This is a genomic window from Corynebacterium sp. MSK039, from assembly GCF_030232315.1.
GTDB lineage: Bacteria > Actinomycetota > Actinomycetes > Mycobacteriales > Mycobacteriaceae > Corynebacterium.
Genome location: NZ_JASPJL010000004.1, coordinates 115343 through 203140, shown reverse-complemented (window position 1 = coordinate 203140; position 87798 = coordinate 115343). Strand labels below are relative to the sequence as shown.

The 87798-nt window shown below is 65.4% G+C and carries 72 protein-coding genes (1 of these 72 running past the window's edge); 36 read left to right on the top strand and 36 right to left on the bottom strand.

Features of this window, described 5'->3' with window-relative positions:
- Nucleotides 1-202: 202 nt before the first annotated feature.
- On the top strand, nucleotides 203-1738 hold the full coding sequence (locus tag QP997_RS05095) for an MFS transporter (RefSeq protein ID WP_284846429.1): 1536 nt from the start codon (nucleotides 203-205) through the stop codon (nucleotides 1736-1738).
- Between the two features lie 91 nt (nucleotides 1739-1829).
- Here QP997_RS05095 and QP997_RS05090 read toward each other — a convergent pair whose 3' ends face one another.
- Entirely contained in the window at nucleotides 1830-2951 is a 1122-nt protein-coding gene (locus QP997_RS05090) for a pseudouridine synthase (protein ID WP_284846428.1), read from the bottom strand.
- 21 nt (nucleotides 2952-2972) lie between these two features.
- Here QP997_RS05090 and QP997_RS05085 point away from each other — a divergent pair, with 21 nt between their 5' ends.
- The 3 genes from QP997_RS05085 (at nucleotide 2973) to QP997_RS05075 (ending at nucleotide 4951) form a co-directional block, all read left to right on the top strand.
- Nucleotides 2973-3131: a hypothetical protein gene (locus QP997_RS05085; RefSeq protein ID WP_246818008.1), complete on the top strand. Its 159-nt coding sequence runs from the start codon at nucleotides 2973-2975 to the stop codon at nucleotides 3129-3131.
- A gap of 146 nt (nucleotides 3132-3277) precedes the next feature.
- Nucleotides 3278-4183 carry a universal stress protein gene (locus QP997_RS05080; protein ID WP_070758241.1) on the top strand — a complete coding sequence of 302 codons (906 nt, stop codon included), beginning with the start codon at nucleotides 3278-3280 and terminating at the stop codon, nucleotides 4181-4183.
- A gap of 90 nt (nucleotides 4184-4273) precedes the next feature.
- Entirely contained in the window at nucleotides 4274-4951 is a 678-nt protein-coding gene (locus QP997_RS05075; protein ID WP_070758243.1) for a TetR/AcrR family transcriptional regulator, read from the top strand.
- A 95-nt stretch (nucleotides 4952-5046) separates the two neighbouring features.
- On the opposite strand, the gene yidC is transcribed toward QP997_RS05075, so the two are convergent.
- Nucleotides 5047-5994, bottom strand: coding sequence for a membrane protein insertase YidC (yidC, locus tag QP997_RS05070; RefSeq protein WP_070762030.1), 948 nt, complete (start codon nucleotides 5992-5994; stop codon nucleotides 5047-5049).
- Between yidC and QP997_RS05065 the strand changes: the two genes are divergently transcribed.
- On the top strand, nucleotides 5993-6814 hold the full coding sequence (locus QP997_RS05065) for a class E sortase (protein ID WP_284846427.1): 822 nt from the start codon (nucleotides 5993-5995) through the stop codon (nucleotides 6812-6814). The genes yidC and QP997_RS05065 overlap by 2 nt on opposite strands.
- A 3-nt stretch (nucleotides 6815-6817) precedes the next feature.
- Nucleotides 6818-6973 (top strand): hypothetical protein, encoded by a 156-nt coding sequence (locus QP997_RS05060; protein WP_168167034.1) that lies wholly within the window; start codon nucleotides 6818-6820, stop codon nucleotides 6971-6973.
- A gap of 79 nt (nucleotides 6974-7052) precedes the next feature.
- On the opposite strand, the gene QP997_RS05055 is transcribed toward QP997_RS05060, so the two are convergent.
- The 3 genes from QP997_RS05055 to QP997_RS05045 form a co-directional block, all read right to left on the bottom strand.
- Nucleotides 7053-7685, bottom strand: a complete 633-nt coding sequence (locus QP997_RS05055) for a DUF2020 domain-containing protein (RefSeq protein ID WP_284846426.1) — start codon at nucleotides 7683-7685, stop codon at nucleotides 7053-7055.
- A 44-nt stretch (nucleotides 7686-7729) separates the two neighbouring features.
- Nucleotides 7730-8068, bottom strand: a complete 339-nt coding sequence (locus QP997_RS05050; protein WP_284846425.1) for a histone-like nucleoid-structuring protein Lsr2 — start codon at nucleotides 8066-8068, stop codon at nucleotides 7730-7732.
- Nucleotides 8069-8200: 132 nt separating this feature from the next.
- Nucleotides 8201-8824, bottom strand: coding sequence for a DUF6474 family protein (locus tag QP997_RS05045; RefSeq protein WP_070758253.1), 624 nt, complete (start codon nucleotides 8822-8824; stop codon nucleotides 8201-8203).
- A 202-nt stretch (nucleotides 8825-9026) separates the two neighbouring features.
- On the opposite strand from QP997_RS05045, the gene QP997_RS05040 reads away from it, so the two are divergent.
- Together QP997_RS05040 and msrA are read left to right on the top strand one after the other, a co-directional pair.
- On the top strand, nucleotides 9027-10658 hold the full coding sequence (locus QP997_RS05040; RefSeq protein ID WP_284846424.1) for a TM0106 family RecB-like putative nuclease: 1632 nt from the start codon (nucleotides 9027-9029) through the stop codon (nucleotides 10656-10658).
- 39 nt (nucleotides 10659-10697) lie between these two features.
- Nucleotides 10698-11393, top strand: a complete 696-nt coding sequence (msrA, locus tag QP997_RS05035) for a peptide-methionine (S)-S-oxide reductase MsrA (RefSeq protein ID WP_284846423.1) — start codon at nucleotides 10698-10700, stop codon at nucleotides 11391-11393.
- A 166-nt stretch (nucleotides 11394-11559) separates the two neighbouring features.
- Here msrA and QP997_RS05030 read toward each other — a convergent pair whose 3' ends face one another.
- Together QP997_RS05030 and QP997_RS05025 are read right to left on the bottom strand one after the other, a co-directional pair.
- A complete protein-coding gene (locus QP997_RS05030; RefSeq protein ID WP_284846422.1) occupies nucleotides 11560-12162 on the bottom strand; it encodes a superoxide dismutase in 603 nt (200 codons plus the stop codon).
- 176 nt (nucleotides 12163-12338) lie between these two features.
- A complete protein-coding gene (locus QP997_RS05025) occupies nucleotides 12339-13238 on the bottom strand; it encodes a patatin-like phospholipase family protein (protein WP_070758721.1) in 900 nt (299 codons plus the stop codon).
- Between the two features lie 175 nt (nucleotides 13239-13413).
- On the opposite strand from QP997_RS05025, the gene QP997_RS05020 reads away from it, so the two are divergent.
- Together QP997_RS05020 and QP997_RS05015 are read left to right on the top strand one after the other, a co-directional pair.
- Complete coding sequence (locus tag QP997_RS05020; RefSeq protein WP_284846421.1) at nucleotides 13414-14187, top strand: glycerophosphodiester phosphodiesterase; 774 nt, start codon at nucleotides 13414-13416, stop codon at nucleotides 14185-14187.
- Between the two features lie 50 nt (nucleotides 14188-14237).
- Nucleotides 14238-15155 (top strand): DUF5926 family protein, encoded by a 918-nt coding sequence (locus QP997_RS05015; protein ID WP_284758430.1) that lies wholly within the window; start codon nucleotides 14238-14240, stop codon nucleotides 15153-15155.
- 131 nt (nucleotides 15156-15286) lie between these two features.
- Here QP997_RS05015 and QP997_RS05010 read toward each other — a convergent pair whose 3' ends face one another.
- The 4 genes from QP997_RS05010 to nrdI all read right to left on the bottom strand — a co-directional run bounded on the left by QP997_RS05010 (nucleotide 15287) and on the right by nrdI (nucleotide 19215).
- Nucleotides 15287-16831 carry an LCP family protein gene (locus QP997_RS05010; RefSeq protein WP_284846420.1) on the bottom strand — a complete coding sequence of 515 codons (1545 nt, stop codon included), beginning with the start codon at nucleotides 16829-16831 and terminating at the stop codon, nucleotides 15287-15289.
- 189 nt (nucleotides 16832-17020) lie between these two features.
- Nucleotides 17021-17596: an NADPH-dependent FMN reductase gene (locus QP997_RS05005; RefSeq protein ID WP_284846419.1), complete on the bottom strand. Its 576-nt coding sequence runs from the start codon at nucleotides 17594-17596 to the stop codon at nucleotides 17021-17023.
- 92 nt (nucleotides 17597-17688) lie between these two features.
- The gene (gene nrdF / locus QP997_RS05000; protein ID WP_083317315.1) at nucleotides 17689-18693 is read right to left on the bottom strand and encodes a class 1b ribonucleoside-diphosphate reductase subunit beta; all 1005 of its coding nucleotides are present in this window, start codon (nucleotides 18691-18693) and stop codon (nucleotides 17689-17691) included.
- 66 nt (nucleotides 18694-18759) lie between these two features.
- On the bottom strand, nucleotides 18760-19215 hold the full coding sequence (nrdI, locus tag QP997_RS04995) for a class Ib ribonucleoside-diphosphate reductase assembly flavoprotein NrdI (RefSeq protein ID WP_317209580.1): 456 nt from the start codon (nucleotides 19213-19215) through the stop codon (nucleotides 18760-18762).
- Nucleotides 19216-19420: 205 nt separating this feature from the next.
- Between nrdI and QP997_RS04990 the strand changes: the two genes are divergently transcribed.
- Nucleotides 19421-19693 (top strand): hypothetical protein, encoded by a 273-nt coding sequence (locus QP997_RS04990; RefSeq protein WP_012359396.1) that lies wholly within the window; start codon nucleotides 19421-19423, stop codon nucleotides 19691-19693.
- A gap of 16 nt (nucleotides 19694-19709) precedes the next feature.
- Here QP997_RS04990 and QP997_RS04985 read toward each other — a convergent pair whose 3' ends face one another.
- The 3 genes from QP997_RS04985 to QP997_RS04975 are packed head-to-tail and all read right to left on the bottom strand — an operon-like array spanning nucleotide 19710 to nucleotide 22684.
- Nucleotides 19710-20492: a metal-dependent transcriptional regulator gene (locus QP997_RS04985; protein WP_070758484.1), complete on the bottom strand. Its 783-nt coding sequence runs from the start codon at nucleotides 20490-20492 to the stop codon at nucleotides 19710-19712.
- A 30-nt stretch (nucleotides 20493-20522) separates the two neighbouring features.
- Entirely contained in the window at nucleotides 20523-21305 is a 783-nt protein-coding gene (locus QP997_RS04980) for a CPBP family intramembrane glutamic endopeptidase (protein WP_284846418.1), read from the bottom strand.
- On the bottom strand, nucleotides 21302-22684 hold the full coding sequence (locus tag QP997_RS04975) for an amidase family protein (protein WP_284846417.1): 1383 nt from the start codon (nucleotides 22682-22684) through the stop codon (nucleotides 21302-21304). Before QP997_RS04975 ends, QP997_RS04980 begins: the two co-directional genes overlap by 4 nt.
- A 62-nt stretch (nucleotides 22685-22746) precedes the next feature.
- Between QP997_RS04975 and pheA the strand changes: the two genes are divergently transcribed.
- Nucleotides 22747-23796: a prephenate dehydratase gene (pheA, locus tag QP997_RS04970; RefSeq protein ID WP_284846416.1), complete on the top strand. Its 1050-nt coding sequence runs from the start codon at nucleotides 22747-22749 to the stop codon at nucleotides 23794-23796.
- Between the two features lie 17 nt (nucleotides 23797-23813).
- Nucleotides 23814-24632, top strand: coding sequence for a histidine phosphatase family protein (locus QP997_RS04965; RefSeq protein ID WP_284846415.1), 819 nt, complete (start codon nucleotides 23814-23816; stop codon nucleotides 24630-24632).
- A gap of 15 nt (nucleotides 24633-24647) precedes the next feature.
- Here the strand turns inward: QP997_RS04965 and QP997_RS04960 are convergent, their stop codons facing one another.
- Both QP997_RS04960 and QP997_RS04955 read right to left on the bottom strand, forming a co-directional pair.
- Nucleotides 24648-24998 (bottom strand): metallopeptidase family protein, encoded by a 351-nt coding sequence (locus QP997_RS04960; protein WP_015381123.1) that lies wholly within the window; start codon nucleotides 24996-24998, stop codon nucleotides 24648-24650.
- Between the two features lie 30 nt (nucleotides 24999-25028).
- Nucleotides 25029-26075 carry a septum formation family protein gene (locus QP997_RS04955; protein ID WP_284846414.1) on the bottom strand — a complete coding sequence of 349 codons (1047 nt, stop codon included), beginning with the start codon at nucleotides 26073-26075 and terminating at the stop codon, nucleotides 25029-25031.
- A 70-nt stretch (nucleotides 26076-26145) separates the two neighbouring features.
- Here QP997_RS04955 and serS point away from each other — a divergent pair, with 70 nt between their 5' ends.
- The 6 genes from serS to glf all read left to right on the top strand — a co-directional run bounded on the left by serS (nucleotide 26146) and on the right by glf (nucleotide 33852).
- Nucleotides 26146-27414 carry a serine--tRNA ligase gene (serS, locus tag QP997_RS04950; RefSeq protein ID WP_148811507.1) on the top strand — a complete coding sequence of 423 codons (1269 nt, stop codon included), beginning with the start codon at nucleotides 26146-26148 and terminating at the stop codon, nucleotides 27412-27414.
- Between the two features lie 152 nt (nucleotides 27415-27566).
- Nucleotides 27567-28475: a lysophospholipid acyltransferase family protein gene (locus QP997_RS04945; protein WP_284758442.1), complete on the top strand. Its 909-nt coding sequence runs from the start codon at nucleotides 27567-27569 to the stop codon at nucleotides 28473-28475.
- Nucleotides 28475-29386: an HAD family hydrolase gene (locus QP997_RS04940; protein WP_284846413.1), complete on the top strand. Its 912-nt coding sequence runs from the start codon at nucleotides 28475-28477 to the stop codon at nucleotides 29384-29386. The genes QP997_RS04945 and QP997_RS04940 overlap by 1 nt, the downstream gene beginning before the upstream one ends.
- A 79-nt stretch (nucleotides 29387-29465) precedes the next feature.
- Nucleotides 29466-31004, top strand: a complete 1539-nt coding sequence (locus QP997_RS04935) for an FAD-binding oxidoreductase (RefSeq protein ID WP_502870433.1) — start codon at nucleotides 29466-29468, stop codon at nucleotides 31002-31004.
- Between the two features lie 126 nt (nucleotides 31005-31130).
- On the top strand, nucleotides 31131-32465 hold the full coding sequence (locus QP997_RS04930) for an SAM-dependent methyltransferase (RefSeq protein ID WP_284846430.1): 1335 nt from the start codon (nucleotides 31131-31133) through the stop codon (nucleotides 32463-32465).
- Between the two features lie 181 nt (nucleotides 32466-32646).
- Entirely contained in the window at nucleotides 32647-33852 is a 1206-nt protein-coding gene (gene glf / locus QP997_RS04925) for a UDP-galactopyranose mutase (RefSeq protein ID WP_284846412.1), read from the top strand.
- A 90-nt stretch (nucleotides 33853-33942) separates the two neighbouring features.
- Here glf and QP997_RS04920 read toward each other — a convergent pair whose 3' ends face one another.
- From QP997_RS04920 to QP997_RS04885, 8 genes are all read right to left on the bottom strand, one after another.
- Complete coding sequence (locus tag QP997_RS04920; protein ID WP_284846411.1) at nucleotides 33943-37119, bottom strand: type I restriction endonuclease subunit R; 3177 nt, start codon at nucleotides 37117-37119, stop codon at nucleotides 33943-33945.
- Nucleotides 37120-37121: 2 nt separating this feature from the next.
- A complete protein-coding gene (locus tag QP997_RS04915) occupies nucleotides 37122-38279 on the bottom strand; it encodes a restriction endonuclease subunit S (RefSeq protein WP_284846410.1) in 1158 nt (385 codons plus the stop codon).
- Complete coding sequence (locus tag QP997_RS04910) at nucleotides 38279-39865, bottom strand: class I SAM-dependent DNA methyltransferase (RefSeq protein ID WP_284846409.1); 1587 nt, start codon at nucleotides 39863-39865, stop codon at nucleotides 38279-38281. The genes QP997_RS04915 and QP997_RS04910 overlap by 1 nt, the downstream gene beginning before the upstream one ends.
- Nucleotides 39866-39875: 10 nt before the next feature.
- Nucleotides 39876-41792 (bottom strand): N-6 DNA methylase, encoded by a 1917-nt coding sequence (locus QP997_RS04905; RefSeq protein ID WP_284846408.1) that lies wholly within the window; start codon nucleotides 41790-41792, stop codon nucleotides 39876-39878.
- Nucleotides 41793-42143: an NYN domain-containing protein gene (locus QP997_RS04900; RefSeq protein WP_284846407.1), complete on the bottom strand. Its 351-nt coding sequence runs from the start codon at nucleotides 42141-42143 to the stop codon at nucleotides 41793-41795. It lies immediately after the preceding gene.
- Entirely contained in the window at nucleotides 42140-42313 is a 174-nt protein-coding gene (locus QP997_RS04895; protein WP_284846406.1) for a hypothetical protein, read from the bottom strand. Before QP997_RS04895 ends, QP997_RS04900 begins: the two co-directional genes overlap by 4 nt.
- 253 nt (nucleotides 42314-42566) lie before the next feature.
- A complete protein-coding gene (locus tag QP997_RS04890) occupies nucleotides 42567-43748 on the bottom strand; it encodes an ATP-binding protein (RefSeq protein ID WP_284846405.1) in 1182 nt (393 codons plus the stop codon).
- Between the two features lie 310 nt (nucleotides 43749-44058).
- Nucleotides 44059-44274, bottom strand: coding sequence for a CBS domain-containing protein (locus QP997_RS04885; protein ID WP_284846404.1), 216 nt, complete (start codon nucleotides 44272-44274; stop codon nucleotides 44059-44061).
- A gap of 270 nt (nucleotides 44275-44544) precedes the next feature.
- Here QP997_RS04885 and QP997_RS04880 point away from each other — a divergent pair, with 270 nt between their 5' ends.
- The 12 genes from QP997_RS04880 (at nucleotide 44545) to QP997_RS04825 (ending at nucleotide 65079) form a co-directional block, all read left to right on the top strand.
- Entirely contained in the window at nucleotides 44545-45408 is an 864-nt protein-coding gene (locus QP997_RS04880; RefSeq protein ID WP_284846403.1) for a GDSL-type esterase/lipase family protein, read from the top strand.
- Nucleotides 45409-45618: 210 nt separating this feature from the next.
- Nucleotides 45619-47703 carry a glycosyltransferase gene (locus QP997_RS04875; RefSeq protein ID WP_284846402.1) on the top strand — a complete coding sequence of 695 codons (2085 nt, stop codon included), beginning with the start codon at nucleotides 45619-45621 and terminating at the stop codon, nucleotides 47701-47703.
- A complete protein-coding gene (locus tag QP997_RS04870; RefSeq protein ID WP_284846401.1) occupies nucleotides 47703-48296 on the top strand; it encodes a phosphatase PAP2 family protein in 594 nt (197 codons plus the stop codon). The genes QP997_RS04875 and QP997_RS04870 overlap by 1 nt, the downstream gene beginning before the upstream one ends.
- Nucleotides 48297-48341: 45 nt before the next feature.
- Nucleotides 48342-49394 (top strand): decaprenyl-phosphate phosphoribosyltransferase, encoded by a 1053-nt coding sequence (locus tag QP997_RS04865; RefSeq protein ID WP_148811519.1) that lies wholly within the window; start codon nucleotides 48342-48344, stop codon nucleotides 49392-49394.
- A 129-nt stretch (nucleotides 49395-49523) separates the two neighbouring features.
- Nucleotides 49524-50519: an alpha/beta hydrolase gene (locus QP997_RS04860; protein WP_284846400.1), complete on the top strand. Its 996-nt coding sequence runs from the start codon at nucleotides 49524-49526 to the stop codon at nucleotides 50517-50519.
- Between the two features lie 323 nt (nucleotides 50520-50842).
- Nucleotides 50843-52780: an alpha/beta hydrolase-fold protein gene (locus tag QP997_RS04855; protein ID WP_284846399.1), complete on the top strand. Its 1938-nt coding sequence runs from the start codon at nucleotides 50843-50845 to the stop codon at nucleotides 52778-52780.
- 209 nt (nucleotides 52781-52989) lie between these two features.
- Complete coding sequence (locus QP997_RS04850) at nucleotides 52990-53571, top strand: hypothetical protein (protein WP_284846398.1); 582 nt, start codon at nucleotides 52990-52992, stop codon at nucleotides 53569-53571.
- A 25-nt stretch (nucleotides 53572-53596) separates the two neighbouring features.
- Complete coding sequence (locus QP997_RS04845) at nucleotides 53597-54547, top strand: cutinase family protein (protein ID WP_284758463.1); 951 nt, start codon at nucleotides 53597-53599, stop codon at nucleotides 54545-54547.
- Nucleotides 54548-54649: 102 nt separating this feature from the next.
- On the top strand, nucleotides 54650-56527 hold the full coding sequence (locus QP997_RS04840) for a FadD32-like long-chain-fatty-acid--AMP ligase (RefSeq protein ID WP_284846397.1): 1878 nt from the start codon (nucleotides 54650-54652) through the stop codon (nucleotides 56525-56527).
- Nucleotides 56528-56605: 78 nt separating this feature from the next.
- Complete coding sequence (pks13, locus tag QP997_RS04835) at nucleotides 56606-61618, top strand: polyketide synthase Pks13 (protein ID WP_284846396.1); 5013 nt, start codon at nucleotides 56606-56608, stop codon at nucleotides 61616-61618.
- A 7-nt stretch (nucleotides 61619-61625) separates the two neighbouring features.
- Nucleotides 61626-63227: an acyl-CoA carboxylase subunit beta gene (locus tag QP997_RS04830; RefSeq protein ID WP_148811526.1), complete on the top strand. Its 1602-nt coding sequence runs from the start codon at nucleotides 61626-61628 to the stop codon at nucleotides 63225-63227.
- Nucleotides 63228-63351: 124 nt separating this feature from the next.
- Nucleotides 63352-65079, top strand: a complete 1728-nt coding sequence (locus QP997_RS04825; protein ID WP_284846395.1) for an acyl-CoA synthetase — start codon at nucleotides 63352-63354, stop codon at nucleotides 65077-65079.
- 112 nt (nucleotides 65080-65191) lie between these two features.
- Here the strand turns inward: QP997_RS04825 and QP997_RS04820 are convergent, their stop codons facing one another.
- The 8 genes from QP997_RS04820 to trmB all read right to left on the bottom strand — a co-directional run bounded on the left by QP997_RS04820 (nucleotide 65192) and on the right by trmB (nucleotide 74328).
- Nucleotides 65192-66469 carry an MFS transporter gene (locus QP997_RS04820; protein WP_284846394.1) on the bottom strand — a complete coding sequence of 426 codons (1278 nt, stop codon included), beginning with the start codon at nucleotides 66467-66469 and terminating at the stop codon, nucleotides 65192-65194.
- Between the two features lie 16 nt (nucleotides 66470-66485).
- Nucleotides 66486-67940, bottom strand: a complete 1455-nt coding sequence (locus QP997_RS04815) for a DUF6114 domain-containing protein (protein ID WP_284846393.1) — start codon at nucleotides 67938-67940, stop codon at nucleotides 66486-66488.
- Entirely contained in the window at nucleotides 67924-68493 is a 570-nt protein-coding gene (locus QP997_RS04810) for a DUF6230 family protein (RefSeq protein WP_070758516.1), read from the bottom strand. Before QP997_RS04810 ends, QP997_RS04815 begins: the two co-directional genes overlap by 17 nt.
- Nucleotides 68494-68580: 87 nt before the next feature.
- Nucleotides 68581-68997, bottom strand: coding sequence for a DUF3054 domain-containing protein (locus QP997_RS04805; RefSeq protein WP_284846392.1), 417 nt, complete (start codon nucleotides 68995-68997; stop codon nucleotides 68581-68583).
- A 9-nt stretch (nucleotides 68998-69006) separates the two neighbouring features.
- Nucleotides 69007-70128, bottom strand: coding sequence for a lysylphosphatidylglycerol synthase transmembrane domain-containing protein (locus QP997_RS04800; RefSeq protein WP_284846391.1), 1122 nt, complete (start codon nucleotides 70126-70128; stop codon nucleotides 69007-69009).
- Entirely contained in the window at nucleotides 70128-72602 is a 2475-nt protein-coding gene (locus tag QP997_RS04795; RefSeq protein ID WP_284846390.1) for an MMPL family transporter, read from the bottom strand. Before QP997_RS04795 ends, QP997_RS04800 begins: the two co-directional genes overlap by 1 nt.
- Entirely contained in the window at nucleotides 72595-73341 is a 747-nt protein-coding gene (locus tag QP997_RS04790; protein ID WP_395889411.1) for an NYN domain-containing protein, read from the bottom strand. The genes QP997_RS04795 and QP997_RS04790 overlap by 8 nt, the downstream gene beginning before the upstream one ends.
- 138 nt (nucleotides 73342-73479) lie before the next feature.
- Nucleotides 73480-74328: a tRNA (guanosine(46)-N7)-methyltransferase TrmB gene (trmB, locus tag QP997_RS04785; protein ID WP_070758521.1), complete on the bottom strand. Its 849-nt coding sequence runs from the start codon at nucleotides 74326-74328 to the stop codon at nucleotides 73480-73482.
- A gap of 115 nt (nucleotides 74329-74443) precedes the next feature.
- Here trmB and QP997_RS04780 point away from each other — a divergent pair, with 115 nt between their 5' ends.
- The 3 genes from QP997_RS04780 to QP997_RS04770 all read left to right on the top strand — a co-directional run bounded on the left by QP997_RS04780 (nucleotide 74444) and on the right by QP997_RS04770 (nucleotide 77730).
- Nucleotides 74444-75298 (top strand): hypothetical protein, encoded by an 855-nt coding sequence (locus QP997_RS04780; RefSeq protein ID WP_148811534.1) that lies wholly within the window; start codon nucleotides 74444-74446, stop codon nucleotides 75296-75298.
- A gap of 3 nt (nucleotides 75299-75301) precedes the next feature.
- The gene (locus tag QP997_RS04775) at nucleotides 75302-75682 is read left to right on the top strand and encodes a DUF6802 family protein (RefSeq protein WP_284846388.1); all 381 of its coding nucleotides are present in this window, start codon (nucleotides 75302-75304) and stop codon (nucleotides 75680-75682) included.
- 227 nt (nucleotides 75683-75909) lie between these two features.
- Nucleotides 75910-77730, top strand: a complete 1821-nt coding sequence (locus QP997_RS04770; protein WP_070758524.1) for a phosphoenolpyruvate carboxykinase (GTP) — start codon at nucleotides 75910-75912, stop codon at nucleotides 77728-77730.
- A gap of 339 nt (nucleotides 77731-78069) precedes the next feature.
- On the opposite strand, the gene ahpF is transcribed toward QP997_RS04770, so the two are convergent.
- Together ahpF and ahpC are read right to left on the bottom strand one after the other, a co-directional pair.
- A complete protein-coding gene (ahpF, locus tag QP997_RS04765; protein ID WP_284846387.1) occupies nucleotides 78070-79638 on the bottom strand; it encodes an alkyl hydroperoxide reductase subunit F in 1569 nt (522 codons plus the stop codon).
- A gap of 197 nt (nucleotides 79639-79835) precedes the next feature.
- Nucleotides 79836-80399, bottom strand: a complete 564-nt coding sequence (gene ahpC, locus QP997_RS04760) for an alkyl hydroperoxide reductase subunit C (protein ID WP_012359441.1) — start codon at nucleotides 80397-80399, stop codon at nucleotides 79836-79838.
- A gap of 719 nt (nucleotides 80400-81118) precedes the next feature.
- On the opposite strand from ahpC, the gene QP997_RS04755 reads away from it, so the two are divergent.
- Together QP997_RS04755 and QP997_RS04750 are read left to right on the top strand one after the other, a co-directional pair.
- Nucleotides 81119-82600, top strand: coding sequence for a YeeE/YedE thiosulfate transporter family protein (locus QP997_RS04755; RefSeq protein ID WP_284846386.1), 1482 nt, complete (start codon nucleotides 81119-81121; stop codon nucleotides 82598-82600).
- Nucleotides 82601-82697: 97 nt separating this feature from the next.
- Complete coding sequence (locus QP997_RS04750) at nucleotides 82698-84719, top strand: vWA domain-containing protein (protein ID WP_284846385.1); 2022 nt, start codon at nucleotides 82698-82700, stop codon at nucleotides 84717-84719.
- A 240-nt stretch (nucleotides 84720-84959) separates the two neighbouring features.
- On the opposite strand, the gene QP997_RS04745 is transcribed toward QP997_RS04750, so the two are convergent.
- Together QP997_RS04745 and QP997_RS04740 are read right to left on the bottom strand one after the other, a co-directional pair.
- Nucleotides 84960-87230 (bottom strand): 3-hydroxyacyl-CoA dehydrogenase NAD-binding domain-containing protein, encoded by a 2271-nt coding sequence (locus tag QP997_RS04745; protein ID WP_284846384.1) that lies wholly within the window; start codon nucleotides 87228-87230, stop codon nucleotides 84960-84962.
- 105 nt (nucleotides 87231-87335) lie between these two features.
- Nucleotides 87336-87798: the end of an acetyl-CoA C-acetyltransferase gene (locus tag QP997_RS04740; protein WP_070758530.1), read on the bottom strand. 767 nt of this gene lie beyond the right edge of the window; the window shows 463 of its 1230 coding nt (coding positions 768-1230); its start codon lies beyond the right edge, outside the window; its stop codon occupies nucleotides 87336-87338.

Sequence of the window (87798 nt, the reverse complement as noted above, 5' to 3'; positions counted from 1 at the left end):
GACGCCGCCGGCATTAAACTTTCATAGTGGTGGTGCGACGTGTTGTTGGTTGTTCCCGTTTTGTACGGGTGATGATCGACAGCTCGTCGCACCACCACTTTTTTTATTTCCCTATAGCCCCCAAACCAACGGGGGCTTTTGGTGTCTCAACCCTAGATACCCGAACCGGAAAGAATTCGAAGAAGCTGGACGCCGCACAAACATGAACGAAATCGCCAAGGATCCACGCCGCTGGTTCCTCCTCGCCACCGTCGGCATGGGAGTGTTCCTCGTCTGCCTGGACAACACAGTCCTCTACACCGCCCTCCCAACCATCGTGGCGGAACTCGATGCCACCGCACCCCAGATGCTGTGGATCATCAACGCCTACCCCATCGTCATCTGTGGGCTCCTCCTAGGCACCGGCACCCTCGGCGACGAAGTCGGCCACCGGCGACTATTCATCATCGGCCTCATCATCTTCGGGCTTGCCTCCTTCCTCGGTGGCTACAGCACAAACGTCGCCACCTTCATCACCGCTCGCGGCCTGCTAGCGATCGGGGCAGCAACCATGATGCCGGCCACCCTCGCCCTCATCAGACACACCTTCGAAGAACCAGCCGAGATGAACCTCGCGATCGGCATCTGGTCAGCGCTCGCCACCCTCGCCGCCGCATTCGGCCCGGTGGTCGGCGGACTCCTCCTCGAATATTTCCGTTGGGGCTCCGTGTTCCTCATGAACGTCCCCATCGTCCTCGCCGCGCTTATCGCGCTGCCCTTCGTCTCCAAGCGCGACGAACCCAACCCGGACCAGGCATGGGATTTCCGTTCAGTTCTGCAGGCAATGATTCTGCTGGTCTCCTTTGTGCTCTTCATCAAGCAGCTCGCGCACCGCCCCATCGACTGGAGGGTCGTCGCCATCGCCATTGCGGTGGCGCTGATCTTCGGCTTTCGGTTCACGAAGCGTCAGGGCAAATTGCAAGAGCCGCTCCTGGACTTCGGCATCTTCCGCTCCCCGCCGTTCCTCTCCGGCGTCTTCGGCGCCGGCCTCGCAATGTTCGCGGTAGCAGGCTTCGACTTCCTCACCACCCAGCGACTCCAGCTGATCGACGGCTTCAGCCCACTGCACGCAGGCGTGTACGTCACCATCGTCGCCGTTGGCTCCCTGATCAGCTCGCTCATTGCCGGCCGGCTGTACACCGTCCACGGCGCACGCCCCTTCATCGCCGGGGGCATGGCTCTGGGCGCCGTCGGCGCGATCATCGTTGCCGTTGGCTCCAATGCGAACTCCAACGCGGTGATCCTCACCGGACTCGCGGTCCTCGGGGTCGGCCTCGGCGCCTCCATGGCTGTGTCGTCGATCGCGATGATTGGTGGGGCACCACCGAACCGCGCGGGCATGGCCTCCTCCATCGAGGAGGTCTCCTACGAGCTCGGGGCCCTGATGTCCGTCGCCATCCTCGGCAGTGCGATTACCCTCGTGTACTCCATTTTTTACGACGCCAACGCCCCCGCGCTGGCAGGCTCCCACGGATCCGCAGGGCACGAGCCGAATGTGAGCCTCCAAGACGCCGTCCAATTCGCCGCCGGTCTTCCCGACGGCCCCGTGAAGGCAACGGTTCTCCAGCACGCCCAGGACTCTTATCTCAGCGCATACACCCTGACAGCCTTGATTGTGGTCCTCGTGCTGGCCGCGGGCGCGCTGTACACCAACCGACTGCTGCGCCACCGGGAGCCCGGCGAATCGGAGATTGTCTAAAGCAGCGTCGCCAAGCCGTCCCGGGGCCGTTAGCCGGCCGCTGGCGGCTCTCGTCCCGAGACGTCCCGGGACGACTTGGTACAGCGACCGCCTAGTACGTCGAGAATTCCCGCAGCTCGCTCGTCAGCGGATCCTGGAAGCGGAGGCGCTGGGCCGTGAGCTCCATGGGGCGACTGAAATCCTCCTCACCCGCGAAGGGTGGGCTCGGCAGCGGCGCGCTCGGGTCGCGCAGCGCCGTGTCCGAAAGTTCCTCGTAGAGAGGGTCATTGAGGATCGGCAGCCCGAGGCTTCGCAGGGCGACGCGCAGCTGGTGGGTCTTGCCGGTCTCCGGGACCAGCTCCCAGACCAGCACCTCCCGCTCCCGTGGCGTGGGGTCCTCGGCGGTGGCAAGAGCCCGGCGTTCCGAACGCACGCCCACCACCTTGGTCAGCGCATTCGGTGGCGCCGGGAATAAACCTTGGCCAGGGGAGGCATTTGCCGAGTCGGAAACTGTCGAGGCGAAAGCCTCGATCGCCACAGCCTCCGGCTCGACAAGATAGGTCGCCAGCCGCCCCCGTTCCTTCACCATGTGGTGGCGCAGCAGCCACGGCTGTTCCGGCGTTGGCGCGGGCCACTCCAACCAGTCCCGGAATCGTGGGAGAGGAGAGAAGGGCGCCTGATCAGCCGGCAGAGTCACGGCCTCGTAGGTTTTCTCCGGCACCCGCTCATCGAAGAGGCGCTGGTACGGGCCCCGAACCTCGGGCCGCACCGTGAACATCAATACGCCACGGGTCAGCCGATCCAGCCGGTGGGCCGGGCTCAGCTCCGGGATACCGAACTGCCGGCGCGCACGAACCAGCGCGGTCTCCACGATGTGCTGGCCCCGCGGCAACGTCGCCATGAAAGGCGGCTTATCAACCACCAGCAGGTTGGCGTCCTGAAAAAGGAGGCGCAATTGACCAGGGACCGGGCGCTCGGGGGCGGGGCGGCGGTAGAAGTTGATGTAGCGACCGGGGCGGATGACGTCGCTGGGGGAGAGGGGGCGACCGGCGTCGTCGACGACCTCCCCGGCGGCAAAGCGTTCCAGCAGGGCGGCCTCGTCGTCCTCGGGGTGGCGGTGGCGCTGGGCTGAGATGAGCTCGCGGAGGAAGTCGAGGGCCGTGGTGGGCTCCGCCGTATGCGGCAAGGCCACCCGGGAGGGATTGAGGCCATCCTTAATTGCGAGGGGAACCATTAGGGTGCTAAAACTTTCTTCATGGATCTCAACGTGATTATGAACTCGCTCGCCAGCTTCTTCGCTACCGACTTCGGCCGTGTGGTCAAGGGCTTCCTCCAGGTGCTTTGGGAGCTGATCTCCCCATCCAACGCGCCGGGCGCCCACGACGTCCCGCTGCCGGAGCCTAAGAAGCCTTAATTCACCACAAGACCCCTCCAAAAAAGGGGTCTTTTTCGTCTGATTCCTCCGGTTATTGGAAATCAATTCATTGCGGTAGCGAGCGCAATGAAAAGCCAGGATAATGGGGGTAGGACAAAAGTTCTATTGGGAAGGACACAGTCGCGATGAGCGATCAGCCACAGAATACCAACTCCGGACGCGAGATTATCGTCGCAGTGGACGGCTCCGAGGCCAGCAACACCGCTGTTCTCTGGGCGGCTAACGCCGCGCTGAAGCGCAATCAGCCGCTGAAGCTCGTCTCCGCGTACACCATGCCGCAGTTCATGTACGCCGACGGCATGGTTCCGCCGCAGGAGCTTTACGACGACCTCGAGGGTGAGGCTAACGATCGCATTGAGACCGCCCACGAGCTGGTGCGCAACTTCAACGCGGATATTAAGGTCTCCCACGCGGTGAAGGAGGGCTCCCCAGTGGACATCCTCCTGAACTTCTCCCGCGACGCGGAGATGATCGTCATGGGCTCCCGCGGCCTGGGTGGGCTTTCCGGCCTGGTCATGGGCTCCGTCTCCTCCGCGGTCGTCTCCCACGCCGACTGCCCGGTCGTGGTCGTGCGCAAGGATAGCGACGTCAGCGAGGAGTCTAAGTACGGCCCGGTCGTCGTCGGTGTCGACGGCTCCGAGGTGTCCCGCCAGGCGATGGAGCAGGCCTTCCGCGAGGCATCTGCCCGCGGCGCTAGCCTCACCGCCGTGCACGCCTGGAATGACTCCCAGTTCTACGCCTCCTACGCCGGCCTCAACGCCGGCGAGCAGGAGAAGGCCGAGCACATCGCCCTGCTGAAGCAGGAGATCGCGCCGTTCGCTGAGCGTTACCCGGACGTGAAGGTCACCGAGATCATCGCTCGTGATCGTCCAGTCGGCGCCCTGCAGGACGAGGCTGAGGGCGCGCAGCTGCTCGTCCTGGGTTCCCACGGTCGCGGTGGCTTCCGCGGCATGCTGCTGGGCTCCACCTCCCGCGCGCTGCTGCAGTACGCGCCGTGCCCGATGATGGTCGTGCGTCCACGCAACAAGTAGGATGCTTGACTGAGTTCTTTTCCCCTGGCCTGACTACCCATGGCCGGGGGAGAACTTTATTGACTGAAAAGAAGAGGAAGTGACCGAGGGATGGGGCCCGCCAAAAAGGCCACGGCGAAGAAAGCTGCGGTGAAGAAGACCACCGCCAAGAAGGCCACGAAGAAGGCCACCTCCAGGCGGCGTAACCGCCCGGGGCCTCGGCAGCGCCTGCTGGCCAGCGCCACGAACCTCTTCACCACCGAAGGCATCCGCGTGATCGGAATCGACCGCATCCTCCGGGACGCGGACGTCGCCAAGGCCAGCCTCTATTCCCTCTTCGGCTCCAAGGACAACCTCGTGGTCGCCTACCTCGAGGCGCTCGACCAGAAGTGGCGCGAGGACTGGGAGGAGCTCGCCAAGGATCGCGAGAAGCCGGAAGAGCGCATCATCGCCTTCTTCGACCTGTGCATCAAGACCGAGCCGGAGAATAACTACCGCGGCTCTCACTTCCAGAACGCCGCCAGCGAATACCCGCGCCCGGAGGTGGAATCCGAGGTGCGCATCCGCGAGGCCGCGATGGCTCACCGCACCTGGGTTCGCGAGACCATGGCCGAGCTGCTCACCGAACGCTTCGGTTACACCTCCCGCTCGCTGGCTGATCAGCTGATGATCTTTCTCGACGGTGGCCTCGTGGGCTCGAAGATGAACCGCCACGTCGGCCCCCTGGAGACCGCTCGGGACATGGCCAAGCAGCTGCTGCTCACGGTCCCGATGAGCTACTACATCTAGCCAGGGCCAGAGCCTGGGCTCACCCGTGCCGCTGCGTCGGCCGCATTTCGCCGTGGCACATGCAGTTGGGTGCTAGTTGCGAGTACTAGTTGCGGCTAGCGGCGGTGCCGGCCGGTGCGCCGCTTCTGCCGCTTAGCGACCCTCTTCTCCTCTTTCTTCTCCATGCGGCGCTGCAGCTGCAACTCGTTGTGGGCGTGGAACTCCTCCGTATACGGGTGGGTCTTATCGCTCCACAGGTGGATGCCCTGCGTGATCGTCAGCGTGCACAGGTTATTTGTCAGCCAGTACACGAAGACCATCACCGGCAGTGGGCCCAGCAGCCCAAACAGGATCGGCATGAAGAACACGATCGGCAGCATCACCTTCAGCAGTCCCAGCGCGAAATAACTGAACCCCTGGTTCGGGTCCATCGTCGCCTTCGTCCGCCGGATCGAGAAGATCAGGTTCGTCGCCGTGAACGTACTGGCAAGCAGCACCATCGGCAACGCCACCCGCAACACGCTCGCCTGATCCGTACCCAGGTTCGCCAGGGACTGCTCCGGCATCTGAACGTAGGTGATCAGGGGGACGCCGAAGATGCGGGCATGCATGAAGGTGTAGACGTCCTCGTCGGAAAGAGGCCCGAAACCCTGCAGGTTATTCGGATCCACCACGCCGTTCGGGCGCGCCACCCGCAGCAGCATGCGGTACAGGCCGATGAACACGGGGATCTGGATCAGCGCCGGAAGGCAGCCGTCCCGCATCCGGTAGCCGCCCTCGAGCTGCATCTGCTTGCGCCGCTTGTTGAGCTCCTTGCGGGACTCCGCGTCAGTGCGCCCGGCATACTCCTGGCTCAGCTCGTGCAACTGCGGGCGCAGATTGGCGAGGTTACGGGAGGAGCGGATCTGGCGCAGGGTCAACGGCGCGAGCAGGCTGCGCACCGTCAGCACCAGGAAAATCACCGCCACGATCCAGGCCACGCTGGGGGCAATGCCGAAGACCTTGGTGAAAAGCACGTGCCAGAGCTTCAGCACCAGCGCAACCGGGTATTCGACGATAATCATGAAAAGAACCTTAGCGTGTAACGTTATGCGCATGAGCGACGGTAAACACCGCCGGAAGCTGGACCCGATCAGCGTCCTTGGCGAAATCTTCGTAACCTTCGGGGTGATCGCCCTGCTCTTCGCATTCTACGAGGTGTACTGGACCGATATCTCCTCGGGACGCGAGCAGGCCCTCGTGGCAGGAGACCTCGATAACCAGTGGGATTCCCGGAACCCGCGACCGCTCACGGAGATCACCGAAGGCGCGGCCTTCGCACGTCTGCACATCCCCTCCTTCGGCAGCGATTTCAACTTTGCCGTGGTCAAAGGCACCAGCGATGCTGACCTGACGAAGGGGCCGGGCCAATACCTCGACAGCCAGGACCCCGGCGAGCGGGGCAACTTCGCGATGGCCGGCCACCGCGTCGGCCGCGGATCCCCATTCAACGACCTGGGCCTGCTGAAGACCTGCGACACCGTCGTCGTCGAGACCGCCGGATCGTGGAACATCTACCGGGTGCTTCCCATCGACGTCCCCGCCGATCAGCGCCAGGCCGCGGCGGCGGAGTGCCTGCCCGAGAACCTTGCGGAACAGATGTCCAGCGGGCCGTATGCGGGCATCCAGGGGCGCCACATCACCCTGCCCAGCGACATCAACGTCATCAACCCGATCCCCGGGGCGCCCGGGCTGGAGGTCGGGCCCGAGGACGCGGCCCTGCTGACGATGACCACCTGCCACCCGCAGTTCTCTGATGCGGAGCGCATGATCGTCCACGCCGTTCTCGAGAAGAAGGAACCCAAGTCCCCCGGCTACGTGCCGGCAGAGCTCACGGAGGTCTAGACCATGTACGCCGCACTCTGGAGAATGCTGCCCGGCCCGTGGTGGGTGAAGCTGATCATCACGCTCGTGGTGCTGGTCGCCATCTTCCTCCTGCTGATGGAGGTCGTATTCCCGTATATCGGCCCGATGATGCCGTGGACGAGCGTGGCCGTGGACTAAGTGGGCCTCTGGCCGAAAAGCGCATGGCCGCCCGCGGGCCCAGCCGGGGCCGGGGTTCGAGGATGGTGGGCGCGCCGGCTTAGAGTTTGAGGTTCTTGATCGTCTCCGTGGCGATCTGCTCCGCCTTGAGGGACTGTTCCTGGGCGGTGAAGACGACGACCGCGGTCTGGTCCTTCCACACAGCGTAGACGGCCTCCTCGCCGTCCTTGCCACCGCTGCGGCCACCGCTCCAGCCCTCGGGCTTCAGCGCTTTCAGGGTGGAGTCCACCGGGGCAGCGTGGTCGACGACGGCGACGGCGTCCTTGTTCGTGGTCATGTGGCGCACCATGACTTGTGCCTGGGGGACGTCCTCGTAGGACCAGAAGACGCACGCCGGCGGATCGAAGCGTCCGTCGAGGCCCGTGGCGGTCCACCGCTGGCCCGTGGTCGTCTGCAGCCACTCCCCGTCGAGATACGGGCATCGGGTTTCGGAGTCGCCCTGCCCCACCGGTGCGGGCAGCGTATCGACGGGCAGTTCAGTGCCCTTCACGCCCTGGACCGGCTCGCCGGGCAGGAGGCCGTCCTTCGACTGCTGGGCTTCCGTGCTCTGCTCCGGCTTATCGCCACCAATTGCGGAGCAGCCCGCCACCGCGAGGGAGCCGATGAGCAGAACAGCTGCGCTGGCTCGCGCGACGGGGCGGGCTGGAGAAAAGCGAAAGGTAGAAAGCGCCATGGTCGAAATTCTAGTGCGCACAGCGCATTTTCACGAAGTGTGCTTTAGGAGTGGGCTTCGTCGTACTGATCGACAATATTCTGCGGAATGCGGCCGCGGTCGGAAACCTGAAGGCCGTTAGCCTGTGCCCATTCGCGGATAGCTCGGTTGCGCTCCGGGCTATTGGTGCTCTGCGGCGCGCGGCGGGCATTGGTGCGCTGAACGCGGCGGGCGACTGCAATATAGGGAGCGAGCGCTTCCTCGAACTTCTCCCGGTTCGCGGTCGAGACGTCCATCGAGTAGGTCACACCATCAACGGCGAACTCCACGACATTAACGTCCTCCGCGGCGAGCGGCGCGTTATCGATATCGTCAAAATACTGGGTGATCTCTTTGCGTGCCATTGTGTGCAGCAACTCCTGAATCGATGATTTAGGGATTTGAAAGAAATGCTACCCAATATTCGATTAGAAAGAAATGGCCATTAAAGAATGGCCGAAGAAAGCGGCTAATAAGTAGCCAAGATCACGTGGTTGCTAACCACGCTTGGTGGCGATCTGCGCCTCGACGAGATCGAGCTCCTTAGATACGGATTCCAGAACTCGCTTGCGCTGATCTTCGCCCATCGAGCCAGCATTATCAATAGCCTCGATCAGAACATCCATGCGGTCATTGACGTCCTTAGCGAAACCGGAAGGCACGCCCTTGTCCACGGACTTCTGGATCTGCTTAATGCGTGCGCGCTGCGGGGCGCCGTCCGCTGGGAAGGAACGCAGCGCAGACGCAGCAGCGCCGCGAGCCTGCGTGGTGACGGTGCCCTTGCCCTGCAGCTGGGTTAGCGCGCGATACACCAGCGGAACCACCACCGGGGCAGCGACGCGCGAGGCACCAATGAAGCGCAGCACGTTGCGGGAGTTGAAGCGGCCGGCCTTGAGCTGCTCGATGGACGCCTTCGCCATCTGCTCCTCGTGCTTACGGCGGTTCTTCAGCTCCTTAGCGTCGAGCTTGCGCACCTGCTTGGCGGTCTTGCGGAGGTACTTCTCCTTAGCCTTCTCCAGCTTCGCGGCCTCCTTGGCATCCACCTTGGCCCGAGTCTTTGCGGCCTTAAACGCAGCCTTGCGTTCGATACGGCGCTTCCGCAGATTCTTGAATAGACCCATGATTCTCCTCATTAATGCGATTAGTCGCGGTACACACACGCCAAGCCCTCGCCAGGCTTGGGAAAAATGGCTAACTTCCCACCACTTTAGCGAACGCGTGGCGACCCGCGGGGCAATACCGGGGTGGGGCGGATGCAGTCGTAGGCTGGCGGCTTTCCGCGCTTCGGCCGCAGGGGTGCTCCCCGGCTAAGCTAGGGCAGTTGTGAGTTACTTCTTGTCCGAGCAGGCGGGGCTCAGCCCCTCCGACGTGGTTGGGTGCCGCCACCGTGCGCTACTGCGCCGGGCGTTGGGCGGCCAGACCACCCGCCTGTACTTGGACAGCGATTGGGAGCACCTCGCCGAGCGTGTCGCGAGCCGGATTTCCGCGTGGCGCCGGCGCTCCTACGTCTTTGCCCAGTTGCCCACCGCGCCCCGGATCGGCGATAAGCTCCGCCCCACCCGCAGCGAGATCGCTGACGGCGAGAACGCGGTGGAGGAGACCCTGGAGGCGCTGGCGCGCGGGGATCGGCTGATCCTCAACCCGGCCCTCGAGCACGACGGGATCGAAGCTCATGTGGACCTGCTTGTGCGCATGGACCCCGGGGTGGCGCTCGAGACCGCGGCCTACGCGCCAGTCATCATCACCGGGCACAATGCGACCCGCCCGGCGAAGAACCGCCACCGCGCGGATTGCCGCGTCGTCTCCGTCGATGCACTCGGGTTGGGGAAGCCCGCCGCAACGACGCTGCGCCACCGCACCGTGGCCAGCGATGCCCAGCGCCTAGGGATGGCGAATATGATTCTGCTGAGCTGGGGTTTCGCCAGCTCCGACGTGGGCATCATCGGCCGCAGTTCGGGCGCGGAGCCCGATGGCTCCCGCTGCTACTTCTTCGACGCCCAGCGCTTGTACCCCGGGTTATTCGCGGCTTTCTCCGAGCCCATCCCAACAGCGCCCTCCCGGGTCAAGGAGTGCCAGACCTGCGAGTTCCACAATCATTGCCGTGCTCAGTTGCTCCAGACGCAGGACATTTCGCTGCTGCTGCCGGGGGACCGCAACCGGCCGTGGCGGGATAAGGGCATCAATACGTTGCCCGCGCTCGCTGCCGGCGGGGCGGGGGAGGCCAGCGCTCTGGCTGCGGCCTGGATGCGCGCCGAGGTGGCCATCCGACGGCCGGTGCAGCAGTGGTACCGCGGGCCGCTGGTCCTCCCGCAGGACCAGGAGCCAGTGGAGATCGACGTGGACATGGAGGCCCACCCGAGCCGTGGAACCTTCCTCTGGGGCACCTTCGACGGCCACCAATACGTGGCCTTCTCTGATTTCAGCCGGACGGGGGATGAGGGCCGCCACGTCGCAGAGATGTGGGACTGGCTCATGTGGCGCCGGGAACGCGCACACGCCGAGGGCCGGGGATTCCTGATGTGGGTCTACGCCAAACAGGGCGAGCTCTACTGGCTGCGCCACTACGCCCGGCTCTACGGTGGCCAGGAGTACGGTAGCCCCAGCGCCGACGGCGGGCAGCGCCAGGTACGGATGCCGACCCTGGCAGAGGTCAACGAATTCATCCAGTCCCCGGAGTTCGGGGACGTCTTCGAGTACGTCTCCCGCGGGCTGCTGGGGACCGGTTCGCTGGGGCTGAAGACGATCGCCCCACTGGCGGGTTTCCACTTTAGCCAGGAGGGCGTGGACGGGAAGGCGGCGGTGGACCTCTTCGAGGTGGCCGTCGCTACCGGCGGGCGCACCGCCGACATCTCCCGGCGGACCCTGGAGCGCTATAACGCGGACGACTGCGTGGCCACCCGCACCGTGCGCGGCTGGTTGCGCCGTGGCGCGCCGGGCATCAGCCTGGTGGAATAGGCAGTAAACAAGCCCCATGAGCACGAGGAGCACGCTGAAGTGGATCTTTTCGAAAGAATGAAGGCCCTCAACACGGCCGGCGCGTACCGGGCGCCGCGGGTCACCGCGGAGACGGCGCTGGCAGGCGGAAGGCACCCGGTGCTACCGGATCCGAAGCCACACGTGGTGCTCGGCACGCCGCTCACCGGTCCCTGGCGGGAGGGGCAGGCGGAGATCGTGGTCGGTATGGGCTGCTACTGGGGAGCCGAGCGCCTGTTCTGGGCTACGGAGGGTGTGGAATCCACCGCCGTGGGCTTCGCCGGCGGATATACCTCGAATCCGACCTACCGCGAAACCTGCACCGGGCGTACTGGCCACACCGAGGCCGTGCGCATCGTCTACGACCCGCAGCGGGTGAGTGCCGCCGAGCTGCTGCGGATCATGTTCGAAAACCACGACCCCACCCAGGGCGACCGGCAGGGCAATGACGTGGGCTCGCAGTACCGCAGTGCGGTGTATGCCCTGGATACGGAGCAGCTCGCCCAGGCGGAGCAGGCTATCGAGGCGTGGCAGCCGGCTTTCACTGAGCGCGGTTTTGGCCCCATCACCACGGAGGTCGCGCTGCTGGCGGATACCCCGGCTGGTGAGTTCTACCTCGCGGAGGATGAGCACCAGCAGTACCTGGCGAAGAACCCGGACGGCTACTGCAACCACGGGCCGAACGGCGTGAGCTGCCAGACGGGCGTGCTCGGCTAAGCGTTCCGGCCGCCGGGCCCAGCCCCGGCACGGAGCAAGTCCGTTGGCGAAAGCGCAGCTGGTGGCGGAACCACCAACGCAAAGAAAAACCGGGCGGGCCACGGTCTCCCGTGAACCCACCCGGTCAAAGCCCGCAGGCTTTAAGAGTTAAGCCTGTGAGTCAGACTTAGTTCTTCGCTGCAGCGAAACGCTCGGCGACGTCCTCCCAGTTGAAGACGTTCCAGACTGCCTTCACGTAGTCAGCCTTGACGTTCTTGTACTGCAGGTAGAAGGCGTGCTCCCACATGTCCAGCATCAGCAGCGGGGTCAGGTTGATGGAGGTCTGGCCCTGCTGGTCGGTCAGCTGCTGGATGACCAGCTGCTCGCCGATGTGGTCGTAACCCAGGACAGCCCAGCCGGAGCCCTGCAGGCCCAGCGCTGCGGAGGAGAACTGGTCCTTGAACTTCTCGTAGGAGCCGAAGTCGCGGTTGATAGCCTCAGCCAGCTCGCCGGTCGGCTCGCCGCCACCGTTCGGGGAGAGGTTCTTCCAGAAGATGGAGTGGTTGGTGTGGCCACCAAGGTTGAACGCAAGGTTCTTGGACAGTGCGCGGATCTGATCCGGGTTGGCGCCCTCCTCACGTGCCTTCTCCATAGCCTCGAGAGCGGCGTTAGCACCCTGCACGTAGGTGTTGTGGTGCTTGGAGTGGTGCAGCTCCATGATCTCGGCCGAGATGTGTGGCTCCAGTGCGTCGTATGCGTATGGGAGCTCAGGCAGCGTGTACTTAGCCATTGTTCAATCAGTCCTTCCGAATTCTTTTGAAAAGGTTCTAATTATTACGAACGGCCGAACCAGTACTTTTATTCCCGCCTGGCCGTTAGTAACCAATTGTGGCGAAAAACCCGGGGCCTTGCAAGGGTGAGACGTCATTAAAGAAAGAGGCAAACAGCGGTGCCACGGGAAGGGCTCTAGGAAAGGCCGAGGAATTCCTTGATGGCCGGCATCTCGCGTCGTGCCTGCTCAAGGCCCTCTTGATAGGCCAGAGAAAGCTTCACCGGATTGCGGTCCTGATTGCTGATATTCATGATTTCAGGAATAAAAAGATACGCCTTACCCTGCTTCTCCAGCTCGAAGAGGTAATCCCGAGTCTCGTTATAACGCACGTGACGGTCGGCGATGGAGTCCAGCAGCGCCGGGTACTGCCCGTGCGTACGGCGCAGCAGCCACAGCGCGCGCCCCGCCGCGGACTTCCGGTACATCCGGGTGCGGGTCATGATCACGAGGAAGCGGTCGTAACCGTCCTGCATCGCGGCGTCGATGGGGATGCCACCGGTGGGGCCGAACGCACCGTCGAACCACGGTTGCCCGTCGACCTCGGTGGCCGGCATGAAGACCGGGAGGGAAGAAGACGCGCGGGCTCGGAGCAGGAAGTCCTCCGGGCTGTGAATCGACTCCCGGCCCCAGTGCTTCGTCTCGCCCGTCAGCGCGTTGAAGCCGGAGATGCGGTACTGCACCGGTGAGCTATCGAAAATTTCCCAGTCCATGCCCATCGGCTGGCCCGGCATGCCGGCCTCGCCGTAGATATAGCCCGCGTTGAAGAAGCCATCCCCGCGCAGCCAGGCCCGCCAACCGCCGAAATTCGGGTCGGAGGGGAAGGTGGTGAAGGTCTTGCGCATCCGGTCGGTGGTGCGGGAAACGTAATTAGCCACGTGAGAGGTCGCTGCGGAATTGCCCGTGACGTGGGCGAAGTTCACATTCGATTCCAGCAAGGCCTCCACGAGCGCGGCGGAAAAGACCACGCGCATGGCTCCGCCTTCGAACACCAGCGAGGTGTCCGTGACATTCGGGGTAGGGGCTGCTTCGTGCACGTACCCAAGATTACCCGGCGGCTTCGTGGGGTCGAGAGCGCGGGTGCGGTGCGCGCGGTGGGAGGCCGAGGGCACGACGCGGTTTCAGCGTGGGGCAGGGCGCGGAACACGCGTGGAGCAAGCGCGGAACAATCGCGAGACAAAACGCGGCGCACAATCCGGTAGAAAAGGAGGCGTGCAGCACGAGGTGAAAATCATTGCCCACCGTGGTGCGTCCAAGCACCGCCCGGAACACACGATCGGCGCTTACGAGCTCGCGGCCGCCCAGGGTGCGGATGGATACGAGTGCGATATCCGGCTCACCCGCGACGGCCACGCGGTCTGCATCCACGACCGCACCGTGGACCGCGTCTCTGACGGGACGGGGGCGGTATCCCGCATGACGTTGGCGGAACTCAAGGCCCTTAATTTTGGGACGTCAACCCAGCCGGCCGGTGTGCTGGAGCTGCGAGAGTTGCTGGAATTTCTGCAGGATATGCGGCACAGCGCGGAGGCTGGCAAACCCGAACTATTCATCGAGACCAAGCACCCACATGTCCGGAGCCTGCAGGTGGAGGCGGAGATGCACCGCCAGTTGGCGGCTGCGGGGCTGGCTGGTGGGGAGGGGATCTACCTGATCAGCTTCGACAGCTGGTCGCTGTGGCGCTCCCGGCAGATCAACCCGCAGGTAGAGCGCATCCAGCTGCGCCGGAAGTACCACCCGCCCGCGCGGCCGCTGCTGCGGGGATCGGGGATCGCGAGGCACGCGGGGTGGTCGATCGAGCAGGCGATGGCGAGCCTTCGGGGCGAGGGGGGTAGTGCTCCGGCGGATTACATCTGGACGGTCGACCAGGCGGAGCAGCTGCGGTGGATCGCCCAGCGAGGGGCCCGATGGGTGGCGACAAACTGCCCCGGGGAGGCTGCGGGCTGGCTGCAAAACTCGGCCGGCGGAGGCGCGGGTCAGGCCTAGTTTTGCGGTGGGGTAGGGGCTTGTCCGCAGGGCAGGTTAGAATCAGCAGCGTGGCTAAGAAAAATAAGAAGAATCAAGACCTGCCCGAGGGCATGAGCCGCCGCCAGGCGAAGCTCGCTGCCCGTGCCGCGGAGCGCGCGAAGCTGCAGCGGGACGCCCGTCCGTACGCGGGCTTCACGATGGAGTCCGACCTCATCGCGCTGCAGGAGTTCGTACCTTCCGCCCGCGTGAAGATCGAGGTCGAGGGGATCGACTTCCCGGTGTCTCTCGTGACCGTCCTGCCGGGCGCGGTGGCGGCGATGCGCCGTGCTGCCGAAGACGGTGGCGAGGGCTTCGTCGCGCTGCAGACGCAGCGCCCGGGCGATAACCCGAACCGTGACCTCGCGTACGCGCTGAACTGGATGAAGACCGCCGAGCCGGGCGCGGCACTCGAGGTCGGCGTGGCCGATGGCAACGAGCCGGAGCTGACCGACCTGCTGGACCCGAAGGCCGACGAGGAGATCGTCGTCGAGCAGGACTTCAACTGGTGGCTGACCGAGGAGCACCAGGACAACCCGCAGGTCGCGGCGACGCTGCGCCGCGCCAACGATTCCGTCCTTCCTTCTGAGAAGGTGCGCGCGGACATCAAGGGCGCTGCCTGGTGGATTGATCCGGGCGAGCGCGCCCACATCCGTTGGGTTCGCCCGGAGGATGAGAACGAGCTGCTCAATGCGCTGGCTCGCGTCCACGCTGCTGGCGAGCTGAACCTCGGCGAGGGCTCCAAGTTCGCGGGCGTGTTCCGCACCCACGGCGTGATGGTTCCGGTGTGGGACCTCGATAACTCCTGGGAGCCGCAGGTCTGGCAGAAGGGCCTGGAGGCGCTCGATAAGAAGATCGCCGAGGCTCTGGCTAATGACTCGGGCCGCTTCACCCCGGAGGAGCAGAAGGCGAAGCAGACGATCGTGTCCCGCGAGGTCACGATTCGCTAAGCCCCTGCTGGGGCTGGGGTCGGGGAGTCCGCTGACGGGGCTCCCCGGCCCCGCTTTTTACCCATGCTGGCCCTCGCGGTGGATGCGCACCGCGGGTGCGGCGCGCTGCGGGCGCGGGGACTTAGCCTGGCTTAGCGCAGGCTGCTGAACAGCTGCTCGGCGGCGGCCTGGTCCCAGAGTAGGACGCTGCCCGCGTAGTTATCCGCGCTGCCCGAGGTCGGAACGACCTCCTGCTTCGCGCCGCGCATCTTCACCCCGAGGCGGGCGAGGTGCCACATGTGATCGCTCTTGTCCACGGTGAGGGATGAGGCGACGCCGCTGACCGTGGGGAAGAGGCGGAAGGGGTTGAAGAGCGTGCCGGGGGAGAGCATCTTCTTGCTCAGCGCGGAGAGCAGCTGACGCTGGCGGCCCGCGCGGTCCAGGTCGCCGCCCGCCGAGGCGTAGCGGGACCGCACATAGCCCAGGGCATTCGGCCCATCCAGCTCCTGGCAGCCGGCGGGCAGGTTGATGCCCGCCATCGGGTCATCGAGAGGCTCCTCGAGGCACATCTCGACCCCGCCCACGCCGTCCACGGCGTTGGCGAAGCCAGCGAAGCCGACCTCCGCGTAGTGGTCGATCCGCAGCCCCGTGGCCTCCTCGACCGTGCGCTGCAGGAGCGCGGGGCCGCCGAGGGCGAAGGCGGCATTGATCTTATTTTCCCCGTAGCCGGGGATGTTGACGAAGCTATCGCGCGGCAGGCTGATCATCGTGGCCTTCCCCACGAGCGGCAGGTGCACCAGGATGATCGAGTCCGTGCGGCCCTCCGATTCATCGAGCATGCCCGCGGAAAGCCGATCGGCGGTCTCCTGATCCAGTCCGGCGCGGGAGTCCGAGCCGACGAGCAGCCAGTTGGTGCCCGCGGTTCCGCCTACGCGGCCCTCGTAGTTCTGGAGAGCTTCCGTGCGCTGCAGCTGGGAATCCGCCCACAGCAGCGTGCCGCCGCCGATCACCAGGAATAGCGCGAGCAGGAGCATCAGGACCCGGCGGATGCCGAGGCGACGCCGTGGTGCGCGGGTCCGGCCTGTGCGTCGGGGGCGGCCACGGCCCGGCTCCATGCGCTGCGGCTGGCGGACGGGGCCGCCCCAGTCGGCGCCGCGGCCCGCCCCGCCCGCGGGCTGCGGGTATTGCCGGTGCCCCTCCGGCCGGGCGGTGGCTGGGCGCGGGGACTGCTGGTACGCGCCACGTGGCTGGGCCTCCGGGTGTGCCGGGCGGTACGCGCCTTGCTGCGGAGCTGCGGCCGGGTGCGGTGCGTAGCCCCCGCGGCTATCGTGTGGTCGCTGCGTACCGGCCGGTGGGGCCTGCCGGTAGCGCGGCGGCTCCGGTCGCTGCATCCTCTCGCGCCGTGGGGCCCTCTCTGGGCGCTGGAGCCGCTCGGCGCGCTGATTCTTTTCTGCGTGCTGGGGCCTTTCGTGGCGACCGTGTTCGGATCCCGGTGCCGGGGAACGGTGCTGGCCGGCGGCGTCGGGAATATTCGAGCGGACGTAACGCGGCGGCGCGGGCTTTTGACCTGGTCCGGGAGTGCTGGACGTCGCGTTCGACGCGGGACCAGGCGCGGGGCGACGACGCACCGGGCGGCCGAAACGGTCGGTCAGGATCCTGCCATCCCGGTCGCGGGCGTATTCATCGCGTGAGTTCATGGGGACATCTTAGCGGGAGCGTTGCCATGTGGTCACGCGCACCGCCAGCAACACTGGTAACTACAGTCCCAGCCATTCCAAGTTGAGGTGACCGCGGGCGATGGCATTGCCCGCGAAAGCCACCGTGTCGAGGAGCCCGTGGGCGACAACCAGCGGCCAGATCCGGCCAGATCCGGGCAGTGCGGCGAGTTACGCCGCAGTCTCCGACACCAGCTGCGCGAAGCGCTGCACGTAGCCTGCGACGAAATCACGGGTGGCTTCGTTATTGAAGCTTCCGTCTTCGGTGAGCAGGGTGGGGGACTGGCCAAGGAAGACTTCCGGTTGCCCCGGGGTCGGCATGTCGAAATAGGAGAGCGCGAGGCGTAGGTTCTTCTGAGAGCTATAGCCACCCATGCGTCCCACGGAGTGGCTGATGATGCCGGCTGGCTTGTTCTTCCATGCGACGTCCCCATTTGGCTTGGAGCCGATGTCTACCGCATTCTTCAGACAGGCGGGGATGGTGCGGTTGTTCTCCGGGGTGACGAAGAGGATGCCGTCGGAGTTTTTGATGATTTCTCGGAACTCGCGGTATGCCTCGGGAACGGGCAGGTCGGTGACGGCGGGGTCGTCGTAGTCGAAGTTATAGAGCGGTAGGTGGCCGATCTCCACGATCTTTACGTCCCAGCTTTTGGGGAAGAAGGTGATGGCTTGCTTCGCGATTTTTCGAGCGAAGGAGCCTGCGCGCAAGCTCCCGACCAGGACACTGACGGTGTGCTGAGAGGACATTCTTGTCTCCCTTTCTGTTCTTGGGGTGTTCTTCTTTTTCTTGGGGGCGTCGGGGCGGGGCGCGTTCTCCGCTTGGGTGGCGGATGCCGCGCCTAGAACTGCCAGTCGGCATCCTCGGTCTCCTCGGCGATGCCGATGATGTAGGAGGATCCGGAACCGGAGAAGAAATCGTGGTTCTCATCCGCGCCCGGGGTCAGCGCCGAGAGGATTTCTGGGCTGACGTTCGTTTCCGAGCCGGGATAGATTGGGGTGTAGCCCAGGTTCATCAGAGCTTTATTCGCGTTGTATTTCACGAAGCGTTCTACATCCGCCATGAGGCCGAAGGGTTCGTAGAGCTCCGTGGAGTACTCCAACTCCAGCTGGTAGAGCTCCTCAAGGAGCTCGTGCGTGAAATCGGAGAGTTCCGCCGCCCGCTCCGGGTGGCGTTCGATGCCGCGCTGGAATTTATAGCCGGAGTAGTAGCCGTGGACGGCCTTGTCTCGCAGGATGAGGCGGATCATATCCGCGGTATTACTCAGCACCCCGCGGGTGGAGAAGTGCAGCGGCAGGTAAAAGCCGGCGTAGAGCAGCACGGAGGACAGCAGCGTGGCCGAGACTTTCCGCTTCAGCGGATCCTCGCCGAAGTAGTGCACCAGCACCTTGCGGCAGCGGGTCTGCAGAACCTCGTTCTTGACCGCCCAGTCGTAGGCGTCGTTAATTGCGGGCGTGCTGGACAGGGTGGAGAAAACGCTGGAGTAGGAGCGGGCGTGGACTGCCTGCATGAAGGCGATATTGGTGTAGACGGCCTCCTCGTGTTCGGTGAGGGCATCCTGAATCTGGCTGATTTCGCCGACCGTGGCCTGCATGGTGTCCAGTAGGGTCAATCCGGTGAAGACCCGCATAGTGAGGGTTCGTTCCAGGTCAGAGAGTCTGTTCCAATCCGGCAGATCATTGGAGAGGGGTACCTTTTCAGGCAGCCAAAAGTTCGCGGTGAGTCGGAGCCAGACTTCGAGGTCTTTTTCGTCCTGCACTCGGTTCCAGTTGATGGGGCGGATAGGGGTGTGCAGGTCGGTTTTACTCTTGGGCGGGGTGATTGAGCTTTCTAGGGTTTTCTTCATTGAACTCCTTGTAGCTGGTCGGGGTGGGTTTAATCGTTTCTGTCGTTTCTGGGGGGGTTGCATGTATTAGGCGTTTTCTTTGCCCTGCTGCGCCCAGAAGGCGTCCAGTCCATTGCGAACCTTCTCGACGTCCTCGTCGGTGCCGAGGAGCTCGAAACGGTAGAGCTCCGGTACTCCGCATTTGCGGGAGATTACAGGACCAGCGATGCAGTAATGCTCCCCAAAGTTGGTATTCCCACTGGTGATTACTCCCCTGATTAGGGCACGGTTTTCTGGGATGTTGAGGAACTGGATCACCTGCTTGGGTACGGCCCCATTGAGCGCTCCGCCGCCATAGGAAGGCAGCAGAAGAACGTAGGGGGCGTTGACTCGGATCATGCCTTCGAGCCTGGGTCTCAAGGGGATGCGCAGTGCGGGGCGTTCCAGGCGTTGAATGAAGCGATGGGTGTTTTCGGAAGCGCTGGAAAAGTACAGAAGATCTGGGGTTTCTTCTTCTGCTCCAGGTGTGGACGTCGAAGTCATGGCCCCATAATACATGCCGACGTAACAAAAAGATACCACGCGACCAAGTTGTAACTACGGTGCGTCGAACTTATGCTTGTGTCGTGGAGATACCCCGTCGAAGGGGAGCACTTCGTTCAATCCTCACCCGGGGATTGCGGCACTCTGGAGTGGGGTTTCTACCGCATTTTCAGTGCCAGCACCGCCGAAAAAGAAGGTGAAACTAATGAGAGAACATCCATCTGTACAACGCCACGGTTCCTGGATTGAGAGCATCGCCGTCACAGAACTTCTTCACGACGGCAATCACGCTGAGGCCAAGGAGTTGATTGATAGCTCTGCCTCTCCCGATGAGGTGGTGGGAGATGTTCTGCATTTGTTCTCTCTCTTTTTAAGGCTGCAGAGTGGGGCTCACCCCGAGGAAGTTTCCAGCTTCTTCGAGGCCAGCATGGCTGTTGGTCCGCCACCGATCTTCGGTACCCGCCCCCGCCTGACCTAAGATCCCCGCGCGGTAGTTAGTTCCTGGTTGGGCGCAACACCCAAATTGCCCCCAGAGCGTCTTCGCCGAGGGGAAAGCTTTTTTTACCCGTCACCTGGACCAACACTGAGCCGCTAAAGGGGGCGCCCTGATCCCAGCTGACCTGCATTCCCACCCCCAGGTCCTGGGACTCAAAGAACCGCAGCAGTTCCGAGTTATCGTCGGCAATCCGCACCACCTGGCCCAGCTCGCCCGGAGCTAAGGCGGTCAACGGGGTGGCGTCCGGCATCGCGACCTGACCATCGGCGGAAGGAATCGGATCCCCGTGCGGATCGGTAGCTGGATTGCCCAGCACGTCAGCGAGGCGTTCCACCAGGAAATCGGAGACCGCGTGCTCGAGGTTCTCCGCCTCCGCGTGGACCTGATCCCAGCGGTAACCGAGCGTGTTGAACAGGAAGGTTTCCAGCAGGCGGTGGCGTCGCACCATTGTGAGAGCGACCCGGCGCCCCACGTCGGTGAGGGTAACCTCCCCGTAGGGGGCATGATCCACGAATCCCTGCTCGCGGAGCTTCTTGATTGCATCCGAGGCCGTGGACAGGCGCACCCCGACTTGGGAGGACAGGGCTTTGGCGGTCACGGGGTTCGCACTCCACTCCCGGAGATTCCAAATAGCTTTCAGATAGTCCTGGCTGCTCGTGGAGAGTGAGGCGATGATGGAGGCAAGTGCCTCCGGGTTTAGCGACTGGTTCTGAGTGAAGGGGTCAGCCTGATCAGGAAGGGGATTTTCGGCCTTCTGGCCTGCAGTATTCTCCGGGCGCATGGCCCTTAAGCCTAGCAGCCTGGTTCCCACTTAGCCGACGCCCACGAGGCCACCGCCGCCCAGGGCATAGCCCGCGAAAGCCACCGTGTCGAGGAGCCCATGGGCGATGACGAGAGGCCAGACCCGGCCGGTGCGGCGGAAATACTCGATGAAGACCAGCCCCATCACCGCATTACCCAGGCCCGCGGATAGGCCCTGATAGAGGTGGTAGCTGGCCCGCAGCAGGGCCGAGGCCGCGAAGATCGCGGGCCAGCGCACGTTCAGCTGCCGCAGCCGGGTTGCCAGCCAGGCGACGACGATCAGCTCCTCGGCCACCCCATTGGCCCAGGCGTTGAGCAGCAGGGAGGGCAGCGTCCACCAGTGCTCGCCCAACCCGGAGGGCACCACGACCTTTGAGGCGCCCAGGTGCACCGCCAGCGCATAGAACGCCAGGCCCGGCAGTCCGATGAGTGCGGCCAGCCCCGCCCCGTGGGGCCAGTCCTTGGCGCGGATCCGCAGGCGCAGGCCAGCTCGGGACGGCGGGTGCTCAGCCGACTGGGGCGGCAGGTGCCTCAGCAGGAGGAAAGCCGCCAGTCCACCCCATGCCAGGAGCACACCGGAGGTGATCAGCTGAAAAGCCGGATCCAGCCACGCCAGGTGGGACTGGGATTGGTTGAGCAGGGCCTCCTGCTCATTGAGCGGGGTGGGATCCGTGAGGGCCTCGACCAGCCGTAGCGTCGCGCGCAGACCGGAGGCGCCGAAAGTGACCGCCAGCAGGAGGGCGAGCTCGACGCGCAGGGCTCGCCGGTCGCGGGGGAGGAGCTCGGCACTCATGGCTGCCGTTGCTCGCAGGGCTCGTGGCTGTGCTCCGCTGTGCAGTCGCACCCAGCGCTGTGGTTGCCCGCGCCGGGGCGGGGCTCGTAGTTCAGGGAACCCAGGTCACCGGGCTCGGCCAGTGAAAGGCCCTCCACCGGAAGCACCGCCGCGGCGGCCTGCACCTGCTCGCCCAAAGCCAAAAGGTCTGACGCGCTCACACGGTCGCCCACCGCGCCGAGTTGCAGCGCGATCGGCCACCGGCCCGGTACCCGGGCCGGGTCCACCAGCGGCACCGTGACCGATGCCCAGCCGCAGAGGTTCCACAGCGTGCCCCACGGCGTCCAGGCCGTCTGCGCCCAGAAGTTCAGTCGCGGGCTCAGCCGCGAGAACGCGCCCGGTGCCGGGGGAGCGCACGCCAGCATCGGGGTGGCGACGACATCCAAGCCCGCTGCCGACCAACGGTGAAGCGCTGTCTGACGCATCCGGTGGATGCTGCGCTCCATTTCCACACGGCGCCAGCGGGGCACACCCGCGCCCTGCCGCTTGAGCCAGCTCGTGAGCTCCGAGAGTGGCTCTGGCAGCTCCGCGCAGCGGGTGGAGAGCACGGTCGCGAAAAGTTCGAAATTCGCCGGGTCATAGGGCTGCGGTGCCTGGCGGACCTCCGCCACCGATTCCCCGTTGGTTAACAGCGCAGTGGCCCCTGCGGTGGCTGCGGCGATCGCGGGATCCACCCGGGAGTGGTGGTGGAAAGGCTGATTCGTATAGCCCACCCGTAGGCCCCACGGCTGGGTGCGGGGCAGCTGATAGGCCTTGCGCGTGTTCGCGAAGGAGTCCGCAAGGTAGCCGTGGGCGGAAGGATTGAATCCACCCACTGAGGTATCGTGCGCCGGCTTGAGCCCCACCAGCCCACAGCAGGCCGCTGGCACCCGGATGGAGCCACCCCCGTCCGTCGCGTGCGCGATCCGCGCCACCCCGTGGCCCACCGCCGCCGCAGCCCCGCCCGAGGATCCACCAGTCATCATCGACGGGCTAATTGGGTTGACCGGGGCCTCCTGCCCGACGGGCTCGGTATAGGCGCTGGTGCCGTACTCCGCGCTCGCGCTCGCCCCAACCAGACGTGCACCCGTCGCGAGCAGGTTCTCCACCGCGGTATCGCTGTGGTTGGCGCGGAAGCCCTGACGCGCGTTGCCCATCGTCACCCACTCGCCCGCGACCTGCTGGGTGTCCTTGACCAGCAGCTCCTCCCCGTTGAGGTGGGAGGCGCTACGCGCTTCATCGACGTGCGGCCGGTCATAGACCCGCGCCACCCCCAGCTGCGCGGGCGAAAGTCCGGTCTGCTGGCTCACTGCCGCGAGCCGCTGGGCGAAAGTATCGGGGGTGGGGCTGAGCTGTGTCACACCGGCTAGGTTACCCGCCGGCCCCGCCCACCCCCGTGATGTAGCCCACTAGTATCGGGGCCATGAGCAACACTCCCACCATCGCTTTCCTGGGCCCGCGGGGCACGTTCACCGAGCAAGCTGCGCTCGAGTTCCTGCGCGCAGGCCAGGTGCCCGGCGTGCCCGCCAGCTCGGTCGGCACCGACCCCGAGAGCGCCGCCACACTGGAGCCTCGCACCAGCCCGGCCGAGGCGCTCGGTGCGCTACGTGAAGGCCGGGCCGACTACGCCGTCATCGCGCTGGAGAGCTCCGTGGATGGCCCCGTCGCCCAGGCCGAGGACGCCCTGGTCACCGGCGACCGCGTGCAGATCCTCGCCGAGCTGCTGGTTCCGATCCGCTTCGCGATCGGCGTGCGCGCCGGGGAGGCTGAGCGCTTCCGCAGTGCCGCCAGCGCCGAAGAGGGCGGGGCGGCCCCCGTGTTCAGCACCCACCCCGTTGCCGAGGCTCAGGTGCGCGAATGGGTGTCCGAGAACCTGCCTGAGGTGCAGTTCAGCCCGGCGCCCTCCAACGCCGCCGCGGCACAGGCCGTCGCCGAGGGGCGTGCCGATATCTGCGCGGCCCCGCTGCGCGCCCTCGAGATCTATGGGCTGGAAGCGATCGCCACGGACGTCGCCGACGTCGCCGAGGCCTTCACCCGCTTCGCCCTGGTCTCCCGCCCCGTCCCGCCCGCACCGCGGACCGGCCACGACCGCACCGGAGTGGCCTTCACCGCCCAGCACGACCGCCCCGGCAGCCTGATCTACGCCCTGCAGCAACTCTCCCTGCGCGGGGTGAACCTCACCCGAATCAGCTCCCGGCCCACCCGCGAGCTGCTGGGCACCTACGTATTCCACATCGAGATGATCGGCCATATCGAGGACTCCGCCGTCGCCGCTGCCCTGCAGGGGCTGCAGCGGGAGAGCTCCTGGATCCGCTACCTCGGCTCCTGGCCACTGGCCACCGCCCCGCGCGGCGTGGACGAGGAACACCTGGTGGAGATCCTCGGCAACGTCGCTGCCGAAACCCCGGACGACGGCCCCTCCGAGCGGTGGCTGGCCGATATGATGAATCCCGCAGAAGACCACCGGGCTTGAGAGAGGGAAGCGAGAACATGACCCGCTTGTTTCTGGTCCGCCACGGCCAGACCACGTCCAATGAAATCCACGCGCTAGATACCGCCCTGCCAGGCGCAAGCCTCACCACGCTCGGCCGGGAGCAGGCCGGCGCCGCGGGCCGCTACCTGCGCAACGCCAGCGACCGCGTGCACGTCCTTTCCTCTCAGGCCGCACGTGCCCAACAGACCGCAGCAGGCCTGGCCACGGCCTTCGCCGCCGAGGGTGGGACCATCGCCGCGGCCGCGCCGGGCAGCAGCTTCGCCGAGGGCTTCCAGCGTTTCCGGGGCCGCGAACTCGCCGGGCTGGCCGACACCGCCGCCGTCGAGCTGGCGGGCGAGCACGCGGGCTCCCTGGCCTCCGTCTTCGGTGTGGCCGAGATCCCGGCCGGGGACATGGAGATGAAGAACGACGAGGACTCGCACGAGCTCTATCACCGACTGCTCGGGGACTGGCTGCATGGTCGGATCGACAAGGTCGTCCCCGGTGGTTCCTCCGGCGCCGAGGTGCTGACCAGCTACCTGCCGCAGGCCCTCGCCGTCGTCGCAGCGGCGCAGGCCGAAGACGCGGACGCCGTCCTGGTCAGCCACGGCGCCGTGATCCGCCTCGTCGCCACCTGGCTGGGCGCGGTCGATCCGGAGTTCGCTTATCGCGCGTACCTGCCGAATGGGCAGGTGGTCTCCATCGCTCTGCCGGAGGACTTCGGCGAGCTGCTGGAGCAGGTCGCGGAGGCTGTGGACGAGCAGTTCCGGGACGGGGTGCGCGGCCGCTTCCGCGTCACCGAGTGGGGCCCGTTCGGCGTCCCGGAGCTGGCCTAAACCCAGCTAAACCCGCTAGCCCCAGCCGAGCTCGTGGAGCCGGTCGTCGTCGATGCCGAAGTGGTGGCCGAGCTCGTGGATGACGGTGATCGCGACCTGCTCGACGAGCTCCTCCCGGGTATCGACGACATCCTGCAGCGCCAGCCGGTAGATCGTGATTTTGTCCGGCAGTGCGCTGGTGTATTCGCTGGTCCGCTCGGTGAGCGCGACCCCCTCGTAGAGGCCCAGGATGCTGGGGGAGTCGAGGTTATAGTCCTCGGTGACGATCGCGACGTTATCGACGTTGTCCAGTAGTTCCCGTGGGATGCGGCGCAGCCCCTGGTCGACGAGTTCCTCGAACTCCTCTTCGCTGACCTCGATGCTCAATGCTCAATCACCTTCGCTCGTGGTTCGCGCTTAAGGAGCCGGGTTGCCCTCGGCATTAGCGTCCTCCGGGGCCGGGGCCGGCGCCTCGCTGCGCTTCGGTAGACGCTTCGGCGGGGTCTTCGGCGGCTTGCCGTTGACCGTGAACTGCTGCCGGACGTCGCCCTTCAGCGTGGCGAAGCCATCGCCCTCCGTCGCGATCAGCGCGCAGTTCGCCTGGCGGGAGCCGGTGACCCAGGACTCCTCCGGCTGGGTGGTCCAGAACGGGGTCAGCGTGGATTGGTAGAGGTTCTCCTCGCCGCCCATGTAGTTCTCCGCCTGCTCGGTGCAGATCTTGTTCAGGGCGTCGTTTTGGCGCTTGATGTCGGGCCACTCGTCGCCGTTGAAGATCTTGCCCAGGTCCACCTGGTGGGTGACCTGCCAGGTGTGGTCCTCGCTGCACGGCACCACGCGGGTGGAGCGGCCCTGCACCTGCACGCAGGTATCCGGCTCGTAGACGCGCGACTGGTCCTGCTCGGCGGCCAGCCCGGTGGTTTCGACGGACTTACCCTCGGCGTCCTGCACCATCACGCCGCACAGCATGGTGCGGTCGCCCTCCGCCCAGGAGGACTCCGGCGGCAGGATCGGGGAGATGGTGTAGCGCCCGTTCGGGTCCAGCTTGCCCTCCAGGTAGCGCATGGTGGGGCCGACGCAGAGCTCCTGGCTGAGCTCGGCCTGGCGCTTCACATCAGGCAGCGCGCCCTTCGCGCCGAATTCGCTGGAGGGGTAGGTGCGCAGGTCCTCGCGGGCGGAGACCTCGAAGCGGTGCGGCTTCTTGCAGTCAACGGTGAGGAAGTCGGTGTTCTGTCCGCTCGGGGTGCGGGTCCAGTTGACGCACTGGCCGGTGTCCGCGTTGGTAAACGCGGCGACGCGAACCTCGGGGGCCTCGGCCTCGTTGGCTGGTGGCGCGATGGTCGGTCCGGCGTTGCTGTCGGCGGCGTAAGTGTAGGCGCCGGCGGCGACGCCACCGCACAGTGCTGCCAGGGTCATGACTGTCACGCTGCGCATCCGGCGAGTCCAGGTGGCGTGACTAATACTCATGTTTCACTTTCTTCGGCGACGGCGGTGCGGGAGGAAACTTTATCCCACCACTATAGCTAAGCTAGGAGCCATGATTGATCTCAAGCTCCTGCGCGAAAATCCAGACCTCGTTCGTGAATCTCAGCGTACCCGTGGGGAGGACCCAGCACTGGTTGACCAGCTGCTGGAGGCCGACCGCCAGCGCCGCGAGGCGATTTCCGCGGCCGATCAGGCCCGCGCGGAGCAGAAGGCGTTCTCCAAGGCGATGGGCCAGAAGATGGCCGCCGCCTCCGATGAGGAGAAGGCCCAGCTGCGCGAGGAAGGCAAGCAGAAGGCCCAGGCTGTCAAGGACCTGGAGGCCACCCAGGGCGACGCGGAGCAGGCGCTTTACGACCTGCAGATGCAGATCTCGAACGTCGTCGAGGGCGCGCCCGCCGGTGGCGAGGAGGACTTCGTGGTCCTCGAGCACGTCGGCGAGCCGACCACCTTCGACTTCGAGCCGAAGGATCACCTGGAGCTCGGCGAGTCCCTCGGCTTGATCGACATGAAGCGCGGCACGAAGGTCTCCGGTTCCCGTTTCTACTTCCTCACCGGCGACGGTGCGCTGCTGCAGCTCGGCATGATGCAGCTGGCCGCCCGCAAGGCCACCGAGAAGGGATTCCAGCTGATGATCCCGCCGGTGCTTGTGCGCCCCGAGGTCATGGGCGGCACCGGTTTCCTGGGCGCCCACGCGGATGAGGTCTACCGCCTGGAGGAGGACGACCTGTACCTCGTCGGCACCTCCGAGGTCGCCCTGGCCGGTTACCACTCCGATGAGATCATCGACCTGGACGAACCGAAGCGCTACGCCGGCTGGTCCTCCTGCTTCCGCCGCGAGGCCGGTTCCTATGGCAAGGACACCCGCGGCATCATCCGCGTGCACCAGTTCGACAAGCTCGAGATGTTCGTTTACTGCCGCCCGGAGCAGGCCACCGAGATCCACCAGGAACTGCTGCAGCTGGAGAAGGATATGCTCGCGGCGATCGACGTCCCGTACCGCGTGATCGACACCGCCGGCGGCGACCTGGGCTCCTCGGCTGCCCGCAAGTTCGACACCGAGGCCTGGGTCCCGACGCAGAACACCTACCGCGAGCTGACTTCCACCTCGAACTGCACGACCTTCCAGGCCCGCCGCCTGCAGACCCGCTACCGGGACGCCGACGGCAAGACGCAGGTCGCCGCAACCCTGAACGGCACCCTGGCGACCACCCGCTGGCTCGTCGCCATCCTGGAGAACCACCAGCAGGCCGACGGCTCCGTCGTCGTCCCGGAGGCGCTGCGTCCGTTCGTGGGCAAGGATGTCCTGACCCCGAAGAACTAGGCCGCCAGGCCCTGGCCCTGTCACCCAAGGGTTGTGTAGTTCAAGGGCCCGGAACCACGGCGCCCCGCACGACTGACTCGCACCACTTGAACCCCACCACTACAGCCCCGTCCTCCTGCGGCGGGGCTCCCACATAGCAGAGGATCACGACCATGGCTAAGCTCCCGGCACTCCTATCCCGCGTGGGATCCATCTTCTCCATTGATCGGTGGACCGACTCGGCCTTCACCCTGACCAGCAAGGGGGTGGAGACCCCGAAGCACCCGGAATCCCAGGAGCTCGTGTACGGCCGGATCATCATTCGGGCGGCGAAGCTGCTGATGCGCTACATCCAGCGCCTCGAGGTGGTGGTGATGCACCATGAGCGGATCCCCGCTGAGGGCGGGGCGCTGCTCGCGGTGAACCACACCGGCTACTGGGACTTCGTCTACGGTGGCATCCCCGCCCACTTCCGCGGCGAGCGCCTGGTGCGCTTCATGGCGAAGAAGGAGATCTGGGATAACAAGTTCGCTAAGCCGCCGATGGAGGCGTGCCGCCACATTCCGGTGGATCGTGCAGACGGCCAGGCTTCCGTCAACGAGGCCATCGAGCGGCTGAAGGTCGGCGAGCTGGTGGGGATCTTCCCAGAGGCGACGATCTCCCGCTCCTTCGAGGTCAAGGAGCTGCGCCAGGGGGCGGCAATCATCTCCCGCGACTCCGGTGCCCCGCTGATCCCCATGGCCATCTGGGGCTCCCAGCGGATCTGGACCAAGGGCGGCAAGAATAACCTCCGACCCAAGAACGCCAAGCTGGTCATCAGCGTCGGCGAGCCGGTGGAGGTTACCGAGGACTCCATCGAGACCACCGAGCGGCTCCACGAGGCCATGAAGGCTCAGCTGGACGAGGCCCAGCAGGAGTACGTGCGCCGCTACGGCCCCATGCCGAAGGGCGAGGCCTGGGTCCCGGCCCGCTTTGGCGGCACCGCCCCCACCCTGGAGGAGGCCACCGCCCAGGACCGTGCCGACCAGGCGGAACGCAAGCGCAAGCGCGAGCAGCAGGCTCAGCAGGGCCGGAAGAACTAATGAGCCAGCCGCGGCTGATCGTCAGCGACATCGACGGCACCCTGCTCAACAGCAAGGAACGCGTCTCCCCGCGGCTGCGGGACGCCGTCCGCCGGCTCACCGCCAGCGGGACGATCTTCACCCTGGCCTCCGGCCGGCCCGCCCGCTGGATGCTGCCGGTGCTGGAACAGCTCCCGATCCGCCCGCTGTGCATCTGCGCCAATGGTGCAGTGACCTATGATTCCGCCCGCGACGAGATCATCCGCGCGAAAACCCTCTCGCCCGAGGACATGCGCAGCATCGTCGAGACCTCCCTGGAGCACACCCGACACCTGCCGACCCACCTGCCGGAGTACCTCTTCGGCCGTCAGTCTGCCCCGCAGACCCCCACTGGCCCCGGCGTGGGCTTCGGGGTGGAGCGCGCCGGTGCCAGCGCCTTTGACCGCGCCGAGGAGCTCTACGTGGTGGAGCCGGACTTCACCCACGCCTGGGAGTCCGACGAACACCTCATCTGCCCCGTGGACGAGGTCATCTCCCAGCCAGCCGTGAAGTTGTTGGGCCGCAACCCGAATGTCACCTCCCGCCAGATCTACGACGCCCTTGCCGACCACATCGACCCCGAGCTGACCCACATGTCCTACAGCTGGGGCGGTGGGCTGGTGGAGTTCTCCGCGCCGGGCGTGACCAAGCGCAGCGCCATCGAGGAGCTGATAGCGCACCTCAACGAACAGGCGGCACCTGGGACGGAACCGATCCGCCGGGAGGACGTCGTCGTCTTCGGGGACATGCCCAATGACCTGGAAATGATCGAGTGGGCGGGGTTCGGGGTCGCGATGGGCAACGCGGAGGACCAGGTCAAGGCCGCTGCGGATGTGGTTACCACCAGCAACGACGACGACGGGGTCGCCGAGGTTCTGCAGCGCTGGCTCTAGGCCTCCGGTCCTTCCTTTAAGGGGCTCGTCCCACCCGCCACCACGGCGTGAAAAGACACGCGTGGTTATGGTGGGAGATATGACTGTCTTGGGTGCGCTGAAGAATATTGCCGTGGAGACCGTCGGGAAAACCACCGATGCGTTACGTATCGGCAACGGCCTCGATGCGCGCGAACTGCAACCGGTTGGCTGGTTCGCGCACGAGCAAGCGGTGGAGACACTGCGAGCCAGCTACGCGGCCATCCCGCCAGGGGAGAACGTCCGCCTGGCGAAGAAAACCTCCAACCTCTTCCGCGGCCGCAACCAATCGACCACGCCGGGCCTGGACGTCTCCGGCCTGAGCGGTGTGATCGCCGTCGACCCGGTGGCAGGAACCGCGGACGTGCAGGGGATGTGCACCTACGAGGACCTGGTGGATACCGTCCTGCCCTACGGTTACAGCCCGACTGTTGTCCCGCAGCTGAAAACGATCACCCTGGGCGGAGCAGTCACCGGGCTGGGCGTGGAGTCCGCGTGCTTCCGCAACGGGCTGCCACACGAGGCCCTGATCGAGATGGACGTCCTTACCGGCACCGGTGAGGTGGTGACCTGCTCGCCGACGCAGAACGTCGACCTCTTCCGGGGTTTCCCGAACTCCTACGGCTCCCTGGGCTACGCGGTGCGGCTGAAGATCGAGCTGGAGAAGGTCAAGGATTTCGTGGAGCTGCGACACGTCCGTTTCCACGACGTCCACGCGCTCACCGAGACGATGGAGCAGATCGTCGAGACGGGGGAGTACGAGGGCGAGGCGGTGGACTACCTGGACGGCGCGGTGTTCAGCCTGGAGGAGTGCTACCTCATGCTCGGTCGGCAGACCGACGAACCCGGGCCGACCAGCGATTACACCCGCGACCGGATCTACTACCGCTCCATCCAGCACCCGGAGGGCGTGCTGCGCGACCGGCTGAGCATCCGCGACTACCTGTGGCGCTGGGACGTGGACTGGTTCTGGGCCAGCCGCGCCTTCGGCACCCAGAACCCGACGATCCGCCGCATGTGGCCCCGCGACCTGCTGCGCTCCAGCTTCTACTGGAAGATCATCGGCTGGGACCGCAAATACGACCTCGCCGACCGCATCGAGGCCGCCAATAACCGACCCGCCCGCGAGCGCGTGGTCCAGGACATCGAGGTCACCCCGGAGCACCTGCCCGAGTTCCTCGAGTGGTTCTTCCATTCCTGCGAGATCGAGCCCGTGTGGCTCTGCCCGATCCGCATTCGGGGCACCGGCGCGGACGGCACCGAGCTGGTTGGGGAGGGCGAGACCCTGGGCGCGGACAAGGAACACCCGTGGCCGCTCTACCCGCTGACGGTGGGGCAGACCTGGGTCAACGTCGGCTTCTGGTCCTCCGTCCCCGTCGACTTACTGGGCAAGGACGCCCCCGCCGGCGCGTTCAACAAGCTCGTCGAGGAGAAGGTCAGTGCCCTGGGCGGGCACAAGTCTCTCTACTCCGAAGCTTTCTACGACCGGGAGACCTTCGAGCAGCTCTACGGCGGCAGCTTCCCGGCCCAGCTCAAGGAAGTCTACGACCCGCAGGGGCGCTTCCCCGGGCTGTACGAAAAGACCGTGGACTGGGCTTAGCGGGACACCTGAGATAGCGCCCAGCCAGGGCAGGCTCGGGCGCGTTGACGTCGAAAAATTAAAGGGACAACAGAAAACAGCGAAGAAGGAAAGGCAAGAGAGAACATGAATTCGGGTTTCACTCCAATGACGGTGGCGGAGATCGTGGAGGCAATCACCACCCCGCCGCTGCCTTTCCACGTCACCGGCTTCGACGGTTCCGAGACCGGGCCGGCGGATGCGCGGCTCCGGTTGGATATCACCAGCTCCGATGCGCTGGCATATATCGTCACCGCGCCCGGCGATCTGGGGCTCGCGCGGGCCTATATCACCGGCGCACTGCAGGTGAGCGGCGAGAACCCCGGCCACCCTTATGGCATGTTCGACGCCCTGCAGACCTTCTACTACGAGTCCTTCCGCAAGCCATCGGCTGCCACCGGGGCGCGCATCGCTCGCTCCCTGAAGCACCTGGAGGCGATCCGGCCAATGCCGATCCCGCCGCAGGAGGACCAGCCGGGGTGGAAGAAGGCCCTGTTCGAGGGGCTCTCCCGGCACTCCCGCCAGCGGGATAAGGAGGTCGTGCAGCGCCACTACGACGTGGGCAATGACCTCTACGAGCTCTTCCTTGGCGACTCCATGACCTATACCTGCGCCTACTACCCGGCTGATGAGTCGGATACCCCGGAGGGCTGGGATAAGAGCGTGTGGCCGACGGGCACGGCCGCGAAGGCACCACTCGACCGGGCACAGGACAATAAGTACCGCCTGGTCTTCGACAAGCTGCGGCTTTCCGAGGGCGACCGACTGCTGGACGTCGGCTGCGGCTGGGGCGGGATGGTGCGCTACGCCGCCGCCCGTGGGGTGAAGGCCATCGGCGTGACGCTGTCAGAAGAGCAGGTCGCGTGGGGCAATGAGAAGATCCGCGAGCAAGGCTTGGAGGAGTTCGCGGAGATCCGGCTGATGGACTACCGCGACGTCCCCGAGACCGGCTTCGACGCCATCTCCGCGATCGGCGTGCTCGAGCACGTGGGGCGTCGCCAGTACGAGGAGTTCTTCCAGCTGATGTACGGTCGGCTGCGCGAGGGGGGTCGGATGCTGAACCACTGCATCACCCGCCCCACCAACGAGCGCATCAACGCCGGGAAGTTCATCGGCCGCTATATCTTCCCCGACGGCGAGCTCACCGGCTCCGGCACGATCGTGACCCGCATGCAGGACGTGGGCTTCGACGTGCACCACGAGGAGAACCTGCGCTTCCACTACCAGCGCACCCTGCACGATTGGTGCGAGCTGCTCGCCGAGAACTGGGAGGAGGCGGTGGCCGTCGTGGGTGAGGCCACCGCCCGGCTGTTCGGCCTGTACATGGCCGGTTCCGAGTGGGGTTTCGAGCACAATATCGTGCAGCTGCACCAGGTGCTGGCCGTGAAACCCTACGCGGATGGTTCCACCGGCATGCCAGTTCGCCAGTGGTGGAAAAGCTAGCGGGTTTTGCTCGGCTATGCGCCGTCGACCGCCAGCACGTACTCGGCGAATCCGGGCGCGGTGAACTCGAGGCTGGGTTGATACCTCTTGATACATTGCCGATGTATCAAGAGGTATCAAATGGCGCTGCTACGGGTTTTGCTCAACTAGTTTTCCCGGCCCACCCAGTACCCTGGGGCACATGAGCACAAACGGGAAATATGACCTCATTGTTGTCGGCTCCGGCTTCTTCGGCCTGACCGTCGCCGAGCGCGCCGCCTCGCAGCACGACGCGCGCGTCCTGATCGTCGAACGCCGCGACCACCTGGGTGGCAACGCCTACTCGGAGGCCGAGCCCACCACGGGCATCGAAGTCCACAAGTACGGCGCCCACCTCTTCCACACCTCCAACAAGCGGGTGTGGGACTACGTCAACCAGTTCACGGACTTCACCGACTACCAGCACCGCGTCTTCGCGATGCACAAGGGCACCGCCTACCAGTTCCCGATGGGCCTGGGCCTGATCAACCAGTTCTTCGGCAGGTACTACAGCCCGGACGAGGCCCGCCAGCTGATCAAGGACCAGACCGACGGCCTGGACCCACGGGATGCCAAGAACCTCGAGGAGAAGGGCATCGCGCTGATCGGGCGCCCGCTCTACGAGGCCTTCGTCCGCGACTACACCGCCAAGCAGTGGCAGACCGACCCGAAGGAACTGCCGGCGTCCAACATTTCCCGCCTGCCGGTGCGCTACACCTTCAACAACCGCTACTTCAACGACACCTACGAGGGCCTGCCGGTCGAGGGCTACGCCAAGTGGCTGGAGAACATGGCGGACCACGAGAACATCGAGGTACGCCTCAACACCGACTGGTTCGAGGTCCGCGACGAGCTGCGCGCCGAGTCCCCGGACGCACCGGTGGTCTACACCGGCCCGCTGGACCGCTACTTCGACTACGCGGAAGGCCACCTGGGCTGGCGCACCCTCGACTTCGAGCAGGAGGTGCTGGACACCGGCGACTTCCAGGGCACCCCGGTGATGAACTACAACGACGCGGACGTCCCGTACACCCGCATCCACGAGTTCCGTCACTTCCACCCGGAGCGCGAGGACAAGTACCCGAAGGACAAGACGGTCATCGTCAAGGAGTACTCCCGCTTCGCGGAGGACAACGACGAGCCGTACTACCCGATCAACACCCCGGAGGACCGCGAGAAGCTGGAGGCCTACCGCAAGCTCGCGGCCGCGGAGTCCGAGAACAACAAGGTGCTTTTCGGCGGCCGCCTGGGCACCTACCAGTACCTGGACATGCACATGGCGATCGGCTCTGCGCTGTCCATGTACGACAACCAGCTGCAGCCTTTCTTCGAGTCGGGCACGCCGCTGAGCCAGCCGCGCGGGCACTAAGCGCGGGTTTTAGGGGGCTTGGGCTGTGGTTCCCCGCAGCCCAAGGGGGGCAGGGGTATGGCCCAAGGGGGCTAAGGCGGCGGGGCGGTACTACGCCGCCTCCGACCAGCGGGGCGCGAAGCGCTCCATCTGCTCCAACACGAGAACCACCGCATCGCTTCGCTTGTCTGCCGGGTACTTATGCTTGCGCAGCAGGGTCTTGATCGAGCGGCGCAGCTTGGCGCGCACATCATCGCGCACGGTCCAGTCGGTCTTCGCGTCCCGGCGGAGAGTATCGACGAGGTCGCGTGCGATCTGGGCTAGCACGTCGTCTTCCAGGACCCCATCGGCGGAGCCGTTATCCGCGATGACATCGTAGAACGCGAGCTCATCTTTGCTGAGCGCAGGGCTGAAGGATTCCCCGCGCTTGCTTTCCGCGACGATCTCCTTCGATAGCTCGATGAGCTCGGCGATGACCTCGGCGGAGGTGAGCTGCTGGTTGGTGTAGCGGTTCATCAGTTCGCGGATGCGCTCGGAGAATTGCTTCGCCCGGACCTCGTTGTTGCCGGTGGCTACCCGGGATTCTTGGAGGAGGGAGCGCCGCAGCGCGTCGATCAGCAGCGCGGTTTCTGAGCCGGTCTTGTCCTTGACCTTCAGGGCGTCGATGTCTAGGTCCTGCAGGTTGGGCAGGTCGCGACCGATTTCCTCGTAGACGTCGATGACGGTGGACGAGGCACTGGAGTCGACGACGAGCTGGCTGAGCAGCGTCAGGACCTCGTCGCTCAGTGGCTCGCCGTTGGCCCGGCGGTCGGCGGCGTCCATCTTTACCAGCTGGTTGCGCACGTCGGAGTAGAAGCGGACGTCCTCGCGGTACTGGGCGGCGTCTGCGCTGCCCGAGGCCAGCGCCCATGCCCGGGCGAGCTTGCCGGCGGTCTCGGTGAACTGCTTGGCGAGTGGGTAGCGGCCCTCCTCATCGGCGGTCTGTGGGTCGCGGAGCTTGGCCAGGACTTGCAGGCGGGCCTTACGCTGCTCGCCGTTGGCTTCCAGCTCGCGCCAGTCTTCGCCCACGAGGGTGTGGAGCTTGCCTAGGAAGCCGCGGACGATGCCGAGGGCTTCCTCGATGTTCTGGCCGATCACCTTCTCGTCTTCATCGGAGGCGCTCTTGGTGAACTCGGCGATGGCTTTCTGCAGGTTGTCGATGAGCGGGGCGTAGGCCACCAGCAGCCCGCTTTCCTTGTGGCGGAACTTGCGGTTCACGCGGGCCAGCGTCTGCATGAGCAGAGCGCTCTTCAGTGGCCGGTCGAGGTAGAGGGTGTGCAGCGGGGGAGCGTCGAAACCGGTGAGCATCATGCCCTGCACGATGGCGATCTCGAGCTCGTCGTCCGCGTCCTTCATGCGGTCCTTGATCGCATCCATCCGCGCTTGGTTGCGGATGTGCTTCTGCAGGTGCGCAGGGTCGGACGCCGCGCCGGAGTAGATCACCTTGACCTTGCCGGCGAGGTCATCCTCACTGTGCCAGTCGGGGCGCAGTTCGATGATTTTTTCGTACAGGTTGGCTGCGATGTCGCGGGTCTGCACCACGATCATGGCCTTACCTGGCCCGCCGATGAACTGCCGCATGTTTTCACGGCGGTCCTCCCAGTGGCGGATGAAGTCCTGGGCAAGGGTGCTGAGGCGCTGATCGGAGCCGTACACGGTGTTTAGCACGGCGACGGAGCGCTGCGCCTTCTCCCGGTCTTCGTCGTCGAAGTCGGCGAGGATCTCCGCTGCCGCGTCGTCGATGTCCTCGTCGGTTATCCCCTGGATACGCTCCAGCGGGATGAGCCGCGGCTCGAAGTACACGGGTACCACCGCACCGTCGGCCACCGCGCGGTTCATGTCGTAAACATCGATCTCCCCACCGAAGACCTCGCGGGTGTTGCGGTCCCACTCGTCGATCGGGGTGCCGGTGAAGGCGATCATGGTGGCGTTGGGCAGGGCGGTGCGGAGGTGGTGCGCGTAGCCATCGGCGTTCGTGTCGCCGAAACCGTAGTGGGAGCGGTGCGCCTCGTCGGAGATCACGATGATGTTGTCGCGCTCCGAAAGTACCGGGTGCTCCAGCTCGCGGTCGTCCTTGGTGCCCTGCAGGCCGAATTTCTGCAGGGTGGCGAAGTAGATCCCGCCGGATTGGCGCTGGCTGAGCTGTTCGCGCAGGTCCTCCCGGCTCGAAATGTGGGTCGGGGGTTCGGGCAGGAGGGTGGAGGCGGCGAAGGTGTCGTGGAGCTGTTTATCCAGCTCGTTGCGGTCGTTCAGGACGACGACGGTGGGGGAGTCCAGCCGCGCGTCGCGCATGATCTTCGCGGTGTACATCTCCATTTCCATGGACTTGCCGGACCCGGTGGTGTGCCACACCACGCCCGCCTTCTTGTCGCTGCGGGCGGCCTGAATGGTCCTGCCCGCGGCCTTGGAGACTGCGAAGTATTGGTGCGGTTTAGCTACGCGCATGCGCAGCCCGCCGTCGAACTCGTCAAATGCGGTGAAGTCGATGAAGATCTGGCCGAAGCGTTCGATGTTGAACAGCCCCCACATGAGCATGTCGAACTCGGTCATCTGCTCGCCGCCCACGACGACGAGTGGTCCCTGTGCGTAGGGTTCGCCATCGTCGTCGACGCGCCAGCTGCTCATGTGCTCCCGCGGGGTGAAGGGGGTGCCGTAGATTGCTTCGAGGCCGTCGGAGGCGACGACGACGCTGGCGAAGCGGAAAGCCATCGGGAATTCTTCGACGTAGGTGCGCAACTGGTTATAACCGTCTTCCACCGTTGCGGTGGACCCGGATTGTTTGAGCTCCATGATGGCCAGGGGCATGCCGTTGACGTAGAGGACCACGTCGAAGCGGCGTTCTTTGTCCAGGTTCCGGATGGTGATCTGGTTCGCCGCGATGTAGGAGTTCTTGTTCGGGTCGCGGGAGAAGAACGTGATGGTGGGGTTCTGGTGCTTGCCTTCGGCATCGGTGTATTCGATCCCGCGGTAGCCCTCAACGAGGATTTCGTGGAGGCGGTGGTTCTCCGCGATCGCGCTTTGGGACTGTGGGGTGAGGACCTCTGCCATTGCCTGGCGGAGGTACTCGTCCGGAACCCCGGGGTTGAGGTTGCGCAGGGCGTTGAGGAGGCGACCTCGGAGGACGATGTCGCGCCAATTCTCCCGCTCCCCACTGCCGGGGGCGAGTTCTTTACCTTCGGTCGGCTTCCAATCGAGCTCGCCGAGCAGCTCGAGCGCGTCGACTTCGAGCATCGCCTCGCTGTACGCCATGGTTATACCTCGTTCTCCTCACTCGGGATCTGCGCCCCGGCAGCGGCTGCTTCCTGGCCTGCTTCCCTCACCGAGATCTTCCCACTCATGAGCAGGGGAAGCAGCTCATCGCGGGTTTTGGCGAGGGTTTGAGCTTCGTCGCGTAGTTTGCCAGCGAAATCGAGTAGCGGGGTGGTTCTGGAGCCAAAGTTGGAGAGCTGCTCTCCGTTGGGCCATAGGGTTTCATATGCTTCCAGGTCACGAGCTTGAACTCTCTGCCGGCCCGAAGTACCCGTCATTGTCTGCGCTGCAAAAGCGCGGAAGTCCGCTGATCTAGCAACGGCGTATGGTGCTGCGGGCGGAATGTCTGGGTGTGGACGCAAAACGATGAACTCCGTTGACCCTGCGCCAACCGCATCGGCCTCGAGGAAATCGACGAACCCGCACTTTCCATTCTCAAAGCAGGGAGTTATCCGAGCAAGCAGGGTGTCGCCGTTCCGATAGCGGGACCCACCTTTGACCGCGTGCTCCGCCCATTCGCTAATGGAAAACCCAGCTTCAGGGAGGTTCTTCATCTCGACTTTCCTGGCTAAAGTTCCCTTAGGGAGGGGAGTTCTTGGGTTAATCCCAATCACCTCGTCGAGTCGGGTATAGGTTGCTCCGACCTGAACAGCGCGCTTCCACAAAGATTGAATCGTTTCGTCGATAATCCCGAGAATATGGTTATTCGCGGCGATCTTGTCGTCGAGGGACCCGAGAAAACCGCCGATAATATTCTCCTGCATACGGCCAAATGCGGGAACTTCAACGCGCAGCAGCGACGCCTGATTGAGTTTTGGCTGTGCTGAGCCTGTTACAAATGAGGCAATATTAGCTAACTCAATCGCATACTGGAAAAATTTCAAACGGTTTCTATTGACGCCACCGAGGACGTGCAGATGGTTATTCGCCCAAAATTTACCCTCCTGCATCCAGGCGATAGGCAGTGAGCGGGTGAGAAGATTAGCCCCATCTTCAGCTACGCAAAGATAGCTTCCTTCATGGGTGAAACCATCGACATAGTCGACGACCCCTGACGCACCGAGGTAAGGAGTTTTGCCGCGAGTTCGCTCGACAGCTTTCACAGGAAGGCGCGCCGAATTGAAAGACTGTAAGACGTCTCCAATCATCTGTGTCTTCATTAACCCAACCTCCCCAGCTGCTCGCGGACCACGGCGTCGAGGCGCGCGGACTCGTCCAAGGCGGCGGTGAGCTCCGCGGTGAGGCGTGCGATCTTCTCGTCGATCGGCTCGCCGTCCTCTTCTTCCTCCGCGAAACCGACATAGCGGCCCGGAGTGAGCGCGTAATCAGCCTCGCGGATCTCGTCCAGCGAGACGGACTTGCAGTAACCAGGGGCGTCCTCGTACTCGCCCTCAGCGGACGAGCGGCCACGCCAGGTGCGGAAGGTATTCGCGATTTTCTGGATGTCCTCGTCCGAGAAGGTGCGCTCCGTGCGGTCAACCATGTGGCCGAGTTCGCGGGCATCGATCAGCAGGAACTCCCCGCGACGATCCACGGAGCCCTTGGAACCCGCGCCCTTGTCCTTAGCGAAGAACCAGACACACACCGGGATCTGCGTGCGCCGGAAAAGCTGGGCAGGCAGCGTAACCACGCAGGAGACGATGTCGTCCTCAAGCATGTTCTTGCGGATCTCACCCTCACCGGAGGTATTTGAGGTCATGGTGCCATTAGCCATCACCACACCAGCCTCGCCCTGAGCGCTGAGCTTGGAGATGATGTGCTGCATCCACCCGAAGTTCGCGTTCTTCGCCGGCGGCACACCGTAGCTCCACCGCTTGTCATCGGTGTTGCGCACCCAGTCCTTGATATTGAACGGTGGGTTGGCCAGCACGTAATCCATCTCCACACCGGGGTGGATGTCCCGGGCGAAAGTATCGCCCCAACGCTCGCCCAGGCCCTTCGAGTTCAGCGCGTGGATAGCCAAGTTCATCCGCGCCAAGCGCCATGTGCGCTCGTTGAGCTCCTGGCCATAGATGGCGATCGCGGAGGGATCCTTATCGTGGGCGTCCAGGAATTTCTCCGCCTGGACGAACATGCCACCAGAACCACAGCATGGGTCGTAAACACGGCCCGCGGTCGGCTCGAGGATCTCCACCAGCGTGCGCACCACCGAGCGCGGGGTGTAGAACTCGCCGTCGCCCTTACTCTCCGTAGAGGCGAAGCGTGCGAGGAAGTACTCGTACACCTCACCCAGCAGATCGCGTGCCCGCTCGGGGCCTTCCGCGGCGAAGCGAGTGGCGCTGAACAGGTCCACCAGCTCGCCGAGGCGCCGCTGGTCCACGCTATCGCTGTTGTAATTGCGTGGCAGCGTGCCCTCCAGGGAGAGGTTATCGGTCATCAGGGCCTCCGCGGCCTCGTCGATGAGCTTGCCGATGGACTTGAACTCACCGCCGGCGTCATCCGTCTTGCCCTTGGAGTGGCGCTGCAGGTAATCCCATCGGGCCTCCTTGGCGACCCAGAAAACGTTCTTCTCCAGGTAGGCATCGCGGTCCTCCAGCTCCTCCGCGATCTCCTCCGCGGTGGCGCCTTCCTCCTCCAGCTCCGCCAGGAGTTCGAGGCGACGAGCATCGAAAGCATCGGTCACATACTTGAGAAATACCAGGCCGAGGACGATGTCCTTGTACTGGGACGAGTCCATGGAGCCGCGCAGCTTGTTAGCCGCCTTCCAGAGGGTGTCCTGGAATTCCTTGATTGGGGTGGGAGTCATATCTGGGAGCCTACTTCCCTGCGAAGACGAGGTTGACCAGGGCGTTGTTCGCGTGTTCGATTTCTTGGGTCAGCTGGCGCGCAGCGGACTGCGCGGTGCTGAGCGACCGGGCGGTATCGGCAACGACCGCCCGCTCCGCACGCTTGAGCTCTGGGATGGTGATCCGCGGGATCGGGAGGAGCCGCGGCATCGTGCCGCGATTCTCCGTATTCGCCGGTGCACTCAGGCAGGCCACGATGAAGTGCGGGTCGTACTCATCCGAGGTTGGGCGGAGCACGGTGACAAACTTCGCCGGGACCCAGGTCTTACCGTCGTCCTCGTGGACCCGAGCGGTAGTACCGACGTTAGGCAGGATGATGTCACCGGGGCGGAGAACATCGGCACTGTCGAAGTCATCGACGAAGGACGGGGCGTCGTCCCGGCGTGAACGAGCAAGATAAGCGGCACCGGTCTTGAGCTCCTTATCGTGCTCATAGGTGCCGATGATGCGCTCGAAGTGACCCTCCTGGATCAGCTTGCCGAGCGTGGTGGACGTGGTGGACGTGGGGATGGCGTCTGCAGTGACGCGGGGGGTGCGAAGATGCATGAGTTTCTTGGTGCTTGTTGCAAGGGATTGGATAGCGGTATCGAATGCGGACCGCGCCTCATCGGCGTCGATGGGGTCCGCGAGGTATGCCGACGGGGTCAGCGAGCCGTCGTTGGTCACGACGTCCGCCAAGCTCACCGTCTTATACGGCACGTCGGTGGCCTCGCCACGACGCGCGGCAGTAAGCCAGTCAGCGATCCGGGTGGGGACGGAGTTCGGTGGCTGTTCGGAGGCATCGATGAGCAGCGGCTCCGTTGTGTCTCCTGTGTTCAGGACCCACAGCACGGCTGGGATGCGCGTCGCCGAGAACAGGCCCGGCGGGAGCTCCACGACCGCCTCGATACGACCCTGGGCCGTGAGGTGCTGACGGTGCTCCTTGAACTGCCTGCGGAAGGTGGGGTGCAAGCTGGTGAGGATGTAGGCACGACCACCGGCCGCGAGATGCTGAGATCCGTACAGCAGGAAGAGGTCGTCATAGCCCAGCCCGCCCAGGGAGTAGTCGGGGAAGCTGCGCTGGAGCTGCTCGAGGTCATCGCGGGAGAAACGCCCGCCGAGGGGTGGTTCGCAGACCACGAGATCGGCCCGGACATCGGCGAACGGGTCTGCCCCCAACGAATCCCCGGTCACGATGGTGGCCTCCTTGCCGGTGAGGTAGGCCAGCAAGCGCGCGAGAGTCGCCGTGTATCGGGCCATCTCAACACCCAGAAGCTCGGCATCGGGGGCGTGGTCGCCCGCCTCAAGAAGTGTCCCTGCAATGCCGCAGGCCGGGTCGAGGATGATGCCGGCATCCGCAGCTGTCGTTGCCGCTGCCGCCACCACTGTGGCGCTGGATAGCGAGGAGGTAGTGCCGTACTGGCTGCGTCCCCCGCGGGATCCGACACCCAGGAAACGGTCGATGACGAGGCGGGCGGCCTGGCCGTAGTTGGCCACCTTCAGCGCGGCGATGCCCTGGCGGACTTCCTCCAGTGTGTCCGGGCTGATCTCCCCGGCCAGTTCTGTGAACTCAGCCGATGGCTCGAATGCGGGGTTTTTATCGAGCGCTAGGAGCGAAAGCATGACGAGCGGGATGTCGTCGATGGGGACGGCGGTCCGGAGTAGGTTCGATACCGCCAAGAGGGAAGCGAGCTGGAGTTTCTGCTCGGCACTGTCTGGGAAGAAATCATTTCGCTTGAGCCATGCGACGACCGCGTCGGCCTCGAAGAGTGGCTTGCGTGGGGTGGACTCCGCCACTGGTGCGGGGAAGTCGTTGTATCGCTTCCGCCAGTTGCTGACGGCGGGGCGGCTCACTTCGGCGAGCTCTGCGATGTCTTTCAGGGCGAGGTGCCCGGTGGTGGTGATCATTTACGCTGCCTCCTGGATGTGAGCGGAAAGCTGGGCTGGGTTGGTGTCCATCATGTGGATCGTGGCCTCGGCGGCGGTGTTTCGAGCGTATGCATCCTCTGTGAAGTGGACTGAGGTTGCTGCTAGTTGAAGTTGCTGGGATAGGTCGTCTTTGTGGGAGTAAACCGTGGTGGGCACCCCTCGTGCTGCGGCCTGGGAGACCGGGGCGGCGAAGGCTCCGTCTCCGGAGACGAGGGCGATCTCATCAAACTGGCCGATGTTCATGTACTCGATTTCCTCGATCAGTCTGCGGTCTGCGCCGTCGGGGCCCGTCCCGATGAGTAGGCGTGGGCCCTTCCAACCTACGTTCACATCCAGGATGCCGGACTTGTCTGCTGGATGATGGTGATCTCACCTTCCTTGATGTTGAGCCAGGCGGTGAGCATCTTCTTGCACCATTCTGCCTGCGCGGGGGAGTAAATTGGCTGGCCGTTGAAGTTCTCGATGTCGACGAGGATCAGACGGCGGGGAGCGGTGAGCATTGTTCGTGTTCTTTCTTTGTGTCTCTTGTGGGGACAACTAGAACATTAACCTATGTTCACATCCGCGTCAAGCGAATGTGCGTTCACAATTTAAAATGCCAGCTCAGAGGGCCTATTTTTCCGGCAGTTACCGTGTTTAATTGCTTGATAACTGCGTTCACAACGTCGTGTGAATGAAGGTTTTATAGCTTCGCTGATGCGGAGAGCCTTGGCTGGACGCGAGGGCGCTAGCTTTTTAGCCAAGCGGCACCTTTCATTCCGGCCAGATGGAGAACTGTTCCATGGCGTCGGCTGCGTGGTGAGAGCGCAGGTAGTCACGCATGTAGGGCAGTTCGTAGTCGACATAGCCGTGGGATGTGGAACGGATCATTTCGGCATCGATCAGGCGCTTGCGGTAATTGCCCGCATATTGCGCGTCGACGCCCATGCGTGCCGCGATGTCCGACATGCGTGACGGGCCGTCGTCGGAGGACATGGCAGTGAGAAACGTTCGGTCGACTTCAGAAAGGTCCGCAATCGACGGTTCATGTACAAGTTGCCCGAGTTTTCTCCGGGCTGCGCGGATGCCGCGAGACACGGCTTCGTTGTTGATCTCGGTGCCGGTGCAGTTACGGAAAGCATGTTGCCCGACAAGCTGAATCATGAAGGGATAGCCGCCGGTCGCCCTGGATGCGTTGTCGAGAGCCTCCGGCGTCCACGAGATGCCGACCTGTTCGGTGGTCTTATCCATGGCGGTGCGAACTTCCGGAATGGGTACCATCCCGGTTTCGATTCGGTTTGCGCGCCGCAGAAAAGTCACGGGATTGCGGCCTTCATCCGCGGCGAGAAGAGGCTTCACTGCGCCTGGAATGCCTGCCATCGCGACCGCTATTTCGCGATCCTCCCGCACGAGGTGCTGAATCGTTGTTCCAAATTCAATGATCTCGTCCATGTGCGCGTAGTGCAGCTCGTCCAGGGTGATCAACAGGCCGACTGGCTCTTGTTCGAACCGGGCGTTGATCTCTGCTTGGCGATCAAAGAGCTCGTCAAGAACTGACCTGAGCGTCGGGGTGGGGGAAAAGGAAGGAACTGCTTCAGTGTCGAAACCGAGATACGGGAGTTTCAGGCCAGACAGACGACGCTTGGGTTCGTTAGAAAGGTCTTCTAAGAGGCGAAAGGCGCGGTCCCGAATGCGGTCATTGAAGCCACGTGTTGTGGTTTCGGAGATGACGTGCCAGGAATGGGACTTCGCGACTGTTTCGAATTCATTCAGTAGAACGGTCTTGCCCACGCCTCTGGGGCCAGTGATGATGGAGATGCGTTCATGGCTGCCTGGGCCGTCCTGGATTGCGGCGTCGAAGTCGTCGAGGTATTCATCGCGCCCCGCGAGCACCAGCGGTGTTTTCCCGACGGTTGCGGTGAACGGGTTTCGGGGTCGTGCGGGGGTCGGGGCCATGCTCTCTCCTTACAACCTCTTACTATCTTTACTATTTTTACTATTTTTACTATTCACCCGCTAGAGGGCTGAGCCGTTTGGGCGCATTGCTTCTTGTGAAGCCAATGGCGGGAGCCTAAGCCAGCCGCGCGGGCACTAAGACTGGCTGGCCTCCGCGCGAAAACCCACAACGCGACGAGGCAGCAGCCCACCAAAAGACCACCGGCGGGGCGCGAGGACATTCCTCACCCTGCCGGTGGCCCATTTTTGTTCGCACTCACAACCTGGCGCAGCGCTCAGGAATCGCGAGCGCTCGGCGGCGACGGGGAAACTAGCCCTCGGCGCCCGAATCCACGAACGTGGAGACCAGGTAGCGGTTGATGTCGGAGCGGTTGATGATGCTCACGACGGTGCCGTCATCAGCGACGACGGGCGCCTTCTTCAGGTGCTTATCCGCCAGGATCGAGGAGATGTGGCCCAGGTCATCCGGCACGTTCACCGTGATCACCGACTTCGTCGCGATTGTCGCCACCGGACGGTCCAGCACCGCTGCGACGTCCGTCCCGAATTCCGTCGAATTCTTGTGCGCCAGCAGTGCGTAAGGGGTCGTGAAAGCGGGAACCGAGTCGCCGATGACGTCTAGGACGTCGCCGTCGCGCGCGAACCTCGTCAGGCCTAGACTCCGCCGACCCCCGGATCCAGGCTGGCAATTGGATCTGCGCGCTAGATGTACGACAATGAAAATCCGCGAAGCGGCACGAAGCTGCGAGAAGTGCAGAACAATAGAGTTTCCAACGCAAAACCAAGGGATGGGTAGATGCTGAAGAAGAAGATGTCGAAAATGCTCGCCGGGCTCGCCGCGGTCGTGATGGCTGGCAGCGCAGTCACCGCAACAGCTCCAGTAACCGACGCCGCGCCGCGCAACGTCGTCCTCTTTGGTGACTCCATGTGGTCCAACGGAACCGGCACCTTCCCATCCCAGATGGCGGAGTTCTGGCAGGGGCCGGGCAAGGTCACCGGCAACGCCCCGGCGGAGGGACGCTGCAAGCGCGGGCAGGTCCGCGTCGCCGCGAGCCTGCAGCGCCAGACCGGCGTGAAGGTCGAGGACTACGCCTGCAACGGTGCGGTCGCCTACGCCCCGTCCAACGGGTCTAACAACCTCAAGCGTCAGGTCGACCAGGCCATCGCCCACGGCAATCTCAACCGCTCCACCCGCGCGGTGTTCATGAACATCGGCATCCTGGACAACATCAAGGCCCCGGGCCACATCAACGTCCAGACCCGCAACTTCGTCGCCGGCGTGCGCCCGCAGGTCGAACGCATCAAGCGCGCCGCCCCGAACGCCAAGGTCGCCTTCGTGGGCTACCCGCACATCGTCGATAAGTACGGCACCGGCTGCTGGATCCAGACCCACGCCCTGCAGCGCGTCGCGCTGACCATCCCACCGGTGCGCATGGCCCAGGACGCCGCCCAGCACTGGCAGCGCGAAGCCGCGAAGGCTACCGGCGTGGGCTGGATCGATATGGAAGGCCCGACCCGCGCCAACGGCACCTGCGCGCCAGCGAACCAGCGCTACGTCTCTGGTCTGGTCGACAACACCTCCACGCCCTACAACATGACCACCCACCTCACCCAGGTCGGTAACGAGGGCGTGGCGCGCATCCTTTCCCGCCACATCTAAGGCGCCGCGGATAGCCCACCGGCGCTCGCTCACAAGGGAGCGCCCCGAAGCAGCTCACCCACCGCGCACATACGCCACGGCCCGCACCGGAACTCCACAGCGAGAAAGCCGGTGCGGGCCGTGGCGTACTGCCATCAGGGGCGGATCGTGGGGGATAATAGAAGCGATTACCCATCACTATTGTCTGATCTGAAGGTTTGACCTGCTCATATGACTGGACACTCCAGCAAAAATTTTGACGATACTCGCCTCGCCCGCATCATCCTGCCGAAGCGGGGCGAGCCGCGCGACGTCCGCAGCCTCTACATCGTGGAAAACGAGTCCACGACCACCGGCCGCGTCACCGCGCTCTCCCGCACCGAGTGCCGCATCCCGGCCGGTGCGGAGATCTCCTTCGAGACATATTTCAATGCCTTCCCCGCTTCCTACTGGCGCCGCTGGTCCCAGCTGGACGAGGTTCAGCTGCGCATCGAGCTGACCGGCGAGGCCCGCGTGGACATCTACCGCTCCAAGATCGACGGTTCCCGCATCGCCGTGACCGGCGCGGACGTCGACGTCGACGAGAAGGGGCGCGGCACCGCGGAGTTCACCGTCTCCCTGGCCCCCTTCGAGGACGGCGGCTGGATCTGGTTCGACCTGACCTGCGAGTCCGAGACCACCGTCCACTCCGCCGGCTGGTACGCCACCAAGCCCGCCGAGGGGCAGGTCCTGCAGTCCCCGGCCGTCGTGCGCGACGCCGACACCGCGGCCGAAACCCACCTGAACCCGGGTGACAAGCTGCCCGCCGCCGAGCCACGCGTCACCATCGGCATCCCGACGTTCAACCGCCCGGCCGATGCCGTCGCCGCCCTCGAGGCGTTGGCCTCCGACCCGGAGGTCGGCAAGGTCATCGACGCGGTCATCATGCCCGACCAGGGTGATAAGCACCCGGCCGACGAGCCCGGTTTCCAGGCCGTCAGCGAGCACTTCGGTGACAAGCTGCGCATCGTGCAGCAGGGCAACCTCGGCGGCTCCGGCGGCTACTCCCGCATCATGTACGAGGCCCGCCACGCCGAGCGCGGCACCACCAGCCCGTTCATCCTCTACATGGACGACGACATCCAGATCGAGCCGGACTCCGTCCTGCGCTCCCTGGCGGCTGCCCGCTACGCGCGTTCCCCGATGCTGATCGGCGGCCAGATGCTGAACCTGCAGGAGCGCAGCCACCTGCACACCATGGGTGAGGTCATCGACCGCGGCTCCTTCATGTGGACCGCCGCACCCCACACCCACTACGACCACGACTTCTACAAGCACCCGCTGCGCGACCGCGGCTCCTACGGCAAGAACGCCTCCGGCGAGGAGATCGACTCCCGGGACCTGCACCGCCGCATCGACGTCGACTACAACGGCTGGTGGATGTGCATGATCCCGCGCGTCGTCGCGGACACGATCGGCCAGCCGCTCCCACTGTTCATCAAGTGGGACGACGGCGAGTTCGGCCTGCGTGCCAAGGACGCCGGCTTCCCGACCGCCTCCTGGCCAGGCATCGCGATCTGGCACATGGCCTGGTCCGATAAGGACGACGCCATCGACTGGCAGGCCTACTTCCACCTGCGCAACCGCCTCATCGTCGCCGCCATCCAGCACGAGGGCAGCCCGCGCGGCATCATTACCTCGATGGCGAAGGCGACCGCCAAGCACCTGCTGTGCCTGGAGTACTCCACCGTCGCCATCCAGAATGAGGCGATGAAGGACTTCCTGGCAGGCCCGGAGCAGCTGTTCAGCATCCTGGACACCTCCCTGCCGCGCATCAACGCGCTGCGCAAGAGCTACCCGGATGCCGTGGTGATCCCGTCGGCTTCCGAGCTGCCTCACCCATCCGGCGGGCCGCGCAACCTCACCCGCATCCCGCTGAGCATCCCGGCGAAGGTCAAGACGCTGACTCAGGCTGTGATCAACAACGCCAAGCCGGCGGACGAGCACCACCACGAGGTGCCGCAGGTCAGCCTGCCGCCGATCGAGGCCCGGTGGTTCAGCCTCTCCCGCGTGGACGGGGCGACCGTGACCACCGCCGATGGTCGGGGAGTGGTCTACCGCAAGCGCGACCGCGCCAAGATGCTGGAGCTGGCACGCGAGTCCATGCGCCTGCAGAAGCAGGTCGCGGAGCGCTTCGATGAGCTGCGCACCCGCTACCGCGAGGCCCACCCGTACCTGACGAGCCTCGAGGGTTGGGCGCAGATCTTCGAACCGGAATCCGAGCTGGCTAAGTCCGGGCGGGATTCCGACCTGGCGCCGAAGAAGGAGCGTGCCTAATGGTCGCGCAGGACTCTCAGGCCGCGGACCGCGTCGCGGGCGATCCGTTCGGCGAGACCCGCGCGCTGGTCGCGATCCAGAACGCGATTGGCGAGCCGGGGAGCGGCTCCAGCCTGGCCTCGGTGCAGCGCATCTCGCGCGGTATGAGCCACTTTGGGGAGCACGCTCTCGGCTGGTTCGCGGTCTCCGCCACGGGGGCTGTGGTGGATAAGCCGCGCCGGGCTGAGTGGCTGGGCGTGGGTGTCTCTGCCTTCATTGCGCACGCCGCGAGCGTGATCATCAAGCGCATCGTGCGCCGACCCCGCCCGCACGACCCTGCGATCCGCATCGGCGTGGGCACCCCGTCCAAGCTGAGCTTCCCCTCTTCGCACGCCACCAGCTCCACCGCAGCACTGGTGAGCATGGCGGACCTTAGCGGAAAGAAGGCGCCTTTGGCGGGCGTTCCCGCCATGGGCTTTTCCCGCCTAGTCTTGGGCGTGCACTACCCGAGCGACGTGATCGTCGGTACGCTTATCGGGTTGACGAGCAGCAAGGCGGTTCAGAAGACGATCGTCCCCCGCTTGAAGCGGTGGCTAAGCGGCCGCGATGCCTAGCGGGTTGAAAAGACACTTGTTTTCCACAGGGAGTGACGCGTAACAGTGAGCAATCGGGATCCAGAATCCTTCTTCGGCGGCGAGCCCCACACCTCCGGCATTGAGTCGGCAGATGCGATGGCGCGCCGCTACGAGGGCACGGAATATGACGCGTCGAAGACGAGCACCTCGGTGGAGGCGGAGAAGCTGCAGCCGCCGAAGAACCTGCTCGACGGGATGATCAAGGCACTGCGTCCGAAGCAGTGGGTGAAGAACGTCCTGGTCGTCGCCGCGCCCGTCGCGGCCGGTGGGGACGTCATCTTTCAGGGGCGCGTGCTGCTGGACATCCTCATCGCCTTCGTGGCCTTCTGCCTCGCCGCGTCCTCCATCTACCTCATCAACGACGCCCGCGACGTCGACGCCGACCGGCAGCACCCGACGAAGCGCTTCCGGCCGATCGCTGCTGGTGTGCTGCCGGTCTCGCTGGCCTACATCATGTCGGTGGTGCTCATCGCCCTGGCGGTGGGCGGGTCCTTCCTGGCCAGCTCCGGGCCTGGGTTGGCCATCGTTGTGGCCGTGTACATCGCCCTGCAGTTGGGCTATTGCTTCGGCTGGAAGCACCAGCCGGTGATCGATATCGCGCTGGTCAGCTCCGGCTTCATGCTGCGCGCGATGGCCGGTGGCGTGGCGGCTGGAGTGATCCTGTCCCAGTGGTTCCTGCTGGTCGCGGCCTTCGGTTCCCTGTTCATGGCGGCCGGTAAGCGCTACGCGGAGCTGAAACTCTCCCTGCGTTCAGGCGCGAAGATCCGCAAGTCCCTGGAAAGCTACACCCCGACCTACCTGCGCTTCGTATGGACGCTGGCCGCAACGGCCGTGGTGCTGAGCTACGCGCTCTGGGGCTTCGATCTCTCCCAGCAGGTCAGCGGTGCAGCCGCGGTGTGGTACCAGATCTCGATGGTTCCATTCACGGTGGCGATCCTGCGCTACGCTGCCGATGTGGACCGTGGCGACGGCGGAGCGCCGGATGAAATCGCGCTCAACGACCGCGCCCTGCAGGTGCTTGCGCTGGCCTGGCTGGTGACGATCGGCATCGCGGTCTACGTGGTCCCGGCCCTCTAATACCCAAGAGAGTTTTCAAAACAAAAGTTTTCATGCGAACGGCATGGCGTGTCAGATAAAGATTTGATAACGTCATGCCGTTCACTATTCGTCGTTGAGGGATTTTTCATGAACCTTAAAATGAGCTCCATGGTTATGGGTAAGCGCCTCACAGCGGTGCTGGTGGCCATTGCTACTGCGCTCGGCATGGCAACCGTTGCTGCTCCGCAGGCGTCGGCCGATACCCGTGGCGTGCTGCGCCCGGGCTGCACCTGGTCCCCGTACAAGTACTACGTCCAGGACTGCTGGGTCAGTTCGCCGTCGATGGGTCAGAAGATCAAGGTCCAGATCCAGGCTGCCTCCCGTGGCGGCAGCGCCGGCATCTACTTCCTGGACGGTCTGCGCGCTCCAGAGCACTACAGCGACTGGGTGGAGCTGGGACACGCTCCGCGCAAGTTCGTCAACGATAATGTCACCCTGGCTATGCCGGTCGGCGGCAAGGGTCAGTTCTACACCGACTGGCAGGGTCACTGGGGCGGCACTAATGGCCCGCGTACGCCGCGCTGGGAAACCTTCCTGACCCGCGAGCTGCCGAACTATCTGGCCCGCGAGTTCGGCGTCTCTCGCACCAATAACTCCGTGGTCGGCCTGTCCATGGGTGCGATGGCCGCGATGAACCTCGCCGCGTGGCACCGCAACCAGTTCAAGCAGGTGACCTCCATGTCTGGTTACCTGAACCCGACCTTCCCAGGCATGTACTTCGCGATGAACTACTCGATGCAGGATTCTTCCGGCCCGGGTGCTCGCGTTGAGAACATGTGGGGCCCGCCGGCCAGCCCGGCTCGCTTCCGTAACGACCCGACCCTGAATGTCGGCCGTCTGCAGGGGATGCCGATGTACCTCTCGGCTGCTCTTGGTGGCCCGACGCCGGACATTAACTTCGTGAACAACCCTGTGGTCGGGGTTAGCGCGGTCATGCTGGAGTTCTTCTCCCGCACCTCGACCCGCAAGTTCGAGATCGCTGCGCGCGGCGCTGGCATCAACCCGGTCGTCAGCTACAGCCCCGTTGGTGTTCACAACTGGAATAACTGGGGTGCTGAGCTGCACAAGGCTCGCCCGCACATCCTGCGCGCACTGGGCGCTTAGTCCGGTGTGAGCCTGATGGGATTGTGTCGGCCCGCGGGTGGCTGACCGCCCAGGCTCTGTAAAAGAGGGGCGCTTCCTCGATAGTGGGGGAGGCGCCCCTTTCTTTGTGTCCGAGAAACTTTTCTGCGAGTTGCCGTCGAGTGTGCTTTACAAGCCCTAACGAAACAGTAAGCTTAAGCCTTAAGTGAAGCTTGAGGCTTTGTGGCTACTGAGGCTGGCGAGAAACCCAGGCCGAAGCGGGAGGGGAACCCGCTTCGACCGGGAGCTACCAGTCCGGATCTCGGCCTTTTTGACGTTGACAAGGACACAAGGAAGAAAAACACATGCGCATTGCTGCGAAACTCCCCCGCCCGTCCCGTATGGGGAAGGCGACGCTTGCCCTGCCGCTGGCCGCGGCCCTCGCTCTGCCGCTGATGCCAGCTGCCAACGCGCAGGATGCCGGCAGCCTGGCCGGCTCCAGTGGCCCTGGCTCCGGCACTGGCTACCTTGAGCCCCACGACGTCCCGGACCGCAAGCCGGTGCGCGTGACGGAGCAGAACCTCCCTGGCCTGCCGGCGGGCGTCTCCGTCGACAAGGTCGAGTGGATTACCGACCGCTGGGCGAACGTCTACATCAACTCCGCCGCCATGCCGGACAAGCCGGTCAAGGTCCAGATCCTGCTGGCCCGCGACTGGTACTCCAAGCCGGACCAGAAGTTCCCGACCGTCTGGGCGCTCGACGGCCTACGCGCCCGCGAGGACGAGTCCGGTTGGACCCTCTCCACGAATATCGCGAACTTCTACGCGGATAAGAACGTCAACGTCGTACTTCCGGTCGGCGGCGAGTCCTCCTTCTACACCGACTGGCAGCAGCCGGATAAGGGCAAGCACTACAAGTGGGAGAGCTTCCTCGTCAACGAGCTCCCGGCTGTCCTGCGCGAGGGCTGGCGCAGCACCGAGGACCGCGCGATCGTCGGCCTGTCCATGGGTGGCACCGCGGCGATGAACCTCGCGCAGCGCTTCCCGAAGATGTGGAAGTTCGTCGGCTCCTTCTCCGGCTACCTGGACACCACCTCCCCGGGCATGCCGCAGGGCATCGCCTACGCCGCGCAGGATGGCGGCGGCTACGACGCGCAGAAGATGTGGGGTCCCTTCGGCTCCAAGGACTGGTACGAGCACGACCCGAAGCTGGGCGTTGGCCTGCTGAAGGACATGTCCGTGTACGTCTCCGCCGGTAACGGCACCCCGGGCAACCCGGAGGAGAACAGCCCGGCCGGCATCGGCCTGGAGGTCATGTCCCGCCTGACCACCCAGACCTTCCTCAAGGAAGCCAAGAAGAAGGGCGTGAATGTCACCGCCCACTTCCGCAACTCCGGCATTCACAACTGGCCGTACTGGCAGTTCGAGATGACCCAGGCATGGCCACAGATCGCCGACGCGCTCTCCCTCTCCGAGGATGATCGTGGCGCCCAGTGCGCTGCCGGCGGTGCGATCGGCGATGCGCTGAAGGCTGCCCCGCAGATCGGCGCCCAGGTCGGCGCCTGCGTCTCCGGTGAGTACGACGCCGCCCGCGGCGGGAAGGTCCAGGACTACCGCTCCGGCCGTGCCTACTGGCACCCGGACACCGGCGCCCACTTCCTGTGGGGCCGCATCGGTGCACGCTACGTGGAGATGGGCGCAACCCACTCCTGGCTCGGCTACCCGAAGAGCGAGGAGATCACGATCTCCAACGGCCGCGGCCGCTTCGTCCAGTTCGAGCACGGCAATATCTACTGGACCCACGAGACCGGTGCCTACGCGGTGAAGCACGACATCATGCGCACTTGGGGCGAGAAGGGCTACGAGAACGGCCCACTCGGCTACCCAGTGGCGAACGCCGAGAAGGTCGGCGACGGCTGGGTGCAGCGCTTCCAGAACGGCGTCATCACCCGCGACAAGGACGGCAAGACCCAGTACGTCCAGGGTGAGATCGCCAAGAAGTACATGGCTGCCAAGGGGCCGGAGTCCAAGTTGGGCTTCCCGGTCACCGGCGAGATGGATCTGCCGAATGGCAAGGGTAAGTTTTCCGAGTTCACCGGCGGCTTCATCTACTGGTCCCCGAAGACTGGCGCTCACATCATCTACAAGGGCGCGATCTTCGACGCCTGGGGCGAGGAGAAGTTCGAGCAGGGCAAGTACGGCCTGCCGATCGCTGACCAGACCGCGATCCCAGCTGGCGGCGAGGTTGTGAAGTTCCAGGGTGGCGAGATCCAGCAGGTCAACGGCAAGATCGTCAAGAAGTAACACTCGCCCATAGGGCGGGGCCGGGAAGGCAAAACCCCGGCAGACCGGGCACCGGGAGGGGCGGCGCGTACGCCAGTACTCTCCCCGGTGCCCGGTATCGTTTTAACTAGCAATCCGTTCACCGCGCCTGGCTACTAGCCCCAGCCCCCGGCGGGGTCGTAATATGGCTGACCCGCCGAATTCCGGCGCCAATGGAAAGGAAGCGCACTGTGCGAAAGACCAGCCTCCCAACGATGCGGCGTCCGCTGGCCATCCTGGCAAGCCTGACCCTCCTCGGCGCGGCCAGCGCATGTGGCACGGGCAGCACCGTCGACAACTCGGAGCAGGCCGATAACACCGCCGTACCGAGCGTCTCCGCATCCGCGAAGCCGGATAAGGGCGACGATAAGGGCAAGAACAAGGACGACTCCAAGGACGAGGGCGCGTCCTCCGGCGACCACGGTGCGACCGGCAAGGGCACGCAGGACGGCGCCGTTGAGGAAGTCGAGGACGTCCCCGAGGGAGACGACCGCAGCGAGGAGGAGGAGCACTTCCTGGCGGCCCTGGAGAAGTCCGGCGTGCACTTCGACAAGGTGGACGAGGCGGACCGCAACGCTGTCGAGTCGCAGATCATCGCCGCCGGCTACCACCACTGCCGCGAATCGGATACCCCGCTGATCGGGGTCGCGGCCGGCCAGATGCTCGCCCAGGGGCTCGTCGACGCGCCAAAGGGGGACGACGCCCTCACCCAGAAGTTCGAATCCATGATGAAGGATCTGCGCACCGCCGCGGATCAAAACCTCTGCCGCTAAGCGCGGCCGGGAGGAAAGAAGAATAATGCGCAAGCCAATCGGCAAAACCGTGACGATCATCGGCCTGGTGGTGCTCCTGGTGCTCATCATCGCCGGCATCGGCTCCTGGCTGGGCACCGATGGGAAGGGTGGTTTCGGCGGCCCCGGCTCCCACGAGGGCTCCGGGAAGCCGGGCCGCGAGGCGAGCCCGAACCCGCCGGGGTGCATTGACTACGAGGTCATCGCCCTGCCCGGTACCTGGGAGTCCAAGGCGGACGACGACCCGGTGAACCCGACGGCCAACCCCCGCTCCCTGCTGCTGCACGTCACCCAACCGCTGCAGGAGCAGACCGACCCGGAGCGCGTGAAGATCCACACGGTGCCCTATACCGCGCAGTTCAGGAACTTCAACGCGCAGCACGAGATGAGCTACGACGACTCCCGCAAGCAGGGCCTGGGGCGCGCCGTCGGGGAGATCCAGGCGACGCACGAGAAGTGCCCGGCCACGAAATTCATCCTCGTCGGGTTCAGCCAGGGCGCGGTCATTGCCGGCGACCTGGCGTCGAATATCGGCAACCACCGCGGGCCGGTGGACCCCTCCCTGATCGCCGGTGTCGCGCTGATCGCGGACGGCCGTCAGGAGCCACAGCACGGCGAACTGGTGGGTAATAAGGAGAACACCGGTATCGGCGCGGAGGTTGCGCTCCACGCTGTCAACGCTCTCGTGCAGCCCATCGTGCCGGGGGCGACGATGCGCGGCGGGCGCCCGGATGGCTTCGGCGAACTCAACGACCGCGTGAAGAACTTCTGTGCTGCAGGGGATACTGTCTGCGACGCCCCGGCGTCGATCGGGAACGCGGTGTCCCGGGCGAAGGAGCTGGTGGGATCCAACGGCATCCATGCGCACTACGACACCAACCGCGACGTCGTCGACGGAATGACCGCGCCGGAGTGGATCACCAACTGGGTGCGCGACCTCGTTCAGCAGCCCATCTAAAACGTCAGACACGAGCCCTGAAGTGGTGCATTCGCTACCTAAATAGTTTAGGGTACAAAACAGCAATTTCTGAGCTTTAGGAAGGGACTAGGTGGTCCACTGATGGATATCAATGCAGCCATGGGGCAGTTCTTTGACGAGAACGGCAATATCGCCGTGCCCGATGCACTGACTCTCTCCGGGATGAACGAGATGCTCTTCGGCGCCGCTAAGGCGCAGGGAGAGGCCGACAAGGTTCTGTACCGCTACTGGGACTACAACGACTCAGCAGAAGGCGTGCTCCGCGAGTACACCCGCGAGGAGATCAACACCCGCATCAAGGCCGTGTGTGTGCGCCTGCAGCAGGTCACCAAGCGCGGTGACCGGGTGGCCATCCTCGCCAATAACTCGCCAGAGTACGTCTACAGCTTCCTTGGCATCATGTACGCGGGCCTGGTGCCGGTGCCGCTCTACGACCCGACCGAGCCGGGCCACGCTGACCACCTCACCGCCGTGCTGGATTCCTCCACCCCGGTGGCCGTCATGACCAACAAGCGCTCCGCCACTGCGGTCCGCGAGTTCTTCGCGGACCGCCCGGCCCCAGAGCGCCCACGCGTGCTCGTGGCCGACGCCCTGCCGGACAGCCTGGCTGAGCAGTGGCAGAACCCGGCCGAGCTGCTGGCCAAGCACCCGGAGCTCGCGCCGAAGAGCTCCGACGAGGCGTTCCTGCAGTACACCTCCGGCTCCACCCGCACCCCGGCGGGCGTGGTCCTGACGCACAAGTCCATCGTCACCAACGTGCTGCAGATCTTCATCGCCGTGAAGCTGCAGCCGCCGGTGCGCATCGTCAGCTGGCTGCCACTGCACCACGACATGGGCCTGATCCTCGCGGCTTTTGCCTCCATCTTGGGCATCCCGTTCGACCTCATGAGCCCGCGGGACTTCCTGCAGAACCCGGCGCGCTGGATCAAGCAACTGCACAAGCGTGACGACGAGGAGAACATCTACACCGTCGTCCCGAACTTCGCCCTCGAGCTGGCGACCCGCTACGCCAACCCCGCCGACGAGGCGAACGCGGAGCTGCTCGCGGGACTGGATCTCTCCCGCGTCGACGGCCTGGTCAACGGCTCCGAGCCGGTCACCCACGCCTCCGTGGAGCGCTTTCTCGACCTCTTCGCTAACTACCAGCTGCGCCGCGACACGATGCGCCCGTCCTACGGACTGGCCGAGGCCTCCCTGCTGGTTACCACCCCACAGACCGGAAAGCGGCCGTGGACCCAGTGGTTCGACCGCGAGCAGCTCGCGGGCGGTACCGCGGTGGCGCTGCCGGAGGGTGATGAGGCTGCCATGCCGCTGACCTCCGTGGGTCAGGTCTGCCCCTGGCAGAGCCTCTGCATCGTGGACCCGGAGACCGGCAAGGAGCTCGCGGACGGCCAGGTCGGTGAGCTGTGGACCAACGGTGAGAACACCGCCGCCGGCTACCTCAACCGCGAGGAAGAGACCACCTACACCTTCCGCAACCACCTCCCCGCGGACCACCGCCTGCCGGAGAACTCCCGGGCGGGTAACGCGCCGGAGGATAACTGGATGCGCACCGGCGACCTCGGCGTCATCGTTGACGATCAGGTCTTCATCACCGGCCGCCTGAAGGACCTCGTCATCGTCGCGGGCCGCAACCACTACCCGCAGGACATCGAGGAGACGGCCGCCGCGGCGACGTCCCACGTCAGCCACGGCGCGATCGCAGCCTTCGCGGTGCCGGGTGCTGACCTGGGACAGGACGTCGAGGGGCTGGTCATCCTCGCGGAGCGCACCCCGGAGGCCTCCCCAGTGGAGGACGGGCTTGCAGCCAACGACATCCGCGCGGCAGTGTCCAAGATCCACGGCCTGAAGCCGGCGGATATCCGCATCGTGGATGCCGGAAACATCCCGCGCTCCAGCGCCAACAAGATCGCCCGCCGTGTCGCGGCGAAGGCCTACACGCAGGGCCAGTTCAACTAGAGTTAGGCGGCCCGTCCATTAGGATGAAAGATTCACTAGGACGAGCCGCACCGCAACGAGAGGAATCACCCGGTCACCATGGCAGAAGATAACGTGGGTCGCGCTCAGCAGGACCACCCCCGGAGCGAATCCGAGCTCCGGCAGTGGCTGCGTAACTGGGTTTCGGAGACCACCGACACCCCGGAGGCGGAGATCCGCGACGATCAGCCACTGGAGGAATTCGGGCTCTCATCCCGCGACGTGGTGATCCTCTCCGGGGAGTTGCAGCGCATCACGGGCCAGTCGGTGGACGCCACCGTGGCCTATGAACACAACTCCATCGGGGCGCTCGTCGACTACCTGGGGTCCCTGGGCCAGGCGAGCGTCCCGGCGGCAGCGTCCGCGAAGAAGCGGGCCGTGGGTGGCGAGCAGGCACCGGGGGAGCGGGACATCGCCGTCGTCGGCATGGCAGGCAGCTACCCGGGAGCCCCGACCACCGGCGAGATGTGGGATCTGCTGATCGGCTACCAGGACGGCATCGGCGAGCCTCCCGAGGGCCGCTGGTCCGAGTGGGCAGATAACCCGGAGATGGTTCGCCGCATGGCGGACGCGCAGCTCACGGGCGGTTACCTGCCGGACCTGGCGTCCTTCGACGCGGAGTTCTTCGGGCTCTCCCCGCTGGAGGCCGCGAACATGGACCCGCAGCAGCGCATCCTGCTGAAGCTGACCTGGGAGGCCCTCGAGGACGCGCTGATCCCGGCGAACACGCTGCGCGGGGACAACGTGGGCGTGTTCATGGGAACCACGAATAACGATTACGCGAACCTCATCATCGCCGACCCGAAGGTCGCGCACCCCTATGCGCTGACCGGTAACTCCAGCTCCATCGTGGCCAACCGCATTTCTTATGCTTTTGACTTCCGGGGGCCGTCGGTGGCGATGGACACCGCCTGCTCCTCCTCCCTGGTGGCGATCCACCAGGCGGTCGGCTCGCTGCGCGACGGCAGCTCCGAGGTGGCGATCGCCGGCGGCGTGAATCTGCTGGCCAACCCCTTTGCGACCATTGCCTTCTCCGAGACCGGCGTGCTGTCCCCGACCGGCAAGATCCACGCCTTCTCCGAGGACGCCGACGGCATCGTGCGCTCCGACGGTGCGGGCGTGATCGTCCTCAAGCGCCTCTCCGATGCGGTGGCGGCCGGGGATAACATCCTCGGCGTCATCAAGGGCTCGGCGGTGAACTCGGACGGCCGCTCCAATGGCATCACCGCGCCGAACCCGGAGGCGCAGTCCGCCGTGCTGCGCGCCGCCTACGAGGACGCGGGGATCGACCCGACGACCGTGGACTACGTGGAAGCCCACGGCACCGGCACGATCCTCGGCGACCCGATCGAGGCCCGCGCGCTCGGCGAGGTGCTGGGCACGGGGCGCGATGCGGATCACCCGACCCTGCTGGGCTCGGCCAAGACGAACTTCGGCCACACCGAGGCCGCGGCGGGCGTGGCCGGCGTGATGAAGGTTCTGATGGCGATGCGCGAGGGCGTGCTGCCGCCGAGCCTGAACTACGTGGGCCCGAACCCGCACATCGACTTCGACGCCCAGCGCCTCGAGGTGGTCGAGGATCCGCGCGAGTGGCCGGAGTACTCCGGCCGCCCGGTCGCCGGTGTGTCCGGCTTCGGCTTCGGCGGCACGAATGCGCACGTGGTGATCGCCGCACCGACCGAGGAAGAGCTGCGCGACGCTGCCGCGCTGAACGAGGAGCGGGCCGCTGGCAATGCTGGTGCTGGCTCTGTTGTTTCCGGTTCCGGCGCCGCAGCGAACGCTGACCTGGCCCGCCCGCTGGTCGACTGGGAGTCCTGCGAGACTCCGGCCGCTCTGCTGCCGGTCTCCGGCTTCCTGCCCTCCCGCCGCCGTCTGGCCGCAGGCGACCTGCACGACTGGCTTGCCGAGCACGAGTCCGCTGACCTGCTGGACGTCGCCGGAGCACTCGCCGGCCGCAACCACGGCCGCTCCCGCGGCGTCGTCCGCGCCACCACCACCGCCGAAGCCATCGAGGGGCTGGAGCGCCTCGCCGAGGGCAAGAAGGGCGCTTCCGTCTTCACCGCGGACTCTCCGGCTGCCACTGGCCCGGTCTGGGTCTACTCCGGCTTCGGCTCCCAGCACCGGAAGATGGGCAAGGAACTCGCTGGCATCTCCAGCTTCTTCGCCGAGCGCCTCGCCGCGATCGACGAGATCGTGCAGCGCGAATCCGGCTGGTCGCTGGTGGAGAAGATCAACGACGACGAGCAGAACTTCGACCTGGAATCCGCCCAGGTCGCCATCACCGCCGTCCAGATCGCGCTGACCGACCTGCTGCGGGAGTTCGGGCTGCGCCCGGCCGCGATCGTCGGCCAGTCCCTGGGCGAGATCGGTGCCGCCTACGGCTCCGGCGGGCTGTCCCTGGAGGACGCCATGACCGTGGCCTGCCACCGCTCCCGCCTCATGGGCGAGGGCGAGGGCCAGCTCACCGGTGACCAGGCCGGGGCGATGGCCGTCATCGAGCTGGGCCCGGACGCGCTGGAGACCTTCCGCGCCGAGCACCCGGAGTTCGCCAAGGTGGAGCCCGCGGTCTACGCCGCGCCGGGCATGACCACCGTCGGCGGCCCGCAAGCGGCCGTCGCCGCGCTCGTCGAGTACCTGGACGGTGAGGGCAAGTTCGCCCGCATGCTGGACGTCAAGGGCGCGGGGCACACCTCGATGCTCGACCCGATCCTCTCCGAGCTGCTCTATGAGATCGGCGGCATCACCGCCCGCCCGATCCACACCCCGCTGTACTCCACCGTCCACCGCGGTGAGGTCTACCAGCCGGGCGAGGCCGTGCACGACGCGGATTACTTCGTCCATTGCACCCGCCACCCGGTCTGGTTCTCGGACGCTACCGGCCAGCAGTTCAAGGACGGCTACCGCACCTTCGTGGAGCTCTCCGCCCACCCGGTCGCGCTCATGCCGATCATGAACAACGCCTTTGCCCACGACGCGGGCGACGCCAAGACCCTCTACGCGCTCAAGCGCAAGGAACCGGCCACGGAGACGCTGCTGAACCTCCTGGCGGAGCTCTACGCCGAGGGCGCCGAGCTGGACTTTGGCCGCCTGTACCCGCGCAATTTCGCACTCCAGCTGCCGGGCCAGCACTGGGTGGAACAACCGCACTGGACCGACGCGCACCCATCCGGTGGTGGCGCGCAGGGGTTGCCGGGCAGCCGCGTGGACCTGCCGGACGGCCGGGTGGCCTTCGCGACCCAGGCGGATCGCGTTGCCTCCCTGGAGGTGCTGGCTGAGGCGCTGGCCGACGAGCTCGCGCCGGGGCACGCCGTCAGCGCGGCACAGTCCCACGGGGTGCTGCCCGCAGCCGGTGAGATCACGACCATCGCCACCCGCACCCTGGGCGGCTGGTCCCTCCAGGTTTTCGACGTCGCCGGCACCGGCCAGGTCCTCGGCGAGGCCTTCGTCAGCATGCTGGATGGGGCCGCAGGCGCGACAGCTGCTGCACCAGCCGCTGCGGCTGCCAACGCCACCGAGGATGCGGGGCAGAAGCTGGGCGCGGTGACGCAGTCCGCGCACGCCCTGCCGGAAGTCCAGGAGGGCGAGGCCCGCTGGACCCCGGACAGCGGGGGGAGCGTGGCCCAGCGGCTGCGGGAGATCGTCTCGGAGTCCATGGGCTACGACGTTGAGGACCTGCCGGGCGAGCTGCCGCTCATTGACCTGGGCCTGGACTCCCTGATGGGGATGCGCATCAAGAACCGGGTGGAGTATGAGTTCGACCTGCCGCCGCTGCAGGTTCAGCAGCTCCGCGACGGCTCCGTGGACACCGTGATCGCCATGGTCGAGGCGGAGATCGCCTCCCGCACCAGTGAATCGGGAGCTGCGGAGCAGGCGTCCGAGGAGGCCGACGCTCAGCCAGCAGGTGACGCAGCGGACGACGCCGAGGGCGCTACCGACTACACCGTCAACACCGGGGGAGTCGCCCCGCGCGACGCCTCCGAACGCCTCGTCTTCGCCACCTGGGCGAAGATCAACGGCAAGGCGGCAGCCGGCGTCACCAGCCCGCTACCGAAGATCAGCGCCGAGACCGCCCAGCAGGTCGCCGAGCGACTGAGCGAACGCTCCGGTGCTGAGGTCATCGCCGAGCAGGTCGCCGAAGCCACGGACCTCGCCGCCCTGGCGGATACCGTCCGCGCCAGCCTGGAGACCGCCGTCGAAGGCAACATCCGCGTGCTGCGCGCCCGCCCGGCTGGCTCCGAAAAGCCGAGCCTGTTCCTCTTCCACCCAGCCGGTGGCTCCTCGGTGGTCTACCAGCCGCTGACCCGCCGCCTGCCGGAAGGCGTCCCCGTCTACGGCGTCGAACGCCTCGAGGGCAGCCTGAAGGACCGCGCCGCGGCCTACCTGGACGAGATCATCGCCCTGGCCGATGGCCGCCCGGTCGTGCTCGGTGGTTGGAGCTTCGGCGGGGCCCTGGCCTATGAGGTCGCGTTCCAGCTCGCCCAGCGCGCCGCGGCGGGCGAGCCTAGCGCCGAGGTGCAGCGCATCGTCCTGCTGGACACCGTGCAGCCGGCCAACCCGGCGCCGGATACGAAGGAGGAGATGCACGCCCGCTGGGACCGCTACGCCGCCTTCGTCAACAAGACCTACGGCTTCGAGATGGAGGTTCCGCACGAGCTGCTGGACCTGCAGGGCGAGGACGTCATGCTCGCGATGTTCCAGGAGATGTTGCAGTCCCCGGAGGCCGCCAGCCTCGGGCTGCCCGCGGGCGTGCTGGAGCACCAGCGGGCCAGCTTCGTGGACAACCGCATCCTCGAGTCCCTGGACTTCCACGCCTGGGCGGCCGTTGATGTACCGGTCACCCTCTTCCGCGCCGAGCGGATGCACGATGGTGCAATCGAGCTGGAACCGGCTTATCGTGATATTGCGCCGGACGGCGGCTGGGGCGAGATCGTCACCGAGCTGGATGTCATCCAGCTGCAGGGCGACCACCTCGCCATCGTCGACGAGCCCGAGATCTCGAAGGTGGGCCGCGCGCTCACCGAGGTGATCAAGGACACCCCGGCCACGGACGAAGAACCACAGGATGAGGAGTAGCCCCGACGTGTCTGAAGACTCTGCTGACCAGGCCAACCCGCAGGGTGAAGATACTGCTCCAGCGGACAGCAGCGTGTCCGCAAAGCTGAAGGATCTGCAGCGCCGGCTCGAGCTGGCGCAGGACCCGGGCTCCGAGTCGGCGAAGGCCAAGCGCGACGCCGCTGGGCTCACCACCCCGCGCCAGCGCATCGACGCCCTCCTCGACGAGGGTTCCTTCACCGAGATCGGTGCCCTCGGCCAGGCCCCGGGCGACCCGAGTGCCCCCTACGGCGACGGTGTGGTCACCGGCTACGGCCGCATCGGCGGCCGCCCCGTCGCGATCTATGCCCACGACAAGTCCGTTTTCGGCGGCTCCGTGGGCGAGACCTTCGGTAAGAAGGTCACCGAGGTCATGGACATGGCCACCCGCGTCGGCATCCCGGTCATCGGTATCAACGACTCCGGCGGCGCCCGCATTCAGGACGCCGTGACCTCCCTGGCCATGTACTCCGAGATCGCACGCCGCCAGGTTCCGCTCTCCGGCCAGAGCCCGCAGATCTCCATCCTCCTGGGCCCCTCCGCAGGTGGCGCGGTCTACGCCCCCGTGACGACGGACTTCCTCATCGCCGTGGACGGCCGCACCCAGATGTTCGTCACCGGCCCGGCCGTCATCGAGTCCGTGACCGGCGAGAAGGTCTCCATGGAGGAGCTGGGCGGGGCGCGCCAGCAGGCCCGCAACGGCAACATCAGCTACGTCGCCGCCACCGAGGAGGAGGCCTTCAACTACACGAAGGATCTGCTGGACTTCCTGCCCTCCTCGGCCTTCGACGACCTGCCGCAGTACTGGGCACCGAACGACTCCCTGACGGAGCGGGATAAGGAACTGAACTCCATCATCCCGGACGACCCGAACGCCGGTTACGACATGATGGACGTGCTGACCCGCATCTTCGACGACGAGAACGTCCTCGAGGTGCAGGGCGACTACGGCGCCAACGTCATCACCGCCTACGCGCGCATCGACGGGCAGACGGTCGGCGTGATCGCGAACCAGCCGATGGTACTGGCCGGCTGCCTGGACGCCGAGGCTGCGGACAAGGCCTCCCGCTTCATCCGCATCAACAATGCCTACAACATCCCGCTCGTCTTCGTCGTGGACACCCCCGGCTACCTGCCGGGCGCGGAGCAGGAGAAGGTCGGCCTGATCCACCGTGGTGCGCACCTGGGCTTCGCCCTGGCCGACGCGACGGTGCCGAAGGTCACCGTGGTGGTGCGCAAGGCGTTCGGCGGCGGTTACGCCGTCATGGGCTCGAAGAACCTCACGGCGGATGTGAACCTCGCGTGGCCGACCGCGCAGATCGCGGTGATGGGCGCGGAGGCCGCCGTCGTCATGATGAAGGGCAAGGAACTGGCCGCGATGCCGCCAGAGAAGCGGGTGGTCGCGAAGAAGATGTTCATGGACTTCTACAACGCCAACATGACCAGCCCCTATGTGTCCGCGGAGCGGGGCTACGTGGACGCGATCATCTCCCCGGAGGACACCCGCGTGCAGCTGCGTCAGGCGCTGCGCCAGCTGGCGCACAAGCGCACTCCGAGGGAAAAGAAGAAGCACACGATTCTGCCGATGTAGCCGCATCGGTGAGCACACACAGCGTGGCGGATTACCTAGAATTCCGCCGCGCTCGTGTTGTTTTCGGCGTAATATCCATAGTAATTTTTGGGTCCAAACAACCTGCCAACAAGATGGGAAGTATATGACGACGCAGTCGCCGCTGAGCCAGATCAAGAAGCTCGCCAATAGCCTCAAGTACTCGGCAGAGGGCCTCGCCACCGAGGTCTCCGCCGTGGGGCGCGGGCTGATCCCGGTGCTGCGCTCCGACATCGTCGCCAAGGGAGGGGGCGTGCGTGGCCAGCTCGCCTTCCTGGAGGGCATCGCCCGCTACGGCTTCAGCACCGCCCGCCAGATGCGCTACGCGGCCTTCCACGCCCCAGATCAGCTGGCCTTCATCGACGACATGGGGCAGCGCACCTACCGTGAGATGCTGGATGACGTCCAGGCCCTGGCCCGCTCCCTGCAGCGCCGCGGCGTGAGCTCCGGTGCCCGGGTCGGCGTGATGTGCCGCAATAGCCGCGCGATCATCTACGCCATCGGCGCCAAGGGCTTCATCGGCACCAAGATCTTCCTGCTGAATATCGGCAGCTCCCCGGAACAGCTGGCCAAGTCCCTGGTGGAACACGACCTGGACCTGCTGTACATCGACGAGGAATTCGCCGAGCGTCTGCCGGAGGACCTCGGCGGCTGCGAGATCATCATCGGGCACGCCGAGGACCTCGGCAACCCGAAGGTGCGCGACGCCTCCTGGCCGACCTTCCAGCAGCTCATCGATACCGCTCCGAGCGCGGAAGCAGAGAAGCTGCCGCTGTTCCCGAAGCGCGACCACATCATCATCATGTCCTCCGGCACCTCCGGCACGCCGAAGGGCGTGGCCATCCGGGAGCCGCTGATCCCGACCCCGCTGCGCGCGCTGGTCACCCGCGTGCCGTGGCGCAAGAACATGATGCTGCAGATGTCCGCCTCCATGTTCCACTCCTGGGGCTGGGCGAACATCAACCTCATCATCGCCCACCGCGCGACCGTGGTGCTGCGCCGTATCTTCGACCCGAAGCAGGCGATGGAGGACCTGGTGAACTACCAGGTCGAGGGCATCATCACCTCGCCGATCTTCCTCAAGGAACAGCTGCGGGTCGCCGAGGAGGGGGACTACGACGTCTCCCGCGTGAAGATGATCATCTCCTCCGGCCATGCGATGACCCCGGACTTCATCCGCGCGGTCCAGGCGAAGTTCGGCCCGGTGCTGGCGAACTTCTACGGCTCCACCGAGGCCTCCTCCTGCGTGATGACCACCCCGGAGGAGCTGGCAGAGGATCCGAAGCTCGCGGGCCGCGCCGTCACCGGCGTGCGCATCAAGATTTTGGACGAGGACGGCAACGAGCTGCCCCCGGGCCAGGTCGGCCGCATTTTCTGCCGCGGCGCGATGACGATGAAGCAGTACACCAACGTCCGCGACAAGATGGTGATCGAAAAGGGCCTGCTCGAGATCGGCGACAAGGGCTACCTCACCGAGGACGGCCGCCTCTACGTCCTGGGCCGCAACGATGACATGATCATCGTCGGTGGCGAGAACGTCTACCCGAAGTCCGTCACCGAGGTGCTGGAGCCCATGCCGGGAATCCGCGACCTCTTCGTCAAGGGTGTGGAGGACGAGGACACCTTCGCACGCCTGGCTGTGTGGATTGTTCGGGAGGACGACGAGACCGGCCGGCGCCTCACGAAGAAGGCCGTTCAGGACTGGGTCCTGGAGAAGCTCGCCGAGCACTCCGTGCCCCGGGATGTCGTCTTCGTCGACGAGCTGCCGTACAACCCGACCGGCAAGGTCATGCCGCGCCAACTTCCGGATTCCCGCATTCACGGCGAGCCCTAGCTCGCGCTAGGGGCCCAGGCGCTGTGGGGTGTGCTGCCTGGGGGAGCGCGCCGGTGTGGGCCTGTGCGGGGCGGGCGTGAGGTGTGTGCGCGAGGGGCGTGCTACCCGGGGGCTAAGCCTGCTGCTTGGCCTTGCGGTGCACGAAGAGCGTGATGAGCAGGGCCAGCACATAGAGCCCGGTGAGCCAGGCGAGCAGCGCCTCCCAGCTGATGTCGAAGAACTGGCCGGAGAGCGCGCCCAGCAGGGAGGAACCCAGGTAGTAGCTCAGCACATAGGTGCTGGAGGCCTCGGCGCGGTCCTTCTTGGCCGCCGCACTCACCCAGCCGCTGGCCACGGAGTGGCAGGCGAAGAATGCGGCGGTGAACAGCAGCGCCCCGGTGATGGTGAGCCAGACCGTCGGGATAAACATCAGCAACAAACCGGCCAGTGCCAGCACCATCGCGACGGTGAGCACCCGGCCCTGGCCGTAGGCCTGCACGGCCCGACCCGCCCGGGCGGAGGACCAGGTGCCGGAAAGATAGATGATGAAGACCGCGGCGGCCAGTGATTCTGGTAGCCCGTACTCGCCGATCAGGTGGAAGCCCAGGTAGTTGTACAGGGAGACGAAGGCGCCCATCAGCAGGAAGGGCAGCACGAACAGCCCGAGCAGCACCGGCGAGCGGAAGTGGCCCGCGAAGGCGGCGAGCTCGTGGGAGACCGTGATCTTCTTTGGCCGGAAGTTCCGCGACGGCGGCAGCAGCACCAGCATCGCCAGGCCGATGAGGACGGAGACCCCACCCGAGGTCAGCACCGCGACGCGCCAGTCCGCGAATTCCAGCACCGCGCCGGGAATGAGGCGGCCGAAGAGGCCGCCGATGCTCGTGCCGGAAATATAGAAGCCCATCACCCGCGGCAGGTGTTGGGCGTCGATCTCCTCGGCGAGGTAGGTCATGATCACCGCGGGCACGCCGGCCACCGCCACGCCCTGCAGGGCGCGCATGAGCAGCAGCGAGCCGACGCCTGGCGCGATGGCCACCAGCAGGCTCAGGAAGGTGGCGGCCATGACGCTGATCTGCAGGATGCGGTAGCGCCCCAGCCGCTCGGAGAGGATGCCGACGGGGATGACGGACAGCGCGAGCGCGCCCGTCGTCGCCGAGACGGAGAGCGCGGCGACGGTGGGGCTGATGCCAAAGTCCGCGGTGATGCTCGGCAGCACCGCCTGGGTGACGTACATGGCGTTGAAGGACGCCAGACCGGCAAAAAGCGCGCCGATCAGTGCCCTCTTGTAGCCCGGATCGGTTGGTGTGAGCCCCCTAGATACGCCAGCGGCGCCGGCCGTCCCCTCCCGGGCGGCCGACGCCTTCGTTTCTGGCTCCACGTCCTCCGTTGCGTGATTCTCTGTGTGGCTCATGCCACTAATTATGCACTTAGGGTGCTAGCGACGTGCCCTTGGGTAGGTCAATGCGGTCCGAGGAGACCACGTAGGCCTCCATCGTGCCGTCCAGCATCCGCAGCTTCTCAGAGAGCGCGTCGGGCTGGCCGAGCCCCATCTTCGCGGCTTCCTTCTTGATCTCCTCCGGCGCCCAGGAGGCGACGATGGTGATCGGGATTGTCTTTACCCCGGCGATCTCCGGGGTGATGGTCAGCTTGCTCACGATGATGTGGAAGTTGCCGCTCAGCACGCTGGTCTTGCCGGGGCCCGTGCGCTGCCAGATCGGGCCAGCGGTCTGGCCGGGCATCTCCATGGCCAGGTTCTGCAGGACGGCCTTGTCCGAGTCGATGCGCAGTGCCGACTTCGGCCCCTGCTGGGTCTCCAGCGTGATCAGGGAGAGCTTCATGTTGCCCAGCAGCGAGGTGGAGTCGGTCGTGATCTGGAAGGTGTTCCCCGGGATTCCCCGCAGTCCCTCGATGGGGGCTGGGGGAGTGAGATCCATCTCGTATTCCTCCGGGATCTCCGGGAGCTTGAGTGTTTCCGGCAGCTTGGACGCTTCCGGGAGCTTTGGGAGGCCAGGCACCTTTGGTGGATCCGGAAGTTTCGGCGCTTCCGGCAGCTTGGGCGAGGCAGGTTGGTGCTGTGCTGGGGGCTTCGCCGTCCCAGGGGCCTTGGGCGCGCCCGGCAGATCCGGGAACTTCGGCAGCTCCAGCTGCGCCTGCGCCGGTGGTGCTCCCGCCGTGGCGGTCAGACCCGCGGCCAGTCCGGTCGTGGTGACGGCGGCGAGAACCGCAACAGCGGTGGAATTGCTGGCCCCGGAGGTCTTGCTCGACTCGGTGGTGGCCCGATCCGTCTTCTGCTGCTTCTTGGCCGCTCGCTGCGCGGCGAGTTCCTCCTTGGAGGATTCCGTCCAGGACAGTGCCAGGGCGCCGCCCACCAGGGCCAGCAGGGTGCCGAGCACGAAGCCGCCGAAGTTGGACGTCGGCAGCGCGACGATGCCCAGGATGATGCCAGCCACGCCGGTGAGGATGCGGCTGCCGCCCCCGAACCACGTCATCAGCCCGCAGGCGATCAGCAGGGCACCGATGATGAAGGTGGACACCCCGGAGATCGTCGAGACCTGGATGATGATGTTCGAGACCTCCAGCGAGAGGTACGCCGGGGTGAGGATCACGACCCCACCCAGCAGCATCAGCAGCCCGGCGAAGAAGGGGCGGCTGCGCCGCCACTGAGTGAAAGAGGGGCGGCTGCGCCGCCACTGAGTGAAACCGGAACGGCGCTGGGCATCCGTGGTTTCGTTTCTATCATCGCCAGCAGCGGCGTCTGCATCCGCGTCTGGAGTGGTCGACAGCTCTTGGGTATCCGCGTTCTCGGCTGCGGGGGTGCCACCGGTGCTCGTCGCGTCGGTGGCTGCCGCCTCCGCCGCCGCACCGTTAGCACTCTGCGTCATCTGGATTCACCAGTGTGATCTCGCTACCCGCCGCGGTCAGCTGATCTGCGGACAGCGAGGATGCGTGCATGGTCTGCCCATCGGAGATGAGCTTCTCGGCCGCGATACCCCACGCACCGGGGGCAGCGTTTTTGTCGACCTGGTTCGCATCGATGCCGATCTGTGGCTTGACCAGAGTCATGCCACCGCTCAGATCAGGGGCGCCGATGATCATGTTCTCGGCTTCCATGTTCTGGCCCGGCACGAGCATCTGGAACTTTTTCTCCCCAATACCCGGCACCTTGATCGGTGCGGACATGCACACGTCGGACACGCGGGCCTTGGTCATCTTGATGCGGGAGACCGTCTCCTCGCCGTTGGCGAGCTTGTCGGAATCGACGAAGAGGGAGAAGCCGTCCGCGTCCAGACCGCCGACGTCCATGTTGAAGATCGTGTTGGACAGCGCCAGGTTGGCGGAGATCCCGCCTTCGGCCATGGCGACGCCCATTCCCCCGGATGCCAGCAGGCCGACACCCAGAATTCCTGCGAATCGAAGTTTCCTTGTGTGTCCCATGTCACAGGATACTAGGCGCGCGAAACTAAGCTTCGTGCAAAATCCATGAAAAATCCCCCAAAAAGTTTCGGGGCAGGCGCGGAAGCTCTAGCTCTTTCGCGCCCGGAGCTGGGCGATTCCGCGCCAACCGAAGAGCAGCAGCGCGGACATCACTGTGGCCACCAGGATGAAGGACCAGTGCGGGATCGCCGAGTTGCGGATACCCCAAATACCCAACCCGACGATGAGGCTGCCCAGCCACACGAAGACCCCGGTGCGCAGTGCCCGGCCGGCGGCGCGGGCACCCGTGGCAAGTAGGATGCCCCAGACGATCGCCGCCCCCAGCATGAAGGGCCAGGCGGTGTCCAGCCAGCGCAGGACGCTGAAGCCCGAGCCGTCGTCGTGGGCCAGGCGCGCGAGCAGCGCGAAGATCAGCAGCGCCAGAAGATCCGGTACGGGCGCGAGAGCGCCGGAGGTTGGCGCGGTGGTGGTGGGGGCAGCAGCGTTGTGCGGGGCAGTAGACATGCCCTCAGCTTAGCCGGAGGTGGGGCCGGGGTTCTTGGGCGCTTCGGGGGAGGTCTTCGAGCCTGTACTCGGGGCGGCCTCAGCGGCTGCCTTCGAGGCGTCGGCCTCAGAACCCGGTGCCAGCTCGCGGGGGTTGGGCAGCTTCGCCACGAGGAAGGTGAACCAGCCCAAACCCACGAGGCCGACGAAGCTGAACATGCGGAAGACAATCACGGCGGCGAAGGCCTGCCCGGAGGTCAGCCCCGCAACCCCCACGAGGGTCGTGGTCAGCATGATGTCCACCGGACCCAGCCCGCCCGGGGTGATCTGCGCCTGCCCGACCAACTTGGCGGAGATGAAGCTCAGCACCACCCCGGCGATCGGCGCCTTCGCCCCCACCGCGTAGGTGCAGGCCAACAGGCAAATGATCTCCAGGATCCAGTTCAGCAGGGACCAGTTAATCGCCAGCGCGAGCTTCGGCAGCGGCAGCTCCACCGTCGCAAGCTGCTCGGAGAAGCCCGCGAGCTGCTCCACGTGCCGATCTTCCGGCTTCTTGCGCCAGCGGTTGAAAGCCCGCAGTCGGGCGATCAGCCAGTCCTCCACCTTCTTGGGGTTGCGAGCGGCCCAATTCGTTAAGGACGCCAACACCACCAACACCACAAGCGAGACAGCCAACGTGAGTGGGTTGACCTTCAGCCCGAGGAAGAAGACCGAGCCGATCCCCAGCAAAGCCATGCCCGCGCCCGCGAGCAGGCCGGAGAAGACCATGTACCAGCTGGCGATCACCGGGGTCGCACCCCACTTCAGCTGCTCCCGGAAGATCATCGCCACAGAGATGGCGGGCCCGCCGGGGAGGGATGCGGACCAGGCATTCGCGACCAGCCCCAGCACGTTGGCTGAGAGGCGCCGGACCTTGATACCCGCCGAGCGCAGCAGCACGACCATGACCTCCGCCTGCGCGAACATCGACAGCAGGACGGTCACGGCGGCGAGCAGCAGCCAGCGGTTATCGGCAGCCTTCAGCTCCTCCCACCCGTTTTCCAGGAAGTCGAAGTGGCGGTGCGCCATGAACGCGATGGCGGCGAGCACCGCCAGCGAGATGGCGATCCGGGTGAGGGGGGAGCGGAAGAAAGCGGAGGTCTTGGCGAGCACTAGTCCTGGCGCCCCTCCTCGCGGCACCCCTCTTCACGGTGCCCCTCCTCACGACGTCTCAGCTCCGCCATGAGTTTCTCGAAGGGTACGGTGCGCCCACGCTGCCCGGCATCCTCAGCCTCCGGCGCAACAGTCGGCTCAGCAGCAGCCTCGTTGTCTGTGTCGACGTCGCCCTCGTCGTCTGTCTTAACGTCTGGGAGTGGCTCCGGCAGGGGCTCCCGCTGGCCGGAGTGCTCCGGGGCGGTCTCGGTGGCGGCCCCACCGGCCGGGGCAGCAGCACCCGCCGCCGCAGGCGCGCCAGCACCCACCAGGGCCGGCTCGGCGGCACCCACGGCGACCGGGGAATCGGCGAGCTGCTCGTTGTGACCAACCTTCTCGGACAGCCGCTGTACCCAGCGGGGTGCCCACCAGTTGTCCTCGCGCAGCATGTGCATCACGGCCGGAACCAGCAACAGGCGGATGACGGTGGCGTCCAAAATGAGGGCCGTGATCATGCCGTAGGCGATGTACTTCATCATCACGATGTCCGAGAAGCCGAAGGCACCCGCGACCACGATCATGATCAGGGCGGCGGCGGTGATGATGCCGCCGGTATTCGCCACGCCGAAGCGGATCGAACGGTCGGTGCTCTCCCCGTGGGAGCGGGCCTCCACCATGCGGGAGACCAGGAAGACCTCGTAGTCCGTGGACAAGCCAAAGAGGATTGCCACGATGAGCACCAGGATCGGGCTCATCAGTGGGCCCGGGGTGAAGTTGAACAGGTCCGCGCCCACACCGTCGACGAAGAGCAGGGTCAGCACGCCCAGGGTCGCGCCGATGCCCAGCACGTTCATGATCACGGCCTTCGCCGGGATGATCAGCGAGCCGAAGACCAGCGCCATGAGCACGAAACTGACCACCACGATGTAGAGCATCATCCACGGCAGCTTGTCGAACAGGGCCTGGATGGACTCCTGCTCCATGGCCGGAGTGCCGGCGACCAGAACCTCGGCGCCCTCGGCATTCAGATCCTCCAGCTCCTCGACGATGCGCTTGTAGTCATCGCGGTCGGCGATGCCGGTGGACAGCACCGTCGTGTCGTCCTTCGTCGGCTGCGTGACGCGGAACGGACCAGTCAGCCCGGTGATGTCGTTGGCCTCCCGGTAGACCTGGGCCACCGCCTGCTGATCGCCCTGAATGACGAGCTTGATCGGGTCGGTGCGGAAGGCCGGGAACTTCTCGTCGAAGTTATTCTGCGCCACACGAGTGGTCTCGTTCGGCGGCAGGTAGGTCTCGTTGATTCCGCCGAACTTGATGCCAGCCATCGGGGCGGTCAGGCCCAGCAGCAGCGCGACCAGCAGGAAGGTCACGGCCTTGGAGTGGCGCATCGCGAAGGCCGGGATGCGACCCCAGATGGTGTTGATCTGCTCGTCGCGGGTGCGGGTCTTGTGCTTGCGCACCGCCCACTTATCGATGTTGTGACCCAGCATGCCGAAGATGCTCGGCAGCACCATCACGGAGAGCAGCGCAGCCAGGCCGACCGCGCTCATCGCGCCGAAGGCCACGGACTTCAGGAAGGCCTGCGGGAAGATCAGCAGGCCGGAGAGCGCGACGGCCACCATCGCCGCGGAGAAGACCACCGTCTTGCCGGCCGTCGCGGTGGTGTTTCGCACCGCGGTGGGAACGTCGCTGCCCTCGGCGAGCTCCTCGCGGAAGCGGGAGACCATGAACAGGCCGTAGTCGATCGCCAGGCCCAGGCCCAGCAGGGTGACGACGGAGATCGCGAAGACGTTGATCTGCGTGGTCGCCGCAAGCAGTGAGAGCACGCCCAGGGAACCGAGGATGGAGAGTACGCCCACCAGCAGCGGCATCAGCGCGGCGATCACGCCACCGAAGACGATGAGCAGCAGCACACCCACCGCCGGCAGGGCGTAGATCTCGGCGCGGGAGATGTCCCGGGACATGCCGGAGTCCAGCGCCCCGGCCACCGCGGTCTGACCCGCGATCTCCGTCTTCAGCCCCGGCACCTCGATCTTGGCCAGGTCATCCTCGATGGCGCGCAGGTTATTCAGGACGTCCTCGTCCTCACCCTTCATCGCCAGGGAAGCGAAGGCGGCGTCGCCCTCCGGGGTGGCCATTTGGCGTGGCCCGTTGGCCCAGTAGGAGTTGATCGTGCGGATGTTATCCGGGTACTTCTCCTCCAGGGCGGTCAGCTGCTTCGTTAGCGATTCCTTGACCTCCGGGGTGGTCACCGACTGCGGCTTGTCGCCCGTGACCAGCAGAATCACGTCGCCCGAGTCATCGCGACCGAAGATCTCCTCCTCGATCTCCTTCGCCCGGGTGGACTGCGAGCCGGGGTCGTCCCAACCCTCCTGGCTCAGCCGGTCGTCCAGCTGCGTGCCCACGGTCGCGAAGAGCGCGAGCACCGCCGCGATGATGACCAGCGGGATGACCCGGCGGAAACGGTAGGCGAAATTTCCCCAAGCGCTAAACATGGAAGTTGTTCTCCGAAGGGTTGTGGTGGTTGTTGTCCCTGCGCTCGGCAAGCGCAGTCAGCGGGCGGAAAGGCTGCAGCCAAGCGCCCTCGTCCGGCAGGTTGTCCAGGCTCACGCGCGGCAGCGGTTCGCGGAAGACCCCGGGGATATCCTCCAGGTCCACGAAACGCAGCTTCTCGTTGCCCAGCACCCAGGCGACATGCTCCCGGAAGCCGATCACGGTGACGGGGATGTCCTCGGAGAGTTCCTCCAGGGTCTCCCGGAAGTTCTGGCCATCCGCACTGGCAACGATCAGCCCGTCGAGAATGCCCTCCGAGTGACGGCGACGGATGAGGCCCAGCATGTCGGCGTCGACGTCCGAATCCTCGGTGATCTTGGGCTTGGCGAAGACCGCGAAGCCCACGTTGCGCAGGGCTTCCACCCAGGGTCGGACGACGTCAGCGCCACCGGGGGTGATGTTCGTGAAGACGGTCGCTTCGGGCTCGATCAGTTCCTCACCGCTGAGCCCGAAGTCCTCGTTGAGCTGCTCGGTTTCGTCGATAACCCAGCGGCCCACCGCGTCGAAGCGGGGACGGTGGGCGGCGGTGGGGCGAGCCCCCAGGATCGCGCCCAGCCCCATGTCGATATTCGGGGCATCCCACACCAACAGGAGGGTGGGGCGGGTCTCGGTGGCGGCACCGTAGGAGCGATGCTGCTCCCCGACGGTGGTGCCGGCACCGGAAGAAGAAGGACTAGTCATATGCGGGATAAATTGTGATGAAACGTTGTCAGCGGTGAGAAAACCACTTAAGGAAAATCTGGAATAGGGATCAATCCAAACTACCACCGGTTACCCCGCGTCCCTAGGAGCTATTTCCCAGGGAAGACTAACGAGCGGCTACTTCTTCGTCCACAGGTATTCCTTAATAGTGTGCTCCTTGCGCAGGCCCTTGTCCTCGAACTTCGTGAGCAGCTGGCGGTCCACCAACTGGCCGAGGTGACCGCGCCCATCGTCTGCTCCGCTGGCGAGCTCCTCGGGCCAACCGATGTATTCGAGCTGCGGCTCTGCGTTCACGAGCTCGTCGATCCACTCGGCGTACTCCGCGTGATCGGTGGCGATGTGCAGGATGCCGCCCGGGCGCAGCCGGCTGGCGATGAGGTGCAGCGTGCCGGTCTGCACGATGCGGCGCTTGTGGTGGCGGGCCTTGGGCCACGGGTCCGGGAAGAAGATACGCACCCCGGCCAGGGACTCGGGCCGGAACATGCGCTGCAGCACCTCCACGCCGTCGCCCTTGATCATGCGGATGTTCTCGATCCCTTCGCGGCTGACCGCACCGACGAGCTTGGCCAGGCCGGGGCGGTAGAGCTCGACGGCGACGATGTTCTTATCGGTCTCCAGCGGGGCCATCGCGGCGGTGGAGGTACCGGTGCCGGAGCCGATCTCCACGATCGTGTCCGCATGGCGGCCGAACCATTCATCCAGGTCGATGTACTGCTCGTTGACCTGCTCGTCGAGCTCCTTGCCAAGGCGCGGCCAGTTGGCTTCCCAGGTGGCCTCCTGGTTATCGGTGAGCGTGCCGCGGCGGAAGGCGAAGCTGGATAGCCGTGGGTAGTCGCGGCCGTCGTTGAACACCGTCTGAAGTGGGCGCCTGCCGGTGCCTCCGGTAACTTCCGGCGCCGGTGCGGAGTTTTCTTCCGAAAGGGCTTGCTGGTGGTCGTCCTGTGGGGAATTATTGGAGCTAGTCATCGTCATCATTCTTGCAGATGGTCTGGTTTTCCGGGAGTTTCGGCGTGGGGTACGCCGCCCGGGGCCTAAGGCGATGGGGGAGAGCCCGGGACAAGCCCGGGGAAATGGGGGAAAGATGAAGACTATTGCCGTGATCGGCCCGGACGAGGCCGAGGCGAAGAAGGTCGCCGAGCAGCTCACCGGGGTGCGGGCGGTGCCGGGGGCGGGGCCTGGGAAGGACATCGACGGGGTCGTCGCTGTCGCGGGGGAACCCACCGAGGAGGCCGTGGAGATTGTCCAGGCGGTCGCCCGCAACATCGGGGTGGTCGCGGTGCTCAGCGACCACCGCTGGCCCAACATCCCAGGGGTCCATGTTCTTGGCTCCCAGGACATCGCCGGCCTACAGCGGTTGATCGACCGGCTCTACGTGGACGCCAAGCAGTGGGAGCTGGCGGCGCGCCGGGCGGATCAACAGCGCCTCGAACAGGTCCGCGTGGCGATCCGGCTGCGGATGCAACGTTTCATCCGAGAGGGTTGCTCCGCCGCAGACCTGGGGGAAGCTGGCTCAGGCGGTCGCGAGCTAGCTCACCGGCGATTCCTGGCGGAGCTGCGGGTGGCGGTCTTAAGTCAAGGGATTTTGTGCCCGCCGGTGGATACCGCGCTTCCGCCGGCCGCCAAACCGGTGGAAGTGCCCGGCCGTGCCGCGCAACTGGCCACCCTGGCAGCTGGGGTGCTGGGCGCGGTCGGCCTGCTCTTCGCGGTGGGCCGGCTGGCGGGCTACCCGTGGTTGGGGCTCAGCCTGGGGCTGCTCGCGGCGGTGGCGCTGGGATGGTTCCGGCTCAGTGCGCAGCAGCGGGCTATCGACCAGGCTCAACGAGAGGCGGACTTCCGCCTGCTCCAGGAAGCGTGGAGCGCACAAGTTACAGAGACGATCACCCGCATGAACATACCGCGGGTAGCTGAGCAGCTGACGCTGCGAACGGGGGTATAAGGCATGGATTTTCTTGGCGATATCTTTTCCCATCTACCGGTGGAACCGGACGCCACGGGGAGGCAGGACATGGTCTTCTCCGTTGGTGGCTCGGAGTATGCCATCCCCAATCCGCAGGGTTTAGACTCCGCGACATTCACCGGCGAGGACGGCGTCACCACGGTCTCTGACCTGGACGGTGACGGGCACGTGGACTACGTCAGCAACGTCTCCTACGACGGCAAGTGGACAGCCTGGCGTCCTGATGGGGCGGCGGATGCGAAAGAAAACGGACAACAAATGAGTCAGCCTGTGGAGGGGGTGACCGAATCCACCCCCAATGAGGTGAGCAAAACCTGGGATGCCGGGCGCTGGGAATGTGTGGACCGGGGGGAGTGGGGCTAGTGTGGGGGGTGAAGAAAAACTCTGCGCATCAGCACTCATCAGCACGAATGAGCACCTCAGCGCCTGCGACGTGAATCTGTGCGTCGGGGCAGGGGACGCAGACTCGGTTGGAGTAGTCCACACAAAGGTGGGCAATTCCGGCTGATCCGTGAGTCTGGTCCCCACATCCGCTCTCAGAACCGATAGTGTTGAGCCAGAGAAATAGCCGAGCGTTAGGAAAATATTCGATGACCATCCGAGGGCTTGTCGGCGAGGCACCCACCAAGAACCAGGAGCTGCTGGACTGGATCGAAGAATCCGTAGAGCTGTTCCAGCCGGACTCCGTTGTATTTTGTGACGGCTCCGACGAGGAGTGGAACCGGCTAGCCGAGCAGCTGGTCGAGGGAGGCACTCTCATCAAGCTGGACGAGGAGGCACAGCCGAATAGCTTCCTCGCACGCTCCAACCCGGCCGACGTGGCTCGCGTCGAGTCCCGCACCTTCATCTGCTCCGAGAAGGAGGAGGACGCCGGCCCGACCAATAACTGGGTCGAGCCAGAGAAGATGCGCGAGGAGATGCGCCAGCACTTCTCCGGCTCCATGCGCGGCCGCACGATGTACGTCGTCCCGTTCTGCATGGGCCCGATCTCTGACCCGGAGCCGAAGCTGGGCATCGAGCTCACCGACTCCGCCTACGTCGTGATGTCCATGCGCATCATGACCCGCATGGGTGCAGAGGCTCTGGCGAAGATCGACGAGACCGGTCAGTTCGTCAAGGGCTGGCACAGTGTCGGCGCTCCGCTGGAGCCGGGCGAGAAGGACGTCCCGTGGCCGTGCAATGACACGAAGTACATCACCCACTTCCCGGAGGACCGCGAGATCTGGTCCTACGGCTCCGGCTACGGCGGCAACGCCATCCTGGCCAAGAAGTGCTACGCCCTGCGCATCGCGACCGTCATGGGCCGCGACGAGGGCTGGATGGCCGAGCACATGCTGATCCTGAAGCTGATCAGCCCGGAGGATAAGGCGTACTACATCTGTGCCGCCTTCCCGTCTGCCTGCGGTAAGACCAACCTGGCGATGCTGCAGCCGACGATCCCGGGCTGGCGAGCGGAGGTCGTCGGTGACGACATCGCGTGGCTGCGCTTCGGCGAGGACGGCCGCCTGTACGCCGTGAACCCGGAGAACGGCTTCTTCGGCGTGGCACCGGGCACCAACTACGCCTCCAACCCGGTCGCGATGAAGACCATGGAGCCGGGCAACACCCTGTACACCAACGTCGGCCTGACCGACGACAAGAACGTCTGGTGGGAGGGCCTGGAGAACAAGCCGGAGCACCTCATCGACTGGCTGGGCAACGAGTGGACCCCGGAGTCCGAGGACAAGGCCGCTCACCCGAACTCCCGCTACTGCTCGCCGATCTCCCAGTGCCCGACCGCGGCACCGGAGTACGACGACCACCGCGGCGTGCCGGTCTCCGCGATCCTGTTCGGTGGCCGCCGCGCGGACACCGTCCCGCTGGTGACCCAGGCCCGCGACTGGAACCACGCCACCTTCATCGGCGCGACGATGGCTTCCGGCCAGACCGCCGCTGCAGCCGAGGCAGCGGTGGGCTCCCTGCGTCACGACCCGATGGCCATGCTGCCGTTCATCGGCTACAACGCCGGTGACTACCTGCAGCACTGGATCAACATGGGCGAAAAGGGCGGCGACAAGATGCCAGAGGTCTTCCTGGTCAACTGGTTCCGCCGCGGCGAGGACGGCCGCTTCCTGTGGCCGGGCTTCGGCGAGAACTCCCGCGTCCTGAAGTGGATCGTCGACCGCATCGAGGGCCGCGTCGAGGCCGATGAGACCGTGGTTGGCTACACCGCTCGCTACGAGGACCTCGACACCGAGGGCCTCTCCGAGCCGGAGGAGGACATCCGCGAAGCGCTGAGCGTCCACCCGGAGGAGTGGGATCGCGACGTGGCCTCCAACGAGGAGTGGCTGAAGTTCCTGGGCCCGAAGGTTCCGGCCGAGGTCTGGGAGCAGCACGAGGCGCTGAAGCAGCGCATCGAGGCTGCCAAGTAAGCGCCTAGAAGCCTTCGCAAGAACGACGGCTCCCGCCCACTGGGTGGGGGCCGTTTTCTCGTGTTATAGGGGGGGCTTGCTGCGGGTAGGGCGGTAGCTCTTGGCGAGACCCCTGGATGCGGCTGTGCTGGCAGGTGATCGTCTGCCTAAGCACCGAAGGCAGAGCCCAGCACGCCCACCCTGCGGCTGCTCGCTAGCCTGCTAGCTGCTCGTCTGCCTAGGCGCCGAAGGCAGAGCCCACCGCGCCCACCTGTAGAAAGAACAACACCCCGGCGCCACCATCGCGGTGGGGCCGGGGCGGATGCTTAGCAGCCCGGGGTAGGGCTTAGTAGCGGAGCATTAGCCGATCGCGTTGTGCTCCCAGGCGGACAGGCCGGCGGTGGCACCGGTGCCCGTGGCGATCACGATCTGCTTGAACGGCACGGTGGCGCAGTCGCCAGCGCCGTAGACGCCCGGCACGTTGGTCTTGCCCTTGGCGTCGATGACGATCTCGCCCATCTGATTGAGCTCCACGCCGGAGCCTTCCAGCCACTTGGTGTTCGGCAGCAGGCCGATCTGGATGAACAGGCCCGAAAGCTCGAGGGTCTTGACCTCACCGGTGGTGCGGTCCTCGTACTTCAGACCCGTGACCTCCTTGCCGTCGCCGATGATCTCCTTCGTCGCGGCGGAAGTGACGATGTCCACGTTCTTCAGGCTGCGCAGCGTGTCCATGAGGACATCGTCGGCGCGGCACGTATCCGCGAACTCCAGGACGGTGAGGTGGTTGACCACACCGGCCAGGTCGATGGCGGCCTCGACGCCGGAGTTACCGCCACCGATGACGGCGATGTCCTTGCCCTTGAACAGCGGGCCGTCGCAGTGCGGGCAGAAGGAGACACCCTTGTTGCGGTACTCATCCTCGCCCGGAACACCCATGAGGCGCCAGTTCGCGCCGGTGGCGACGATGACCTCGCGGGCCTTGAGGGAGGCGTTCTCACCGAAGTGGACGGTGCTGAGCTCGCCGTCCTTGCCCGGGGTCAGGCCGGTTGCGGACTGTGCCTTGATGACGTCGATCTCGTAGTCGTTGACGTGTGCCTCGAGGTTCGCGGCGAAGGTCGGACCGTCGGTCTCCGGGACGGAGCTGTAGTTCTCGATGGACTGGGTATCCAGCACCTGGCCACCGAAGCGCTCACCGACGATGCCGACGCGCAGCCCCTTGCGGGCGACGTAGATCGCGGCGGTCGCACCAGCCGGGCCCTGGCCGACGACGAGGACGTCGTAGGGCTCCTTTTCGTTGAGCTTCGCGGCTTCGCGCTCGGCGTGGCCGTCGTCGAGGCGGGCGACGAAGTCCTGGATGTCCATGCGGCCGGAGGCGAACTCCTCGCCGTTGAGGTAGACGGTCGGGACGGCCTGGATGCCCTTCTCGTTGACCTCGTCCTGGAAGAGGGAGCCCTCCACCGCGGTGTGCTTGATCCGCGGGTTGATGACGGACATCGCGTTCAGCGCCTGCACCACGGTCGGGCAGTTCTGGCAGGTCAGGGACATGTAGGTCGTGAACTCGAAGTCCCCGTCCAGGGCTGCGACCTGGTCGATGAGGTCCTGCTCCTCCTTGATCGGGTTACCGCCGACCTGGAGGAGCGCCAGCACCAGGGAGCTGAACTCGTGGCCCATCGGGATGCCCGCGAAGCTCACGCCGATGTCGCTGCCTGCACGCTGAATGGTGAAGGAAGGCTTGCGCTCGTGAAGCTCGTCGTCCTGGCGGGCGGTGATGTTATCGGAGAGTGCCGCGATGTCCTCGAGCAGCTGCTTGAGGTCTGCGGACTGGCTGCGGTCGTCGAGGGAGTAAACGAGCTCGACCTTCTCGGTGATGCGGTCGACCAGCTGGCTGAGCTGGGACTTCAGGTTGTCGTCTAGGAGCTTCTTGGCCATGGTTAGCTGCCTCCTTCAAGGCGTGTGTGTAGTGCGGGGCCGGTATGGGCGGTGATTTATGAGTGCTTTATGGGGTGGCTCGGGCGTGTGGCGCGAAGCGACAGATAAGGGGAAAGGGCGGGCGGGCAGTGAGCCCGCCCGCCCTTAGCATTCGCGGCTGCGAGCTTGAGCCGCTTAAAAGATCTGGAAGCTAAAGGCTAGATCTTGCCAACCAGGTCGATGCCCGGGGTCAGGGTGTCCTGGCCCTCTTCCCACTTCGCCGGGCAGACCTCGCCTGGGTGCTCAGCGACGTACTGGGCAGCCTTGATCTTGCGGACCAGCTCGGAAGCGTCGCGGCCGATGCCCTCGGCGGTCTGCTCGATGTACTGGATGATGCCCTGCGGGTCGACCAGGAAGGTCGCGCGGTCGGCCTGGCCGACGCCCTCGCGCATGTTCTGGAAGTTGCGGGTCAGGTCGCCGTTGGAGTCGCCGATCATCGGGTAGTTGACCTTGCCGACCTCCTCGGAGGACTCGTGCCATGCCTTGTGCACGAAGTGGGAGTCGGTGGAGACACCGTAAACCTCGACGCCCATCTTCTGCAGCTCCTCGTAGTGGTCTGCGAGGTCGCCGAGCTCGGTCGGGCAGACGAAGGTGAAGTCGCCTGGGTAGAAGAAGAAGACGGACCACTTGCCGAGGACGTCGTCCTTGCTGACCTCGGAGAACTCACCGTTGTGGAAAACCGGGTTCTTGAAATCCAGAATCTCAGTGTTGATCAGAGACATATGAACTTCCTTCCTGCTTTGTCGCTTGAATTGTCTGCCCTGTGGTGACCGGGCGCACAGGCCGGTGGTGGCCTGCGGAATTCCCGGGGTGGGCATTCACTATTTAAGGGTACCTAGCTGCGGCGGGCTTCGCTGCCGTAGCTTCTGCTCATTAATATAGCAGAACCTTTTAATTATTCAAGCCCCAATAGGTGAGGGCTATAACAAGTCTTCACTTTGGAGCTCTGGGCGTGTCACTGCATTGCGGGTGGAGGGATGGCTGGGTTGTCGCGGCGCGCAGCGGGGGGCGAGGCAGATGCTCCGCCAGTGTCGTGTGCCTGCCGCGCGAGCAGTGTGTGCGGCACCATCACGCGAGTCCCGTCATATGACCGCCTTGTGTGTTTTGCAGAGTTTGGCGCCGGAAATTGATGGAAAAGCGACATCAAACTCTGCAAAACGGATCGGGGGAGTGAGGGAGTGGGATGGTGGGCGAGGTGAGCGGGTTGATGCGGGAGCTAGTAAATGGGTATCAGTCAGCGCCTGGTGGGGGGTGAATTGTGGACCGTTCGGTCTTCTTTGGCGGGGGTAAAGTTATGCCTGTTTACCTGCATGAATGGGGCCCATGGGGTAAAAACTAGACAGAACGGTATGCTTTGCTCTTTACAAACTTCCGGCGGGGCGCTAATGTTCCCGGCCATACATAGACAGATCGGTTCATTACTGACAGAAAAGAGAGTCACATGATCATCACCGGCCTCGCGCTCGGCGTGGTACTTGGATGGGTTATGCAACGTGGCAGGTTCTGCGTCACCGGCATGATCCGCGATATCTTCCTCAACAAGACATGGCGCGGCTTCACCGCCCTGCTGATCGTCATCGCCGTCCACGCCGTGGGCCTGGCGGCGCTGACCACCGCTGGGGTGATCACCCCGGATTACAAGGAATTCGCCCCGCTGGCCGTGACTCTCGGCGGCTTCCTCTTCGGTGCCGGCATCGTGCTCGCCGGCGGCTGCGCCTCCGGTACCTGGTACCGCTCGGCAGAGGGGCTCATCGGCTCCTGGCTGGCGCTCGTCTTTTACGCGGGTAGCGCCGCCGCCATGAAGGGTGGCGCGCTGAACTTCCTCAACGAAGGCCTGCGCAGCTGGACCCTGCCGCTGACCACCATTAACGCCTCCCTGGGGGTTTCCGTCTGGTGGCTGGTGATCCCATTCGCCATCGGCGTGGCCTTCCTGACCCGCCACTTCCTCGCCGAGGAGGCAGCCGCCCCGAAGATGGCCACCCTGAAGCCGAAGAAGACCGGCCTGGCGCACATCCTCGCGGAAAAGCCCTGGCACTTCTACCCAACCGCAGCCATCATCGGCGTGCTCGGCGTGATCGCCTGGCCACTCTCCGCCGCCACCGGCCGCAACGACGGCCTCGGCATCACCAGCCCGTCCTCCAACCTCTCCAAGTTCCTCATCAGCGGTGAAGACACCGTCGACTGGGGCGTGCTGCTGGTCCTCGGCCTGCTGGTCGGCGCATTCTTTGCCGCCAAGGCCTCCGGCGAGTTCCGCCTGCGCCTGCCGTCCGCTACCCAGGCCGTGCGCTCCGTCGTCGGCGGCGTCCTGATGGGTGTCGGCGCCTCCGCCGCCGGTGGGTGCACCGTCGGCAACGGCATGGTCCAGACCTCCCTGTTCAGCTACCAGGGCTGGGTTGCGCTGCTGTTCATCTCCATCGGCATCTGGGCGGCAGCCAAGCTGTGGCTCAAGCCCACCGACGCCGTCCCGGGGCAGAGCGCACAGCCGACGCAGAACACCCCGAAGGCTGACTCTGCTCCGACCGTCGCCGCACCGGCCGCGCAGTCCGCAGAGGCTGCCGACCTGCAGTCCGCCGGCGCCCAGTACGGCTTCCAGACCACCGGCGTGGCCCTCCTGGAGCGTCCTCAGATTGCGACGGCCGCCGGGTCGACGTCCGAAAACAGCGGCACCACGACCGGCCTGGAGCTGGTCGGGGACCGTACCTACAAGCTGGACTCCCTCGGCGCGGTCTGCCCCTTCCCGCTGATCGACGCCAAGGCTGCCATCGCACAGCTTCAGGTCGGCGACTCCCTGCAGATCGACTTTGACTGCACCCAGGCCACCGACGCCATCCCGCGCTGGGCGGCCACTGACGGTCACAAGGTGACGAACTTCGAGCAGACCGACGAGGCTGGCTGGACGATCACCGTCAAGAAGGGTGAATAGTCCGCTAACGGCACCGAAAAACTAAATAAAAACCTCAGGGGTGGGCGGTTGCTTCCTGCTAACTTTGAAAGCCAAAGTAAGGGAAGGAAGCAAACACATGCGAGCGAGACACCAGCACGCAACGCCACGGGAAGCCAGCACGGCGCCCGCAGCAACGACCCGCCCCGAGCGTAACCCCGGCCTTTCCGGCCGGGTGCACAGCAGCGCTAAGCACCGCAGCGCGATGGCCGTCGCCATCGCGCTGTTGCTGTCTCTAGCCGGGATCGTCGTCCCCTTCGAGCAGCCACAGGCCGCGGCGGAAGCCAAGGACATCCCGCCGACCATGCTGATCCTCGACGCATCCGGCTCCATGATGGCCCGCGACGCGGGCGGCCAGACCCGCCTGGACGCGGCGAAGGAGGCGTCCAAGAACTTCTCCCGCTCTGTCTCCAAGGACTCCGAGCTGGGGTTCATGGTCTATGGCACCAAGGTCGGCAATTCCCCGGAGGAGCGGGAGGCCGGCTGTAAGGACGTCACCACCTTGCTGCCCGTGGGCAAGGGCAACGCGGGCAAGATCCCGGGCGAGGTGGACAAGGTCAACGCCTCCGGCCACACTCCCATGGGCCCGGCCCTGAAGCAGGCCGCCAAGGAGCTGCCTAACGAGGGCGAGCGTTCCATCGTGCTGGTCTCCGACGGTGAGGACACCTGCGCCCCGCCGCCGGTCTGCGACGTCGCCAAGGACCTGCACAAGCAGGGCATCGACCTGACCATCAACACCGTCGGCTTCCTGGTCGACCCGGCTGCCCGCAAGGAGCTGCAGTGCATCGCCGAGGCCGGTGGCGGCGAGTACTTGGACGCTAAGGACGCCGAGTCCCTCGCCGAGTCCATGAAGGTTCTGGCCACCCGCACCGCCCAGACCGCGGAGTCCAACGCCCCGGAGATTAAGGGCGGGGACGACGAAGCCTCGGCCGCCGAGGTGCCGGAGGACGTCGAGCTCTTCTCCACCCCGCTGCGTGAGAAGTCCGGTGGCGCGAAGGACGACGAGGACGGCGCCGAGTACTTCAGCACCCCCATCGCGGAGGGGGAGCGGCTTGCGATCGGTGTGGCCACGATGCCGCCGCCGTCCCAGGGCAGCGCGCTCGGCCACGGTAAGAACTTCTCGGTGAAGATCGAGGTCGACGAGCCTCTGTGCTACCTCGCTAACGATAGCGATGTCGGAATCATTGACTCCAACGGCCCGTTCTTCGCCTCCTGGACCACGCAGCAGGCCGGCGAGGACTGCCCCGCCGGGGACTTTCGCTTCAAGGTGGTGCGCAACAGCGGCCCGTATAAGGGCAAGGAGATCCCCGCGGAGGTCACCATCAAGCGCCTGCCGAATGAGGACCTCTCTGAGGTTCCGGAACCCTTCGCGAAGGACGATGACCGCAAGGAGCCGAGCGCTGCCGGCAAACCCCGCAAGGTGATACCAGGAGCATGGTTCGACGACGCCACCGAGCTGAACCCGGACGCCAAGGAGACCGTGAGCGCGGACATCGTCCCGGGTGAGGCTCACGTCTACAAGATCAAGACCGACTACGGCCAGCAGCTCCGCGGTGGGATCAAGGTCACCAGCGAGCCACCGAAGGACCATTACGCAGAGATCAAGCAGCTGGACATCAACGTCCTCAACTCCGCCCACCAGAAAGCGGCGATCGCGGAGAGCGTGCACGTCCGGGAGGGTGAGTCCAAGGCCTTCGGTAACCCCGTGCGCGTGAACTACCGCAACATGGTGGGTGACGGGAAGGAACAACCGAGTGACGTCGAATCCCAGAAAGCCTGGCTGGACGGCGAGCAGTACATCGTGATCTTCCTGAACAAGAGCCTCAAAGCTGGCGCTAACCGCGACATCAGCAAGGAGAAGAACGCCACCGCCACCTACGAGCTCACCACCGAGCTGGTGGGGGAGAAGATCCCTGGCCCGAGCTTCGAGAAGGTCTCGAATGACACCGAGATCGAGGAGAGCGAGAAGGCCGAGGAGCCGGAGGAGACCGAGCAGGCCGCTGCTGAGGAGGATAGCTCCATCAACTGGTTCCTGATCGGCGCGGGCGTGCTCGTGGTGCTGGCCGTGGCCCTGGTGGCCCTGACCCGTCGCGGCCGCTAGAGGTCACGGTGCTGGAGCTAGCAGTGCTCAGCGCTAGCGCCCGACGTTAGGGACAAGGCGGGCGGCAGCTCTCCGCCGCCCTGCACCAGCCCAACCGGAGCCAAGCACAACGAAGCCCCGGCCCTGCCACTGAATCATTCTCAGTGGCAGGGCCGGGGCTTTAGCCGTGCCCTGGTGGTACCAGAGGAGTACCAGAGGGCTAGTCGCGGGAAGTCCTGAAGAGCTCCCCGCACCCACCTGCTAGCTCTTCAGGGAGTCCAGCGGGGTGAAGCGCTCGCCGTACTTCGCGGCCAGCTCCTCGGCGCGGGCGACGAAGCCAGCCACGCCGGTGGTCGGGTAGTCCCCGCCGTCCACATCAGCCTTCTTGCCCTCCGGCAGCGCAGCGGCGGCCGGGCGAGCGTAGTTCTTGATGTACTGGCGGGTACCGCCGGTCCAGGCCGGGAAGCCGATGCCCATGATGGAGCCGATGTTGGCGTCCGCATCGGACATCAGCACGCCCTCGTCGATGCACTTCTGGGTCTCCAGAGCCTCGGCGAAGAGCATGCGCTCCACCAGGTCGACCAGGACCGGGCCCTCGGCGGAGATGGACTCCAGGCCGTGGCCGGCGGTCGCGGACTCGGCGTCCGGGACGGTGACGGACCCGCCGCCCAGCTCGTCCCACAGGCCGCGCCACAGACCCGTGCGGCGGCCCTCCTCGTTGTACTCGTAGAAGCCCTTGCCCTCGAGCTTGCCCGGGCGGTCGTAGACGTCCAGCATCTTGTCGACGATCTCGGTGACGCCACCGTCGTCGACGGAGATGCCGGCGGCCTCCTGCGCGGCCTTCGTCTCGGCGCCGATCTTGCGGGCCAGCTTCAGGTTCAGCTCATCCTGCAGCTGCAGCGGCGGTGCCGGGTAGCCAGCCTGGCGGCCAGCTGCCTCGATGACGGCCGGGTCGATGCCCTCGGCCAGCATGCGCATCGCCTCGTTGAGGAAGAAGCTGATGACGCGGGAGGTGTAGAAGCCACGGGAGTCGTTGACGACGATCGGGGTCTTGCGGATCTGGCCGGTGAAGTCCAGGGCCGCAGCCAGGGTCTCGTCGGAGGTCTCCTCGCCCTTGATGATCTCCACCAGCGGCATCTTGTCGACCGGGGAGAAGAAGTGGATACCGATGAAGTCCTTCGGGCGCTTCACACCGGTAGCCAGCTCGGTGATCGGCAGGGTGGAGGTGTTGGAGCCCAGGACGCAGTCCTCCGGCACCGCTGCCTCGATCTCTGCCCAGACCTTGTGCTTGAGCTCGGTGTTCTCGAAGACCGCCTCGATGACGATGTCACAGTCGGAGAGGTCGGCGTAGTCCACGGACGGGGTGATCCGGTCCAGCAGAGCCTTCGACTTCTCCTCGGTGGTCTTGCCGCGCTTCAGCGCCTTGGCCTCCAGGCCCTCGGAGTAGGCCTTGCCCTTCTCCGCTGCCTCCAGCTTGATGTCCTTGAGGACGACCTCCATGCCGGCCTTCGCAGCGACATACGCGATGGCAGCACCCATCATGCCGGCGCCGACCATGCCCAGCTTCTTGAACTGCTTACGCGGCACGTCCTTCGGGCGGGAGCCACCACCGTTGCAGTACTGCAGGTCGAAGAAGAAGGCCTGCATCATGTTCTTCGAGGTGGAACCGGTGACGAGGTCCACGAAGTAGCGGGTCTCGACGCGGGTGGCCTCCTCGATGTTCTTCAGCTGCAGACCCTCGACGGCTGCGGCGAGGATCGCCTTCGGCGCCGGCATCGGCGCGCCCTTGATCTGCTTGGTGACGTTGGCCGGGAAGGACGGCAGGAACGCGGCCAGCTTCGGGTTGGTCGGGGTGCCACCCGGGACCTTGTAGCCCTCGGTGTCCCACGGCTGCTTCGCATCCGGGTTTTCCTTGACCCACTTCTTCGCGGCGTCGAGCAGCTGATCGGCCGGCACGACCTCGTCGATCAGGCCGGTCTTCAGTGCGTCCTCGGCGCGGAACTGGCGGCCGGTGGTCAGGACCTTCATCAGTGCGTCCTGCAGGCCCAGCATGCGGGTCACGCGGGTCACGCCGCCACCACCCGGCAGCAGGCCGAGGGTGACCTCTGGCAGGCCGACCTTCAGGCCCTTGGCGTCGGAGGCCACGCGGTGGTGGGTGGCCAGAGCCAGCTCGAGGCCTCCGCCGAGCGCGGTGCCGTTGATGGCTGCTGCGACCGGCACGCCCAGGGTCTCCAGGGCACGCAGGTCGGCCTTCATCTGGTCGATCTGCTGGGTCAGCTCGGCGGCATCCGCCGGGGTGGCCTGGATCATGGCCTTGATATCGCCGCCGGCGAAGAAGGTCTTCTTCGCGGACGCGATCACAACACCCTTGACCTCGCCGGCCTCGACGGCCTCCTTGACCTTCGCCACGGTGGCGGTGAGGTCGTCCTGGAAAGTGGTGTTCATGGTGTTGACCGGAGCGTTCGGGTCATCCATCGTCAGGGTGAGGATGCCATCAGCGTCGACATCCCACGCGAACATGTTGTTGCTCATTGATTCTCCTGTATTCGAATCTTGCAGTGAGGCAGTGCTCTTCAGCGCTGAGTGGCTTCAGTGCTGACAGCGACTGCAGTGCTTGAACTGTCGGGTGTCGATCGCTTAGACGCGCTCGATGATGGTGGCCACGCCCATGCCGGCTGCGACGCACAGGGTGATCAGCGCGTAGCGGCCGCCGGTGCGGTGCAGCTCGTCGACCGCATTACCGGTGATGATCGCGCCGGTCGCGCCCAGCGGGTGGCCCATGGCGATCGCACCACCGCTGATGTTGAGCTTCTCATCCGGGATGTTCAGCTCGCGCTGCGCGCGCAGGACGACGGAGGAGAAGGCCTCGTTGATCTCCCAGACGTCGATGTCCTCTGGCTTCAGACCAGCCTTGGCCAGCGCGGCGCGGGAGGCCGGTGCCGGTGCGGTGAGCATGATGGTCGGCTCCACGCCGGTGGTGGCGACGGAGACGACGCGAGCGCGCGGCTCGAGGTCCATCTCCTGACCCGCCTTCTCGGAGCCGATGGCCAGCAGGGCTGCGCCGTCAACGATGCCGGAGGAGTTACCCGCGTGGTGCAGG

What these genes read in the sequence shown, in the direction of transcription:
- QP997_RS04940 (WP_284846413.1), top strand. Translation starts at nt 28,475, where the DNA reads ATGAGCCAGCCGCGGCTGATCGTCAGCGACATCGACGGCACCCTGCTC.
- QP997_RS04755 (WP_284846386.1), top strand. Translation starts at nt 81,119, where the DNA reads ATGATCATCACCGGCCTCGCGCTCGGCGTGGTACTTGGATGGGTTATG.
- QP997_RS04935 (WP_502870433.1), top strand. Translation starts at nt 29,466, where the DNA reads ATGACTGTCTTGGGTGCGCTGAAGAATATTGCCGTGGAGACCGTCGGG.
- QP997_RS04810 (WP_070758516.1), bottom strand. Translation starts at nt 68,493, where the DNA reads ATGGGACACACAAGGAAACTTCGATTCGCAGGAATTCTGGGTGTCGGC.
- glf (WP_284846412.1), top strand. Translation starts at nt 32,647, where the DNA reads ATGAGCACAAACGGGAAATATGACCTCATTGTTGTCGGCTCCGGCTTC.
- pks13 (WP_284846396.1), top strand. Translation starts at nt 56,606, where the DNA reads ATGGCAGAAGATAACGTGGGTCGCGCTCAGCAGGACCACCCCCGGAGC.
- QP997_RS04985 (WP_070758484.1), bottom strand. Translation starts at nt 20,492, where the DNA reads ATGCGCCCGGAGAATACTGCAGGCCAGAAGGCCGAAAATCCCCTTCCT.
- QP997_RS04890 (WP_284846405.1), bottom strand. Translation starts at nt 43,748, where the DNA reads ATGGCCCCGACCCCCGCACGACCCCGAAACCCGTTCACCGCAACCGTC.
- QP997_RS05010 (WP_284846420.1), bottom strand. Translation starts at nt 16,831, where the DNA reads ATGAACTCACGCGATGAATACGCCCGCGACCGGGATGGCAGGATCCTG.
- QP997_RS05075 (WP_070758243.1), top strand. Translation starts at nt 4,274, where the DNA reads ATGGGGCCCGCCAAAAAGGCCACGGCGAAGAAAGCTGCGGTGAAGAAG.
- QP997_RS04805 (WP_284846392.1), bottom strand. Translation starts at nt 68,997, where the DNA reads ATGTCTACTGCCCCGCACAACGCTGCTGCCCCCACCACCACCGCGCCA.
- QP997_RS04905 (WP_284846408.1), bottom strand. Translation starts at nt 41,792, where the DNA reads ATGATCACCACCACCGGGCACCTCGCCCTGAAAGACATCGCAGAGCTC.
- yidC (WP_070762030.1), bottom strand. Translation starts at nt 5,994, where the DNA reads ATGATTATCGTCGAATACCCGGTTGCGCTGGTGCTGAAGCTCTGGCAC.
- QP997_RS04750 (WP_284846385.1), top strand. Translation starts at nt 82,698, where the DNA reads ATGCGAGCGAGACACCAGCACGCAACGCCACGGGAAGCCAGCACGGCG.
- QP997_RS04815 (WP_284846393.1), bottom strand. Translation starts at nt 67,940, where the DNA reads ATGACGCAGAGTGCTAACGGTGCGGCGGCGGAGGCGGCAGCCACCGAC.
- serS (WP_148811507.1), top strand. Translation starts at nt 26,146, where the DNA reads ATGATTGATCTCAAGCTCCTGCGCGAAAATCCAGACCTCGTTCGTGAA.
- QP997_RS04920 (WP_284846411.1), bottom strand. Translation starts at nt 37,119, where the DNA reads ATGGCGTACAGCGAGGCGATGCTCGAAGTCGACGCGCTCGAGCTGCTC.
- QP997_RS04840 (WP_284846397.1), top strand. Translation starts at nt 54,650, where the DNA reads ATGGATATCAATGCAGCCATGGGGCAGTTCTTTGACGAGAACGGCAAT.
- QP997_RS04895 (WP_284846406.1), bottom strand. Translation starts at nt 42,313, where the DNA reads ATGCTCACCGCTCCCCGCCGTCTGATCCTCGTCGACATCGAGAACTTC.
- ahpC (WP_012359441.1), bottom strand. Translation starts at nt 80,399, where the DNA reads ATGTCTCTGATCAACACTGAGATTCTGGATTTCAAGAACCCGGTTTTC.
- QP997_RS04845 (WP_284758463.1), top strand. Translation starts at nt 53,597, where the DNA reads ATGCGCAAGCCAATCGGCAAAACCGTGACGATCATCGGCCTGGTGGTG.
- QP997_RS05085 (WP_246818008.1), top strand. Translation starts at nt 2,973, where the DNA reads ATGGATCTCAACGTGATTATGAACTCGCTCGCCAGCTTCTTCGCTACC.
- QP997_RS04770 (WP_070758524.1), top strand. Translation starts at nt 75,910, where the DNA reads ATGACCATCCGAGGGCTTGTCGGCGAGGCACCCACCAAGAACCAGGAG.
- QP997_RS05060 (WP_168167034.1), top strand. Translation starts at nt 6,818, where the DNA reads ATGTACGCCGCACTCTGGAGAATGCTGCCCGGCCCGTGGTGGGTGAAG.
- QP997_RS04990 (WP_012359396.1), top strand. Translation starts at nt 19,421, where the DNA reads ATGAGAGAACATCCATCTGTACAACGCCACGGTTCCTGGATTGAGAGC.
- trmB (WP_070758521.1), bottom strand. Translation starts at nt 74,328, where the DNA reads ATGACTAGCTCCAATAATTCCCCACAGGACGACCACCAGCAAGCCCTT.
- QP997_RS04965 (WP_284846415.1), top strand. Translation starts at nt 23,814, where the DNA reads ATGACCCGCTTGTTTCTGGTCCGCCACGGCCAGACCACGTCCAATGAA.
- QP997_RS04775 (WP_284846388.1), top strand. Translation starts at nt 75,302, where the DNA reads ATGGATTTTCTTGGCGATATCTTTTCCCATCTACCGGTGGAACCGGAC.
- QP997_RS04860 (WP_284846400.1), top strand. Translation starts at nt 49,524, where the DNA reads ATGGTTATGGGTAAGCGCCTCACAGCGGTGCTGGTGGCCATTGCTACT.
- pheA (WP_284846416.1), top strand. Translation starts at nt 22,747, where the DNA reads ATGAGCAACACTCCCACCATCGCTTTCCTGGGCCCGCGGGGCACGTTC.
- QP997_RS04875 (WP_284846402.1), top strand. Translation starts at nt 45,619, where the DNA reads ATGACTGGACACTCCAGCAAAAATTTTGACGATACTCGCCTCGCCCGC.
- nrdF (WP_083317315.1), bottom strand. Translation starts at nt 18,693, where the DNA reads ATGAAGAAAACCCTAGAAAGCTCAATCACCCCGCCCAAGAGTAAAACC.
- QP997_RS04910 (WP_284846409.1), bottom strand. Translation starts at nt 39,865, where the DNA reads ATGACTCCCACCCCAATCAAGGAATTCCAGGACACCCTCTGGAAGGCG.
- QP997_RS04790 (WP_395889411.1), bottom strand. Translation starts at nt 73,341, where the DNA reads ATGACTAGTCCTTCTTCTTCCGGTGCCGGCACCACCGTCGGGGAGCAG.
- QP997_RS05005 (WP_284846419.1), bottom strand. Translation starts at nt 17,596, where the DNA reads ATGTCCTCTCAGCACACCGTCAGTGTCCTGGTCGGGAGCTTGCGCGCA.
- QP997_RS04955 (WP_284846414.1), bottom strand. Translation starts at nt 26,075, where the DNA reads ATGAGTATTAGTCACGCCACCTGGACTCGCCGGATGCGCAGCGTGACA.
- nrdI (WP_317209580.1), bottom strand. Translation starts at nt 19,215, where the DNA reads ATGACTTCGACGTCCACACCTGGAGCAGAAGAAGAAACCCCAGATCTT.
- QP997_RS04930 (WP_284846430.1), top strand. Translation starts at nt 31,131, where the DNA reads ATGACGGTGGCGGAGATCGTGGAGGCAATCACCACCCCGCCGCTGCCT.
- QP997_RS04915 (WP_284846410.1), bottom strand. Translation starts at nt 38,279, where the DNA reads ATGAAGACACAGATGATTGGAGACGTCTTACAGTCTTTCAATTCGGCG.
- QP997_RS04745 (WP_284846384.1), bottom strand. Translation starts at nt 87,230, where the DNA reads ATGAGCAACAACATGTTCGCGTGGGATGTCGACGCTGATGGCATCCTC.
- QP997_RS05050 (WP_284846425.1), bottom strand. Translation starts at nt 8,068, where the DNA reads ATGGCACGCAAAGAGATCACCCAGTATTTTGACGATATCGATAACGCG.
- QP997_RS04870 (WP_284846401.1), top strand. Translation starts at nt 47,703, where the DNA reads ATGGTCGCGCAGGACTCTCAGGCCGCGGACCGCGTCGCGGGCGATCCG.
- QP997_RS04780 (WP_148811534.1), top strand. Translation starts at nt 74,444, where the DNA reads ATGAAGACTATTGCCGTGATCGGCCCGGACGAGGCCGAGGCGAAGAAG.
- QP997_RS05055 (WP_284846426.1), bottom strand. Translation starts at nt 7,685, where the DNA reads ATGGCGCTTTCTACCTTTCGCTTTTCTCCAGCCCGCCCCGTCGCGCGA.
- QP997_RS05065 (WP_284846427.1), top strand. Translation starts at nt 5,993, where the DNA reads ATGAAAAGAACCTTAGCGTGTAACGTTATGCGCATGAGCGACGGTAAA.
- QP997_RS04825 (WP_284846395.1), top strand. Translation starts at nt 63,352, where the DNA reads ATGACGACGCAGTCGCCGCTGAGCCAGATCAAGAAGCTCGCCAATAGC.
- QP997_RS05030 (WP_284846422.1), bottom strand. Translation starts at nt 12,162, where the DNA reads ATGGCTAAGTACACGCTGCCTGAGCTCCCATACGCATACGACGCACTG.
- QP997_RS05045 (WP_070758253.1), bottom strand. Translation starts at nt 8,824, where the DNA reads ATGGGTCTATTCAAGAATCTGCGGAAGCGCCGTATCGAACGCAAGGCT.
- ahpF (WP_284846387.1), bottom strand. Translation starts at nt 79,638, where the DNA reads ATGGCCAAGAAGCTCCTAGACGACAACCTGAAGTCCCAGCTCAGCCAG.
- QP997_RS04855 (WP_284846399.1), top strand. Translation starts at nt 50,843, where the DNA reads ATGCGCATTGCTGCGAAACTCCCCCGCCCGTCCCGTATGGGGAAGGCG.
- QP997_RS04880 (WP_284846403.1), top strand. Translation starts at nt 44,545, where the DNA reads ATGCTGAAGAAGAAGATGTCGAAAATGCTCGCCGGGCTCGCCGCGGTC.
- QP997_RS05095 (WP_284846429.1), top strand. Translation starts at nt 203, where the DNA reads ATGAACGAAATCGCCAAGGATCCACGCCGCTGGTTCCTCCTCGCCACC.
- QP997_RS04795 (WP_284846390.1), bottom strand. Translation starts at nt 72,602, where the DNA reads ATGTTTAGCGCTTGGGGAAATTTCGCCTACCGTTTCCGCCGGGTCATC.
- QP997_RS05090 (WP_284846428.1), bottom strand. Translation starts at nt 2,951, where the DNA reads ATGGTTCCCCTCGCAATTAAGGATGGCCTCAATCCCTCCCGGGTGGCC.
- QP997_RS04945 (WP_284758442.1), top strand. Translation starts at nt 27,567, where the DNA reads ATGGCTAAGCTCCCGGCACTCCTATCCCGCGTGGGATCCATCTTCTCC.
- QP997_RS04820 (WP_284846394.1), bottom strand. Translation starts at nt 66,469, where the DNA reads ATGAGCCACACAGAGAATCACGCAACGGAGGACGTGGAGCCAGAAACG.
- QP997_RS04980 (WP_284846418.1), bottom strand. Translation starts at nt 21,305, where the DNA reads ATGAGTGCCGAGCTCCTCCCCCGCGACCGGCGAGCCCTGCGCGTCGAG.
- QP997_RS05080 (WP_070758241.1), top strand. Translation starts at nt 3,278, where the DNA reads ATGAGCGATCAGCCACAGAATACCAACTCCGGACGCGAGATTATCGTC.